General features: G+C 71.4%; 96 protein-coding genes, 5 tRNA genes, 1 other RNA gene and 1 pseudogene (2 of these 103 cut by a window edge). 50 read left to right on the forward strand and 53 right to left on the reverse strand.

What is annotated here, in order from left to right; translation table 11 throughout:
• Nucleotides 1-1,345: the 5' portion of an N-acetylmuramoyl-L-alanine amidase gene (locus OVA21_RS18090; protein ID WP_268093031.1), read on the reverse strand. Its footprint begins 860 nt before the window's first position; the window shows 1,345 of its 2,205 coding nt (coding positions 1-1,345); the start codon lies at nt 1,343-1,345; the stop codon falls past the left edge of the window.
• 409 nt (nt 1,346-1,754) lie between these two features.
• Between OVA21_RS18090 and glf the strand changes: the two genes are divergently transcribed.
• Nucleotides 1,755-2,954, forward strand: a complete 1,200-nt coding sequence (gene glf / locus OVA21_RS18095; RefSeq protein WP_268093032.1) for a UDP-galactopyranose mutase — start codon at nt 1,755-1,757, stop codon at nt 2,952-2,954.
• A 79-nt stretch (nt 2,955-3,033) separates the two neighbouring features.
• Here glf and OVA21_RS18100 read toward each other — a convergent pair whose 3' ends face one another.
• Complete coding sequence (locus OVA21_RS18100) at nt 3,034-4,437, reverse strand: hypothetical protein (RefSeq protein ID WP_268093033.1); 1,404 nt, start codon at nt 4,435-4,437, stop codon at nt 3,034-3,036.
• A gap of 64 nt (nt 4,438-4,501) precedes the next feature.
• Here OVA21_RS18100 and OVA21_RS18105 point away from each other — a divergent pair, with 64 nt between their 5' ends.
• Complete coding sequence (locus OVA21_RS18105) at nt 4,502-5,938, forward strand: DUF5129 domain-containing protein (RefSeq protein ID WP_132062199.1); 1,437 nt, start codon at nt 4,502-4,504, stop codon at nt 5,936-5,938.
• Between the two features lie 34 nt (nt 5,939-5,972).
• Here OVA21_RS18105 and OVA21_RS18110 read toward each other — a convergent pair whose 3' ends face one another.
• A complete protein-coding gene (locus OVA21_RS18110) occupies nt 5,973-6,710 on the reverse strand; it encodes a peptidylprolyl isomerase (RefSeq protein WP_096906244.1) in 738 nt (245 codons plus the stop codon).
• A 174-nt stretch (nt 6,711-6,884) separates the two neighbouring features.
• Here OVA21_RS18110 and OVA21_RS18115 point away from each other — a divergent pair, with 174 nt between their 5' ends.
• The 11 genes from OVA21_RS18115 to OVA21_RS18165 all read left to right on the forward strand — a co-directional run bounded on the left by OVA21_RS18115 (nt 6,885) and on the right by OVA21_RS18165 (nt 26,621).
• On the forward strand, nt 6,885-8,885 hold the full coding sequence (locus tag OVA21_RS18115; protein WP_069388759.1) for a glycosyltransferase: 2,001 nt from the start codon (nt 6,885-6,887) through the stop codon (nt 8,883-8,885).
• Nucleotides 8,869-9,504: a phosphatase PAP2 family protein gene (locus OVA21_RS18120; RefSeq protein ID WP_069388758.1), complete on the forward strand. Its 636-nt coding sequence runs from the start codon at nt 8,869-8,871 to the stop codon at nt 9,502-9,504. The genes OVA21_RS18115 and OVA21_RS18120 overlap by 17 nt, the downstream gene beginning before the upstream one ends.
• Nucleotides 9,501-10,538 (forward strand): decaprenyl-phosphate phosphoribosyltransferase, encoded by a 1,038-nt coding sequence (locus tag OVA21_RS18125; protein ID WP_096906243.1) that lies wholly within the window; start codon nt 9,501-9,503, stop codon nt 10,536-10,538. The genes OVA21_RS18120 and OVA21_RS18125 overlap by 4 nt, the downstream gene beginning before the upstream one ends.
• Nucleotides 10,539-10,554: 16 nt before the next feature.
• Nucleotides 10,555-12,780: an arabinosyltransferase gene (locus tag OVA21_RS18130; RefSeq protein WP_268093034.1), complete on the forward strand. Its 2,226-nt coding sequence runs from the start codon at nt 10,555-10,557 to the stop codon at nt 12,778-12,780.
• 50 nt (nt 12,781-12,830) lie between these two features.
• Nucleotides 12,831-13,955 (forward strand): alpha/beta hydrolase, encoded by a 1,125-nt coding sequence (locus OVA21_RS18135; RefSeq protein WP_096906241.1) that lies wholly within the window; start codon nt 12,831-12,833, stop codon nt 13,953-13,955.
• A gap of 240 nt (nt 13,956-14,195) precedes the next feature.
• Nucleotides 14,196-16,154, forward strand: a complete 1,959-nt coding sequence (locus OVA21_RS18140; protein ID WP_069388638.1) for an alpha/beta hydrolase-fold protein — start codon at nt 14,196-14,198, stop codon at nt 16,152-16,154.
• Nucleotides 16,151-16,645, forward strand: coding sequence for a DUF732 domain-containing protein (locus tag OVA21_RS18145; RefSeq protein WP_268093035.1), 495 nt, complete (start codon nt 16,151-16,153; stop codon nt 16,643-16,645). The genes OVA21_RS18140 and OVA21_RS18145 overlap by 4 nt, the downstream gene beginning before the upstream one ends.
• 177 nt (nt 16,646-16,822) lie before the next feature.
• A complete protein-coding gene (locus OVA21_RS18150) occupies nt 16,823-17,788 on the forward strand; it encodes a cutinase family protein (RefSeq protein WP_082923820.1) in 966 nt (321 codons plus the stop codon).
• Between the two features lie 175 nt (nt 17,789-17,963).
• Nucleotides 17,964-19,910 (forward strand): long-chain-fatty-acid--AMP ligase FadD32, encoded by a 1,947-nt coding sequence (fadD32, locus tag OVA21_RS18155; RefSeq protein ID WP_268093036.1) that lies wholly within the window; start codon nt 17,964-17,966, stop codon nt 19,908-19,910.
• A 91-nt stretch (nt 19,911-20,001) separates the two neighbouring features.
• Nucleotides 20,002-25,071: a polyketide synthase Pks13 gene (gene pks13 / locus OVA21_RS18160; protein WP_268093037.1), complete on the forward strand. Its 5,070-nt coding sequence runs from the start codon at nt 20,002-20,004 to the stop codon at nt 25,069-25,071.
• Nucleotides 25,068-26,621 (forward strand): acyl-CoA carboxylase subunit beta, encoded by a 1,554-nt coding sequence (locus OVA21_RS18165; protein ID WP_268093038.1) that lies wholly within the window; start codon nt 25,068-25,070, stop codon nt 26,619-26,621. The genes pks13 and OVA21_RS18165 overlap by 4 nt, the downstream gene beginning before the upstream one ends.
• 410 nt (nt 26,622-27,031) lie before the next feature.
• Here OVA21_RS18165 and OVA21_RS18170 read toward each other — a convergent pair whose 3' ends face one another.
• The 6 genes from OVA21_RS18170 to OVA21_RS18195 form a co-directional block, all read right to left on the reverse strand.
• Nucleotides 27,032-30,397 carry an arabinosyltransferase domain-containing protein gene (locus tag OVA21_RS18170; RefSeq protein ID WP_268093039.1) on the reverse strand — a complete coding sequence of 1,122 codons (3,366 nt, stop codon included), beginning with the start codon at nt 30,395-30,397 and terminating at the stop codon, nt 27,032-27,034.
• Between the two features lie 22 nt (nt 30,398-30,419).
• Nucleotides 30,420-33,797, reverse strand: coding sequence for an arabinosyltransferase domain-containing protein (locus OVA21_RS18175; RefSeq protein WP_256820819.1), 3,378 nt, complete (start codon nt 33,795-33,797; stop codon nt 30,420-30,422).
• A gap of 67 nt (nt 33,798-33,864) precedes the next feature.
• Nucleotides 33,865-35,859, reverse strand: coding sequence for a galactan 5-O-arabinofuranosyltransferase (locus tag OVA21_RS18180; protein ID WP_096906236.1), 1,995 nt, complete (start codon nt 35,857-35,859; stop codon nt 33,865-33,867).
• A 2-nt stretch (nt 35,860-35,861) separates the two neighbouring features.
• Nucleotides 35,862-36,623, reverse strand: coding sequence for a decaprenylphospho-beta-D-erythro-pentofuranosid-2-ulose 2-reductase (locus OVA21_RS18185; protein WP_067714791.1), 762 nt, complete (start codon nt 36,621-36,623; stop codon nt 35,862-35,864).
• 464 nt (nt 36,624-37,087) lie between these two features.
• Nucleotides 37,088-38,536 carry an FAD-binding oxidoreductase gene (locus OVA21_RS18190; protein WP_067714788.1) on the reverse strand — a complete coding sequence of 483 codons (1,449 nt, stop codon included), beginning with the start codon at nt 38,534-38,536 and terminating at the stop codon, nt 37,088-37,090.
• Nucleotides 38,537-38,632: 96 nt separating this feature from the next.
• Nucleotides 38,633-40,027 (reverse strand): lipase family protein, encoded by a 1,395-nt coding sequence (locus tag OVA21_RS18195; RefSeq protein ID WP_096906235.1) that lies wholly within the window; start codon nt 40,025-40,027, stop codon nt 38,633-38,635.
• 103 nt (nt 40,028-40,130) lie between these two features.
• Between OVA21_RS18195 and OVA21_RS18200 the strand changes: the two genes are divergently transcribed.
• On the forward strand, nt 40,131-40,901 hold the full coding sequence (locus OVA21_RS18200) for an ABC transporter permease (protein ID WP_227022103.1): 771 nt from the start codon (nt 40,131-40,133) through the stop codon (nt 40,899-40,901).
• Between the two features lie 91 nt (nt 40,902-40,992).
• Here OVA21_RS18200 and OVA21_RS18205 read toward each other — a convergent pair whose 3' ends face one another.
• Entirely contained in the window at nt 40,993-41,175 is a 183-nt protein-coding gene (locus tag OVA21_RS18205) for a hypothetical protein (protein WP_067714780.1), read from the reverse strand.
• A 407-nt stretch (nt 41,176-41,582) separates the two neighbouring features.
• On the opposite strand from OVA21_RS18205, the gene OVA21_RS18210 reads away from it, so the two are divergent.
• On the forward strand, nt 41,583-42,344 hold the full coding sequence (locus OVA21_RS18210; RefSeq protein ID WP_143337719.1) for a DUF2202 domain-containing protein: 762 nt from the start codon (nt 41,583-41,585) through the stop codon (nt 42,342-42,344).
• Here OVA21_RS18210 and OVA21_RS18215 read toward each other — a convergent pair.
• Both OVA21_RS18215 and OVA21_RS18220 read right to left on the reverse strand, forming a co-directional pair.
• Complete coding sequence (locus tag OVA21_RS18215) at nt 42,298-43,410, reverse strand: sensor histidine kinase (protein WP_067714774.1); 1,113 nt, start codon at nt 43,408-43,410, stop codon at nt 42,298-42,300. The two genes, OVA21_RS18210 and OVA21_RS18215, sit on opposite strands and share 47 nt — an antisense overlap.
• The gene (locus OVA21_RS18220; protein ID WP_067714771.1) at nt 43,407-44,135 is read right to left on the reverse strand and encodes a response regulator transcription factor; all 729 of its coding nucleotides are present in this window, start codon (nt 44,133-44,135) and stop codon (nt 43,407-43,409) included. The genes OVA21_RS18215 and OVA21_RS18220 overlap by 4 nt, the downstream gene beginning before the upstream one ends.
• A gap of 65 nt (nt 44,136-44,200) precedes the next feature.
• On the opposite strand from OVA21_RS18220, the gene OVA21_RS18225 reads away from it, so the two are divergent.
• Genes OVA21_RS18225 through OVA21_RS18240 form a run of 4 tightly spaced genes read left to right on the forward strand, consistent with a single transcriptional unit; the run spans nt 44,201 to nt 49,587 of the window.
• Complete coding sequence (locus OVA21_RS18225) at nt 44,201-44,725, forward strand: GtrA family protein (RefSeq protein WP_082923818.1); 525 nt, start codon at nt 44,201-44,203, stop codon at nt 44,723-44,725.
• A 5-nt stretch (nt 44,726-44,730) separates the two neighbouring features.
• Nucleotides 44,731-46,791 carry a DUF6541 family protein gene (locus tag OVA21_RS18230; protein WP_096906234.1) on the forward strand — a complete coding sequence of 687 codons (2,061 nt, stop codon included), beginning with the start codon at nt 44,731-44,733 and terminating at the stop codon, nt 46,789-46,791.
• A 25-nt stretch (nt 46,792-46,816) separates the two neighbouring features.
• Nucleotides 46,817-48,688 (forward strand): glycosyltransferase, encoded by a 1,872-nt coding sequence (locus OVA21_RS18235; RefSeq protein WP_069390372.1) that lies wholly within the window; start codon nt 46,817-46,819, stop codon nt 48,686-48,688.
• A 32-nt stretch (nt 48,689-48,720) separates the two neighbouring features.
• Entirely contained in the window at nt 48,721-49,587 is an 867-nt protein-coding gene (locus OVA21_RS18240) for a potassium channel family protein (protein WP_096906233.1), read from the forward strand.
• A gap of 15 nt (nt 49,588-49,602) precedes the next feature.
• On the opposite strand, the gene OVA21_RS18245 is transcribed toward OVA21_RS18240, so the two are convergent.
• The gene (locus tag OVA21_RS18245) at nt 49,603-49,971 is read right to left on the reverse strand and encodes a RidA family protein (protein ID WP_067714759.1); all 369 of its coding nucleotides are present in this window, start codon (nt 49,969-49,971) and stop codon (nt 49,603-49,605) included.
• A 227-nt stretch (nt 49,972-50,198) separates the two neighbouring features.
• Here OVA21_RS18245 and OVA21_RS18250 point away from each other — a divergent pair, with 227 nt between their 5' ends.
• Both OVA21_RS18250 and OVA21_RS18255 read left to right on the forward strand, forming a co-directional pair.
• Entirely contained in the window at nt 50,199-50,339 is a 141-nt protein-coding gene (locus tag OVA21_RS18250; RefSeq protein WP_163375187.1) for a hypothetical protein, read from the forward strand.
• Between the two features lie 107 nt (nt 50,340-50,446).
• Nucleotides 50,447-51,295 (forward strand): hypothetical protein, encoded by an 849-nt coding sequence (locus OVA21_RS18255; RefSeq protein ID WP_227022101.1) that lies wholly within the window; start codon nt 50,447-50,449, stop codon nt 51,293-51,295.
• 61 nt (nt 51,296-51,356) lie between these two features.
• Here OVA21_RS18255 and OVA21_RS18260 read toward each other — a convergent pair whose 3' ends face one another.
• Nucleotides 51,357-52,556: a TerC/Alx family metal homeostasis membrane protein gene (locus OVA21_RS18260; RefSeq protein ID WP_268093041.1), complete on the reverse strand. Its 1,200-nt coding sequence runs from the start codon at nt 52,554-52,556 to the stop codon at nt 51,357-51,359.
• Between the two features lie 93 nt (nt 52,557-52,649).
• Nucleotides 52,650-53,123: a DUF4442 domain-containing protein gene (locus tag OVA21_RS18265; RefSeq protein WP_067714753.1), complete on the reverse strand. Its 474-nt coding sequence runs from the start codon at nt 53,121-53,123 to the stop codon at nt 52,650-52,652.
• 149 nt (nt 53,124-53,272) lie between these two features.
• On the opposite strand from OVA21_RS18265, the gene OVA21_RS18270 reads away from it, so the two are divergent.
• Entirely contained in the window at nt 53,273-53,464 is a 192-nt protein-coding gene (locus OVA21_RS18270; protein WP_007633389.1) for a ferredoxin, read from the forward strand.
• On the opposite strand, the gene OVA21_RS18275 is transcribed toward OVA21_RS18270, so the two are convergent.
• From OVA21_RS18275 to wzm, 4 genes are all read right to left on the reverse strand, one after another.
• Nucleotides 53,451-54,056, reverse strand: a complete 606-nt coding sequence (locus tag OVA21_RS18275; protein ID WP_067714750.1) for a maleylpyruvate isomerase family mycothiol-dependent enzyme — start codon at nt 54,054-54,056, stop codon at nt 53,451-53,453. The genes OVA21_RS18270 and OVA21_RS18275 overlap by 14 nt on opposite strands.
• 93 nt (nt 54,057-54,149) lie before the next feature.
• Nucleotides 54,150-55,271, reverse strand: a complete 1,122-nt coding sequence (glfT1, locus tag OVA21_RS18280) for a galactofuranosyltransferase GlfT1 (RefSeq protein WP_240341220.1) — start codon at nt 55,269-55,271, stop codon at nt 54,150-54,152.
• Complete coding sequence (gene wzt / locus OVA21_RS18285; RefSeq protein ID WP_067714748.1) at nt 55,261-56,079, reverse strand: galactan export ABC transporter ATP-binding subunit Wzt/RfbE; 819 nt, start codon at nt 56,077-56,079, stop codon at nt 55,261-55,263. The genes glfT1 and wzt overlap by 11 nt, the downstream gene beginning before the upstream one ends.
• 12 nt (nt 56,080-56,091) lie before the next feature.
• Nucleotides 56,092-56,979 (reverse strand): galactan export ABC transporter permease subunit Wzm/RfbD, encoded by an 888-nt coding sequence (gene wzm, locus OVA21_RS18290; protein ID WP_132062167.1) that lies wholly within the window; start codon nt 56,977-56,979, stop codon nt 56,092-56,094.
• 66 nt (nt 56,980-57,045) lie between these two features.
• Between wzm and OVA21_RS18295 the strand changes: the two genes are divergently transcribed.
• The 6 genes and pseudogenes from OVA21_RS18295 (at nt 57,046) to OVA21_RS18320 (ending at nt 63,324) form a co-directional block, all read left to right on the forward strand.
• Nucleotides 57,046-58,062: an NADP-dependent oxidoreductase gene (locus OVA21_RS18295; RefSeq protein WP_256820826.1), complete on the forward strand. Its 1,017-nt coding sequence runs from the start codon at nt 57,046-57,048 to the stop codon at nt 58,060-58,062.
• Between the two features lie 92 nt (nt 58,063-58,154).
• Nucleotides 58,155-59,525, forward strand: a complete 1,371-nt coding sequence (locus OVA21_RS18300; RefSeq protein WP_268093042.1) for a polysaccharide pyruvyl transferase family protein — start codon at nt 58,155-58,157, stop codon at nt 59,523-59,525.
• A 103-nt stretch (nt 59,526-59,628) separates the two neighbouring features.
• Nucleotides 59,629-60,987 carry a TrkH family potassium uptake protein gene (locus tag OVA21_RS18305; RefSeq protein WP_256820881.1) on the forward strand — a complete coding sequence of 453 codons (1,359 nt, stop codon included), beginning with the start codon at nt 59,629-59,631 and terminating at the stop codon, nt 60,985-60,987.
• Nucleotides 60,988-61,006: 19 nt separating this feature from the next.
• Nucleotides 61,007-61,645 (forward strand): potassium channel family protein, encoded by a 639-nt coding sequence (locus tag OVA21_RS18310; RefSeq protein WP_256820828.1) that lies wholly within the window; start codon nt 61,007-61,009, stop codon nt 61,643-61,645.
• Between the two features lie 141 nt (nt 61,646-61,786).
• Nucleotides 61,787-62,768 (forward strand): annotated as a pseudogene (locus OVA21_RS18315) (NAD(P)H-dependent flavin oxidoreductase).
• Between the two features lie 4 nt (nt 62,769-62,772).
• Nucleotides 62,773-63,324 carry a PadR family transcriptional regulator gene (locus OVA21_RS18320; protein ID WP_268093043.1) on the forward strand — a complete coding sequence of 184 codons (552 nt, stop codon included), beginning with the start codon at nt 62,773-62,775 and terminating at the stop codon, nt 63,322-63,324.
• On the opposite strand, the gene OVA21_RS18325 is transcribed toward OVA21_RS18320, so the two are convergent.
• Nucleotides 63,311-64,351, reverse strand: a complete 1,041-nt coding sequence (locus OVA21_RS18325; RefSeq protein WP_268093044.1) for an NAD(P)H-quinone oxidoreductase — start codon at nt 64,349-64,351, stop codon at nt 63,311-63,313. The genes OVA21_RS18320 and OVA21_RS18325 overlap by 14 nt on opposite strands.
• Before the next feature lie 139 nt (nt 64,352-64,490).
• Here OVA21_RS18325 and OVA21_RS18330 point away from each other — a divergent pair.
• Nucleotides 64,491-64,576 (forward strand) — tRNA-Ser (locus OVA21_RS18330).
• Between the two features lie 43 nt (nt 64,577-64,619).
• Here the strand turns inward: OVA21_RS18330 and OVA21_RS18335 are convergent.
• The 3 genes from OVA21_RS18335 to OVA21_RS18345 all read right to left on the reverse strand — a co-directional run bounded on the left by OVA21_RS18335 (nt 64,620) and on the right by OVA21_RS18345 (nt 68,720).
• Complete coding sequence (locus OVA21_RS18335; protein ID WP_159148553.1) at nt 64,620-65,546, reverse strand: alpha/beta hydrolase family protein; 927 nt, start codon at nt 65,544-65,546, stop codon at nt 64,620-64,622.
• Nucleotides 65,547-65,802: 256 nt separating this feature from the next.
• Complete coding sequence (locus OVA21_RS18340; protein ID WP_268093045.1) at nt 65,803-67,539, reverse strand: bifunctional metallophosphatase/5'-nucleotidase; 1,737 nt, start codon at nt 67,537-67,539, stop codon at nt 65,803-65,805.
• 122 nt (nt 67,540-67,661) lie between these two features.
• A complete protein-coding gene (locus tag OVA21_RS18345) occupies nt 67,662-68,720 on the reverse strand; it encodes a pyridoxal phosphate-dependent aminotransferase (RefSeq protein WP_096906230.1) in 1,059 nt (352 codons plus the stop codon).
• A 105-nt stretch (nt 68,721-68,825) separates the two neighbouring features.
• Here OVA21_RS18345 and OVA21_RS18350 point away from each other — a divergent pair.
• Both OVA21_RS18350 and OVA21_RS18355 read left to right on the forward strand, forming a co-directional pair.
• Nucleotides 68,826-68,917: transfer RNA gene (locus OVA21_RS18350), tRNA-Ser, on the forward strand.
• A gap of 47 nt (nt 68,918-68,964) precedes the next feature.
• A tRNA-Arg gene (locus tag OVA21_RS18355) sits at nt 68,965-69,037 on the forward strand.
• A 59-nt stretch (nt 69,038-69,096) separates the two neighbouring features.
• On the opposite strand, the gene OVA21_RS18360 is transcribed toward OVA21_RS18355, so the two are convergent.
• The 4 genes from OVA21_RS18360 to OVA21_RS18375 form a co-directional block, all read right to left on the reverse strand.
• Nucleotides 69,097-70,098, reverse strand: a complete 1,002-nt coding sequence (locus tag OVA21_RS18360) for an HAAS signaling domain-containing protein (RefSeq protein ID WP_256820832.1) — start codon at nt 70,096-70,098, stop codon at nt 69,097-69,099.
• Nucleotides 70,098-70,442, reverse strand: a complete 345-nt coding sequence (locus tag OVA21_RS18365) for a PadR family transcriptional regulator (RefSeq protein ID WP_069390443.1) — start codon at nt 70,440-70,442, stop codon at nt 70,098-70,100. The genes OVA21_RS18360 and OVA21_RS18365 overlap by 1 nt, the downstream gene beginning before the upstream one ends.
• A gap of 224 nt (nt 70,443-70,666) precedes the next feature.
• On the reverse strand, nt 70,667-71,557 hold the full coding sequence (locus OVA21_RS18370) for an oxygenase MpaB family protein (protein WP_268093046.1): 891 nt from the start codon (nt 71,555-71,557) through the stop codon (nt 70,667-70,669).
• Nucleotides 71,558-71,634: 77 nt separating this feature from the next.
• Complete coding sequence (locus OVA21_RS18375) at nt 71,635-71,979, reverse strand: hypothetical protein (protein WP_146776241.1); 345 nt, start codon at nt 71,977-71,979, stop codon at nt 71,635-71,637.
• Nucleotides 71,980-72,260: 281 nt separating this feature from the next.
• Here OVA21_RS18375 and OVA21_RS18380 point away from each other — a divergent pair, with 281 nt between their 5' ends.
• Entirely contained in the window at nt 72,261-73,205 is a 945-nt protein-coding gene (locus OVA21_RS18380; protein ID WP_067714715.1) for a DMT family transporter, read from the forward strand.
• Here OVA21_RS18380 and OVA21_RS18385 read toward each other — a convergent pair.
• The gene (locus tag OVA21_RS18385) at nt 73,164-73,856 is read right to left on the reverse strand and encodes an NrtR DNA-binding winged helix domain-containing protein (RefSeq protein WP_069390440.1); all 693 of its coding nucleotides are present in this window, start codon (nt 73,854-73,856) and stop codon (nt 73,164-73,166) included. The genes OVA21_RS18380 and OVA21_RS18385 overlap by 42 nt on opposite strands.
• A 70-nt stretch (nt 73,857-73,926) precedes the next feature.
• Here OVA21_RS18385 and OVA21_RS18390 point away from each other — a divergent pair, with 70 nt between their 5' ends.
• Complete coding sequence (locus OVA21_RS18390; RefSeq protein WP_268093047.1) at nt 73,927-74,742, forward strand: T3SS (YopN, CesT) and YbjN peptide-binding chaperone 1; 816 nt, start codon at nt 73,927-73,929, stop codon at nt 74,740-74,742.
• 33 nt (nt 74,743-74,775) lie between these two features.
• The gene (locus tag OVA21_RS18395; protein WP_268093048.1) at nt 74,776-75,747 is read left to right on the forward strand and encodes an ADP-ribosylglycohydrolase family protein; all 972 of its coding nucleotides are present in this window, start codon (nt 74,776-74,778) and stop codon (nt 75,745-75,747) included.
• Here the strand turns inward: OVA21_RS18395 and OVA21_RS18400 are convergent.
• Entirely contained in the window at nt 75,715-76,224 is a 510-nt protein-coding gene (locus OVA21_RS18400) for a CopD family protein (protein WP_069389682.1), read from the reverse strand. The two genes, OVA21_RS18395 and OVA21_RS18400, sit on opposite strands and share 33 nt — an antisense overlap.
• A gap of 140 nt (nt 76,225-76,364) precedes the next feature.
• On the opposite strand from OVA21_RS18400, the gene OVA21_RS18405 reads away from it, so the two are divergent.
• Nucleotides 76,365-78,422, forward strand: a complete 2,058-nt coding sequence (locus OVA21_RS18405; RefSeq protein WP_268093049.1) for a DUF2339 domain-containing protein — start codon at nt 76,365-76,367, stop codon at nt 78,420-78,422.
• Here OVA21_RS18405 and OVA21_RS18410 read toward each other — a convergent pair.
• Nucleotides 78,377-78,838, reverse strand: a complete 462-nt coding sequence (locus OVA21_RS18410) for a hypothetical protein (RefSeq protein ID WP_268093050.1) — start codon at nt 78,836-78,838, stop codon at nt 78,377-78,379. The two genes, OVA21_RS18405 and OVA21_RS18410, sit on opposite strands and share 46 nt — an antisense overlap.
• 185 nt (nt 78,839-79,023) lie before the next feature.
• On the opposite strand from OVA21_RS18410, the gene OVA21_RS18415 reads away from it, so the two are divergent.
• Nucleotides 79,024-81,465: a glycoside hydrolase family 65 protein gene (locus OVA21_RS18415; protein ID WP_268093051.1), complete on the forward strand. Its 2,442-nt coding sequence runs from the start codon at nt 79,024-79,026 to the stop codon at nt 81,463-81,465.
• Here OVA21_RS18415 and OVA21_RS18420 read toward each other — a convergent pair.
• Together OVA21_RS18420 and OVA21_RS18425 are read right to left on the reverse strand one after the other, a co-directional pair.
• On the reverse strand, nt 81,452-82,012 hold the full coding sequence (locus OVA21_RS18420; RefSeq protein ID WP_163375347.1) for a PGPGW domain-containing protein: 561 nt from the start codon (nt 82,010-82,012) through the stop codon (nt 81,452-81,454). The two genes, OVA21_RS18415 and OVA21_RS18420, sit on opposite strands and share 14 nt — an antisense overlap.
• A gap of 47 nt (nt 82,013-82,059) precedes the next feature.
• Nucleotides 82,060-82,689: a hypothetical protein gene (locus OVA21_RS18425; protein ID WP_268093052.1), complete on the reverse strand. Its 630-nt coding sequence runs from the start codon at nt 82,687-82,689 to the stop codon at nt 82,060-82,062.
• On the opposite strand from OVA21_RS18425, the gene OVA21_RS18430 reads away from it, so the two are divergent.
• From OVA21_RS18430 to OVA21_RS18440, 3 genes are all read left to right on the forward strand, one after another.
• Complete coding sequence (locus OVA21_RS18430) at nt 82,688-82,834, forward strand: hypothetical protein (RefSeq protein WP_268093053.1); 147 nt, start codon at nt 82,688-82,690, stop codon at nt 82,832-82,834. The genes OVA21_RS18425 and OVA21_RS18430 overlap by 2 nt on opposite strands.
• Before the next feature lie 4 nt (nt 82,835-82,838).
• Nucleotides 82,839-84,224, forward strand: coding sequence for a cytochrome P450 (locus OVA21_RS18435; RefSeq protein ID WP_268093054.1), 1,386 nt, complete (start codon nt 82,839-82,841; stop codon nt 84,222-84,224).
• Nucleotides 84,225-84,383: 159 nt separating this feature from the next.
• On the forward strand, nt 84,384-84,995 hold the full coding sequence (locus OVA21_RS18440) for a putative glycolipid-binding domain-containing protein (protein WP_268093055.1): 612 nt from the start codon (nt 84,384-84,386) through the stop codon (nt 84,993-84,995).
• Nucleotides 84,996-85,036: 41 nt separating this feature from the next.
• Here the strand turns inward: OVA21_RS18440 and OVA21_RS18445 are convergent, their stop codons facing one another.
• Nucleotides 85,037-85,999, reverse strand: a complete 963-nt coding sequence (locus OVA21_RS18445; protein ID WP_268093056.1) for a prephenate dehydrogenase — start codon at nt 85,997-85,999, stop codon at nt 85,037-85,039.
• 36 nt (nt 86,000-86,035) lie between these two features.
• Here OVA21_RS18445 and OVA21_RS18450 point away from each other — a divergent pair, with 36 nt between their 5' ends.
• From OVA21_RS18450 to OVA21_RS18465, 4 genes are all read left to right on the forward strand, one after another.
• Complete coding sequence (locus OVA21_RS18450) at nt 86,036-86,563, forward strand: tRNA adenosine deaminase-associated protein (protein WP_067714683.1); 528 nt, start codon at nt 86,036-86,038, stop codon at nt 86,561-86,563.
• A 71-nt stretch (nt 86,564-86,634) separates the two neighbouring features.
• Complete coding sequence (locus OVA21_RS18455; protein ID WP_268093187.1) at nt 86,635-87,072, forward strand: nucleoside deaminase; 438 nt, start codon at nt 86,635-86,637, stop codon at nt 87,070-87,072.
• Nucleotides 87,073-87,215: 143 nt separating this feature from the next.
• A complete protein-coding gene (locus OVA21_RS18460) occupies nt 87,216-87,419 on the forward strand; it encodes a CsbD family protein (protein WP_067714680.1) in 204 nt (67 codons plus the stop codon).
• Between the two features lie 74 nt (nt 87,420-87,493).
• Nucleotides 87,494-87,584: transfer RNA gene (locus OVA21_RS18465), tRNA-Ser, on the forward strand.
• 277 nt (nt 87,585-87,861) lie between these two features.
• Here the strand turns inward: OVA21_RS18465 and OVA21_RS18470 are convergent.
• On the reverse strand, nt 87,862-88,467 hold the full coding sequence (locus OVA21_RS18470; protein WP_069388830.1) for a TetR/AcrR family transcriptional regulator: 606 nt from the start codon (nt 88,465-88,467) through the stop codon (nt 87,862-87,864).
• Nucleotides 88,468-88,603: 136 nt separating this feature from the next.
• Here OVA21_RS18470 and tgt point away from each other — a divergent pair, with 136 nt between their 5' ends.
• Together tgt and OVA21_RS18480 are read left to right on the forward strand one after the other, a co-directional pair.
• Entirely contained in the window at nt 88,604-89,887 is a 1,284-nt protein-coding gene (gene tgt, locus OVA21_RS18475) for a tRNA guanosine(34) transglycosylase Tgt (RefSeq protein ID WP_268093057.1), read from the forward strand.
• A 37-nt stretch (nt 89,888-89,924) separates the two neighbouring features.
• Complete coding sequence (locus OVA21_RS18480; RefSeq protein WP_268093058.1) at nt 89,925-90,575, forward strand: hypothetical protein; 651 nt, start codon at nt 89,925-89,927, stop codon at nt 90,573-90,575.
• Between the two features lie 37 nt (nt 90,576-90,612).
• Here OVA21_RS18480 and OVA21_RS18485 read toward each other — a convergent pair whose 3' ends face one another.
• The 3 genes from OVA21_RS18485 to gluQRS form a co-directional block, all read right to left on the reverse strand.
• Nucleotides 90,613-90,978, reverse strand: a complete 366-nt coding sequence (locus tag OVA21_RS18485) for a CHY zinc finger protein (protein ID WP_268093059.1) — start codon at nt 90,976-90,978, stop codon at nt 90,613-90,615.
• Nucleotides 90,975-91,817, reverse strand: a complete 843-nt coding sequence (locus OVA21_RS18490) for a queuosine precursor transporter (RefSeq protein ID WP_442778943.1) — start codon at nt 91,815-91,817, stop codon at nt 90,975-90,977. The genes OVA21_RS18485 and OVA21_RS18490 overlap by 4 nt, the downstream gene beginning before the upstream one ends.
• A gap of 178 nt (nt 91,818-91,995) precedes the next feature.
• The gene (gluQRS, locus tag OVA21_RS18495) at nt 91,996-93,039 is read right to left on the reverse strand and encodes a tRNA glutamyl-Q(34) synthetase GluQRS (protein WP_442778944.1); all 1,044 of its coding nucleotides are present in this window, start codon (nt 93,037-93,039) and stop codon (nt 91,996-91,998) included.
• On the opposite strand from gluQRS, the gene OVA21_RS18500 reads away from it, so the two are divergent.
• Nucleotides 93,038-93,394 carry a 4a-hydroxytetrahydrobiopterin dehydratase gene (locus OVA21_RS18500; RefSeq protein ID WP_163375362.1) on the forward strand — a complete coding sequence of 119 codons (357 nt, stop codon included), beginning with the start codon at nt 93,038-93,040 and terminating at the stop codon, nt 93,392-93,394. The two genes, gluQRS and OVA21_RS18500, sit on opposite strands and share 2 nt — an antisense overlap.
• A gap of 185 nt (nt 93,395-93,579) precedes the next feature.
• On the opposite strand, the gene nuoN is transcribed toward OVA21_RS18500, so the two are convergent.
• The 6 genes from nuoN to nuoI are packed head-to-tail and all read right to left on the reverse strand — an operon-like array spanning nt 93,580 to nt 100,605.
• Entirely contained in the window at nt 93,580-95,277 is a 1,698-nt protein-coding gene (gene nuoN / locus OVA21_RS18505) for an NADH-quinone oxidoreductase subunit NuoN (protein ID WP_268093060.1), read from the reverse strand.
• Entirely contained in the window at nt 95,274-96,833 is a 1,560-nt protein-coding gene (locus OVA21_RS18510) for an NADH-quinone oxidoreductase subunit M (protein ID WP_268093061.1), read from the reverse strand. Before OVA21_RS18510 ends, nuoN begins: the two co-directional genes overlap by 4 nt.
• Nucleotides 96,830-98,833 (reverse strand): NADH-quinone oxidoreductase subunit L, encoded by a 2,004-nt coding sequence (nuoL, locus tag OVA21_RS18515; protein WP_268093189.1) that lies wholly within the window; start codon nt 98,831-98,833, stop codon nt 96,830-96,832. Before nuoL ends, OVA21_RS18510 begins: the two co-directional genes overlap by 4 nt.
• A 25-nt stretch (nt 98,834-98,858) precedes the next feature.
• The gene (gene nuoK, locus OVA21_RS18520) at nt 98,859-99,158 is read right to left on the reverse strand and encodes an NADH-quinone oxidoreductase subunit NuoK (protein WP_067714654.1); all 300 of its coding nucleotides are present in this window, start codon (nt 99,156-99,158) and stop codon (nt 98,859-98,861) included.
• Entirely contained in the window at nt 99,155-99,916 is a 762-nt protein-coding gene (locus tag OVA21_RS18525) for an NADH-quinone oxidoreductase subunit J (protein ID WP_268093063.1), read from the reverse strand. Before OVA21_RS18525 ends, nuoK begins: the two co-directional genes overlap by 4 nt.
• Nucleotides 99,913-100,605: an NADH-quinone oxidoreductase subunit NuoI gene (gene nuoI / locus OVA21_RS18530; protein ID WP_268093064.1), complete on the reverse strand. Its 693-nt coding sequence runs from the start codon at nt 100,603-100,605 to the stop codon at nt 99,913-99,915. The genes OVA21_RS18525 and nuoI overlap by 4 nt, the downstream gene beginning before the upstream one ends.
• Between nuoI and OVA21_RS18535 the strand changes: the two genes are divergently transcribed.
• Nucleotides 100,604-102,193, forward strand: coding sequence for an IS1182 family transposase (locus tag OVA21_RS18535; RefSeq protein WP_096905213.1), 1,590 nt, complete (start codon nt 100,604-100,606; stop codon nt 102,191-102,193). The two genes, nuoI and OVA21_RS18535, sit on opposite strands and share 2 nt — an antisense overlap.
• Before the next feature lie 181 nt (nt 102,194-102,374).
• Here OVA21_RS18535 and nuoH read toward each other — a convergent pair whose 3' ends face one another.
• The 10 genes from nuoH to OVA21_RS18585 form a co-directional block, all read right to left on the reverse strand.
• The gene (gene nuoH, locus OVA21_RS18540) at nt 102,375-103,739 is read right to left on the reverse strand and encodes an NADH-quinone oxidoreductase subunit NuoH (RefSeq protein WP_082923812.1); all 1,365 of its coding nucleotides are present in this window, start codon (nt 103,737-103,739) and stop codon (nt 102,375-102,377) included.
• A complete protein-coding gene (locus OVA21_RS18545) occupies nt 103,736-106,357 on the reverse strand; it encodes an NADH-quinone oxidoreductase subunit G (RefSeq protein WP_254050683.1) in 2,622 nt (873 codons plus the stop codon). Before OVA21_RS18545 ends, nuoH begins: the two co-directional genes overlap by 4 nt.
• 110 nt (nt 106,358-106,467) lie before the next feature.
• Complete coding sequence (nuoF, locus tag OVA21_RS18550; protein WP_096906208.1) at nt 106,468-107,910, reverse strand: NADH-quinone oxidoreductase subunit NuoF; 1,443 nt, start codon at nt 107,908-107,910, stop codon at nt 106,468-106,470.
• Nucleotide 107,911: 1 nt separating this feature from the next.
• Nucleotides 107,912-108,742 carry an NADH-quinone oxidoreductase subunit NuoE gene (gene nuoE / locus OVA21_RS18555; protein WP_082923811.1) on the reverse strand — a complete coding sequence of 277 codons (831 nt, stop codon included), beginning with the start codon at nt 108,740-108,742 and terminating at the stop codon, nt 107,912-107,914.
• The gene (nuoD, locus tag OVA21_RS18560) at nt 108,739-110,091 is read right to left on the reverse strand and encodes an NADH dehydrogenase (quinone) subunit D (RefSeq protein ID WP_096906207.1); all 1,353 of its coding nucleotides are present in this window, start codon (nt 110,089-110,091) and stop codon (nt 108,739-108,741) included. Before nuoD ends, nuoE begins: the two co-directional genes overlap by 4 nt.
• Entirely contained in the window at nt 110,088-110,735 is a 648-nt protein-coding gene (locus tag OVA21_RS18565) for an NADH-quinone oxidoreductase subunit C (RefSeq protein WP_254050682.1), read from the reverse strand. Before OVA21_RS18565 ends, nuoD begins: the two co-directional genes overlap by 4 nt.
• 128 nt (nt 110,736-110,863) lie before the next feature.
• A complete protein-coding gene (locus OVA21_RS18570; protein WP_096906205.1) occupies nt 110,864-111,418 on the reverse strand; it encodes a NuoB/complex I 20 kDa subunit family protein in 555 nt (184 codons plus the stop codon).
• Nucleotides 111,419-111,445: 27 nt separating this feature from the next.
• Nucleotides 111,446-111,805, reverse strand: coding sequence for an NADH-quinone oxidoreductase subunit A (locus OVA21_RS18575; protein WP_067714630.1), 360 nt, complete (start codon nt 111,803-111,805; stop codon nt 111,446-111,448).
• A gap of 251 nt (nt 111,806-112,056) precedes the next feature.
• Complete coding sequence (locus OVA21_RS18580) at nt 112,057-112,476, reverse strand: Rv3143 family two-component system response regulator (RefSeq protein WP_067714627.1); 420 nt, start codon at nt 112,474-112,476, stop codon at nt 112,057-112,059.
• 119 nt (nt 112,477-112,595) lie between these two features.
• Nucleotides 112,596-112,683, reverse strand: a tRNA-Ser gene (locus tag OVA21_RS18585).
• 164 nt (nt 112,684-112,847) lie between these two features.
• On the opposite strand from OVA21_RS18585, the gene ffs reads away from it, so the two are divergent.
• From ffs to OVA21_RS18600, 3 genes are all read left to right on the forward strand, one after another.
• Nucleotides 112,848-112,942, forward strand: an RNA gene (gene ffs / locus OVA21_RS18590) — signal recognition particle sRNA small type.
• Nucleotides 112,943-113,001: 59 nt separating this feature from the next.
• Entirely contained in the window at nt 113,002-114,276 is a 1,275-nt protein-coding gene (locus OVA21_RS18595; RefSeq protein ID WP_268093066.1) for an aminotransferase class I/II-fold pyridoxal phosphate-dependent enzyme, read from the forward strand.
• A gap of 526 nt (nt 114,277-114,802) precedes the next feature.
• On the forward strand, nt 114,803-115,343 hold the 5' end (the start) of the coding sequence (locus tag OVA21_RS18600; protein ID WP_268093067.1) for a DNA polymerase III subunit gamma and tau. It continues 2,234 nt past the right edge of the window; only the first 541 of its 2,775 coding nucleotides appear in the window; it begins with the start codon at nt 114,803-114,805; the stop codon falls past the right edge of the window.

Below are 115,343 nucleotides of genomic sequence, written 5' to 3' on the forward strand. Positions count from 1 at the left end.
CGACCTTGCGGACGGTGGCGTCCGACGGGGAGACGGTCGAGTAGTCGCCCATCATCGAGATGCCCCAGGTGTTGCCGTTGAAGCCGCCGGCGTGGGCGCCCTGGACGTTGCGGCTGAGCCCCCCGTGGCGGCCCTCGAACGCCTGGCCGTACTTGTCGACCAGCACGTTGTACCCGACGTCGCACCAGCCGAGCGTGCGTGCGTGGTAGGTGTAGATGCCGCGCATGACGCTGGCCGACCCCTCGCGGGAGTAGTCGTTGCTGCCCGCCGTGTGGTGCACGACCGCCGCGGCGAGGGTGGGGTCGTAGCTCGCGCTGCGGCAGCGGATCGACTCGTCGGCGCCCCAGCCGGAGCGGGAGATGATCGACGGCTGCCTGGCCGCGATGTCCCCGTGCGTGCCGCTGCCGCCGGAGGCGGTGATGTCGGCGAACGCCTCGGGATCGGGCGTCGGGGTGTCGTCGGGGGAGAGCAGGACGGCCTTGACCGAGGCGGGTTCGATCGAATCGGTGCTGCCCAGGTCGGTGCTGCCTGAATCGGCGCTGCCCGAGCCGGCGTCGAGGCCCGAGGTCTCGGCGACGGGCTTGATGTCCGCGTACCGGGTCGGAACCGGCGGGGCGCTGTCGGCGGCCGGCCGGGCCGGCTCGGACGTGGGGCCGGCGGGCGCGGCGGGAGCAGAGGTCCGGGGGGCGGCGGGTTCGGCCGCGCGGGTGGCCGCGACGTCCGCGTCAGCGGGGGCGGAATCAGCGGCGCCGGTATCAGCGGCGGCGGGAGCGGCGTCTTCGGTGGGCTTCGCGGGGGCCGGGGCGGCCTCGTCGTCGGGGACGGTGACCTCGGGCGCGTCGGCCAGCGAGGAGTCGGCGAGGTCGATCCCGGAGAGCGTGATCTGGACGGCGGTGGTGTCGGTCCCCAGATAGACGGGCTCGGTGCCACCGGTGCCGGTGACGCTCTCGCCCTTGCCGTCGGTGGACTCGGCCTCGTACCAGGGGCCCCACGAGCCGTCGGGGTTCTGGGCGCGCAGGGTGGCGACGGCGGCCGGGTTGTGCCCCTTCCAGGTGACGCCGGCCATCGAGAACGGTGTGTCGGAGGTGACCTGGCGGACCGTGGTGCCGCCGGAGGCGATGTCGGTCTCCACGCCGACGGCCGGAGGCGCCTCGGCCAGCGGGACCTCGGTCTCGGCGGTGGGCAGGGCGCTGCCCGCGGTGGTGGCGATGTCGTCGCCGGACTGGACGACCTGGTCCGCCCCGTACACGGCGAGGGGCGTGACGACGGACGCCGCGACCGCCACCGCCAGGGCGAGGGTCCGGCGTCGACCACTGATGTACAGGGGGCGGCGTCGTGTTCTCAAGGGCTTCTCCAGATCAGATGTCTGTGTCCCGAAGCTGCTCACCAGCGGGGCACAACTGCCCGGAGGCCGCACCGGAGCGCGACCACTGGGACGAATGTGACGAACGAGGTCAATGTTATCCAAGAAACTCGTGAAACCAAGTGATAAAGACGTGAATATTGGGACTACAGGGATGTAGTTTCGAACCGGCGTACGACGGCGCCGACGCCCCACCTGCACCGTGGGCCACCGCGGTCGTCTCGAGAAGTCGTCCACCTCGTCGTCGTCGGCGTGCCCTGAACCCACCCCCGACCCGCCGGATACCCTGGGACCCGCACCCGCGCCGACCGGCGCGCGGTCAGGCGAGCGGCCGGCGGACGCACTACCCGGCGGACACCGCGGCGACGTACTACGGAAAGGCCCGACGGTTATGGCAGGCGAACGGCAGTGGGACACCTACGACCTCATCGTGGTGGGGTCGGGCTTCTACGGCCTGACCGTCGCCGAGCGGGCGGCGACCGAGCTCGGCAAGCGCGTCCTGGTGCTCGATCGGCGCCACCACATCGGCGGTAACGCCTACTCCGAGCCCGAGCCGGAGACCGGCATCGAGATCCATAAGTACGGCGCGCACCTGTTCCACACCTCCAACGAGCGGGTGTGGGAGTACGTCAACCGCTTCACCGACTTCACCGGGTACCAGCACCGCGTGTTCGCCATGCACAAGGGCACGGCGTACCAGTTCCCCATGGGCCTGGGCCTGATCAACCAGTTCTTCGGCCGCTACTACTCGCCCGACGAGGCCCGCGCGCTCATCGCCGAGCAGGCCGCCGAGTTCTCCGCCGAGGACGCGGCCAACTTCGAGGAGAAGGCCATCTCCCTGATCGGCCGCCCGCTGTACGAGGCGTTCATCAAGGACTACACGGCCAAGCAGTGGCAGACCGACCCCAAGAACCTGCCGGCTGGCAACATCACCCGCCTGCCCGTCCGGTACACGTTCGACAACCGCTACTTCAACGACACCCACGAGGGCCTGCCCGTCGACGGTTACACCGCGTGGCTGGAGAACATGGCGGCGGACGACAAGATCGACGTGGTGCTCGACACCGACTGGTTCGACGTCCGCGAGGCCGTCCGTGCCGCGAGCCCCGACGCGCCGGTGGTCTACACCGGCCCGCTGGACCGCTACTTCGACTACGCCGACGGCGAGCTCGGCTGGCGCACCCTGGACTTCGAGACCGAGGTCCTGCCCACCGGCGACTTCCAGGGCACCCCGGTGATGAACTACAACGACGCGGAATACGACTACACCCGCATCCACGAGTTCCGCCACTTCCACCCGGAGCGCAAGAACTACCCCACCGACAAGACGGTGATCATGCGCGAGTACAGCCGCTTCGCCGAGCGCGACGACGAGCCGTACTACCCGATCAACGAGTCCACCGACCGTGAGCGGCTGGCCGCCTACCGCGAGCGGGCCAAGGCCGAGACTGCCGCCAACAAGGTGCTCTTCGGTGGGCGGCTGGGCACCTACCAGTACCTCGACATGCACATGGCCATCGCCTCGGCGCTGACGATGTTCGACAACACCCTGGCGCCGCACCTGCGGGACGGCGCCGCGCTCGAGGGCTGAGCCTGCTCGCCGCGGCGCCGGGCCCGCACCGCGTGCCTCACCCCCAGGATCCGCTACTCGGACTCGGGATCCGCTACTCCTATCGGGATAGCGGATCCCCAGTCGGGGTAGCGGATTCGGCGGTGGTGCGGCCGGCCGGGGCGACGAGCCCACGCACGACCGCGTCGCGCTGGGCGATGTGCACCAGCGTGGGCTTGGCCTCGCCGAGGTGCTCGAGCACCGGGGTGACCGAGGTCCAGAAGCGGCTCAGCGAGCTCAGCCCCTCGTTCTCGGCCAGGGCCTGGGCGCGCTCGGCGCGGGTGTCGTCGGCCCGGGTCGGGTGGAGGGCCGCGCGCTTGCCCTCGATCCGGTCGTCCTTGCGCTGGGAGATCACGTAGCCCAGCGCGAACGCCACACTCCGTGGCATCCGACCGGACAGCAGGACCTGCGCCTCCGGGTAGTCGTCGAGGACCTGCTCGACCGCGCCCGACAGTTCCTCGACGAGCCGCGCGAAGGCCCGCCGGTCGATCTGCCGCCCGCTCGCGCCCGGGTACCACCGTCCGGCGGGGAGCGTCCAGGGGACCAGGGTCTGGGCTGCGCCCGGGCCGGCGTCGCCCATGCGGTCACCGTTCGTGCCGGTGGCGGGTCCGCCGGTGGGCGCGCCAGAACCGCCGGTGGGGGCGACGACGACGACGAGGTCCGCCGCCTCCCGCAGTGGATGCCCCGCGTCCACCTCGGACACCGGACCGCCCCCGTCCAGCTGGAGGGAGAGCCAGACCGTCCGCACGGTGGTCCGGTCCGCCCTCGCCGCGGTCGCCGACCCGGCGGGAAGGGTGATCATCGACAGTTCGGCTCCGGGTTGGCTGCGGCGGGACCGCCACCGGCGCTCGGCCCACATGTCGTCGCCGTCGTCGAAGTACACCGTCCGCACGCCCGTGTCGCCGCCGGGTAGGCGGCGCCTGCGTGCCTCGACCGGCAGTTCGGCGAGGTGGGTGCGCTCGCGCAGGAGGACGTCGTATCCGACCGCCAGCGCCGCCGGGAACGCGAGGTTGGGGGCCAGGACGAAGCCGGTCGCGTCGTCGTCGTCGTTCATCGCCCGCTCGAGCTCGTCGGAGACGTGGTCGACCTCGCGGCGCAGGTCCACCACCTCGTTCGCGGTGCCGAACCACCCGGTGGCAGAACGGAAGCCCAGGCTGCGCGCGTTGGCCACGTCCACCGCGGCGCGCATCCGGTCCGCGCTCTCGGCCGGCAGCAGGCGCAGGTAGTACAGGGTGCCGTTGTGGGCGAGGAGCCACGCCCGCACGGCCATCGCCACGACGAGCACGACGAGGGTGCCGACGAACCAGCCCAGCCGGGACGGGGACGTGCAGGCCTCGGACCACAGGTCCGGCACGGAGGAGATCGTGCACGAGGCGTCTCGGGTGATGAGGTCCTCCGCGACGAGGCCGCCGAACGCGGTCGTCAGGGCGACGGTGAGGGCGATGAGCGTTTCCAGGACGAACACCCGGTCGAGACTATCGCCGACCGGTGTCGCCGCCACCGCCCACCTGCGGCACTAGGCTCGGGTCATGACACGGACGACGACCGCCCCGGCCCTGCGCCTGCTCGTGGTGCTCGCCGGCGTCGCGGGACTGCTGCTCCTGCTGTTCCCGCTCGCGCCGGCCCGCGCGCAGGCGCCGGCCCCCGCCCCCGCGCCGGCCCCGGCGCAGACGGTCGAGGTCGGCATCACCGACCGCGCGGGCGTGCTCTCACCCGGGGACCAGGACCTGCTCCGCACCGAGACCGGGCGCATCGCGTTCCCGCCGCAGGTGGCGCGCGTCGAGTACCTGGTCTTCGACGACGACGGCGACAACCTCAACGACACCACCGAGCGCTTCGCCCAGGCCGAGCGACCGGATCTCGTGGCGGAGGACAGGGAGAAGTGGGCGCCGGGGACCCTGATCGTGGCCAACGACACGGAGGCGCGTGACGTCGGCATCTACTGCGGGGACGACGTGTGCGCCGCGCTCGACCTCTTCGAGGGCGGCCACCTCGACGGTTCGCTCGAGGCGATGAAGGACCCGATGCGGCGCGAGAACCACGCGGTCGGGCTGTTGGCGGGTGCGCAGGCGGCGGCCGATCCCACCGTGCAGGCGCCGGAGCCCGAGCCCGCGCCGGCGTGGCTGCCGTGGGCGTTCGCCGGGGCCGGGGTGGTCGTCGCGGGCGCGGTCGGCGCCGGGGTCGCGGCGAGCCGCAAGAAGAAGGCGACGACGGCGAGGGAGCGGTACGACCGGGTCTCCCGCGAATACGGACGGGTCGCGGGGGAGCTCAGCGGGCTGGACATCCGCGCCAACTCGCTCACCTCCCCGTTGGCCGACGACGAGCTGCGCTCCCAGTGGGAGGACGTGCGCGGCCGGTTCCTCGCGCTGGACACCGTCATGGGCCGGATCGGTGACCTGCGGCCCGACTCGACGGACGCCGAGTTCCGCGCCAAGGCCGGTGACATCGACACCGCCCACACCACGGTCGACCAGATGACCACGGCGGAGCAGAACATCGACCAGCTCTTCCGCATGGAGCAGGGCGACGCCGAGGTGCGGCGTCGCCAGCTCGGCGAGCTGCACGAGGACATGCTCGCCGCGGCGCTGGGGACGAAGGACGAGCGACTGGCCGCCGAGGCCCGGGCACTGGACACCCGCGCCGACGAGCTGGCCCGGGATACGCAGGCGCCCGACTTCATGGACCGCTACGCCCGGCTCGTCGTCGACTACCGGATCGTCGTGGAGGCGATCCGGGCGCGCGAGATGGCGGACGTCGAGACGGCGGACGACGCGGGCGACCGCCACGCGCCCCGGCTGTACGACCGGGACTGGCGGGCCGGGTACGGCTACAACGGCTTCGTTCCGTTCTATGTGGTCTCCAGCTGGCACGCGCACGACGTGCAGGCGGCGCAGGCGGCCAGCTCCACCACCACCGGCTACTCGAACGCGTCGTTCTCCGGCGGCGGAGGGTCGAGCGGGTACTAGAGCCGCCCGGCCCGGGCGTCCGGCCCGGGCGGGCTCAGCCCTCGACGATCTCCACGGACTCGATCGTGTGCAGCGTCTGCGGCCGGCCCTGCGGGCTGCCGTCGTCCTCGATAGCGGTGACGGCGTCCATTCCGTCGGTGACGGTGCCGAAGAGGCTGTAGTCCGGCGGCAGGGAGACGCCGGAGTCGCCGGTGACGATGAAGAACTGGGAGCCGTTGGTGTCCGGTCCGGCGTTGGCCATGGCCATCGACCCGATCTCGTACTCGCCGGACTCGGGCAGCTCGTCGGCGAACTCGTATCCCGGGCCGCCGCTGCCGGTGCCCTGGGGGTCGCCGCCCTGGATCATGAAGCCGGGGATGACGCGGTGGAACGTGATGCCCTCGTAGTACTTGTTGCGGGCCAGGAACACGAAGTTGTTCACCGTCTCCGGGGCCTTCTCCTCGAGCAGGTCCACGGTGACGGGGCCGGCGTCGGTGGTGATGACGGCGGAGTAGTCGACGCCGTCGGTCAGGCACATCGGCGGGGCCGAGTCGAACGAGGTGGTGCGCTCCGCTGCGCCCTCGGCGGGCGGGCACTCGACAGCGCCCCCGGTGGACCCGCCGGACTCGCGGCCCTCGGACTGGGACGCCGCGGTCGCCCCGGTGGTCGCCGCGTCGTCGGACGGGGCGTCATCGGAGCCGCACCCGGCGAGCGCGAGGGGCGTGGCGAGGGCGAGCACCCCCAGGGCGGTGCGGACGGTCGGGCGGCGGCGGGCGGATCCGGTGAGGTGCATGGGACGAACCTACTTCTTCCGCCGGCCCGGGTGGGCCGCGGCGCGTGCTGGACTGGGCATCACGCCCCCGACGGGTACGATCGACCCGGCTTTCCTGCCCGCCGTGCGGGCAGGGCGAGGCGCAGCAAGGCTGATGAGGGCGGCCCCCGGCCGTCGGGACGGGGACTGGCACACATGGAACACCACGGCCACCACGAACTGATCGACGAGATCGAGCGGTCGGTCGTCGCGCTCTCCGCTCCACGTGGCCGGGAATGCCTCCAACGCATCATCCTGCCGCGGGCCGGTGAACCGCTCGACGTGCGCTCGCTCTACCTCGCCGAGGCGCCCACCAACGTCCGGCGCGCGCACTCCTCCGCCCGGACCTCCCTGCGGATCGGGGCCGACTCCGAGGTCTCGTTCGCCACCTACTTCAACGCGTTCGCCGCGGCGTACTGGCGGCGCTGGTCCGTCCTCGGCGAGGTCGTCCTCCGGTTGACGGTGCGCGGTTCCGGTCGCGTGGACCTGTACCGCTCCAAGATCGACGGCTCGCGGATCGCGGTCACCGGTGACGTCGTCGGCGAACCGGGCCGCGCCGACCAGGTGACGACGGTCGAGTTCGTCTGCGACCTGGGCCCGTTCGAGGACGGCGGCTGGATCTGGTTCGACCTCACCTCCGACACGGACGTGGAGTTGCTCGCCGGCGGGTGGTACTCCTCGGTCGACGCACCGCCCACGCGTCCCGACGCCCGCCCGGACGGCACGCCCGACCCGGCCGTACAGGTGCCCAACGACCGGCGGGTCACCGTCGGCATCCCCACGTTCAACCGGCCCGGCGACGCGGTGGCCGCGCTGCGGGCACTGACCTCCGATCCCGAGGTCGACGCCGTGATCGACGCCGTCCTCATGCCCGACCAGGGCGACCGCAAGGTCCGCGACGAGCCCGGCTTCGCGGAGGCGGCGGAGTTCCTCGGGGACCGACTCCACATCTTCGACCAGCCCAACCTCGGCGGCTCGGGCGGCTACAGCCGCATCATGTACGAGGCGCGCAGGCTGACCGATTCCCCGTACATCCTGTACATGGACGACGACATCGAGATCGAGCCCGACTCGATCCTGCGGGCCCTGGCGTTCGGACGCTTCTCCACGGTCCCGATGCTGGTCGGCGGGCAGATGCTCAACCTGCAGGAACGCAGCCACCTGCACACCATGGGCGAGGTGGTGGGCGCCCACGACTTCATGTGGACCGCCGCCCCGCACGCGGACTACGACTACGACTTCTCGCGCTACCAGCTGACGGACCGCGAGAACCCCAAGCCGCTGCACCGCCGCATCGACGTGGACTACAACGGCTGGTGGATGTGCCTCATCCCGCGCGTGGTCGCCGAGAAGATCGGGCAGCCGCTCCCGCTGTTCATCAAGTGGGACGACGCCGAATACGGGCTGCGCGCGCGGCAGGCCGGCCATCCCACCGTCACCATGCCGGGCGTGGCGATCTGGCACATGGCGTGGTCGGACAAGGACGACGCGATCGACTGGCAGGCCTACTTCCACCTGCGCAACCGCCTGGTGGTGGCGTCGATGTACCACGACGGCGACCACAGGGGCATCATGCAGTCCAGCCTCAAGGCGCTGGTCAAGCACCTGGTGTGCCTCGAGTACTCGACGGTCGCCATCCAGATCGAGGCCATCCGGGACTTCCTGAGGGGGCCGGAGGCCCTGTACGAACTGCTGCCCACCGCGCTGCCCAAGGTGCGCGCGATGCGGGCGGAGTTCCCCGACGCGGTGGTCATCCCGTCGGCCGTCGACCTGCCCGCACCGTCGGGTGGCCCGGCGGGCATCCACTCCGAGCCGAGGGGCCCGGTCCGCAAGGCGGTGGCGCTGGCGCGGGGCCTTGCCCACACCCTGAGCAGGGACGACAAGACGCACCACGAGGTGCCGCAGGCGAACTTCCCGCCGATCGAGGCCCGCTGGTACTCGCTCAGCAGGGTCGACGGCGCGACCGTCACCACCGCCGACGGTCGCGGGGTCGTCTACCGCAAGCGCGACCGCGACCTCGCCGCCGCCCTGTTCAAGGAGTCGGCCGCCGTGCACCGTGAGCTGTTCCGCCGGTTCCCGGAGATGCGCCGCCGCTACCGCGACGCCCACGCCGATCTCGTGACCAAGGAGGCCTGGGGCCGTGTCTTCGAATCCTGATCCGGTGGTGTCCGATCCCGCCGTGGAGATCCCCGTACCGACCGGCGAGGTCCGGTTGCTGGCGGCGATCCAGCGTCAGCTGTTGGCCGTGCCCGGTTCCCGGGAGGCGGCCGTGACGCTATCGCATGTCGGCGAGCACGCGCTGGGTTGGATGGCGGTCGCGGCAACGGGAATGGCCGTCGATCCGGCCCGCCGCGGTCGGTGGGCGATGGTCGGCCTCGGCAGCGTCGGCGCCCATGCCACCTCCGTCGTCGTCAAGCGCGTCATCCGTCGGCGGCGCCCGGACCACCCCGCGGTGACCGTCGGCGTCGGTACCCCCTCCAAGCTCAGTTTCCCGTCGTCCCACGCCACGTCGACCACCGCGTTCGCGCTGCTCGCGGGGTCGGTGGTCGGGGTCCCGGTGGCGCCGGCGCTCGTGCCGGTCATGCTGGCGTCGAGGTTGGTGCTGGGAGTCCACTACCCTTCGGATGTGTTCGCCGGAGCCGCGGTCGGCGCGGGCTGCGCTGCGCTCACCCGCGCCGTGTGGCCCTCGGCCGCCGTCCAGAGCGTGCTGCCCGAGACACTGCGCGACGGCGCGGCGGGCCCAGGCGTCACCCAGAACCGCGAGGAGAAGCGATGACCGATCAGTCCGGAGCGCCGGTGACCCGGGGCGGGGCAGACCACCACCTCCTCGGCGCCGAACCGCACACCGCCAACGAGATCGACGACATCGCCGAGGCGGAGGAGGATGCCAAGGGCGCGCCGCCCAAGAACCTCCTCGACGGCATGGTCAAGGCGCTCCGGCCGCGTCAGTGGGTCAAGAACGTCCTCGTCATCGCCGCGCCCGCGGCGGCCGGGTCCCAGACCCTCACCGACGGCAGCGTCCTGTTCTCGGTGTTCATCGCGTTCGTGGCGTTCTGCATGGCCGCCTCGAGCGTGTACCTCATCAACGACGCGTTGGACGTCGAGGCCGACCGCGCCCACCCGACCAAGCGGTTCCGCCCCATCGCGGCGGGCGTCCTGCCCGTGGGGTTGGCGTACGGCATGGCGGTGGTACTCATCATCGCGTCGATCGCGATCTCGGTGCTGCTGGCGCACCCGGCCCTGGCGATCGTCGTGGCCGTGTACATCGTCCTGCAGCTCATGTACTGCTTCGGGCTCAAGCACCAGCCGGTGCTCGACATCGCGTTCGTCTCCTCCGGCTTCCTGCTGCGCGCGGTCGCCGGTGGCGCGGCCGCCGAGGTCGACATCTCGCAGTGGTTCCTGCTGGTCATGGCGTTCGGTTCGCTGTTCATGGCCGCCGGCAAGCGCTACGCCGAGCTGAGCCTGCACCTGAAGACCGGCGCCAAGATCCGCAAGGCGTTGGAGAGTTACACCCCCACCTACCTGCGGTTCGTCTGGACGCTCTCGGCCACGGTGCTCGTGCTCTGTTACGCGCTGTGGGCGTACGACCGCGGCTCCGACCCGACGCAGCCGAACGGGGCGGCGATCTGGCTGCAGATCTCGATCGTGCCGTTCACCATCGCCGTCCTGCGCTACGCGGTCGACGTCGACGCCGCGCAGGCCGGCGAGCCCGAGGACATCGCCCTCGGCGACCGCGTCCTGCAGGTCCTCGCGGCGCTGTGGGTCCTCACCGTCGTGATCGGCGTCTATATCGTCCCGTCGATCGCCTGAGTCCGGCGGACGGACGATGTCGCAGGTGGCGGCGGCGCGCCGGTTCGGGCGCACCGGGGCGGTCTTCTGGACCGGGGTCGTGGTGGTGGTGGCGGTCTTCTTCGCCGGCGCCTGGCAGCGCCGGTGGATCGCCGACGACGGCCTCATCGTCCTGCGCACCGTCCGCAACCTCATCGCCGGCAACGGCCCGGTGTTCAACGCGGGGGAGCGGGTCGAGTCCAACACCTCCACGCTGTGGACGTACCTCATCTACGGCGTCCACGAGATCGTCGGGTACCGGCTCGAACTGGTCGTCCTGGGTGTGGCGCTCACGCTGAGCATGCTCGCGGTGGTGTTCGCGATGCTGGGCACCCGCGTGATGTACCGCGGCACCCGCCGCGCACCGGCCGGTGGGCCGATGGTGCTGCTGCCGTTCGGCGTGCTGGTCTACGTGATGCTGCCCCCGGCCCGCGACTTCGCCACCTCGGGTCTCGAGACGGGCCTGGTCATCTGCTGGATCGGCGCCATGTGGCTGGGGTTGCAGCTGTGGGCGCGGGCGCCCCATCGTGAGGGCCGGTTCGGCCTGCCCACCCCGGGCACGGCCGCGATCGCCTTCCTCGCCGGGCTCGGCCCCCTGGTCCGCCCCGAGATGGCGCTGGCCGCAGCGGCGTTCCTGGCGCTGATGGCCGTCGCCCACCAGTCGTGGCGTCACCTCGGGTGGTTGGTGGTGATCGCCGGCACGGTCCCGGTGGTCTACCAGGTCTGGCGGATGTCGTTCTACGCACTGCCGTACCCGCTCACGGCCGTGGCCAAGGACGCCGGCGGGTCGAAGTGGGACAAGGGCGCCGAGTACCTGTGGAACCTGCTGTCGCCGTACGTCCTGCTGGTGCCGCTGGCCGCCGTGCTCGTCGCGGGACTGGTCGCCCTCTGGGCCCGCCTCGCCCCCCGCCCCGGAAATCCGCTACTCCCGCTCCGGATTCGCTACCCGGATTGGAGTAGCAGATCCGGAGGGACGATAGCGGATCCGCGGGGAGGCGACGGTGGCGGCGGCGTCGGCGACGGTGGCGGCGACGGTGGGGGCGCCGACGACCACGACGACGACGAGGGCGGTCGCCGGCCGCGGCTGCGCCGCCGGGCCCGCTCCACCCCGGTCGTCACGATCGTGTTCCTCGTGGTGGCACTGGTGATGCTGCTCTACGTCATCCGCGTCGGCGGCGACTTCATGCACGGCCGCGTGCTGCTGCCGTCTCTGTTCCTCCTGCTCCTGCCGGTCTCGGTGGTGCCCCTCCCCGTCGGTCCCGCCGGCGGGTCCGCGGAGGCCTCGGTGCGCCGGGTGGCGGTCCCGGCGATCGCGGCCGCGTGGCTCGTCGTCGTCGGCTGGGCGGTGACCGTCCAGGTCACCGAGAACCCGTTCCGGGAGGAACCGGAGTCGATCACGTCGGCGGGGATCGTCGACGAGCGCCAGTTCTACATCCAGCGGACCGGGCACAGGCACCCGTTGCTCGCCGAGGACTATCTGGACTTCCCCCGGATGCGGGCCCTGGTGAACGACGTCACCCGGAACCGGACCGGCGCGGTATTCCTCCCGGTGCCGGGGTTCCAGGACCGGTGGGACGTGGTGTCCTACGACCGACCGATGCCCGGGTTGGCACCGTTCGAGCTGCCGGAGGAGCCCCTCAAGACGGTGGTGTTCCTCAACCTCGGCATGACCAGCATGAACCTGCCGCTCGACGTGGACGTCTACGACACCGTCGGGCTCGCCTCGCCGCTGGCCGCGCACACGGACCGTATGGAGGACGGCCGGATCGGGCATGACAAGTTCCTGCCGTACGACTGGGTGCTCGCGCGCACCGGAGTCGTGGAGGACCCGGGTCAACTTCCCGCGGTGGATCGACGTCAACTGGGTGAACCAGGCCGAGGTCGCGCTCCAGTGTCCCGCCACGCAGGCACTCATCGAGTCCTACACGGCCCCGTTGACCCTCGAGAGGCGCTGGTCCAACGTGGTGAATGCATTCTCATACGCCGAGTACAGGATCAACAGAATCCCTGCGTACGAGGTCCAGAGGTGCGGGCTGCCGATGCCGGAGGAAGTGGAGAAGTATCAGGGCACTCGGTAGTGTTGCGCACGCTGTTGTCTCGAAACGGTAACAGTCGGGGGTCGAAATGGTCCCCGACCTGTAACACCTGCCCCAAAGTGCGCGACAGTATCGATGAACTCGATGTCGCAGTTCCGGTCCTCCCCCTGGTGGGGCCGGTCCGATGAACGTCACCGATGCCCTCCCGGGCACCAGGAACGAACAAAGGAACACACGAATGTCCCACTCCACCCTCCGGCGCAGGTTCGCCGCCGGGCTCACCGCACTGGCGACGGCCGCAGGGCTCGTCGTCGGCGCCCCGGCCCTGGCCGGTGCCCAGGCGACCGAGCAGGGCTCGTCGGCCAGCCTCGGGTCCGCGGGCTCGGCTGCCGCGCCGCCCGCCGCCCCCGCGTTCCGGCCGGCCGGTGGTGACGAGAACCCGGTGGGCTTCCGTAACTGGCTGCGTCCCGGCTGCCAGTGGGACCCGGTCGCCTCCTGGGTCCAGCTGTGCAACGTCTACTCGCCGGCCATGAAGCGGGACATCAAGGTCCAGGTCCAGCCGGCCCGCTTCGGCGGCAACGCCGGTCTGTACCTGCTCGACGGGCTGCGCGCCCGTGACGACTGGAACGCGTGGACCCACGACGCCCAGGCCCAGCGCATCTTCCTGCAGGACAACATCACCCTGGTCATGCCCGTCGGCGGCCAGGTGTCCTTCTACTCCGACTGGGAGCGGCCCATCAACCTGGGCGGCAACCTGCTCGAGTACAAGTACGAGACGTTCCTGACCGAGGAGCTCCCCGGCTACCTGCAGGCCCACTTCGGCGTGGCCCCGAACAACAACGCCGTCGCCGGCCTGTCGATGGGCGGCTCCGCGGCCGCGACGCTCGCCGCCAAGCATCCCGACCAGTTCAAGCAGGTCTCGGTGTTCTCCGGCTACATGAACCCCACGGCCCCGGGCATGTACACCATGATCCCGCTGGCGATGTTCGACCAGTGCAAGTGCGACCCGTTCGCCATGTGGGGTCTGCCGGGCTCGCCGAAGTGGGGCGAGCACGACCCGCTGCTCAACGCCGCCAAGCTGCGCGACATCCCGATGTACGTGACCGCCGGGTCCGCCATCCCGGGCCGGTACGACCAGCCCTCCAGCCTGCAGTCCGTGTTCAACACGTTCAACGGCATCATCCTCGAGGGCCTGTCCCGCGGCTCGACGCTGGCGTTCCAGAACACCATGAACGCCGCGCCGAACAAGGCCACGTTCGAGTACCGCACCACCGGCATCCACGGCTGGGGTTACTGGAACGACGACCTCATCGCGGCCCGCTCGGCGCAGATCCTCGACGTGATGGACGCCCACGCGTGGTGATCGCGCAGAGTTAGCCGACGAATCGGACTCCCGTCAGCGAGTCCTCACCCGTCACACCGGGGCCCCGCGCGTAGATTCTCGTGCGGGGCCCCGGTCGCATCTGACCACCGGGTTCGGCCGCGGGAGGGGAACCCGCGGGCGCACCACGGACCCGGGCTCCGGATACATGTGGCGCGGGTCGTTCTGACGCGCGCCCACTAACTATTCGGCGAGACGACGCGGCAAGGAAGAGAACAACACATGGCGACCCCCAGCTCAGACGCGAGCCCCCGGCACCGGTGGGCGTCCCTCCTCGCGGCTCCCCTCGTGGCGTCCGTGGTGGGTTCCGGTCTCGTCCTCCCGCCCGTCGCGGCGGCACAGGAGACGCCGTCCCGGCCGACCCCGGGGCAGACGAGCCCGGCGGAGAGCCCGGCGCGGTCGACCCCCGCGGAGAGTCCCGCCACTGCGCCCGAGGCGCCGACCCTGCGCGTGCCGTCGACGCCGCCGTCCGGTGTCCGGCTCGACAAGGTCGAGTGGAAGTCCGCCAACCGGGTGGCACTCTGGGTCCGGTCACCGGCCATGGAGCAGGCGATCCAGGTGCAGCTCATGCTCCCGGCCCAGTGGAACGCCGACCCCGAGCGCACCTACCCGTCCCTGCTCCTGCTCGACGGGCTGCGGGCCCGCGACGACGCGAGCGGCTGGACGCTCGAGACCAAGATCTCGCAGTTCTTCGACGCCAAGAACGCGGTCATCGTGCTGCCCATCGGTGGCGAGTCGAGCTTCTACACGGACTGGGTCTCCGACGCCAAGGGCTCGGCGTACCAGTGGGAGACGTTCCTCATGCAGGAACTGCCGCCGTTGCTGGCGCGCGACTGGCGGGTGGGCGACCAGCACGGTGTCGCCGGGCTGTCCATGGGCGGCACGGCCGCGATGATGCTGGCCCAGCGTTACCCGGATCACTTCGCGTTCGCCGCCAGCTACTCGGGCTTCCTCGACACCACCAGCTTCGGGATGCCCGAGGCGGTCAAGGTGGCCATGCAGGACGCCGGCGGCTACCCGGCCGAGAGCATGTGGGGCCCGCTCGGCTCCCGGCGCTGGCAGGAACAGGACCCGAAGCTCCACACCGAGAAGATGCGCGGGCAGAGCGTCTACGTCTCCGCCGGCAGCGGCAACACCGGGCCCTGGGACCAGCCGTCCGGCCTGCCGGACATCCCGACCAACTTCCCCGGCTACGGCCTCGAGCTGCTCTCCCGGATGACCACGCAGACCTTCGTCAACCGGGCCCGCGCCGCCGGGGTCGAGGTCACCGCCAATTTCCGCCCGTCCGGCACGCACACCTGGCCGTACTGGCAGTTCGAGATGACCCAGGCATGGCCGCAGTTCGCCGCCGCGGTGGGCATCGAGAACGTCGAGAAGCCGTGCGCGGCGAGTGGCGACATCGCACGCCTCGCCGAGCGGCAGCCCGGCCTGGGGCCGTGTCTGACCGGCGAGTACGACGTCCGCGGCGGCAAGGCCACCGACTTCCGCTTCGGCCGCGCCTTCTGGTCGCAGGGGACCGGGGCCCACTCGGTCCTCGGCGCGATCGGCGCGGCCTACCAGGCCGAGGGCGGCCCCGACGGGGTGCTCGGGCTGCCGACCTCGGGCGAGACCACCACCCCGGACGGCCGCGGCCGGTTCTCCACCTTCCAGAACGGCGTCATCTACTGGTCGCCCACCACCGGGTCGCACGCCGTCCGCGGTGGCATCCGGGCGATGTGGCAGGAGCGCGGCGCCGAGCGCGGCGAGCTCGGCTACCCGACCACAGACGAGATCACCAACCCCAACAAGCCGGGTGTCGTCCAGGGCTTCCAGGGCGGGACCGTCTACTGGTCCGAGGAGACGGGCCCGAAGGTCGTCGAGGGCAAGATCCTCGAGACCTATCGCGAGGCCGGCGCCGAGAACTCCGAGCTGGGTTACCCGACCACCGACGAGATCGCCCTGAGCACCCGGGACGGCGCGTTCAGCCGGTTCCAGGGCGGGTACATCTACTGGTCCCCGCGCACCGGGGCCCACGTGGTCCCCCGTGGGCCGGTGTTCGACGCCTGGGGCACGGTCGACTACGAACGCGGGCGGCTCGGCTACCCGACCGGCCCGCTGCGCACCACGAGGGACGGTCAGGAGATGGAGTTCGAGGGCGGCCGCATCACCGTGAGCGGTGGCCGGGCGGAGATCTCGTCGTGAGAACCCGGTTGGCGACGCTGACCGCCGCGCTGCTCGTCGGCGGTGGGATGCTCACCGCCTGCGGCGGTGGGGACTCGACGGTCTCCGGCGTGCCCGACTCCGAGACGCTGGCCCCGCCCCCGGGCGGCAGCGGATCACCCGGGGTGTCGCGCGTTCCCGCGACGGAGGATTCCGGCCGCTACACGGAGGCGCCCGCACCCGTCGATCCGGACGCCTCCGGGTACACCGCCCCGGCCGTCGGCGCGCGGGGGCGCGGGTATCTCGCGGCGTTGGCGCGCGAGGGCATCGACACCGCGGACCTCTCCGATTCGCTCGTCGCCGCCGGCAACACCATCTGCCGCATCCGGACGACCGGGGGCGCCGCCGACGAGACGACGACGATCGCCGACGCGGTCGCCGGTCAGATCTCGGCGGGCGGGTACTCGGATCGCGAGGTCGACGAGCTCTCCCGCGTCGTGGTGGACGCCTCGGCGGGCCAGCTCTGTCCGTAGTCCGACGAATGCACACAGCGCCGCGGCGCCCGGTCCGGCAGGACCCGGCCCGCGTCGCCCCGGGGTGAGACGGGACACCCTTCGGGTGCTCCCGGAACCCGCAGCGCCACCGGGGCGTTGACCGGTCGTCGGCCACCCGTCCCAGTCGAGCGGGGAGGCCGGGAAGGAGTTCGTATCGTGGCTCGCGGAATGCGTCGTGGGAGAGGCCGTCGTCTCGGGTGCTCGTTGGGGGCACTCGTGCTGGTGGTCCTGCTGGTGCTGGGCATCGGATGGTGGATCGGGAATCGTGGGCTGCCCACGGGTCCCGACGGGCCCCTGCCCGGCCCGGGGGAGCCGGAGCTGACCCAGCCCGCGGACTGTCCGGACGTGGAGATGGTCGCCGTGCCGGGGACCTGGGAGAGCAGCCCCACCGACGACCCGTACAACCCGGGTTTCCTGCCCAACGCCCTGCTGAGGACGATCACCGACCCGCTGAGCGAGCAGTACCCGGACGACCGGCTCGAGGTGTTCACCGTCCCCTACGTGGCCCAGTTCAGGAACCCGCAGGCGCCCAACGAGATCCCCTACGACCAGAGCCGGGCGGAGGGCACCGAGAGGGCCCGCGCCGAGCTCGCCGCCACGCACGAGCGGTGCCCGTACACGTCGTTCGTGCTCCTGGGCTTCTCCCAGGGTGCGGTGATCGCGGGTGACCTCACCAGCGAGATCGGTACCGGCAACGGGCCGGTGCCCGCCGACCTGGTCCGGGGATCGGTCCTCATCGCCGACGGCCGCCGCGTGCCGGGCCAGGGTCAGTCGCCGGGGTTGTCGCCCGGAAACGGGCAGGGGATGGAGATTTCCCTACAGCCGGCCACCGGGCTCACCCAGCTCATCGCCGGCGCCACCATGACCGGGCCCCGCCCGGGTGGCTTCGGCGAACTCGGCGACAGGACCGCCCAGATCTGCGACTCCCGAGACCTGATCTGCAATGCCCCGCTCAACGTGGTGGACGGCGCCGCCCGGTTCCAGGAGTTCGTCGCCAACAACGCGATCCACGCCATGTACGCGACCAATCCGGACGTGATCGAGGGGACGACGGTCCCGGAGTGGACGATCGGGCACGTGCGCGAGCTCGTCGACGCCGCCCCGGAGATCGCCCACGGGTGACCCGTCCACGTCCTCCGGAGGGCTCGGCCTGCGACACGCCTGACGAGCCGGATGATTCGGAGTTCGGATGCGCTCTGGGGCACGCTGTAGGATCGACCAAGCTTGTCGTCAGTGCACCCGGCATTTCCGTGGTCGACGACGTCGACCAACGTAAGACGGATCGGAACGGAGCAACGTGGAGTTCGAGCAGTACCACGACGCCGGTGGGGCGATCGTCATCCCTGATCGCACCACCCTTGTCGACTTCGTCGAAGCCAATGTCTCCGCCGCCCGCGAGGATCCTGCCGAGGACGGGCTGATCTACCGCTACATCGACTACTCGTCCTCCCGTGACGGCGAGGTGCACGAACTCTCATGGTCGCAGTTCGGTGACCGGCTCTACGCCATCGCCGCCCGCCTCCAGCAGGTCGCGAAGCCGGGGGACCGGGTCGCGATCCTCGCGCCGCAGGGCCTCGACTACATCGTGTCGTTCTTCGCGGCCATCCACGCCGGGCTCATCGCGGTGCCCCTGTTCGACCCCGATGAGCCCGGTCACCACGACCGCCTCCACGCGGTCCTGGCGGACTGCACGCCCGCGGTCATCCTCACCTCGACCGACTCCGCGGCCGGGGTCCGGACGTTGTTCCGCTCCCTGCCTGCGCGAGAGCGTCCGCGCACCGTCGCCGTCGACGCCATCCCCGCGGAGCTCGGCTCGGGGTGGACCAGACCGGATCTCGGCGCCGACGACATCGCCTACCTGCAGTACACCTCCGGCTCGACCCGCGTACCGGCCGGTGTGGAGATCACCCACCGCAACGTGGTCACCAACGTCATGCAGCTGTTCGACGGGCTCGGGCTGACCCGCGCGTCCCGCGGGGTCACTTGGCTGCCGCTGTTCCACGACATGGGCCTGCTGACGGTGATCCTGCCCGCGATGGGCGGGGCCACCATCACGGTGATGAGCCCCCGCGCGTTCGTGCAGCGCCCGGGTCGCTGGGTCTCGCAGCTGGGCGCGATGTCGGACGGCGACGGGGTGTTCGCCGCCGCCCCCAACTTCGCGTTCGAGCACGCCGCACGCCGAGGGCTGCCGAGGGACGGCGAGACCCTCGACCTGTCGGGCGTGACCAGCATCATCAACGGTTCGGAGCCGGTCACCCCCGCCTCCATGCGTGCCTTCAACGAGGCCTTCGCGCCCTACGGGCTCGCACCGACCGTCATCAAACCGTCCTACGGGATGGCCGAGGCGACCCTGTTCGTCTCCTCGCCGCGCCGCGACGACGAGGCGATCGTCATCCACGTGGACCGGTCGGACCTCAACAAGGGCGTCATGACCGTCCTCGACCCGGCGCAGGTGGAAGGCAACGAGGACGCGATCCCGCAGGTCGCCTGCGGGTACGTCGCACCGAGCCAGTGGGCCACCATCGTCGAGGCGAACATCGACGAGGCCACGGGTGAGCACGACGGCACCGGGCGGGAGCTGCCCGAAGGGCGCGTCGGCGAGATCTGGCTGTACGGGACCAACGTCGGTCGCGCCTACTGGGGGCGCCCCGAGGAGTCGGACGCCACCTTCGGCAACCGGCTCGTCGAGTGCCTCGAGGAGGGGTCCCGCACGGTCCGGGAGTTCGGGACCGTGCCCTCCGACGCTCGATGGCTGCGCACCGGCGACTACGGCGCCTATGTGGACGGTCAGCTGTACATCACCGGCCGCGTCAAGGACCTGGTGATCGTCACCGGCCGCAACCACTACCCGCAGGATCTCGAGAACACGGCGCAGGGCGCCTCCGATGCGCTGCGCCCCGGATTCGTCGCCGCGTTCTCGGTGCCGGCCAACCAGCTGCCGATGGAGGCGCGTAACGGCGCGGAGATCGCCGCCGATGACTCCTCGGAGACGCTCGTCGTGGTCGGCGAGCGCGCACCCGGCGCCGGCAAGGCCGACCCGGGCCCCATCGCGGACGCGGTCCGCACGGCGATCTCGGCACGTCACGGCGTCACCGCCCAGGACGTGCTGCTGGTCCCCGCCGGATCCATCCCCCGCACGTCCAGCGGCAAGATCGCGCGGCGCGCGTGCAAGGCGGCCTACGTGGACGGCACCCTGCGCGGGGGTCACCAGCAGACCGCCTTCCCGGACCTGCCGGCGCAGTAGCGTCCGCCCGGCCGGGCCGGTTCAAGCACCACGGGTGCCCCGCCGCGACGGGACACACCGGACGACACCCGAGGAAAGGCGAGCCAGGACGATGGCACAGAGCGAGATGACGGTAGTAGAGCTCCGCGAATGGATGCGGGGCTGGGTCTGCCGGGCCACCGGGCTCGACATCTCCAAGGTCACCGACGACCGCTCGCTGGAGGAATACGGCCTGTCGTCCCGCGACGCGGTGTCCCTGTCCGCCGATCTCGAGGACCTCATCGGTCGACCACTCGACGCGACCGTCGCCTACCAGCACCCCACCATCGCCTCGCTGGCCGAGTACGTCGTCAACGGACCGGTCGAATCCGAGGCGCCCACCGATTTCCACACGTTCCGTGACCGCGGCGCGGGCATGGAGTTCGACGTGGCCGTGATCGGGTTCGCCACCCGCTTCCCCGGCGGCGCCGACACCCCGGAGGCGACCTGGGAGCTACTCGCCTCCGGTCGGGACGCCACCACCCCCCGCCCGGCGACCCGCTGGTCCGAGTGGTCCGGCGACGCCTACGTCCAGCAGGTGCTGTCCGAGGCGCCCGATCGTGGCGGCTGGCTCGACGACGCCGAGGTCCGGGACTTCGACGCCGAGTTCTTCGGCATGAGCCCCCGCGAGGCCGAGATGGTCGACCCGCAGCAGCGGCTCGCACTCGAGCTCACCTGGGAGGCCCTGGAGAACGCCCACCTGCCCGCCAGCGACCTCAAGGGCCACGAGGTCGGCGTCTTCATGGGATCGTCCTCCAGCGACTACCAGGTGTTCCTCACCTCGGACTCCGCTGCGGCCTCGCCGTACGCGGTCACCGGCGCCTCCAACTCGATCATCTCGAACCGGGTCTCGTACACGTTCGACTTCCGCGGCCCGTCCATGACGCTGGACACCGCCTGCTCGACGTCCCTGGTGGCGATCCACGAGGCCGTCAACTCGCTGCGACTGCACGAATCGGACCTGGTCGTCGCCGGCGGTGTCAACATGATGCTCGCGCCCGCCGCGACCATGGGCTTCGCCAAGACCGGTGCCGCGCTCAGCCCCGACGGGCGGATCAAGGCGTTCTCGTCCGATGCCAACGGCATCTGCCGGTCGGAGGGCGGGGGAGTGTTCATCCTGAAGCGCCTGTCGGAGGCCGAACGGGACGGCAACGACATCCTCGCCGTCATCAAGGGGTCCGCCGTGAACTCGGACGGTCGCTCCAACGGTATGACCGCACCCAACCCCGACGCACAGGTCGCCGTCCTGCGCCAGGCCTACGCCGACGCCGGCGTCGACCCGCGCGAGGTCGACTACATCGAGGCGCACGGCACCGGCACCATCCTCGGGGACCCCATCGAGGCCACCGCCCTGGGCCAGGTGCTCGGCCGCGGCCGCGAGGCCGACCGCCCCACGCTGCTCGGCTCGGCCAAGACCAACTTCGGCCACATGGAGTCCGCCGCCGGGGCCGCCGGCCTCGCCAAGATCATCCTAGGGATGACCAACGACGCCCTGCCGCCGACGATCAACTTCGCGGGCCCCAACCCGTACATCGACTTCGACGCCGCGCGACTGAGCGTGGTCACGGAGACCACCGGGTGGCCGCGCTACAGCGGGCGCGCCCTGGCCGGCATCTCCGGGTTCGGGTTCGGTGGCACCAACGCGCACGTCGTGGTGGCCGAGTACCAGCCGGCGCCGGTGCGCGCGTCGGAGGAGACCACGGTCGACGAGGACTCCGTCTCCGACGTCCGGGCCGGCGAGGTCGCCACCCCTGACGCCCTTGCCGCCGAAGCCCCGGCCCCCGAGGCCCCGGCCGCCGCGACCCCGGCCGCCGCGGACGACATCGCACGCTGCGTGGCCGAGGCCGTGGAGCGCAACGCCGACGAGCTGGCCACCACCGGTACCTCCGTGCCCGGCGCCCCCGCGACCGTGCTCGTCGTCTCCGGTTCCCTGCCGTCGCGCCGCAAGTCCACGGCCGGTCAGATCGCGGACTGGCTCGAGGCGCAGGACGACTCGGTCGACCTGGGCGCCGTCGCCCGCACCCTCGCCACCCGCAACCACGGTCGCTCGCGCGGAGCCGTCGTGGGCCACACCCGCGATGAGCTCGTGGCGGGCCTGCGCGCGCTGGCCGCCGGCGACCCCGGTCCCGGCGTGTTCAGCGCCGACGCCCCCGCCGGCACCGGCGACGTGTGGGTGTTCTCCGGCTTCGGGTCCCAGCACCGGAAGATGGCCAAGGAGCTCTACCTGTCCAACCCGCTGTTCGCCTCGTGCCTGGACGCGGTGGACGAACTCATCGACTTCGAGGCCGGCTACCGGATCGCGGAGTTGATCCTCGATGACTCACAGACGTACGAGCTGGAGAACTCCCAGGTCGGGATCTTCGCCATCCAGGTGGCGCTGGTCGACACCCTGCGCGCGCTCGGGGCCAAGCCCGAGGCCGTGATCGGGCATTCGATGGGTGAGGTGGCCGCGGCCTACGCGACCGGTGGCCTCGGCCTCGAGGACGCCGTCCGCGTGATCTGCGTGCGCTCGCGTCTCATGGGCGACGCCGAGGGGCAGGTCTCGGAGGATGAGGCCGGCGCGATGGCGCTGGTCGAGTACTCGGCCGAGGAGATCGCGCAGATCATCGCCGACAACCCGCAGTTCGCCTCCGTCGAGCCCGCCGTCTACGCCGCGCCCACCCACACCACGGTCGGCGGCCGTGCCAAGCCCGTCGCCGACTTCGTCGCGTGGGTCGAGGAGCAGGGCAAGTTCGCCCGCCAGCTGCAGGTCCGCGGCGCCGGCCACACCTCGGACGTGGACATGCTCCTCGGTGAGCTGGCCGCGGAGATCGCGGGTCTCGAGCCGCGCGAGCTCACCTCCGGCCTGTTCTCCTCCGTCGACCGCGAGACCTTCTACCGCGCCGGTCACGAGCCGGTCCACGCGGAGGAGTACTGGGTCAAGGGCATGCGGCACTCCGTGTGGTTCACCCACGCCGTACGCAAGGCCGTCGACGCCGGGTACGTGACGTTCCTCGAGCTGGCCCCCAACCCGGTGGCCGCGATGTCGGTGGCCGCGACGTGCTTCGACGCCGGCCTCATGGAGCCCAACCTGCTCCATGCGCTCAAGCGCAAGGAGTCCGAGGCCGACACGCTCCTGCACGCCGTCGCGCAGCTGTACGTGCACGGTCACACCATCGACGTGCCCAGCGTCGTGGAGATGATCCACGGCTACGTCACGGGCCCCGGCCGGTACGCGCCGGTGCCGGGGACTGCGTGGAAGCGCCGCACCCTGTGGCCCAAGGTCACCGCCGGGGGCGGGTCGGGCGAGGGCCGGATGCCGGGCTCGCACGTCGCGCTGCCCGACGGTCGCCACGCGTGGCAGGTCCGTGCCGAGGTGGTGCCCAGCGTCGACGCGCTGATGACCGCCGCCGCGGCGTCGGTGCTCGAGGGTGCGACCCTCACCGCCGTGAACCGGCCCGGCATGCTGCCGGCCGCCGGTTCCGTGACCACCACCATGACCCCGCACCCGGGTGGCGCGTCGGTGCAGGTCCACGCCCGCGCCGGCGACGCCACCGCGGCGTTCGTGTTGGTCGCCGAGTGCGCCGTGACCGGCGGCGCCCCCATCGCCCCGGACTCCGCGCCCGAGCAGCACTACGTGTCGAGTGAGTCCGACGCGCCGGTGGTCGACGACGAGGACGACGGCGACGAGGTCGACACCCGCTGGAACCCCGACTCCGGCGAAGCGATCGGTGACCGCCTGGCCCGGATCATCGGCTCCTCGATGGGATACAGCCCCGACGACCTGCCGAGGGAGCTCCCGCTGCTCGATCTCGGCCTGGATTCGCTCATGGCGGTGCGGATCAAGAACCGTGTCGAGCACGAGTTCGCCATCCCGCCGCTCGAGTTGCAGGCGATGCGCGACGCGTCGCTCGACGATGTCGCGGACATGGTGCGGTTCGCCGTCGAGAACCCGGACCGGGTCGGCGACCTGGCGGCCCAGCAGGCCCGCGGTGAGGGCGCCGTCGACGTGGCCGCGCTACGCGGTGACGCGCCGGCGTCCGAGGAGGGCTCCGGCGGCGATGACGCCTCGGTCGCCATCGCGCCGCGCGATGACACCGAGCGCATGGCGTTCGGTGCGTGGGCCGTGGTCACCGGCGCCGCGGCACCCGGCGTCACGGGCGCGCTGCCCCCGGTCGACGAGCCGACCCGGGTCGCTCTCGCCGAGCGGCTCTCGGCCCGCTCGGGCGGCGAGATCACCGCCGCGCAGGTCGCCGGTGCCACGACGATCGCCGAGGTCGCGGACCTGCTCCGGCCGTTCACCGAGGTCGCGGTGGAGGGCAACATTCGCGTGCTGGCCGAGGGGTCGACCGAGGCCACCCCGCTGTTCCTCTTCCACGCCGCCGGCGGGTCGTCGTTCGTCTACGAGCCGCTGGTCGACCGACTCGGCGTGGACACCCCGGTGTACGGCGTCGAGCGCGTCGAGGGGCCGCTGGAGGAGCGGGCCGCGAGCTACCTGGACCGCATCCGCGAGATCGCGGCCGGCCGTCCGCTCGCCGTGGGGGGCTGGTCCTTCGGCGGCGCGCTGGCCGTGGAGGTGGCCCGGCAACTGCGGGCCGCTGGCGACGAGGTCGCGCTGGTGGTCCTGCTGGACACCGTGCAGCCGTCGGAGCCGATCCCCGACACCCTCGACGAGGCCGAGGCCCGGTGGCGTCGGTACTCGGAGTTCGCCAAGCGCACCTACGGGTTGGACGTGGAGGTCCCGCGGGACTTCCTGGCCGAGCACGGTGAGGACGGCGTGTTGGATATGCTGCTCGGGGCACTGGGTGCCGAGGCCAACGCCATGGGCGGCGGTGTCATCGAACACCAGCGGGCCAGCTTCGTCGACAACCGGATCCTGCAGAGCGCGGACCTGTCCACCTGGGCCGGTGTCGGCGCCGAGGTGCCGTTCGTGCTGTACCGCGCGGAGCGGATGCACGACGGGGCGATCGAGCTCGAGCCCCGCTACGCACACATCGACCCGGACGGCGGCTGGGCCCGCATCGTCGGCGACCTGGAGGTCGTCCAGCTCGACGGGGACCACCTCGCGATGGTCGACGAACCGGTGGTCGGTACCGTCGGTAAGCATCTGGCGCGTCGGCTCACCGAGCTCGACGCGGGTGTACGGAAGGGGACAGACGCGTGACGGCGAAGACCACCGCGGAGAAGCTCGCGGAACTGCGGGTCAAGACCGAGCAGGCCAAGGACCCGGGCAGCGAGCGGGCGAAGGCCCGCCGCGACGCCGCGGGGCACACCCCGCCGCGGGAGCGGATCGCACTGCTGCTCGACGCCGGCAGTTTCGTGGAGATGGGCCAGCTCGCCAAGGCGCCCGGTAGCCCGGACAACCCGTTCGGTGACGGCGTGGTCACCGGCCGCGGCACCATCGACGGCCGCCCGGTGGCCGTGTACGCGCACGACAACACGGTGTTCGGCGGGTCGGTCGGCGAGGGCTTCGGCAAGAAGGTCTGCGCCATCATGGACTTCGCGATCAAGGTCGGGTGCCCCATCATCGGCATCAACGATTCCGGTGGCGCGCGAGTCCAGGACGCCGTGACCTCGCTGGCCTACTACTCCGAGATCTCCCGGCGGCAGTATCCGGCCTCCGGGTACGTGCCCCAGATCTCGATCATGCTGGGCAAGTGCGCGGGCGGCGCCGTCTACGCCCCCGCGACCACCGACTTCGTGATCGCGGTCCAGGACCAGGCGTACATGTTCGTCACCGGGCCCGACGTGATCCGGCAGGTCACCGGCGAGGACGTCACCATGGACGAGCTCGGCTCGGCCCTGCAGCAGGCCAAGAACGGCAACGTCAACCACGTCGCCGTGAGCGAGCAAGACGCCTTCATGTACGTGCGTAACCTGCTGAGCTACCTGCCGTCCTCGGCCAGCGAGAAGGCCCCGCGGATCAACCCGGGACTCGAGCCGGAGACCACGGAGTCGGACCTGCAGCTCGACACGATCATCCCGGACTCGGACAACGCCGCGTACGACATGCACGACGTGCTGATCCGGATGTTCGACGACGGCGAGTTCATGGAGACGTCGGGGCAGTTCGCCTCCAACATCATCACGGGCTTCGCGCGCGTCGACGGTGAGCCGGTGGGCGTGATCGCCAACCAGCCCCTCCACCTGTCCGGCGCACTCGACATCGACGCCTCGGAGAAGGCGACCCGGCACATGATGCTGTGCGACGCCTACTCGATCCCGCTGGTCTTCGTGGTGGACACCCCCGGCTACCTCCCGGGTGTGGAGCAGGAGAAGCTGGGCATCATCCACCGTGGCGCCAAGATGGGCTTCGCGGTGGCGGCGACGTCGGTGCCCAAGGTGACCTTCGTGGTGCGCAAGGCCTACGGCGGGGCCTACGCGGTGATGGGCTCCAAGAACCTCGGTGGCGACCTCAACTTCGCGTGGCCGACCGCTCGCATCGCGGTGATGGGCGCCGAGGGCGCGGTCGATCTGCTGCAGCGCCGTCAGATCGAGGAGGCGGGTCCCGAGGAGGGGCCGAAGCTCCGCAAGCAGCTCATCGACATGTACAACGAGTTCATCGCGACGCCGTACACGGCCGCCGAGCGGGGTTACATCGACGCGGTGATCGAGCCCTCGCACACGCGGCTGGTGTTGCGTAGTGCGCTCGAGCAGCTCCGGGACAAGACGCGGGTCGAGCTGCCGCGCAAGCACGCCATCTTCCCGCTGTGAGCTGACGGCAGGCTCCGCGAGACTCGCGCTATCCGACGGGCGGCCCACCGACGAGGGGGCCGCCCGTCCCGCATATCTCGGCCCCGCAGCCGCTCCTCAACCTGGCGTCTCGCTCCCGCTTCTGCCTGCGTTGGCCGCAGCCGCTCCTCAACTTGGCGTCTCGCTCCCGCTTCTGCCTGCGTTGGCCGCAGCCGCTCCTCAACTTGGCGTCTCGCCGTCACCGCGGTGCGTGCGAGACGCCATGTCGGCGGGCGGCTGTGCTGGCGACGAGGGCTCAGGCCGGGGCCGCCCGGAACGTCCGAGGGCCCGCCGGTGGCTGCTGCCTCCGGCGGGCCCTCATCGGACCGGCGGGCCCCTCATCGGACCGGCGGGCCCTCGTCAGGCCGGCGCGGCCCCGCGCGCTGAGCGGGTCACTCGGGGTCGGTCACGAAGATCGGCCCCTCGGGCTGCCACCAGCCCCAACGGGTCTCGTTCCCGGTGGTCACCTCCGCGGGCGCCGGCGGGTCCTCCTGATAGGTGCCCAGCGGCGTGTACGCCTCGATCGAACCCCAGTCACGGTTCCAGTCGTGGCGCAGGTACGACGGGATCGTCCGGGCACGCTGGGCGGTCTCGATCCACCCGAGCGGCCCACCGGCCTCGTAGGACATCCACGTACTGGTGGCGCTCACGGCGAGCGGACGGTCGGGCAGGATCCGGAACTCCGGCAACTCCGCCACACCCGCGTAGTGCTCGAACGGCCGCTGGCACGGGAACTGCAGGCTCACCGCCCAGTCGAGCAGGACGGGCGACTCCGACCCGACCATCTCCTGGACCGTCACGAGCTCGGGTGCGCGCGGCGGGGTGATGGCGGTCCACTGTTCGGGGGTGAGGTCGTTGTCGTCGACCCGGACCCGCATGACATCGGCGTCGGCGGGGGCGTCCTGCATGTCCACCCGCAGGTTGCGCCACGTCGGCGCGGGACCGATGTCGAACGGCACCACCGGCTCGCCCACCGTGTCGACCCCGGCGTCGCCGGACCGGCCGAACTCGACCACGACCTCCTGGCCGTACTCGTAGAGCCCGTCGGCGTCGTAGCGGCCGATCCGGCCGGCCGCCGAGATCACCAGGAGCGGGTGGGACTCGCGGTTCTCGGGCAGGCGGTACCAGCCGGTCTCCAGGCTCGCCTCCCGCTGCGGGCCCACGAAGAACGACCCGAGCACCGGGGTCGTGGCGGGGTCGAGCCCGAACGGCAGGGCCACCGTGGACTCGTTCACGCCCTCCGCCCCGCGGCCGCCGGCCGTGCCGGCGCTCTCCCCGGTGCTGACCGACGGGCCGCCGCCGGGCTCGGAGGTGGTGTTGGCGGCGCCGGGGTCGGCCACCACCGCGTCGGCCGACAGGTCCGGGGCGACACCGTCCGGGGTGAACGCGGTGTTCTCCCCGGCCTCGCTGGCGGCGGCCCGGTCCCGCGGGTCGATCGACCCCTCCGGCCGGCGGGTGGCGTCGAGCGGGTCCAGCATGCCGGCGTTCGCGTCGGGCTCGACCAGGACGCGGTCGGCGAGCATGCAGGGGTTGCCGGCGAGCGCGGACACGTTCCCGGCGGCGATGGTGTAGGCCGGGTACTGCTTGTGGATCCCCTTGGCGAACGAGGCGAACGAGAAGACCACCAGCAGTCCCGCGACCACCGCGATGGGGGCGGCGGCGAAGGTCCGCACCCGGCGACGACCCGCCGAGGTGCGGGGCGCGTGCTCACCGATGTAGTCACGACGGAGGTGCTGCCAGCCGGCGTAGGCGAACGTGAGCACGGCCAGGGCGAGCAGCACAGTGGCGGCGTCGATGCCGCGGACGCTGGGTGCCTTGTCCCACCACGGGATGCCGTAACTGGAGACGTACCACCAACCGTTGGGGCCCGCGAAGGCGAGCGCGACCACCACGAGGATGACGCCCAGGAACAACGTGCGGTTGCGGGCCGTCCGGACGGCGGACGCGGAGATCGCGAGGGCGCCCAACGCGGCGATCGCCCCGCCGATGCCGGCGTACACACCGAAGTGGTGGGTCCACTTGGTGGGCGAGAACATCATGAAGAAGGCGGTGCCCACGACCACGCCGACCAGGCGCCAGACCGGTCCCGAGGCTGCGCCGGGCACCTTGCCGCGGCGCAGCATGGTGCCGATCACCAGCGCCAGGCACAGCAGCACGAGCAGGACCGGCAGGCGGCGGGCGAGGGACCCGTCCACCGTGGGGATCATCAGGTAGTAGTAGCGGACGAATTCCTCGAACCAGTTGAGGTTGGGGCCGATCTCGCCGCGGACGCGGATGGCCTCGAGGACGGCGGCGAGGTTCTGGACGCCGAAGACGACGATGAGCACCATGGTGCCGGAGGCCAGCACCGGGGCGATCAGGGCGAGGTACGAGCCGATCCGGCGGCCGCGCACGACCACGGTGCGGACGACCGCCCGCAGCCCCATGATGAGGGCGGCGACGGCCATGAGGCCGGTGGGGCCGGTGGCCAGTGAGAACGAGGCGATGATCACCGCGATCGCGAACGGGAGCATCCGGCGCGTGGCTATCGCCCGTTCGACGGAGACCCAGGTGAGCAGGGCCCCCAGCGCGATGACGGGCTCGGGCCGCAGGCCGTTGTTGAACGCCATCCAGAACGCGAGGAACACGGCGGCGGCGCTCCAGAGCACCACCGGGGTGGTGCGGGCGGCCCGGCCGAGGCGTGGCAGGACCTCGCGGCTGATGACCAGCCAGCAGAGGATGGCCGCGACGAGCGCGGGCAGGCGCATCCACGGGCTGGCGGTGGAGACCTGTGCGAACAGCGTGAGCAGGTCGTAGTAGGGGGAGCCGAAGGGCGACTCGGGGACCCCGTACCAGCGGTAGTAGTTGGCCATGTACCCGGCCGGGTCGGCGGCGCGGGCCATCGTGAGGATGTAGCCGTCGTCGGAGGTGTTGCCGCCGATGAAGTGCCAGATGCCGAGTGTGCCGATCACGACGACGTCGGGCGGCCGGATCTTGAACCAGCCGCGAGGCAGGAAGCGGCGGGCGCGCCGGCCGTCGGTCTGGTCGAGTGCGTGCAGGGCCCACAGGGCGACCGCGGTGGCCAGCAGGCCGATCACGATGGCGGCCCACTTGAGGGCGGTGGGGTCGGTAGTGAACCGGGAGTCGACCTCCACGGTGGCGCCGAGACCGTCGGGCACGGCTGTGTCCGAGGGCAGGTCGGTGTAGACGCCCACCACCATCGGGCGCAGGTCCTCGGCGTCCACCCTGCGGGTGGCCGCGGGATCGTCCATCCCCTCGAACGCCGCCTCCACGTAAGTGGGGGCCGCGACGACGCTGAGCCGTGTGCAGTCGCCGGCCTCCACGCGGTCTCGCGGTGCGGAGACGATCACCCGGTTGCGCGAGATCACGTCGACCGTCTCGGCGGAGGCGCGCACGAACAGTGCGCGGTCGCCGGCCTCCTCGCCGCCGGCGGGCGCGGTGGCCAGCAGGATGCCCCCGTCCTCCGGGAGATCCGCGACCAGGGTGCACGGTGCGGAGGCGGTGAACCGCTGCGGCGAGTGCGCCATGAGCGGGGCGGTGACCGAGTCGACGGACCCGTTCTGCGGCCACTGCACGGTCGAGGTCGTCTGCTCGACCGGCAGGAACGGCAGGGAGAGGAAGCACAGGGTCCCCAGGAGCCCGCTGACTATCGAGATGAGACGGAGTCGCTTGACGCGGGAGTCGGCGGCGACCGAGCCGGCCACCGGGCCGGTGGCCGGGGCGGTTTCCGGGGACGGGGCCGGCGAGGAGTCTGACACGACGACCGATTCTAGGCGACGATCACTTCATCGGACCCGGCGTGGTCCAGCCCCACCGCAACTCGCTGCCGCGGACCAGTTCGGCCGGACTCGCCTGCGGGTCCAGAGGTTCGAACCGCTGGAGCGAACCCCAGTCCCTCGACCAGTCGTGGTCGAGGTAGGTGGGGACCGTGATCGCCTCGACCGTCTGGGTGGTCCACAGCAGGGGTCCGCCGCCGCCGGCGCTCTGCCACCAGTTCGCGGCGGAGGAGGATTCCCGGTCGGCGAGGATGCGGTATCGGGGGATCTCCGCCACGCCACCGTTGTGCACGAACGGCCGCTGGCACGGGAACGCCAGTGCCACCACCCAGTCGACGAGCACCGGGTCGGTGTGGCCGACGACCTCGTCGAGGGTGCGCAGGCGCGGGTTCCGTGGTGGGGTCACAGCGAGCCACTGGTCGGGATCGAGGTTGCCGTCGGCGGCGACCACGCGGACGACCTCGGCCTCGGCGGGGATCGACTCGAGCGGGATGCGCAGGTTGCGCCAGGCGGGGGCCGGCCCGATGTCGATGGGGGACATGGACCCCATGACCTCGAAATCGGTGGGTCCGGCGGGGCCGACCCGGCCGGGGCGTCCGTACTCGATCCGCAGGTCGCCGCTCCCGATCCGGCCGGCGGCGGCCATGACGAGTAGCGGCCGGTTGGGGCTGCGGGCGGGCAGTTGGTACCAGGCGCTGGTGAGTTCGGCGGCGACCTGCGGCCCGCGCCGGTACGAGCCGAGGACGGGAGTGGTGTCCGGGTCGAGGCCGAAGGGCAGAGCCACGGTGGAGCCGTTGACGGTCACGGCGCCGCGGCCACCGGTGGTGCCGGCGTCCACGCCGTCGCCGGGGTCGCGCTCACCGGTCTCGGACGTCGCCAGGGAGCCGGAGGCCTCGGTGCTGTCGACGGTGATGGAGTCCGGCAGACCGTTGGGGGCGAAGCCGTTGACCACGCCGGCCCCGAGGGAGATCTCCGGCCCGGCCCCGATGGCGCCGAGCAGGCCGTCGTTGGAGTCCTCCTCGACCAGCACCGAGTCGGCCAGTGCGCAGGGTTCGCCGGCCAGGGCGCGCATGTTGCCGCGCCCGACCGTGTAGGCCGGGGTCTGGGCGAACACGGCGATGACCGCGGAGGACAGTTCGAAGATCACCACGGAGAACGCGACGACCGTCAGCGGGGCGCCGCCGATCCCGGCGCGCCGGCGCGGGCGGGCCGTGTCCCCGGAGCCGCCGTCCCGCCGTCGCGACGCGGGGGTGTCGGCGTGCGTGCGCAGGAAGGGCACCGCCTGTCTGATGCGGACGCGGAGGGCGGCGCCGGGGTCGTCGGGCAGGATCCCGGAGTGGATGAGCCCGGCGATGAGCAGGCACACGAAGCCGCCGACGAACGCGACGTACTGGATCTGCACCCCGCCGATGGCGGGGAAGGAGTCCGAGAAGGGGATGCCGTAGTCGGAGACGTACCACCAGGTGTTGTCGGTGGCGGTGGAGAGTCCGACGACGAGGCACAGCGCCGCCCACACCAGCCAGCGGTTCCGGCTCAGCGACACCGTCGAGGAGCGCAGCGCGATCACGGCCAGCACCGCCAGGGCTCCGGCCAGTCCGGCGAACACCCCGAAGTGGTGGGTCCATTTGGTGGGCGTGAACACGAGGAACAGCAACGATCCCGCGATCACGCCGATCAGCCGGCGGGACGGCCCCGCGGCGGCGCCGGGGATCCGCCCACGCCGCAGCATCACGGCCGAGACGAGCACGAGGCACATGAGCATGAGCAGGACGGGGAAGCGCCGGGCGACCCCGCCGTCGGCGGAGACCCCGAACAGTGCCTCCCAGCGTTCCTTCTCCCCGTACCAGGGCAGACTCGGACCGAGCTCGGTGCGGATGCGGGTGGCCTCGAGGACCGCGGCCAGGGTCTGGTCGGCGAACACGGTGTAGAGCAGTGCGAGGCCCACCGCCAGCACGGGTCCGAGGATCGCCGCCCATCCGACCACCTGCGCGCGGCGGCGCACCATGCGGACGAACTCGCGTGCGCCGGCGGCCAGCGCCGCCACGCACATCAGCCCGGTCGGGCCGGCACCGAGGGAGAACGCGGCCACACCGATCGCCGCGACGCCCGGCACGAGGCGGCGGGTGGCGATGGACCGCTCCACCAGCGACCAGGTGAGCAGGGCGCCCAGCGCGATCACGGGCTCGGGCCGCAGCCCGTTGTTGAACGCCATCCAGAACGCGAGGAACAGGGCGGCCCCCGTCCAGCGCGGTCCGCGCCAGGTGCGGGCGAGTCTGCCCAACCGGGGGACGACCTCCCGGCTGATGATGAGCCACGACAGGATTCCGCACACCAGGGTTGGCAGGCGCATCCACGGACTGGCCGTGGACACCTCGGCGAACACCCGCAGGATCTCGTAGTACCACCCCACCGGGGACTCGGGGGAGCCGAGCCAGCGGTAGTAGTTGGCCATGTATCCGCTGGGCCCGGCGGAGCGGGCCATGGTCAGCAGGTAGCCGTCGTCGGAGGTGTTGGCGCCCACGAGGTGCCAGAAACCCAGGACGCCGATCACCACGCCGTCGACCCCGGACAGTCGCGACCAGGACCGGGGCACGAACCGTCGACCCGAGCGGCCGTCGATGCCGTCGAGGCGGTGCAGGAACACCACGGACGCGAGGGTGGCAAGGACGCCGATCACCATCAGCACCAGCTTGAGCAGCGTGGGGCTGGACGAGTAGCGGGAGTCGACGGTCACCTCCACCGTCGACTCACCGAGCCCGTCGGGTGCGGTTGCGGCCGTGAGGTCGGTGAAGACGCCGGTGACCTGCGGCCGCATGCTTCCGGGCACGGCGGCGCGCACGGCGTCGTCGGCGTCGTCGGGGTCCCGTTCGAGGCCGGTGAACTCGGCGGTGAGGATCCCGGTCTCGGCGCGCACGTGCAGCGTCTCGCACGCGGGGTCGCGCAGGGTCGACAACGGCACGGACAGCAGCGTGATGTTGCGGACCGCGACCTCGATGACGGGATCGCCCGCGGCGTCCCGGACGCGTTGGACGACCAGCCCGTCGGAGATCCGCCCGGGGGCGTCCTGCGGGAGGGTGGAGAACACGATCGTGTTCTCCGGCACCTGTGCCAGCGGCGCGCAGGGGGCGGTGATCGTCAGGTCGAGCGGCCGCCCGGAGACCAGGGGCGCGGTGACCGGGGCGTAGTCGGGCCCGGCCGTCCACTGCACACGGGTGGTGTCCTGGTCGACGGGCAGTATCCCGGCGAGGACGGCGAGGAACGCACCGAGGAACCCGGTGATGATCGCCCACCGGCGGTGGCGGTCCATTCCGGGGTAGGGGTGCAGTCCGAGGGGACGCTCACGGTCGGTGTCGCGCACCTCGTCGTCGTCACCCCCTGGCACGGTCCCTGCTCCCGGGTCGTCACCGGACCCGCGGCCGTCACCCGCTCCCCGCGTCGTCACCACGTGATCACCGCACCACGATCACGGCGAACGGGCCCACGTCGTGGACCTCGAAGTGGGGGCCCTCGACGGCCTCGGCGGGGATGGTGACGCCGAACCGTCGCACGTTGGGGTCGTTGGGGTAGGTGTCCTCGGCCAGGCGCAGTGCGTATCCGTCGCCCGACCGGCGGGTGACGATCGCGTCGGGGCCGCGCCACGGGGTCTGGTCCATCATGGCGTGCAGCTCGGCGCCGCTGGTGGCGTCCTCCCACCGGAGCATGGCCTCGTTGCGGTCGGCGTACCGCCCCAGGGGGTTGGCGTAGTGGGAGGTTACGGCCTGGTAGGCCAGGTACGGGTGGTAGGCGAGGAAGGCATCGGCGGTGCTGACGACGACGAGGTCGGTCCGCCTCCGGCCGGGGAACGCCTCCCGGATGGTCTCGTCGACCTCGGCGTAGTGGGACTCGGGCCCGGGCGGGTAGCGGTCCGCCCGCTCTCCGTGACCGTCGGTGTCGGTGTAGGCCAGCCGGATCTCCTCGTGCAGGTGATCGGGGATGCCCTGAGCGTGGGCGAGTGCGGCCAGTGAGGCCAGGACCCCCACCACCGCGGTGGCCCGGCGACGCCGGTCGGCCGCCTCCGCAGCGGGCCGGTCGGTGCCGTTCTGGCGCCCGGCGAGGCGCACGGCGAGGCCGGCGACATCGGTGATCGCGAAGACGCCCGCCACCACGAGCAGACCGATGAGCACCGGTTCGAGGCGGAAACCGAGCATGGTGGTGCCCAGGACGGTGATCGCCATCGAGGCCAGGCACCACAGGTAGACGGCCACCACGCCCAGGCCCAGCGCCTGAGCGCGGCGCGAGGTCCACGCTCGGGCGACGATCCAGACCAGACCGGCCAGACACACCCAGCCCGTGAGGCCGCCGGCGGTCATGGGCAGCGGCAGGCGGGCGCCGGCGTCGGGCAGGTAGTGCATCGCCGTCCCGGAGTCGGCCGGGGTTCCGCGCAGGGCGGCGAGCAGATAGGGCGCCCACACGATGAGCGCGATCGCGATGGAGCCGAACCCGATCGCCGCGAGCCGGACCGCGGGCAGCCAGAGCGGGAGGGGTTCACGGGCGGGATGTGCCCCGTCGGCGCGGTCGGTCCCACGGTCCTCCGCACGGTCGGCGCGGCGGCCGGCGAACACGGCGGTGACGGTCGCGACCAGCGCCATGAGTACGACGGTGCCCGCCGCCAGACCCGTGTAGAGCGTGTACATGCTGGCCGAGACGCCCAGGAACAGGGTGGTGGTCAGGGCCGCACCGCGACCGGCGTGCCGCGCCGTGGGGTTGACGGCGTGCCACGCGAGGATGAGCACAGGCGGGAGGAACAGCGCCACGATCGCGCCGTAGGGCTCGGGGCTGCCGTAGGCGAGCATGATCGAGGTCGACGCCAGTCCCACCGCCGCCCCGAGGTCGGTGCGCAACAGGCGGGTCCACAGCACGGTGACCAGCGCGGCGGCGATCGCGAGCGAGAGGATGGACCACGGCTTGTACGCCGCCCAGCCCTCGAGGCCGGCGAGGTTGGCGAACCGCCCGCCCAGCCAGAACCAGCCGGACGGATAGAACGAGGGCAGGTCGGCGTACGCCATGTCGGGCAGTCCGAGCGAGGTCGCCGAGCGACCGAGGAACTGGGTGCGGAACTCCTGGTCCACGCTCACGCCGTGCAGGTACAACCGCGATGCGGCGAGCGGGATCCCCAGTGTGGCGGCGACCAGCAACGCGGAGCCGGTGGGGGCCGCGAGCTTACCCAGACGGACCAGCGCGGACCGACCGCCCGGCTGCTCGCCGGCGCGTACGGACAGTATCCCCAGCACCACCAGCGCGATGGCGGCGACCTGACCGACGACCGTCAGCGCCCGCAGGACGTTGGAGTTGCCGTAGGCGGGGAAGGAGACGAGGGAGAACCCGGCGAGGACGACCGCGGTGACGACGGCGGCCAGCAGCGTCGCCGCGCCGGCCAGGCCGAGCCCCCGGAGCGCCACCGGCATCCCTAGAAGGGGAGCTTGCGGAAGATGGGGCGGGGGACGTGCGTGAGCACGGCCATGACCCCGCCGAACGCGGCAGGTGCGAAGACCGCGCCCTTACCGGCTCCGGCGTTCTTCACCGCGATGCGGGCGACCTCGTCCTTGTTGATGGTCAGCGGCGCCTCCTTGACGTGCGCCGACATGCGCGTGCGGACCTGGCCGGGCCGGATGACCAGGACGTCCACCCCGTGCTCGGCCAGCGCGTACCCGAGGCCGGTGTAGAAGGAGTCCAGCCCCGCCTTGGTGGAGCCGTAGACGAAGTTGGAGCGGCGGGCACGGAGACCCGCGGCCGAACTCATGGCGATGATCCGGCCGTAACCCTGCGACTTCATCCGTTCGGCGAGCAACACGCCCACCGAGACCGCGCCGGTGTAGTTGATCTGGGCGATCTGGACGGCCTTGCGCTGGTCGGACCAGAGTTCCTCGTTCTCACCCAGCAGGCCGAACGCGACGATCGCCACGTCCACGTCCCCGCCGGCGAAGATCTGCTCGAACGCGGCCGGGTGGGACTCGGTCGCGGCGGCGTCGAAGTCGACCACCTCCACCGCGCTCGCACCGGCGGCGGTCATCTCCGCGCGCGCGTCGTCGACCCCCGGGTCTCCGGGCAGGCAGGCGAGGATCACGCGCATCGGGCCCTGCTGGAGGTACTCGGCGCAGATGGCCAGGCCGATCTCGGAGGTACCACCGAGGAGGAGCAGGGTCTGGGGGACGCCGACGGCATTGATCATGGGCAGGAGTCTACCGAGGGGGTCCGACGCTGCTGCGCCCCTCACGGGTGGCGGGTGGATCGGGACGGGCGCGAGGCGGTGTGCGCCGCTGCGCGGTGGCCCGGTCCGGCCGGCCCCCGGCCGCCCGGATCAGATGAATCGAGGTCGTCCGGGCCCGGCTCGGCGCGGTGCGCGTGGCCGTGGGCGTACCGAGGTGGGTGACGGGGCCGGTCTGCTCGGGGACCGTTCCCACACCGCCGAGGGCGGGGTGGTCACGATCAGGGCGACTGCGGCGACAGCGGCGCGGAGGATCATGGCGGGCTCCATTTCGGACGCGTCGGTAGACGCTCGTGGTCCGAGGACATCCTCCAGTGTGACGCCGGGCCGGGGTCGTGTGTAGCCCCCGCCGGCGGTCCCCCGGCGGAGGCGCGTCGCGGCCGTGGAGCCGGGCGGCGGCGGCGGGGAGGCCCCGCCCCGGTCGACCGTCAGATCAGCTCGAGGCGACGCCCCATGTCGGAGACGAACACGCCGTTCGGGTCGATCCCCCGGCGGGTGGCGATCCACGAATCGATCCGAGGGTACATCGCGTGGAAGCGCTCGGCCGGGACGCGGGAGTCCTTGGCCGTGTACAGGCGGCCGCCCATCGACATGACCTTGGCGTCGAGTTCGTTGACGAACGTGTTGAGCCGGCTGTTGATCGGGAAGTCCACGCAGACGTTCCATCCCTCCATGGGGAAGGACAGCGGCGCCTGGTTTCCCGGGCCGAAGAGCTTGAAGACGTTGAGAAACGAGTAGTGCCCCGAGCGCTGGATGTCGCCGATGATCTCCTTGAAGCCCTCGACCTCGCCGGGCGGGACGATGAACTGGTACTGCAGGAATCCCTTGGACCCGTAGGCCCGGTTCCACTCGGAGAACAGGTCGAGCATGTGGTAGAACGCCGGCAGCGTCTTGATCTGGTTCCGGGACGTGACCCCGAGCCGGTAGTACACCTCGCCGATGGGGCCGAAGGTGTACTTGTTCGCGAGCCCGTTGGGGAAAATGTCCGGGAAGGTGATGAGCGGCTTGGCGTCCATCGCCAGGGGGTTCTTCGCCAGCTTGGGCGCGTATTCCTCGAGTTCGGCGAGGGTGGCCAGCGACCCGCGGGACACGGCTGCCCGGCCGAGCTTCGGCGGCGCGCTGATCGCGTCGAACCAGGCCGAGGAGTAGGTGTACTTCGACTCGGAACCGTCGGTGTGCAGGGCGATCGTCTCGTCGAGCGACCCGGTCTGATCGGAATCGGCCAGGAAGAAGGCGGTCTCGGTGCGGGTCATGGCGATCCACACCTTGAGGATCACGCCGGTCAGGCCGTTGCCGCCGACCGTGGCCCAGAACAGGGTGCCCTCCGGGTCGTCGGCGGTACCGCTCGGCTCCAGGGTCAGCACCCGGCCGTCGGCGACGAGCAGTTCCATGCGGGTGACGTGGTTGCCGAAGGACCCGGCCGAATGGTGGTTCTTACCGTGGATGTCATGACCGATCGCGCCGCCGACCGTGACCTGCCGGGTGCCCGGGAGCACCGGAACCCACAGGCCGAACGGCAGGGCCGCGCGCATGAGCTGGTCGAGGTTCACGCCCGCGTCCACCACGGCCAGCGCCTTCTCGGCGTTGAGCTCGTGGATGCGGTTGAAGTGGCTCATGTCCAGCACGAGACCGCCGGAGTTCTGGGCGCTGTCGCCGTAGGAGCGACCGAGCCCGCGGGCCACCACGCCGCGGTGCAGGTGGGCGGGGCTCGACGCGTTGGCGTCGTTGACCGCCGCCACGGCTGCCGATATCTCCTCCACGGACCGTGGGGTGAGCACGTGGCTCATCGCGGGAGAGGTGCGCCCCCAGCCGGTGAGGCGCTTGAGTTCGGTGTCCAGGGCGGACTGGGCCGGGGAGGAGTTCTGGGCGGTGCTCACAGGGTCGAGGGTACCGCTCAGCGGCTCCCGACCCACCCCGCGACGGCCCCGGCGTGACGTCCGCAACGCCCCCGGCGCGCCCGACCGCTGGTGACGCTATCGGCAGCCGGTGGTGAACGGGACCCCGCGGGCGCGGTCGTCGACCCAGTCGAGCGCCGGGCCCACCGCGGTGTAGGCGGCCAGGATGTGCTCGCCCGGAACGGGCGTGTACTCGACGTCGGCACCGGCCGCGCACCACTCGTCGGCCAGCTGCCGGGCCGTCCATTCGGGGACGAACGGGTCTCCGGGACCCCGCGACGAGCCCGGGCCGGGCCCGATCGGCGCGGCGGCGTCCCCGTGCCACACCTGCACCGGGCCGGTCGGCACCTCGCGCGGGTCCGCGCCGTGGGCCGGGTCGGCGGTGCCCAGCCGGTTGCGGGCGAGCACCTCTGACACGGTCGGGTCAGTCCGCGGGTCGGTGGTAATCAGCGTCGCCAGCGGGACGGGGAACAGCCCCGACGCGGTGTTGGCGGCGGCACACGAGTCGCGGAGCCCGTGGGCGGCGACGTCCCCGGCGTCGCTGAGCAGTGTGTACAGCTCGGGGTACTCGCGCGCGATCCCCAGTACCGCTGCTCGGTAGAGCCCGGAGGCGAGGTTGCCGTCCATCGTGTCGAACAGTTCCGAGTAGTCGGCGGGGACACCGCCCACGGACGACCCCACGAGCACACCGGTCAACTCGGGCGCGTAGACGGGCTGCAGCTGGGCGGCCCAGCCGGTGGCGATACCGCCGCCGGAGTAACCGACCTGGACGACCCGCGAGTCGACGAACATCGGGCCGCTCTCACCGGGTGGGACGAAGGCGCGGGCCGCTCGGATCCCGTCGAGGACCGCCCGGCCGTTGGCCCGTCCGGCCGCGTACGCGGCCTTGGGTCCCTGGAAGTCGGTCACGACCAGCCCGTACCCGCGGTCGGCGAGGATCTGCAGGAACGGTGGCATCTCGAGGTTCAGCTCGTGCGGCAGCGTGTGCGACGGCATGCACGTCAGGCCGAGGGAATCGATGGTGACGTTGAACGACACGAGCGGTCGCGGACCCGGCCCTGTCCAGGGGGTGGCCGGCTCGATGATGGTGGAGACGATCTGCTGCGGCCGGTCGTGCGAGTCGAGACTCTGGACCAGCACCTGCCAGCCGCGGCCGAAGTTGCGGACGTTGTGCGGCGGGATCGTCACCGGCCTCGTGTCGAGGATCGTCCCGGGGGCCGTGGCGGGATCGACCTCGGGCGGTGCGGAGTACCAGGGATCCGGTGACGGGCTGGGCAGATATCGCTCCGGCGTGCGCTCGTGCGGGGGTGCCGGTCGGAACGCCGCCAGCGGATCGGGCGGTGCCGCGGGCGAGGACCCGGGCGCCGGTGCCGGCATCGCGGCGGTGGACGGGACCCCGGCCACCGCGCAGGCCAGGGACACGATTGCCGCGGCGACTGCGCGGGCGGGACGGAGGGGACGCCGCGACCTCATGCGCGTACGGTATCGCGCGCCTCGGACATGGCCACCGGGCGGTCGGCACATCGACCTCGCCGGACCCTCCCGGTCGGGGCGGGTCGGTCGTAGGCTCTCCCACGTGGGGTCGACGATGATCGAGATCGGGCCGGCGTTGGCGGTGGCCGTCGTCCTGTTCGTGGTTATCGGCGCGACGGCGGCGTGGCTGGGCGGCACGGGGCAGGAGTGGGAGATCCCGTGGACGTCGATCCGCGCGGCCGTCCAGCTCGTGGCGCTCTCGCTGATCATCGGGTACGTGGCCGACCGGCCGTGGCTGGTGGCGGCATTCGCGGTGGTGATGGCGTCCGTCGCCTCGTGGGCCGCGGCCCGGAGGCTGGCGCAGCGCAGCGCGCCTCAGGCTGGTGCGGCGCGGGTGACCGTGCGTGATGCGCTGTGGTGCGCGGTGGCGGTGGCTCTGCCGGCGGCGGTGATCGTCCTGGGGTTGCTCGCGGCCGGGGTGGTCCGCCCCAACGGATTGTCGGTCATCCCGGTGGTGGGGATCTTCCTGGGCAACGCCATGGCGGTGGCGGGCCTGTCCGGCCGCCGCGCGCACGACGAACTCGCCACCCGTCACGGTGAGGTGGAGGCCGCGCTGTCGCTCGGCTTCACGGACATCCCCGCGCGGATGATGGTGTGCCGCGAGGCGGCGGCGACTTCCCTGCAGCCCTCGCTGGACCAGACGCGCACCATCGGGTTGGTCACGATCCCCGGGGCGTTCGTCGGGATGGTGCTCGGCGGTGCCCGTCCGTGGGAGGCCGGGGTGATGCAACTGTTCGTCTCGACCGGGATCCTCGCGTGTGGCGCGATAGCCCTGGTGGTGACCACCCGTCTCGTGGCCGCCGACCGGTTGTAGCCGGGAGACGCCTCGCGCACGACGCCCGACTGTCGGCCGGTGGGCCGGACGGTGGGCGCCGCGCGCGAGTAGCGGTGCGGTGGGCTCGCGCTCAGGCGGAGCCGCGGGTGGCCGGCGTCGACAGGACGACGCGGCCGGTGGGCGTGTACGACGGCGAGACCGGGCGACGGTTCGGAGTCCGCAGCGGCGATGACGGCGGGATGGCCCGGCCGGTCGGCGTGTACGAGAACGCGGTCGGCGCGTTGTTCATGGCGGGATTTCGGTACTGCGACATGGGGATTCCTCCTGGTCGGGAAGCGAGCTGCACAGCCGCCACGTCCACTGGTGACGAGACGACGAGCCGTGCTCGGATGCGTTGGGTGGAGGCGACGACGGCTACCCGGGAATGGCGCGGACCTGGTGGTGAGGGCGCCGGGTGAGATGGGGTGGCCGGAACGGATCGCTCCCGCGGAATCGAACGCAGTCGGCGGATGTGCCGTTTCCGGTTCGACCAGAAGCGGGCTTGTGTGCCCGCAGTGGAGAAAGAATTGCACGTCGCAGACCTGATCGCAAGGGGGGTGACGATCTTCACGTGATCCTCACGGAGACCCCTCGGGTGCTTCACGCGGAGGCGGTGGAATCGAGGTGTCGGACGAACCGACACACGAGGCCCCACCCGCGGGGCAGGACGAGGTGAGGATCATGATGGCGAACTCGAACAGGACGATCCGTCGCTCGATGGGCGCGGTCGCGGCCGTCGGTGCGTTGGCGGTGGCGGGGGTCGGCGGATATGCGCTGGCCGGGTCCGACGGGCCCACGGAGGGCACCCGGGTCGCGACGGTGGCGACACAGGAACAGACCGGAGGGCCCCAGGGAGTCGGCGTGCCCGGGCAGGGCCGCCAGGGAGAGGGCCCGGGTAGGCAGGAGCACGGCCAGCACGGCCAGCACGGCCAGCACGGCCAGCACGGCCAGCGAGACCAGCGAGACCAGCCAGGCCAGCAGGGCCACGGGCTCGAGGTCCCCGCGCCCGCCGGTACGTTGTCGGCCGAGGAGGCCGAGACCCTGTCGATGATGCGCGAGGAGGAGCGGCTCGCCCACGACCTGTACGTGGCGTTGGGCGAGGCGTGGCCGGACCGCCGGTTCGACAACATCTCGGCTGCGGAAGCCCGGCACGGTGAGGCCACGGCGACCCTGCTCGCGAACCACGACCTGCCCGACCCGTCGGTCGGCTCCACCCCGGGAGTGTACGACTACCCGGAGCTCCAGGAGCTGTACGACGACTGGCTGGAGCGGGGCCTGACCTCGAAGTCCGAGGCGCTGGCGGTGGGCGCCGAGCTCGAGCGACGCGACATCGCCGATCTCGAGGCCGCGATGGCGGCCACCGAGCAACCCGATCTGGACGCGGTGTACGAGCACCTCAGGGACGGATCGGAGAAGCACCTGGCGGCGTTCGAGCGAGGCTGAACACGAAGGTGGACCCCTGGCCCGGGCCCCGGGAGGCGACTGTGAGGTCGCCCCCGTGGGCCCGGGCCAGTTGGCGTCCGATGGTCAGACCGAGGCCGGATCCGCCGGCGTGTCCGCCGGGCCCGCGATGGAACCGCTCGAAGACGCGCTCGGCCGAGTCGTCGTCCAGGCCGATGCCGGTGTCGGCGACGGTGATCTCCGCCCCGCCGGAGGTGCCGCTCACCGAGACCGTCACCCGGCCGCGCTCGGTGGCGGCCAGTGCGTTGACCACCAGGTTCTCGACGACCTGCGCCACGCGGTCCGGGTCGACCGTCAGGCGCACCTCGTCGTCGGGCAACTCCACCCGCAGGTCGACCTCCGTCGAGGCGAACCGGGGCCGGAGCCGCTCGACCGTGAGGCGCACCAGTTCGGCCAGGTCGGTGACCGTCGGCGCGAGGTCGAGGCGGCCCTCGGTGCCCCTGGACAGCGTCGACAGGTCCTCGGAGAGGCGCCGGAGCCGGGCGCTCTCGGCACGCACGTGACGCAACTCCTCCACGCCGAACACGCCGTCGGCGATGCCCTCCACGTACCCGTCGATCACGGTGAGCGGCGTGCGCATCTCGTGTGCGACTTCCGAGATGAGACGCATCCGGCGCGCCTCGGTCTGGTCGATCGTCCGGGCGAGCGTCGTCACGTCGTCGGCCAGGGCCGCGATCTCCCGCTCGGGGGGACGGGTGATGCGGCGGGTGTAGTCCCCGGCGGCTATCGCGGTGGTGGCGGCCCCCACCTCCGCCAGCGACCGGAGCATGCGGCTCCCCACGATCCCGGCGGCGAGGAGCGCGACCGCGACGCCGGCGACCGCCCCCCACACCGTGGCCGTGGTGACCGCGTCGGCGACGGTCGAGCGCAGACCCGGGCCGGCGCCGCGGTTTCCGACCCCACCGACCCCACCGGGACCGCCGGGCCGGAGCGAGTCGTCGAAGAGCATCGGAGCCGTCAGCCGGACCACCACCAGCACCACGATCACACCGACCACGGCCACCGAGAGGTGGGAGAGGAACAATCGCCCGCGCAGGGTCCGGATCATCGCGCACCCCCGTGACCCGCCGGCCGGAGGACCTTGTAGCCCGCGCCCCGCACGGTGGCCACGAAGCGGGGTGCCGCCGGATCGTCCCCGAGGGCCCGCCGTAACCCGCGCACGTGGACGTCGACCACCCGCTCGTCCCCGAAGTACCCGTCCTGCCACACCGCGTCGAGGAGCTGTCGGCGGCTGAACACCTGCCCCGGGGCGGCCGTCATGGTGGCCAGCAGATCGAACTCGATCGGGGTGAGCGGGACCGCCGATCCGTCGACGGCGACCTCGCGCGCCCCGACGTCCACGGTCAGCGCACCGACGGTGAGCGGCGGCGTGGCGACCACCACCGGACCCGTCTCGCGTGCCCGGCGCAGGACGGCGCGGACGCGGGCCGTGACCTCGCGGGGGCTGAAGGGTTTGACCACGTAGTCGTCGGCCCCGGCCTCGAGGCCGATCAGCCGGTCGACCTCCTCGGCGCGGGCGGTCACGAGGATCACGTACACCGGTGACACCGCCCGCAGGTCGCGCAGCAGGTCGAGGCCGTTCCCGTCGGGCAGTCCGATGTCGAGCAGGACGAGGTCTGCGGCGCCCACCAGCTCCCGGGCCTGGGCCGCGGTACCGGCCTCGTCGACGGCGAAACCGTCCGCCTCCAGATACCCGCGCAGGACACGGCGGATGTGGGGTTCGTCGTCCACCACCAGGACGCGGCGGCGGGCGGCGGGGTCGGGGGAGTTCACGCCTCCAGTGTCCCCCTCGGCAGTGCGTGACGCCGTGCCCTCGGCCGGCGATCTACCCTGGTCGCGTGACGACATCCAGCGGCGGACCCATCCACGGCAGCCCGGCGGACCCGCCGGAGGACTCCGTCCTCGACTCCCTGCGGGGCGCCGTGGACCCCCTCGAGGCCCGCCACGAGTCCGACCCGGCCCGCCCGACCGACCTGAAGACGCAGGCCGTCCGGTTCTTCCTGACCGGCGTGCTGTCGGCGATCGTCGACTACGGGCTCCTCCAGCTGCTCAGGGTCCTCGGCCTGGACTACGGCACGGCCAAGGCGCTGTCCTTCGTCGCCGGCACGCTCACCGCCTACTCCTTCAACCGCCGGTGGACGTTCCAGGCCGAGCCGTCGCGCGCCCGGTTCATCGCCACGATGGGCCTCTACGCGCTGATGTTCGGCGTGCAGTGGGGCCTGTTCATGGTGCTGACACCGTGGTTCCTCGGTATGGACTGGAGCCCGTTCTGGGCCACGACCGTGGCCTACGTCATCGCCCAGGGCGTCGCCACGGTCACCAACTTCATCGTCCAACGGACCGTGATCTTCCGGGTGCGCTGAGCACCGTGACGGTCGCGCTCGTCCTGCTCGCCGCGGTGGCGCTGGTGGTGGTGCCGGGGGCGGTGGTCTGCCTGGCCGCCGGCACCCGGTGGCGGGACGCGGTGGCGGCCGGGCCGGCGCTGACGCTCGCGGTGGTGGCGGTCGGCAGCGCGGTCACCGCCGCGGTGGACCTGCGCTGGGGCGTCGTCTCGGCCGGGGTGACTGCGCTCGCCGCGCTGGTCTGCGCCGTCGTCGTGGGTATCGCGTCCCGGGTCACCGATCGGGGGACGTGGCGGCGTGGCGAGGGGGAGTACGACGACGACCCCCGCCGCGGCGGGCCGGGCCCGGGGGTGGCGGACCTCGTCGTCGTCGTCCTCGCGGTGATCCCGGTCGCCCACATCCTCGTCGCCACCCGCGGTCTCACCGCCATTCCCCAGGGCTGGGACGCCATCTTCCACGGCGGCGCCACCCGGTTCATCGCCGAGACCGGGCGGGCCGGCCTGACCGACCTCGCGCCGGTGAGCCAGCCCGCCAACCCGCACTTCTTCTACCCGGACACTTATCACGCGTTCGCGTCGCTGCTGGTCGGGCTGCCCGGAGGCGGCCTGCCGGAGGCCCTGGGCGCCGTCTCCGCGGCGACCGGGGTGGTGTTCGTGCTGGGGGTCGCGGTCCTGGCGGCCCGCCTCTGCGGGGGGTCCCGACTCGCGGCGGTGGCGGCCGCGGCGGTCGCCGCGTCGGCGTGGACGTTCCCGTACCTCGCCCTGGTGCGCGGACCCGTACTGCCGTTCGCGCTGGGCGTCGCGGTGATCCCCGGACTGCTCCTGCTGGGTGAGCACCTCGCCGCCCGTCGGTCCCGGATGCCCGCGCACGCGCTGCTCCTGGGCGCCGGGATGGCCGGGGCGTGGTCGGTGCACCCGTCGGTGGCACTGGCCGCGGCGATCCCGCTCGCCGCGCAGGCCCTCGCCGGGCTGGCCGCCGCTCCCGGCCTGCGCCCGCGGCTGACGGTGCTGGGCGCGTTCGTCCTGGCCGCCGTGCCCGCGGGGGCGTACGTCGGGTGGTCGGTGAGCATGGTGTCGTCCGGGACCACCCAGTCGCTCGCCGGGTTCTCGTGGCCACGGGAGGCGGGTGTGGCGCGGGCGGTCGCCGCGGTGCTCGACCTCGGTCCCACGGCGGTGGCCTCGGTGGGCATGGCCGTGGCGGTGATCGTGGGACTGGCGACGGCGGTCGCCGACCCGCGGCGGCGTCGCCCGCTCGCCGCCCCCGTCGCCGCGCTCCTCGTCTACGGGACCCTGTACGTCCTGGCCGCGGCCGTCCGGGGCGACTGGGTGCGGACGTTCACCGGCTTCTGGTGGGACGACTTCTACCGGTTCGCGTCGCTGCTCGTCCTGCCCTCGGCGGTGCTGGCCGGGGCCGGCGTGCGGGCGCTGGTTCCGCGCGGGTCGCTGCGCCGGCCGGCGGCCCGGGTCGGCGTGGCCGTGGCGGCGGCGCTGGCCCTGCTCACCGCCTCCGGGCACGCGGTGATGGCGCGGGACCTGACCGCCTGGGGGTACGCCGACGGGCCCGCGGTCACCGCCGACGAGCGGCTCGTGCTGGACGCGCTGGGGGAGAGGTACGACGGCGGGGTGGCCCTGAACGACCCGTTCGACGGCACCGCCTGGGTCTACGCGCTCCACGGGGTGCCGGTGGTGTTCGGGGCGCCGCTCGCCGACGACCCGGTCGCGCAGGTCGGCGCCGACCGCATGACGCTGTACACCTCGGTCAACCGCTACGGTTTCGACCCGACCGTCACCCGCGAGATGCAACTCCGGGACGTGCGCTGGGTGATCGTCGGGACGGAGTCCGTGGGCGGGCCGGGCCGGCCGGGTGGGTTCATCGGGCTGCACCTCAACCCGAACCTGCGGCTGGTGGAGGCCACTCCGGGCGCCCGTCTGTACGAGGTCCTGCCGGTGCCCGCGGACCACCAGCCGCTGCCCCCGCCACCCGGCATCCCCCCGGTGACGCCGCCGGGGCAGCCCCCGAACACCGACTCACCGGTCGTCGAGGCGGCGCCCCCCGGCCCGGGGGCTAGCCTGGACGGCACCGCCTAACCGACTCCCAGGAGCGCATCGCCCCATGGACGCCACCACCGTGACAACCGCAGACGCCGACACCGGGACCGACCGGCCCGAGCGCGATCTGCTGCTCCAGCGCACCCTGTTCTCCGGCCCGCGCCGGTGGGTCAACGACGACCTGTACTCGCGGATCACGCGGGGCGTGGTGCGCCGCACACGCACCGAGCTGCACCTGGAGCCCGGCGCGATCGTCGACACCAACACCTACTTCGGCCGGTTCGAGGCGTCCTACTGGCAGCGCTGGACCGTCGTCACGGAGCTGACCGTACGGGTGTCGGTGGAGACCGCCGGGCAGGTCGACGTGCTGGTGCGCGCCTCGGACATCGGCTCCCACGTGCGGACGGTGGAGGTGGTCCACCACCACGGCGACGGCATGGCGGTGGTGCACGTGCCGGTGGACGCGTTCACCGACGGTGGCGCGATGTGGCTGGAGGTGCACGCCGTCGACGCGCCGGCGACGGTGTCGGAGGTGGAATGGAGTACGACGACGACGAGGCCCGCCCGCCGCGCCGCCGTGGCCATCTGCACGTTCAACCGGGCGGATGACTGTGCGGCCACGGTCGACTCGCTGGCCTCGGATCCCCTCGTCGCGGACCTGATCGACGACCTCTATGTCACGGACCAGGGCACCGATCTGGTGGAGACCCGCGATCCGTTCCGGCACGCGGCGGAGGAGTTCGGCGACCGGCTGCACTACCTGCGCCAGCCCAACCTCGGCGGTGCCGGCGGCTTCAGCCGCGGGCTGTTCGAGGCCACCGCACCGGACGGCCCGGGGCCGGTGGACGTGCTGCTCATGGACGACGACGTCCGGGTGGAGCCCGAGACGGTGCTGCGGCTGTTCGCCTTCGCCGCCGTCACCCGTGAGCCGATGCTCGTGGGCGCCCAGATGCTCTACCTGTTCAACCCCGACTACCTGCTGGTCTCGGCCGAACGGACGCAGCTCGACGAGCTCCGGGGCGGGTTGGACGCCGACGAGTTCGCGCTGCGTGACGAGTCGGTGGTCGCGGGCCGGCAGGAGCGGCGGATCGACGCCGAGTACAACGCGTGGTGGTCCTGCCTCGTCCCCGGCGAGGCCGTGGAGCGGGTCGGACTCCCCATGCCGTACTTCTTCCAGTGGGACGACATCGAGTACGGCCTGCGCTGCCGCCAGGCGGGGATGCCCACGTGCACCCTGCAGGGTGCGGCGGTGTGGCACGCGGACTTCTACTGGAAGGACGGCGACGACTTCGGCCAGTTCTTCTCCCTGCGCAACTCGCTGACCACAGCGGCGGTCCGGCAGGGGATCGACCCCAAGGACATGGCCAAGAACCTCGCCCGGAGCGTCCTGCGCGCGGTGGCGGCCATGCAGTACGGGCTCGCCGCCACCCGCCTGCGCGGGATCGAGGCGTTCCTCGACGGGCCCGACGGCACCCACGGCGTCGGTGACGGCGGTCAGGCCGCGCTGGCCGCGATCCGCGCCGAGCGCGCGCGGTACCCGGAGACCGCCAAGCTCGGGGTGGAGGCCCTGCCCGCCGGGGTCGGTGTCCAGCGCAAGGTGGGGATCCCGAGGGAGGACCGCGAGGACCAGGTGCTCGCCAAGCGGCTGCTCGTGCAGAAGTTGGGCCGGCAGCGCCGCGGCGTGGTGGCGATCCCCTACGAGGACGCGGCCTGGTGGCACGTCTCCCTGTTCGACGAGGTGTACGTGACCGACGCCTCGCAGACGGGGGTGCACCACCGCAAGGTGGACCCGGCGCGGGCCACCGAGCTGCAGAAGCGGCTGGTCGCACTGCTCTCCAGGTTCGTCCGGGAGGCCCCGGCCGCCCAGGAGCGGTGGCGTGCCGCGCAGGCCGAGCTCACCGCGCGGGAGAACTGGGCGCGGCTGTACGGACTCTGACCCGCCGTCCGCTCGCCGCCTAGGGTGGGTTGATGGTCGAGATCGTGCTGACGGTGGTGGGCGTGGCGCTCATCGTGGTGGTGTTGATGGACGTGTTCCACACGCTGATGCACCCCGGGGGCACCGGGTACCTGAGTCCCTGGGTGTTCGCGGGGATCTGGCGGGTGTCCCGGGCGACGGGCCATCGGGTGGGCAGCGCGGTGGGTCCGGCGGCCCTGGTGACGGTCATCCTGCTGTGGGTGCTGCTCCAGGGACTGGGCTGGGGACTGATCTACTACCCGCACCTGCCCGCGGACTTCACCTACTCGGACGGGATCGATCCGGACAGGCTCCCGGCGTTCGTCGAGGCCCTGTACTTCTCGTTCGTCACCCTGGCCACCCTCGGGTTCGGTGACATGGTCCCCTCCGATTCGTGGGTCCGGTGGATCACACCGTTCCAGGCGTTGACGGGGTTCGCCCTGCTCACCGGGGCCCTTACCTGGTTCAACCAGGTGTATCCGCCCTTGTTGCGGCGGCGGGCGTTGGCGCAGGAACTGTCGCGTCTGGACGAGGTCGACTTCCAGGGACGGATCCCGGACCTGCCGACGGAGCCGGTGTGTGCGCAGTTGACGGCGGTGGCCGACAGGGTCGAGGAGGTCCGGATCGACTTCTTCCAGCACTCCGAGGGCTTCTACTTCCGCGAGCAGTTCGCGGACCTGTCGCTGCCACGACAGCTGGCCGGCGCGGTGCGACTGTCCGAACCCGGCCCGGCGGGGTCGCCGGCCGCCGTGGAGCTGGGTCGCCGCCAGCTCGCAGTGGCGCTGGAGCGGCTCGCGGTGACGCTGGACCAGCAGTTCCTGCACCGCGGTGGTCTGCCGGAGCAGGTGTTCTCCGCCTATCTCCGCGAGCACCACCCCTAGGGGGCCGGCGGTCGATCACGGCACCAGGGCCACCGCCTTCAACTCGACGAGCTGGCCGGGGAACGTCAGCTCGCTGACGCCGATCGCACTCCACGCCGTGGGGACGTCCGTCCGGGGGATGTAGCGGCTGCGGACGTCGAGGAACAGGGGCAGGTGGTCCTGGAGACCGACGTGGTACGTGGTCATCTCCACGATGTGCTCGAAATCCGACCCGCCGGCCCGGAGTACCGTGCCCAGGTTCTCCCAGGCCGCCACGAAGTGATCCTCGAGGCTGCTGTCGATGACGTTCATCTCCGAGTCCCGCCCGGCCTGGCCCGAGCAGTAGATCAGGCTGCCGACCTTCACTGCCGGTGAGTAGTTGAACCGCTCCACCAAGTGGGCCATGTCCTCGGGAACGACGATTTCCTTCTGAATCTTTTCCTCCGTCTGTGAGTCGGTGTGACAGGTTGATCCTCGGCGGACGATGAGTCGAGTTAGCTAGCTGCGTGTAACAGCGGTGGGTCGTGAGATTCCACAGGTGTGGCGTTCTCCACAGACGCCGCCCGGAAGGCGGCTTCCCGGCCCTAGAGCAACGGCTCCGTGCGCCACAGTGACGGGTATGGAGATCCCAGATGCGTCCCGTGCCCGAGTCCTCGATGCGGGAGGACGCGGTGCGGAGACGGTGGCCGGCGACCCGCCACCACCGGGCAGAATCCGCCGCGGCGCACAGGGAACACGGGGTGCACGGGGCGTTCTGCCACCCGGCCCGCTGACCACGGCCGAACTCGCCGTCGCGGTACCGGATCCCGCTGACCGCGCGCGCTATCGGCGGATCTGGCACGGAATGTACCGGCGGGAGGACCAACGGGACGATCTCCGCATGCGCAGCGTCGCGCTGGCGCGGACCTGGCCCGGAGGGGTGCTGCGCGGGCGCAGCGCCGCCCTGCTGTGGGGCGACGACTCCGCGCCCGCGGACGCGCCACCCGAGATCTGGCTGCCGTCGACGCGCAGGTCGCGTCCGGGCAGGGTGTACCGCTACGGTTCGATGCCCCCGTCCGCTGTCACGGAGATCGACGGGTTGCGTGTGACCACCCCGCTGCGGACCTGCCGGGACCTGGCCGGAGATCTGTCGTTCGAGGACGCGGTCGTCGCGGTGGAGCGGCTGTGCGGGATGCTGCCCGAACTGCCGGGCCAGTTGTCGGGCGCCGCCGGGCATCCCGCCGGGCGTGGTGCGAGGGCCTTCCGTGAGGTCGCCGGGGCGGCGGATCCGCTCTCGGGATCGGTCGCGTCGACCCGGGCCCGGCTCGAGTTGGCGGCGGCGGGGTGCGGGACGTTCGGGCACGGGCACACGGTCCGGCTGGGGCACTTCACGGTGGAGTTGCCGCTCGCCGATCCCTTCGACCGGTGCGTGGTGTTCACGCCCGGCGGGCGGGCCCCGTCGTTCGGGAGACCCGCCGAGCGCTACCGGGAGCACTTGCGTCGGGCCGGATGGACGGTGATCGTCGTCCGAGGACCCGTCTCTCCGGAGGGGGCCGCGGCGCCCGCTCCGTCCGCTGTGCCCGCTCCGTTTGCCGGGCCAGCCGCGCTCACGCCTCCGGGAGGTCGGGGGGAAGGGCACCGCGCGGCGGCGGTGCTGAGGTCGCGCTGGCCATCGACGGAGGTCCGGTCCCCGTTGCGCGAGGACGGCGCGGTGGATCCGCACGGCATGTGGTCAGGCAGCCCCTGGTGAGGAGCCCGGGTCAGGAACCCCGGTGAGGAAGCCCCGGTAAGGCCCGGCCCCGCCGCCGGCGTCAGCGGGTGTAGTCGGTCGCCTTCTCGTAGCGGCCCTGCTCGTCCCAGACCCTCCGCAGGAGCTGCTCAAGCTCCCACACGTCGCCCTCGCTGCCGAAGTACCTGCGCTCGATGTCCTTGAGCTTGTCCTCGTTCTCGACGATCTTCGCCCACAGCTTCGCCCGCTCGACCGGATCGTCGACGAAGTCCTTGTCGAGGTATTCGAGCGAGTGTCGCTTGAGGTTGCCGAGCACCGTGAGCGCCTTGCCGGCCGGGCTGAGCAGGGAGCCGAGGACCGTCACCACGAGCACACCAACGATGATGCCCAGCGAGAGGAACGTGGGGACCTCCACCACGTCCACGTGCTCGCCACCGTTGATGAACGGGAGGTTGTTCTCGTGCAGGGCGTGGAGGATGAGCTTGACGCCGATGAAGCCGAGGATGGCGGCCAGCCCGTACTTGAGGTAGACGAGCCGGTCGAGCAGGCCGTCGAGCAGGAAGTACAGCTGGCGCAGGCCGAGCAGCGAGAACGTGGTGGCGGTGAAGACGATGAAGACGTTCTGGGTGAGACCGAAGATCGCGGGGATCGAATCCAGCGCGAACATGATGTCGGTGCCGCCGATGGCGACCATGACGATCATCATCGGCGTCATGACGCGCTTGCCGTTCTCGATGGTGAACAGCTTGTCGTGTTCGTAGTGGTCGGTGGCCGGGATGAATCGCTTGGCCAGGCGCACCACCACGTTGTCGGCGTCGTCGTCCTCGTCGTCCTCGGCCAGCAGACGTCCGGCGGTGACGATGAGGAACAGGCCGAAGATGTAGAACAGGACGGCGAACTTGTTGAGCAGCGCGGCGCCCACGAAGATGAACGCGGTCCGCGCGATGATCGAGAACACGATGCCGAACAGCAGTGCCTTCTGCTGGCCCGCACGCGGCACCTTGAAACTGGTGAGCAGCAGCAGGAACACGAACAGGTTGTCCACCGAGAGCGCCTTCTCGGTGATGTACCCGGCGAAGTACTCCACGCCCATGTCTGTGCCGCCGAAGATCCACACCACGCCGCCGAAGATCAGGGCGATCCCCACGTAGAGCGCGGACCAGATGGCCGACTCCTTGAGGGTGGGGATGTGCTCCTTGCGCACGTGAAAGAAGTAGTCGAACAGCAACAGGGCGATGATGAGGCCGACTGACAACGACCATGCGAGCGGGGTGGCTCCCAACGGGGGTTCCTTTCCGGGGAGGGCCTGGGACCGGATTATCCTACCCGTGTCCGGCGGCGGGAGACCCCCGGCGGAGGTTTTGACCGCTGCCCGTCAATCCCTGCGGCGGATCGACATCGTGTGCCGGGCCTCCACGACCGTCCCGCCGCGGGCGTCGGTGACCAGGGCCGTGTGGACGATGCTCGTCCGGGGCCGCGCGGTCAGCTGCTCACGGATGGAGTCGGCCTCCACGCGGGGGACCTCCACGACGCACCGCAGACGACCGCGTCCGGGGGTACGGAAGTCGATCGTCGCGGACTTGGTCCACACCTGGTAACCGGTGCCGAGCTGCCCGGACAGCAGCGCCCCGTAGAGCACGTCGGTGGCGGCGAACAGCGCGCCGCCGAACGCGGTGCCGTTGGTGTTGGCCGTCCACGGGGCCACGTGCATGTCGAGCTCCCCGCGGGTCCAGTCCGGCGCGACGTGGCGGATGCGGATCCCCGAGCCCAGCAGGGGTGGATAGAGCGAGGCCAGGACCGGGAACGCCCGGGGGCTCGAGGTGTATCGGTGCAGCAGCGTCTTGGGCACGGGGCGAGCTTAACTTACCGGCGGATCAGTTCGGGGCGGCTGCGATCCGGTGACGAAAACACGAATTCCCTAGACAAAAAGCACCGATTTGTCTAAGTTCAGGGGTCCGACCACGGAACCGATCGTGGCCGACGACGAGGAGGCACGTCATGAGGATCATCGTGGATCCGGACCGGTGCGAGGGCCAGGCGGTGTGCGTCGGGCTCGCCCCCGCAGTGTTCGAGCTGGGGGACGACGACGAGGTGGTGCGCGTCATCGTCGACGAGGTCCCCGAGGAGCACGAGAAGCGGGCACGGAAGGCCGTCGCGAAGTGCCCGATGGCTGCTCTCAGAGAGGCCTGACGGGCCACGCCCCCGGATCGCGTCCGGTCAGCGCCAGCGCCGTGTCCCGGGCGGGGACGTCCGGCCCCTCGTAGCCGGGCACCGGGGGATCGAAGAGTTCCGGGGCCGGGTTGTCGGCGAGATCTGCCCGGACGAACTCCAGCACGGCCCGATCGAGCTCGTCGCCCCACCGCAGGTCGATCCGCTGGGAGACGGCGAGATCCCACGCGTGGACGGCGAGGTCGAACACCTGTTGCGCCAGGTAGTGCTTCGCGGGCGCCAGCCCGTAGGACAGGTGCACCTCGTCGTCGTCCGGGGTCCCTCGCCACGCCGCCGCCACCGGCGGGCGGATCGCGTGCCAGTCGGTGACCAGCTCCGGCCCGGTCGCCTCGTGGAGCCGACGCAGGCGGTCCTCCAGATCGTCGGCCACCTCGTCGACGGTGCCGCCGGCCAGCAACCCCGGCACCCACAATTGCTCGTCGACCACGTGGGCCAGCACCTCGTGCGCCGTCCAGTCGCTGCAGGGGGTGGCGGCGTCCCAGTCGGTGATGGCGGGCAGGACCTCGTCGTAGAGGTCGGCGGCGCGGGACTGCAGGGCGATCCAGTCGGTCATGGACCCATCCTGCCAAAATCCGCTACTCCACCTCCGGATCCGCGAGTCCAATCGGCATAGCGGATCCGGATTCGCGGTAGCGGATTTCGTGGGTCAGCCGCCGGGCTTGTCGAACCGCTCGCCGGCGCCCATCCGCTGCAGTCGCAGCCACTCGCGCAGGCCCGCCGGGTCGCGCCTCGTCACCAGGAAATACCAGCCGAAGCGCAGGATCTCCTGGGGGATGAGTCGCCGATTGCCGGGCTGGGTGAGCACGTACCCGCGGTTGCGGTAGGTGAAGTGGCGTTTGACCGGGTCGTCGGGGAACTGGGTGTGCATCCGGCCGCCGAGGATCGGCTTGAACTCGTCCGAGCCCTGCGGGTGCAGGTAGGCGGTGGTCAGGCAGGTGCCGAAGGGCTGGCCGGAGCGGACGAGCCGGCGGTGCATCTCCACCTCGTCGCCGCGGATGAACAGCCGTAGATCCGGAACGCCCACCCGGTCCAGGCAGTCGGCGGTGAACAGCGCGCCGTTGAACAGCGACGCGATGCCGGGCAGCAGGTCCTCGGCCGGTGCTGCGGGCCCGCCCGTCCCACCGGCCCCGCCCGTCCCACCGGCCCCGCCGACCGTGAACAGCTCGGAGCGGTGTCGTCGCCACACCAGGCCGCGCCGCAGCGGGAACGCCAGACGGTCGGGATCGTCGAGGTCGCACACCACCGGCGACACCTCGGCCAGCCCGTGGCGGTCCATGCAGCCCAGCAGGGTCGCCAGCACCTCGGGCCCCTCGGGGCGGCCATCGTCGTCGGCGCACCACACCAGGCCCGCCCCGGTGGCCAGGGCGTGGAGCATCCCCAGTGCGAACCCGCCCGCGCCACCCAGGTTGTGCTTTGAGCCGATGTACGTGGCCTCGACCGGCTGGGCTTCGACCAGTTCTCGCACGGCCTGCTCGTCGGCATTGTCGATCACCACCAGGTGGTCGATCGGGCGGGTCTGGCCGCACACCACCTCGAGCGAGGCGCGCAGCTGCTCCAGCCGGCGGTGCGTGACCACCACGGCCACGACGCGCCGCCCGTCGCCGCCCCGCTGGGTTGCGCTGGCGGAATGCTCGCTTCCGGCGGGGTTGTGCTGCGTGTCGGGACCATTCTGGGCGCGCAGGTCCGAGCCCATCACCGCAGGGGCGTCCGACCCGGGCGTGTCGCCCGCACCGCCCGGGCGGCCCGCGCCCTGCCGCTCAGTCCTCATGGTGCATCCTGCCGATGTACTCGCCGATCGAGCGCCCGGCCTCGGGGCCCTCATAGGCGGTGACGATCTCCTCGATGCTGCCGCGCTGGCGGATCCGGCCGTGGTCGACCCACATGGCCGAGTCGCACAGCTGCGCGAGGAATTCGTTGGAGTGTGAGGCGAACACGAGGATGCCGGAGCGGGAGACCAGCTCGGCGAGCTTGACCCGCGCCTTCTTCATGAACTCCGCGTCCACGGCACCGATGCCCTCGTCGAGCAGCAGGATCTCGGGGTCGATGGAGGTCACCACCCCCATCGCCAGGCGGACGCGCATGCCGGTGGAGTAGGTGCGCAGTGGCATGTCGAGGTACTCGCCGAGCTCGGTGAAGTCGGCGATCTCCTCGACCTTCGCCTTCATCTGCTTGCGCGTCTGCCCGAGGAACAGCCCGCGGATGATGATGTTCTCGTAGCCCGAGATCTCCGGGTCCATGCCGACGCCCAGGTCGAAGACCGGCGCCACGCGACCGCGGATCCGGGCGGCCCCGCGGGTGGGCTCGTAGATGCCGGAGAGCAGGCGCAGCAGCGTGGACTTGCCGGCCCCGTTGTGGCCGACCAGCCCGATGCGGTCGCCCTCCCGGAGGGAGAGGGTGATGTCCTTGAGGGCCTCGACGACGACGACGTTGGACGCGTTCCGGCCGATCGCGCCGCCGGCGGATCCCAGCACGGCCTTCTTGAGCGATCGCGACTTGGCGTCGAAGATCGGGAAGTCGACGCAGGCGTCCACGCAGTCGATGGACACGCCGCCGGGCGTGGGGACAGCGGAGCTCATGGGATATATCTCCTACACCCAGTACGGGACTCGGGAGCGGAACTGGCGCAGGGCCACGAACGCGAGGACCAGACCGACGGCGGTGCAGCCCAGGACGATCCACCAGTGATAGGCGGCGGTGGGTTCCCCGAGCATGGGGGCGCGGACGATCTCGAGGTAGTGGTAGAGCGGGTTGAGCTCGGCGATCCGGGCCCGCTCGGCGATCTCCCCGCCCTGCTCGTAGAGCGTCTGCGTGGTCCAGACGATGGGGGTCATGTAGAACAGCAGCTGCACCATCGAGTCCAGCAGCGGCGCGATGTCGCGGAACCGGGTGGCGAGGATGCCGAACAGCATGGCCACCCAGACGCCGTTGATCATGAGCACCGCCAGTCCCAGGACGGACAGCAGCAGGTCCCAGCCCAGGGGGCGCGGGAAGACCAGCATGAGCACCACCCAGATCACCAGGTTGTGACACAGGAACAGGAACTGCCGCCAGACCAGGCGGTAGACGTGGACGCTCAACGCGCTGGGCAACTGCTTGATCAGGCCTTCGTTGGCGATGAAGACCTCGGAGCCCTCCTTGATGCACCCGGAGATGAAGCCCCACATGATGAGGCCCACGGTGACGTGCGGGAGGAACTCGGCGAGCGGGATCTGGAAGAGGATCGAGTACAGCAGGCCGAGCGCGACGGCCATGACGCCGGTGGCGATGGTGATCCACAGGGGACCGAGCGTGGACCGCCGGTAGCGCTGTTTGATGTCCTGCCAGCCCAGGGACAACCACAGCTCGCGCTGGCTGAGCCCCTGCCGCAGGTCGGCGACGGCCCGGCGGAAGGTGTGGGAGTCGTTGACGATCTCGCCGCGTACGCGCTCGTCGGGGAGCGTCGCCGAGGTGGGATCGGGGAGGGACTGGTCCTGCACGATCGGGAAGCCTACTAGAGCGGCCGGCGGTGGCAGCCCCGCAGCGAGTGCGCGTAGACAGTAGAGATGACGACCAGTACGCAGATCCAGCTCGCGAGCCGCCCCCGCGGATGGCCGACCCACGACAACTTCCGCACGGTCACCGTCGACCTGCCCGAGCTCGCCGAGGGCGAGGTGCGGGTGGCCAACGAGTACGTCTCCGTGGATCCCTACATGCGTGGCCGCATGAACGAGGGGCGCTCCTACATCCCGCCGTTCGAGCTCGACGAGACCATGACCGGTGCCGCGGTGGGGCGTGTCGTCGAGTCGCGGTCCGACGCCCACCCCGTCGGTGCGGTGGTCCTGCACGACCTGGGGTGGCGCGACGTCGCGCAGGCCGACGGTCGGCAGTTCCGCGTGGTGGAGGAGATCGACGGCGTGCCGGTCTCGGCGTACCTGGGCATCCTCGGCACCACCGGGCTCACGGCGTACGTGGGCCTCATGCACATCGGACGGTTCCGGGCGGGCGAGTCGGTGTTCGTCTCGGGTGCGGCGGGTTCCGTCGGCTCCGCGGTGGGCCAGATCGCCAGGCTCGAGGGCGCGTCCACGATCATCGGTTCGGCCGGCAGTGCGGAGAAGGTCGCCACGTGCACGGAGCGCTACGGCTTCGACGCCGCGATCAATTACAAGGACGGCTCGGTCCGTGAGCTCCTGCGGGGGCACTTCGGCGCCCGCGACGGTGAGGGTATCGACGTCTACTTCGACAACGTGGGCGGTGACCACCTCGAGGCCGCGCTCGACCTGATGAACGACGGGGGCCGCCTGGCCCTGTGCGGCGCGATCAGCTCCTACAACGCCACCGAGCGTGCGCCGGGGCCGGACAACATGTGGCACGCCATCACCCGGGGTCTCACCCTGCAGGGCTTCACGGTGAACAAGTACATGCACTTGTTCAAGGAGTTCGCGGAGAAGGTCGGGCCGTGGGTCGCCTCGGGCGAGATCGTGTTCGACGAGACCGTCGTCGACGGCATCGACAACTCGGTCGACGCGTTCCTCGATCTGATGAAGGGCGCGAACGTGGGCAAGATGCTCGTGCGGATCTGATCCCACCGATCTGACCCCCAGTCCGGTCCGGCGGCCGGCGGCGGTCTGACCCGGGCGGCGGGGCCCCACGGGGGTGCGGCAGGGTTGACGTCATGACGCCGACTCGCCGAGCCGCGCCCGCCGCCCGCCTGAGACGACGGGCCCGACGCCGGCTCGACGCCGTGCGCGCCACCGCGGACGCGCGGTGGGGCCGGCCGCGGGAGGGCCACCGGCCCGTGTACCTCGTCGCTCCGGCCGGTCACCCCAACCACGGCGACGAGCAGCTGTTGGCGGGGTGGCTGCGCTACCTGCGGCACGCACTGCCGGGGACGCCCGTCGTGGTGGACTGCCACACGCCCGGCCAGGCGGCGGTCCTGCACCATTCCGAGCACCCGGACGTGCTCTTCACCGACACCCTGTGGCGCCTGGCCTCCGAGCACACCGGCGCCGACGAGGCGATCGGGTTCTGTCGCGCCGCGGTGGGCGACCCCGGGCTGCGTCCGGCGCTGGCCACGGGCATCGACCTGCTGCGCAGCGCGTCTGTGGTCCACCTCATCGGCGGCGGCTTCGTCAACGACCTGTGGCCGCACCACCTGGGCGTGGTCGCGGCGGCGGGGGAGGCCGGCCGGGCGGCGGGCGCGCGCGTGGTGGCCACCGGTCAGGGGTTCGTGCCGTGCGGGGACGCCGGACGGTTGGCGGGGGCGTTGCGCGACTACGACCTGGTCACCGTCCGTGACGCCGACTCGTTCGAGCTCCTCGCGGGCACGGGGGTGCCGGTCCGCCACGTGGCCGACGACGGCTGGCTCGCCCTGTCGGCGGCGGGTGTCGTCGAGGCCGGCGACCACCCCGTCTACTCGCCCGACCCGGACGCGTGCCGCGACCTGGTGCTCTGCGCCCAGTCCGACCTGGTGGAGCCGGAGGTCCTCGCCGCCACCGTCGCGCGGATCCTCGCCGCGTGGGCGGTGCCGGGCGAGCGGATCACCGTCGTCGAGTCGATCCCCGGTGGGGACCGGGTGGTGTGGGACAGGGTGTGTGCGCGCGCGGCGGCCGCGTCCGGCGCCGACGGTGGACAGGGTGGATACGACGGCGACGACGACGAGGTGGGCCGCGCCCTGGCTGACCTGCGGTTGCCCCGCGCGCGTTTCGTGCCGTTCCAGGAACTGTGGGCCACGGGTCTGCCCGCCCGGCCGGGGCAGGTCTGGCTGACCACCCGTTTCCATCCGCATCTCTTCGCGGCGGCCCGCGGGGCCTCCGGGGTGGCACTGCGGTCGGGGTCGGCCTACTACGACGTCAAGCACGGGGCGCTGCTCGCCGCCGGGTCGCGGTGGAGTTCTGTGGCGGCGGACGAGGACCCGCGCTCCGTCGTCTCCGGGGTGCCCGCGGCGGGTGGCGTCGATCCGGCCACCGTCGTCGCGCTCGTGGAGGTCGCGGAGCGGTTGGCACAGGAGATCTACGCGGGGGCTGCGGGCCGCACGCTGCAGTGATACGCAGCCGGTTCACCGGGCGCAAACCCCTACTGTTCATCGGTGCCGCCGAGGTCTACTGTCTGACCTCGTGACTGCGTATGGGCGGGTGTCACCGTCTGTGATGCGGCGGTGGGCGGGCTGGGCGACGTTGAGTCCGGTCCGGGTCGTCGCCCTGAGTTTCGCTGCGGCGATCGCGGTGGGGACCGGGTTGCTGCTGCTGCCCGCGGCGGTGGCGTCCGGCGGCGCCACCAGTGTGACCGCAGCGCTGTTCACGGCGACGTCGGCGATGTGCTTGACCGGGTTGATCGTGGTGGACACCCCTGTGCACTGGTCGGGATTCGGTCAGGCGGTCATTCTGGGGCTGATCCAGGTCGGTGGCCTGGGGATCATGACCATGGCCTCGTTGGTGGGGCTGATGTTGGCGCACCGGATCGGACTCAAGGCACGGTTGAACACCGCCGCCGAGGCCCGGGCGGCCGAACTCGGCGACGTGCGGGGCGTGGTCGTGGGCGTGGTCCGGATGAGTCTGCTCATCGAGGCGGTCACCGCGGCGGCGCTGGCGATTCGTTTCGCGGTCGGGTACGACGAGCCGGTGCTGCGGTCGCTGTGGCTGGGCGTGTTCCATTCGGTCTCGGCGTTCAACAACGCCGGGTTCGCGCTGTACAGCGACAACGTGATCGGCTTCGCCACCGATCCGTGGATCTGTGTGCCGTTGATGGTGGCGGTGATCCTGGGCGGGTTGGGCTTCCCGGTCCTGTTCGAGGTGGGGCGGCGCATCCGCCGGTCCGGATCCGCGACCCGGGAGCACCCGCGGTGGAGCCTGCACACCCGGCTGACCGTGCACGTCACGGCGATCCTGCTGTTGGCGGGGTTCGCGGCGGTCCTGGCGCTGGAGTGGACCCGCACGCTGCAATCGTTCGGTTTCGCCGACAAGGTCCTGGTGGCCGCGTTCCAGGGGACGATGCCCAGAACCGCCGGCTTCAACAGCGTCGACTACGCGCAGATGGACGAGGCGACCCTGCTCGTGACCGACGTGTTGATGTTCATCGGAGGCGGCAGCGGAGGCACTGCCGGCGGTATCAAGGTGACGACCTTCGCACTTCTGCTGTTCGTCATGGTCGCAGAGGTGCGGGGCGAGAAATCGGTCACGATCTTCGACCGCCGTGTGGACACCCGCGTCCAGCGCCAGGCGTTGGCCGTGGCACTCATCGGTATCGGATTGGTGACGGTCTCGACCATAGTGCTCCTGGCGGGGACGCCGTTCGGGCTTAATGAACTGTTGTTCGAGGTCACTTCCGCGTTCGCCACGGTGGGGCTGTCCACCGGCATCACCGCGCGGCTTCCCGAGTGGGGTCAGTGGATACTGATCGGACTGATGTACCTGGGCCGGATCGGCCCGATCACCATGGTCAGTGCCCTGGCCGCTCGCCAGCGCGGACGACGGTACGACCTTCCCGCAGAAAGGCCACTCATTGGCTAGGAAATCAGCGCCGGACGCCGTGGCAGTGCTCGGTCTGGGTCGGTTCGGCAAGTCGCTCGCCCTGGAGTTGATGTCCCAGGGCGCGGAGGTGTTGGGTGTCGACGCGAGCGATGCGGTCGTGCAGAAGATCGCCAACCGCCTCACGCACGCGGTGGTGGCCGACACCACGGACGAGGAGTCCCTACGTCAGTTGTCGGTGCACGAGTTCGATCGCGCGGTGGTGGGGATCGGCTCCGACCTCGAGGCCAGCCTGCTGACCGCCTCGGCCCTGATCAATATGGGCGTGGCGAACGTGTGGGCCAAGGCGATCAGCAACTCCCACGCCAAGATCCTCACGCAGATCGGTGTGCATCATGTCGTGCGGCCGGAACACGACATGGGCAAGCGGGTGGCCCACCTGGTCCGCGGCCGGATGATCGACTACATCGAGTTCGATGACGGGTTCGCCATGGTCAAGACGACCGCCCCGGCGTTCGCGACGGGTCGCAGTCTCGGTGCGACCTCGATCCGCACGGACCACGGCGTGACCGTGGTGGCGATCAAGCGTCCCGGGGAGGGCTTCACCTACGCCACCGCCGACACGATCCTGCACCCGGGAGACACCATCATCGTCTCCGGCAAGGTGCGCGACACCGAACGCTTCGCGGAGCTGTCCTAGACCGCGATTCCCGTCCGTGAGGTGTGGGTTCTGTCGCCGACGCGAGGCCGTCGACTTTTGTGCAACTAGTTGCATGAAAGTCGGCGCGACCGTACGGTCAGCGGAGAAGTCTGCTCCGCCCCGCTCTCGAAAGGACTGCTCATGGCCCTTCCCTCAGTGCTCGCCGGCCCGCTCACCGTCCCGGTGGTCGCCTCGCCGATGTTCATCTACTCCGGCCCCGAGCTGGTGGCCGCGCAGTGTCAGGCGGGGGGTGATCGGGTCGTTCCCGGCGCTCAACGCGCGGCCGCAGTCGGCGCTGGCCGAGTGGATCGAGCAGGTCAGGGAGAGCAATGAGGCGTTCGCCGCCGCGAATCCCGACCGGTACGTCGCCCCGTTCGCGGTCAACCAGATCGTCCATCGCTCCAATGATCGGCTCGAGCAGGACCTGGCCACCGTGGTCGAGCACGAGGTGCCGATCGTCATCACCTCCCTCGGCGCGCGCGAGGAGGTCAACGAGGCCGTCCATTCGTACGGCGGCATCGTCCTGCATGACGTGATCAACGACCGGTTCGCCCGCAAGGCCGTCGAGAAGGGGGCGGACGGGCTCGTCGCGGTCGCCGCGGGCGCCGGGGGACACGCCGGCACTCAGTCGCCGTTCGCGCTGATCAGCGAGATCCGAGAGTGGTTCGACGGCCCGCTGCTGCTGTCCGGGGCCATTGCCCACGGTCGCTCGATCCTCGCCGCGCAGGCGGCCGGCGCCGACCTCGCCTACGTGGGTTCGGCGTTCCTCGCGACCGAGGAGTCCCGCGCCACCGACGCCTACAAGCAGATGATCGTCGACAGCGGTGCCGGCGACATCGTCTACAGCAACCTCTTCACGGGTATCCACGGGAACTACCTGCGGGGCAGCATCGAGGCCGCCGGTCTGAACCCCGACGACCTGCCGGAATCGGATCCCTCGGCCATGGACTTCGGCTCCGGGGGGACCACCGACTCCAAGGCCTGGCGCGACATCTGGGGCGCCGGTCAGGGCGTGGGCGCGGTGGACTCGGTCGGGACCGTCCGTGAGCTGGTCGAGCGGCTGCGGTCCGAGTACGACGACGCGGTGGCGGCCCTCACCGCGGGTCTGCCCGCGACCCGCTGACCCGATGTCGCTGAAGTTCGCGATCCTCACCTCCCTCACCGAGCGGGAGGGCAGCGGCATCGAACTCGCGCGCCGGTTCGACAAGTCGATCGGGTACTTCTGGCCCGCGACCCATCAGCAGATCTACCGGGAGCTCGATCTGCTGGCATCCGCGGGTCTCATCCACGAGCTGCCGCAGCAGGGACCGCCGCGGCGGGGACAACCCAGGAGGTTCGCCGTCGCGGACACCGGCCGGGACCTGCTGGTGGAGTGGATCGGGGAGGACGACGAGCCCGAACCGATGCGCTCGAGCCTCGCGGTCCGTGTCCGCGCGGCCGCGGCCACGGGCAGGGTGGATGACCTTCGGCGAGCCCTCGGGTACCACCGCCGCCAGCGGGTGGAGAATCTGCGGCGGTACCGGGGGATCGAGGAGCAGGACTTCGCGGACCGCGACCCCGTCGAGGTCCGGGGTGCGCTCCAGCACCAGGTGCTCAAGTTGGGCATCCAGGCGGAGCAGGCGTGGGTGGGCTGGTGCGACGAGACCCTGGAGGTGTTGGACCGCCTCAGTCGACCGTGAGCAGGATCTTGCCGTGGCTCTCGCCCGACTCCAGCAGGGCCAGTGCGTCTGCGGCCCGGTCGAGCGGGATCTCGCGGGAGACCCGGGTGGTGACGTCCCCGGCCGCGACCATCGGCCACACCTGGTCCACGACCTCCCGGCAGATTCCGGTCTTGCCGCCGGGGCCGTCCGCGGGGCGGGCCCGGAGGTTGGTCGCGAGGATGCCGGCCCTCTTGGGCAGCAACCTGCCCAGGTTGAGCTCACCCTTGACCCCGCCCTGGAGGCCGATGACGATGACGCGACCGTCCGGCGCCAGGGAGGCGATGTTCTTCTCCAGGTACTTCGCGCCCATCACGTCCAGGATCAGGTCGACGCCGCGGCCGCGCTCGTCGTCGTCGGTCCAGTCCTTGACCCGTTCGACAAAGTCCTCGTCCCGGTAGTCGATCACCAGGTCCGCGCCCAGTTCGCGACACATCTGCACTTTCTCCGGCCCGCCGGCGGTGGTGGCGACGCGGGCCCCGAGGGCGCGGCACACCTGGATCGCGTGCGAGCCGATGCCGCCGGCGCCGCCGTGGATCAGCACGCGCGGGGCGCCGAGGTCGGTGTCGCCCCAGCGGGCCTGCGCGGCCAGGACGCCGCGACCGAGCCCGCCCGTCATGGCCAGGTTCGACCACACGGTGCACGCGACCTCTGGGAGCGACGCGGCCTCGTGGAGCGAGACCCCGGCGGGGACCGGCATGACCTGACCGACCGGGACGGCGACCTTCTCGGCGTACCCGCCGCCCGCCAGTAGCGCGCACACCTCGTCGCCCACCGCCAGGCCCTCCACGCCCTCGCCGACCGCCGAGATGCGGCCCGAGCACTCGAGGCCGAGGATCTCCGAGGCGCCGGGCGGCGGCGGGTAGTGGCCCCTGGACTGCAACAGGTCGGCGCGGTTCACCGCGGAGGCCGCGACATCGATGAGCACCTCGCCGGCGGAGGCGACCGGGTCGTCGACTTCGGTCAGGCGCAGGGTGTCGGGGCCGTTGTCGTATGCGATTGCCTTCATGTCCTCCGACGGTAGCCGGGATGAGACCCGAGGGCAGGCGGGCTGGGTGCGCACGCCCGCGGTCCACTACGATGAACGGCGTCGTCAACGCAGGTTCCACGTGGAACCACGCGGTCGTGCGTGTCGCGGCAGGCGGCGGGGAAGTGTGGCAGAGCGGCCGAATGCACTCGCCTTGAAAGCGAGCGTGCCTAAACAGCACCGGGGGTTCAAATCCCTCCACTTCCGCCCAGGTCCGATCCGCGCGGGCCCGAGTCGAGGCAGGGCCGGCTCAGGCGGTCGTCTCCTGCAGGTCCGCTGCCGCGACGTAGCGGATGATCTCGAGCACCCGCGGGTACGAGCGGGACTTTCCCGAGACGATCGAGACGTGGTCCTCACCCTCGAGCAGGACCAGTTTGGCGCGTCCTCCCCGGCGGGTGACCTCGTCGACGTAGCGCCGGGAGTTCTCCGCCGAGACGGTCGCGTCCCGGTTGCCGTGGATCGCGACGACCGGTGTGCCGGTGTCGATGTTCTGGATGGGGTCCACCGACGCGTACCGCCACGGGAACTCGGAGGGCGTCCCGCCGATCGCCGTGACGATCCTGTCGTCCCCGTGGTTCGCTGCATAGACCATGTCCAGTGGTCCGGCGATCGAGATCACGCGCGTGGGCCGGAACGCGGGCTCGGAGCCCACCTCGTCGTCCTCGAGCAGGTGGCGGGTGCCGCCCCACACGGCGAGTTGGGCGCCCGCGCTGTGGCCCACCACCACTTCGTCATCGGTCGTGATCTGGGGGAAGCGCCGGTCCACCTCGACCACGTGGTCGAGCGCGTCCGCGATGTCCCGGAAGGTGACGGGCCAGCCGCCGCCGGACCCGACCCGGCGGTACTCCACGTTGTAGACCGCCATTCCGCGGCTCGCCAATTCGCGCGCCAGGGGGTCGAAGATGTCCGCACCCAGCTGGTTCTGCCACGCCCCTCCGTGGATGAGGACCGCGAGCGGGATGGTGTCGACCTCCTGGGCCCCGGACGGCAGGTACAGGTCCGCCCAGTTCTGTTCGGGATCGGCGTCGGAATCCCGGGTCGGGTACTCGAAGCGCTGGACCGTGACCTCGTCCAGTCGGACGGTTCCCGCATAGGTCGGGTCCACCTGCGGAATGGCGGTCGTCGTCATGCAGCCGACAAGGGTGAGTGCGGCGCCCACCAGGGCCGCGCCACGCATGAGGACGTGCCCCGGTCCCACGACGGGTCTTCGCGACGACATGGCCACCACTTCCTCAGGAGTCGATAAGGCGGAGTACCTTTTTTCTCCTTGGGTGGGCACGGTGCACTGGGGCGGGGTCGTCCGGAATCGCGGAGAGTGAAGCTGATCTTACTCTTTGTCAGGCCCGCGGTGCTGAGAGGTGCCCCCCGTGTCGGCCCCCGGCGTGCCGTGCCGAGCACGGCATGCGGCCAGCCGGTGCGACTGTCGGGTCGTGTCAGCCGACGACGCTGATCCGGCCGGTCTCGGGGGCGCTCAGCGGGCCCTCCTCGGCCACGTAGCGACGCAGTGCGTCGAGATCGGTCACCCCGGCCTCGCGGCGGTCGCCGCGTTCGGCCAGGACCGAGCCGTCCCACTCGGGGGAGGAGAGGAACTCGTTCACCACGACGGTGTACTCGCGCCGGGGGTCGACGGGCTCGTCGTCGACCACGATCTCCGACACCCGGGCTCCGGGCGGGCGGCGGAGGTCGACGGTATAGCGGACGTTCGACGAGACCGCGGGGCCGTTGCGGCCGATGTCGTCGGCGAAGTGGTCGAAGGCCGCGCGGAGTTCCTCCCCGGTCACGGTGACCAGGTAGAGGCGATCCCCGTAGGGCTGCACGGTGTGCAGGTCGGCGTAGTCGAGGGGCCCGGCGGGGAGGTCGGTGCGCAGGGAGTCCGGGTTGGACAGGGCCAGCTCGGCGCCCCGACCCCGGGCGGCGTGAAGCTGGCCGTCCGCGATGAGATCCGCCAGTGGTGACTCGCCGTTCGCATCCATGGCCCGCTCGATGGTCTCGTCGGCGGTGCCGATGACCTCGCGGGCTTGCGGTGCCGCAGCGGCCTGGGCCTGGCGTACGAGCTCCTCGGTCCCGGCGTCGGGTTCTATGTCGAGGTTGACCGTCTGGTTGAACACCGACGTCTGGGGCCGGATCACGTCGCCAGTGGAGGGGTCGACCGCCAGGTCGACGACGGTGACGGACCGGCCGTGGGACGCGGGGGCCACGACGACGCGCTCGTCGTTGTCCGAGTCGAAGACACGGCAGGTGGCCGGGCCGCCGGAGGCTCCCACGATCAGGGCGTCCACGGCGGGGTTGAGCTGCTTGACCAGGTCCAACTCGGTGAGCTCGTCGGGGCAGGCCGCCGGATCGAGATTGTCGTGGACGGCGTCGGACTGGACCATGGCGACGATCGCCTCCACGCCCAGGAACCGCAGTGACTCCACGGTCTCGTCGATCGCGCGGAGGGGGTCGGTCAACCGCGTGGTCGTCTCCGGGACGGACGTCGACGGGGAAGTCACCGCCACGACCCCCACCCGGACGTCACCGACTCGGTGGATCGCGAAGGGGAAGGTGGGGGCCGAATCGGGCGACGGGATGGCGTTGGATGCCAGGAACGGGAACGCCGCCCCACGGAATGGCGGGAGCGGGGGATCGACGCGGCAATCCCGCTCGGTCGCGCACCCCGGCGTGACCAGGGATCGGACGTGGTCGGCGCCCTTCTCGAGTTCGCGTCGTCCCACGCCGGCCCCGTCCACACCGAGCCGGTTGAAGTACTCGATGGTCGCTCGGTCACCCAGCAACGCGGCCTCGGGGGCGGTCCCGCCGATCGAGTCGCCGGTGGCGAACAGCAGTGAATCCTCGGCCTGGTCGCGCAACTTTCCGACCGTGGCCGCGAGGTGTGGCCCGCCACCGGCGGGGCGGACGTTGCCCGAGCCGTCACGGAGCTCGCCCTGGAACCCCACGGGCCGGGACAGCGCACCGGAGAACTCCCCGATCCCCAGGATGCGGACCGACCGGGTCTCCGCCGCCGGGCTCCAGGGACTGCTGATCTGCGCGTCGGCACGCGGAGGGGAAGCGAGGGTTGCGACGAGGACCACGGCCGCGAACAGTGCGAAAGCGACCGGCCCGACGCGGCCCGTTATGGACGTGTGGATAGCTGCGGAGTTCACCTCGTGCCATGAACTCTTCTGCTGCACATCGTCTCCTAGGGGGGTGGGGGCTCGCACGTTCCGCGATCCGGGGATCGCGAGATCGTGACCTGCTCTCCCAAACCCGGCCCATGCTGCCCTCGCGATGTCACGGGACCCCGCCGGAAGCATTACGTTCTGGTCACGAAATGCCGGGCGGCAGTGAGGAATCGGTCGTTTTCCTCGGGATCCCCGATGGACACCCGCACTCCGTCGCCGGCGAAACACCGGGTGACGACCAGGTGCTCGCGGCAGTGGGCGTCGAAATCAGCCGCGGCGTCCCCGAGGGGTAGCCAGACGAAGTTCGCCTGGGTGTCCGGGACCGCGTGCCCCATGTCGAGCAGGGAAGCCCGTACGCGGGAGCGCTCGGCGACGACCGCGTCGGTGCGGGCCCGCAGTTCGTCCCCGGCCTCGAGGCAGGCGATTCCGGCGGCCTGCGCCAGGGAGCTCACCGAGAACGGGACGACCATCTTCGCCACCGGTACCACCAGTTCGGCGGGTCCGACGAGGTAGCCGACACGGAGGCCGGCCAGACCGTAGGCCTTGGAGAAGGTGCGCAGCGAGACCACGTTGGGCCGCGACATCGCCTCGGCGACGCCGTCCACCGGGTCCTCGGATCGCATGTACTCGTAGTAGGCCTCGTCCAGCGCCACGGTGACCCGTTCGGGGACGCGGTCGAGAAAAGCGAGGAGTTCGGCGCGGGTCACCGCCGGGCCGGTCGGGTTGTTGGGCGTGCAGACGAAGATCAGCCGGGTCCGGTCGGTGACGGTGGCGACGATCGCGTCGAGGTCCAGCGACCCGTCGTCCCGGTTGGGGACCGCGATCGGGACCGCGTGGGCGATGCGGGCGATGATCGGGTACGCCTCGAAGGAGCGCCAGCCGAAGACCACCTCGTCGCCCGGTGCACACACCGCCTGGACCAGTTGCTGGCACAGGGCGACCGAGCCGCAGCCGGCGGTGACGTTCCCGGTGGGCACGTCGAGGAAGTCCGCGAGCCGGTCGACGAGCGCGCCGGCGGTGATGTCCGGGTAGCGATTGGCGCCCGCCGCGGCCTCGGCGATGGCCGCCGCCACGCTCGGCAGCGGGCCCGCGGTGGTCTCGTTGGACGCGAGTTTGACCGCGCCCGGCACGGAGGCGCCCGGAATGTAGGCGGGGATGGCGTCGAGGTCGCTGCGCACGTCGGGGGACATGACTACAGGGTAGGACCACCCCCTGCGGGCCCGGTGTCCGGCCGTTTTGCGCACCGGCCCGGCCTGTGTGTACTGTAATTCCTCGTTGGCTCAGCAGAGCCTCCAGGAGGCGTGCCAGAGCGGCCGAATGGGACTCACTGCTAATGAGTTGTCCTCCTCAAAGGGGACCGGAGGTTCAAATCCTCTCGCCTCCGCCATGCCGGGGATCCGGGTGACCGGATAGCTGGCACGACAGAAGAATATTGCGCCCGTAGCTCAATGGATAGAGCACTTGACTACGGATCAAGAGGTTAGGGGTTCGAGTCCCTTCGGGCGCACAGAAGGAACGTCCCCGTCCACGCGGACGGGGGCGTTCGCCATTTCCGGCCTGCGGTGTTCACGCGGCGTTCGCGGCCCCCCGCCGGTATGCGCGCAGGGTCTCGATCTGATCCCAGACCACGATCACCCAGATCGTGGCGATGATGCTCCAGCGGATCGCGGTGGTCGCCGTGCCGCCGTCGTCCGGGACGAGATCGGGGTGGATCACCGAGTCGTGGCTCAGCACCAGGACCGTGAGGAAGACGCCGAAGACAACGTCGACCACCACGTCGATGCCGAGCCGCGCCGGTGACCTGCCCGGCCTCACCAGGCGCCACACCTGGACGAGCGCCAGCGCTCCGATCAGCAGCACGTACCCCGTGAACCACCTGGTGGGGATGGCGGGGTTCACGAGCGGTTCGCCGCCGTTGAGATGGCCGATGTACAGGAACGTCGACGGGACGAACGGCACCGCGACCAGGATGGCCAGCATCACCAGCGACACGACCGCGTCGACGCGGGTGTCCGCCCCGCCACGGGGCCCGTCGAGGTGCGCCGGGTCCCAGGTGGGGGTCAGGGTCAACGGACTGCGTTCGCCCTCCGGGGTCGTCCGCTCGATGATCACCACCACGAGCGTCCAGGCCGCGAAGGCCCACAGCAGGGCGGCGGCGACGGAGCTGACGAGTTGGCCGATGAGGCCGCCGAGCTCCGGCTCCGCGGTGGTCGAGACGTAGAGGATGCTGCCGGCCAGGGCGGCGATGACACCCACGACGGGCAGGAGCCACCGCAGTACCCGAGCCCAGACCGGGTAGACCTCCGGCCCCACGAGGTACTGGCGGGCGCCGGCATAGCGGCGAGCGAGTTCGGCCGGGTCGCCCAGTCGCACCAGGACGGCGCGCTCGGCGGAATCGCGGTCGGCGGTCCCGGCCGGCTCGGTCCCGCTGGCGTCGTTCACGGCGTCGGGTTCGGCGGCGACCATGTCGGCGATGGTCGCGGCGATCTCTGAGGAGATGTCGCCGCGCTGGTCTTCGGGGAGGTGGCGGACCACCTCGGAGATGTAGCGATCGGTCAGTGTGGACATCACGCGTCCGCCTTCCGCAGATCGGTGTAGCCGGCACCCAATGCCAGCCACTCGGCGTGCAGGCGCTCGGCGGTCTCGGTGCCGAGCGCGGTGGTCTCGTAGTACTTGCGGGGCCTGGGCTCCTCGGTCCGCCACGTCGAGGTGAGCAAGCCCTGTCCCTCGAGGCGGCGCAGCAACGGGTAGAGGGTGTTGGCCTCGGTGGCGATTCCCGCCTCGGCCAGCGTGGTGAGCAGGGCGTACCCGTACCTGGGCGTCCGGCAGGCCAGCAAACTCGCCAGGACGACCGACCCGCGCCGGAGCTCCTGCAGGTGGGTGCCCAGTGCCGCGTCCGCGTCGTCGCCCATGCGGCACACGTTAGTGTGTGGCACACACTATGTAAATGGCGCACAGCCTCGGCGCGGGCCCTCTCGCTCCACCCGCTGCACCGCGACACTCCGCCATCGACCGGCCCTGACCGGCCCTGACCTGCGGTGCCCTGAAGACGGTGTGCAGGGCACCGCAGGTCGGGAGGCCGCGGCCCGGCGCACTGCCGGGTTGCGGGACTGCGTGGGGTCTCGCGGTCGACGCGTCAGGAAGCCGGCGAGGCTTTGGTTTTCTTGACCCGCACCCGCTGGTAGGGGGCAGCGACGGACTCGCCGATCGCCTGCGCGATGAGGTCCTCGGCGGTCCGGTTCTTCCGCGCGAGTGTGGCGACGAGCTTGGTGAACCGGGCCCCGCGGGCGAACTCCTTGGCGCTGCGGTCCTCCACGGCGAAGAACAGCTTGGCCTTGTCGGGGAGTAGCGACAGCACGCCGTTGAGGATCTGGCGGGTGACCCACCTGGCCACCGGGCCCTTCGCGTCCGGGTGTCGGAGCGAGTGGCCGGCCATCGCGGCGAAGATGGTCAACGCCTTGGTGTCGAGGCCCTCGGTGACGTACTGGTCGACCGCTGCGAAGGTCTCGAGGTGCGGGCCGGGGACGTGCAGTTTGTCCGCGCCGATGTGCGACTCCATCACCAGGCGGTCCGCGTCCGCGGCGCTCAGGCCGGGGCCGAACTCCTGGTAGCCCCGAACGGCCGACCAGATGTACGTCCACCACGTCCACCGCATCCATTCCGGCTGCTTGGCCTCCTCCACCTCTCCGGTCTCCGGGTTGGTCCAGGTCGCCATCTCGTGGAGGTGGTCGACGCGCTTGGCCGCCGCGTCCGCGTGGGCGGTGTCGGCGAAGACCGAGTCCCGCAGGTAGGCGGCCGTGCGGTCGAACCGGGCGGCCATCTCGTCGGCGCCCTCGCTGGTCAGCGAGACCCGATCGAAGTGGGTCATCATGCCCGGTTCGAGCATCTGGAGGAAGAGCGCGTTCTTGGCGCCGAGCCCCGAGGCCGGGTCCGAGAACACCCGCCAGGAGATGCTGTCGGGGCCGTAGTGGCCGTCGTCGGAGCGAGGGGCGTCGGAGAGCCGCAGGGGCACGCGGGTGTCGGTCATGGAGTCACCTTCGGGTTCGGTGGATCGGGGGGTAATGGTCGGTGAGAGCCCGACCGACACCGTCGATAATAAGTCCTTCATACTTCGTGCCGACGCAGACGGTGAGGAAGGTCCGCGACCGCGCGCCGCGAAACGGCTGTCTCGAGGGGGCCTCGCCCGACGAACACCGCCCAGAGGGCGCACCCGGCCGTCACCCCGAGAGTCATCGGCCAGAACGGGTCCAGGGCGCGGAAGTCGCCCATCGGGTCGAACTGTCGGCCCTCGGCGCGCGCGATGGCGATCCACGCCGCCCAGACGAGGAGATGTGCGGTGTACGCGGTCAGGGGCATCGCGCCCAGCACCCGTACCGGCCGGAACAGCCACCGCAGCCGCGTCCCGCCGATAAGGATGCACACCCCGATGACCGCGAGTGCGAATCCCATGGACCCGACCGCCTCCCCCACGCCCGACGAGTGGGGCCCGTCCCGGAGCCGCGACAGAAACCACAGTCCGACCTCTGACCGCGCGCCGTCGTCGCTCGAGGAGGCGGTGGCGGCCCCACGGGCACCCGGCTCGAGGCCGGGACGGTGATCGTCGACGCGAAGGAATGAGCACAGAGGAGTGAGCGCAGAGGAGTGAGCGCGGAGGGGTGAACGGCCACGGGCCGGGGGTGGGACGCGAGAGTACGACGACGACGAGGTCGGCCGCTTCGTAGGCTGTGCCGATGGCTCAGCCCGCGCGAGAGGCGCTCCGCCGCAACGCCGGCCATCTGGCGTCGGTGGCCCTGGTGCTCATGTGGAGCTCGGGCTATGTCGGCGCGGAACTCGGGATCCGGGCCGACGGGACCCCGCTGCAGCTGCTGGGCTGGCGGTTCTCGATCCTCGGCGTGCTGTTGGTGACCGTCTGCCTCGTGCTGGGGGTGCGGTTGAACGATCGCGCGGCGTGGACGCGGCAGGCGGTGTTGGGCCTGTTCAGTCAGGCGTTCTTCCTGTTCATGATCTTCGAGGGGGTCTCCCGGGGCGTCGACGGCGGCACCGCGGCGCTCATCGCCGCGCTCCAGCCACTGCTGGTGGCGACGGTGGCGGGCAGGGTCCTCGGCGAGCGCACGACGGCCGGCATGTGGGTCGGCATGGTGCTGGGGATGGCGGGCGTCGTGGTGGTGGTCTCCGGCGGTCTCGACGCGGGCGCCGCCCCGTGGTGGGCGTACCTGTTCCCGGCGGCGGGCATGCTCAGTCTGGCCACGGGCACGGTTCTCACGCAGCGGCTGCGGCCCTCCGAGACGCTGCTGCAGTCGATCACCATGCAGTCCGTCGTCGCGGGGGTCACCCTGATGTCCGCGGCTCTGGTGACCGGCCAGGCGGCGCCCGTGGCCGAACCCGACTTCTGGGCGGCGGTGGCCTGGCTGGTGTTCCTGTCCACCCTGTGTGGGTACGTCCTCTTCGTCTTTGTCACCCGCACCCGTGGCGCCACCGTCGCGAGCGTGCTGCTCTACCTCACCCCGCCCACGACCATGGTCTGGGTGTGGCTCATGTTCGGTGTCCCGATCACCCTCCCGGCCGTGGTCGGCATGGCGATCAGTGCGGTCGGCGTGACCCTGGTGCTGCGGTCGCGGGCGGCGCGGGACGCCTCAGCGCGCGCGCCGGAAGAGCGCGGCCGGGCGACCGCGTAGGGCCGTGGACAGCGCCACCTCGCCGTCGTCGTCCAGGACGGGTTCCAGGTGCGGTCGCATCCGGCGCGCGAAGTTGTCCTTGTGCAGTTCCTCGCCGATCACGGCCTCGTGCACGCGACGTAGTTGGAGCAGCGTGAACGGTTCGGCCAGGAAGCCGTCGGGGTCGGGGCCCACGTCGACGTAGCGCAGGCGGATCTCGTAGAGCTCGCGGACGTCGCGGATCGCGGCGTCGACGATCGCGTCGTGGTCGAACAGTAGCGACTCGATGCCGTCGAGTCGGCCGTCCGCGGTGACGCGGGTGAGTTCGCCGTTCGCTCCGGCCAGCGCGGACTCGGGCAGGGGGAGCGCGTGGGCGGCGGAGACGGCCCACGTCCGCTCGTCCCGCCCCGGGTCGTCGAAGAGCCGCAGCAGGCGCGGACGGATGGTCCCGTGTGGCGCGATCCGGACCTTCTCGCGGAGTACGTGGTCCGCGGTCTCGGCGACGGTCGTCCGCTCGCGCAGGAACGCGCCCGGGAGCGCGCGACCGTCCGGATTCCGGCGTGATTGCGTGAATACCCGCAGCTCGGGGTCGGTGCCGCCGGCCCCTGTCACGGTGAGGATCGCCAGGTCCACGGCCACGGCGGGCCGGGGGAACTTATCGAGATCGGACATGGCCTTCACTTTAGCGCGATTGGCGTGCTAATGTTTAGCGCGCCTGGAGTGCTAAAGGAGTGGAGGGGTCATGGGAAGTCGACGAGACGACGGCATGGACGGGGTCGGCGGCGAGGCCACCGAGTGCGCATGGGGCGTGTTCCTGGACACGCTGATCCTGCGGATCGGTGCTGTCGGGGACGGCGGCGCGCTGGCGCTGGTGGCCCCGCCCGGGCCGGAGGGGTGGAGCCAGCAGCTCGTCGTCCGGTCGGACCGTGGTCGGGGATTCATGTGGGTCACCCGCGGGATCTCCGGCAGCACGGCGGCCGAGGAGGTCGTGGCCAGCGCCGGCGCCGACGGGGCGTTCGCACTGGCGGACGCGATCGTCCGCGTGGCGCGCGAGGACCTGCGGTTGCCGCACCCCCAGCTGTTCACGGCCCGCGCGAGCGGACGAGGAGCAGCCGAGTTGGCGGAGTCCCTGGGGCTCGCGGACGCGGACGCGCCGGGTGGGCCGGACGGCCGGACCGACAGCGGGGTCCGCGGCGGTCCGGACGCGCTGCGTCCGGTGGTCGTGGAGGCGGTGGGGAGGATGTTCGGGCAGGAGCCGGGCGTCGACGACGACGGCGACGTGTATTTCACCGTCGCCGGCACCACGGTGTTCGTCATCTTCAGCCCCGACGGCGGGCTGGTCCAGGCCTGGGCCCTCGTGGTCCGCGGCGTGTACAGCCGTCGCACCACCGCGGTCGAGGTGGATCTGCTCGGGCAGCAAGGGGATGTGGAGCACCTGGTACCTCAGCGGGCGCGACGTGTTCCAGCGGATCACCCTCCCCGCGCGCCCGCTCTCGGCGGACAACATCGAGGGCATGCTCCGCGCGTTCGCGAAGGACCTCGAACAGAACCGGGATGAGCTGGCGTACCGGCTCGGAGGGAAGGTGGCGTGATGACGGGCAGTGGAGACCGGGGGTGGGACGACCGGGTCGCCGGGGTGATGCTCGGTACCGCCGTGGGGGACGCCCTCGGCGCCGGATACGAGTACGGCTCCGCGCCGCTCGGTCCCGAGGGGCCGCAGATGATCGGCGGCGGACTGGGCGGGTTCGCGCCCGGACAGTGGACCGACGACACGTCCATGGCGTGGTGCGTGCTCGACGTGGCCGCCAGGGGTGGGGGCCTGCTCACGGACGAGGCGCTCTCGGAGGTCACCCGCAACTTCGGGCGGTGGTACGACTCCGGCCCGCCGGACATCGGCAACCAGACCGCCGCGGTCCTGCGGGCCGCGGGGCCCGCGCCGACGGCCGCCGCCGCGCGGGAGGCGGCCGAGGAGCACTTCAGGCGGAGTCACCACTCCGCGGGCAACGGTTCCCTCATGCGCACCGCACCCGTCGCCCTGGCCCACCTCGGCGACACCGGGGCGATCGTCCGGGCAGCCACGGCCGTGAGCGACCTGACCCACTCCGACCCGCGCACCGCCCAGGCGTGCGTCCTGTGGTCGTCGGCCATCGACCGCGCCGTGCGGGAGCAGGTTCTGGACCTCCGCGGCGGACTGGCGCACCTCGACGGGCCGGACCGGGAGTACTGGGAGGCCTGCATCGACGAGGCCGAACAGGGGCCGCCCGAACGGTTCCGCCGCAACGGCTGGGTGGTGGCCGCGCTGCAGGCCGCGTGGTCGGCGATCCACCACACGCCGATCCCCGCCGCCTATCCCGGGCGGCACCTCGCCGACACACTGGTCACGGCGATCGGGATCGGAGGCGACACCGATACGGTCGCCGCCATCGCCGGGGGCCTGCTGGGCGCGCGCTGGGGTGCGTCGGCCGTGCCGGCGCAGTGGCGGGACATCTGCCACGGCTACCCGGGTATCGGGTCACGCGAACTCGAGCGGCTATCGATCGACGCCTGCCTTCCACGCGCGTAGTTGCTCGGCCGCTGCCAGGAGCGTTTTCGCGAACTCCTCGGTCTGGTCTGGATCCATGTTCTCGGGCGGATCCTGGATATGAACCCGTCCCTCCCGGCCCCGCGCGCTGACGGACCAGCGTGTGGCCCCCGGGGATCGGGGGTCGCTCGGGGACCAGATCCTGCGAGGCCCCAGGCGGTACCTGTGGTAGGCCGCCAATGCCTCAGCCCGGGTCTGGCCCGGTTCCTGCCGGAAGACGCGGATGAACGTGCCCTCGAGGACCCCGCCGGCCAGACCGCACCGGGGGCAGGACAGTGTTCCCTTGAGGGAGATCGGCTCCCACGCAGTGACCGCGCTGGTATCGACGTCCACGACCTCGCCACACCACGCTGTGGTCTCCTCGGTCTCGGCCGACTGGTGGTGCCAAGAGAGGGTGCCGCCCTCGGAGATGAAGTGCATCGGGGTTCCGCCCTCGACGCCGATGATGTTCTCACTCATGCCTGCTCCGTCCGGGCCCGTAGCTCATTCTGATCTATCGGCCCGGCGGGCGGAGTCGTTAGTCCGGGACGGCGCTCCGTGTCGAGGTGTCAGGGGAGAGGGGCATGGACGCTGGCAACGGAGCGGTAGATGATTCAGGGGTGAACCCCCAGCAGTCCGACTTGCAGCGCGCCCTCGCCGACCTCGACGCCCGTCTCGGACGCATCACCGCAGAGGTCGGGGAGGTCCGGGCCGGGTTGTCGGCACTCGCCCGACAGTCCGGTCCGGCGGTGGGCGGACAGTCGCCGGGGGAGTCGCCAGCGGAGTCGCCGTGGCGTGCGGGCGCGCCGCCTCAGGGGACGCCGCACCCGGTGACGCCGGCCCCGTTTGGCGCCCCGGCCCCGGCTGGCGCTCCCTCGCAGCCTGTGCCCGCCCCGGCACGTCCGGGCGGGCCCTGGCGGCCACCCGGACAGGACGACCCCGCGGGGCGGTACGGGCCGCCGCCCGCGCACCCCGATCGGCCCGCGCACCCCGACCGGCCGTGGCAACAGGCCGACCGGCCGTGGCGGCAACCGTGGGACGCGGCGCCGCGCCAGTCGCCGCGGCGGAGGCCGCGCATCACGGCCGCCACCGTCATCGCCGCGATCGGCGGGTCGGTCATGCTCGCCGGCATCGCGTTTCTGCTGGTCGTGGCAATCCAGGCGGGGTTGTTCCCGCCGCTCGCGCGGGTCGTCGCCGCCGCGGTCCTGGCGGTGGTGCTCGTCGGCCTCGGCCTGCGACTGCAGTCCCGCCACGACGCCGCCATCACCGACCCCACGGCCCACACCGACCCCCGGGCCGCCTCCGACCCCGACGGCACCCCGGTCAACCCCGGCGCACTGGCCCTGGTCGGCACGGGCCTGGCCGCGGCGATGCTCGACGTCATCGCCAGCACCACGCTCTACCTGTGGATCCCCGTCCCGGCCGCGTACATGTTCGTGGGCGGGCTCGCCCTCGGAGGGATGGCACTCGCGGGGCGCTGGTCCTCCGGGCTGCTGGCCTGCCTGGTCTCGGCCGGCACGATGCTCCTGGCGCCCCTCATCTCCACCGGTGTCGAGCTGCCGATCTTCGTCGCGATCGTCGGCATCGCCACCGCGGTACTCGCCGCCGAACTCGGGGCGGCCGTCCGCGTGGTGTGGTCCGTCCTACCCGGGTTCCTGCTGGCCGGCTACCTCTCGCAGGCCGCACTCCACAGCCGCGGCGAACAGATCGCACTGATCGCGACCGCGCTCGTCTTCGCCGCCGTGGGCGTCGGGGTGGCCTGGTTCGACACCGCCCGCCGGCGCCCGGCACTCGCCAATGCCGCCCTCGTCGTCGTCCCCACCGCCCTGCCCCTCGCCCTCCTGCCGGCCACCCACCTCCTCCGGCCCGGCTGGCCCGTCGGACTGGCCCTCGCCGCCGCCTACCTCGCCGTCGCGGTTCTCGCCGGCCGTACCGGCCGCGACAGGGCGCACGTGCTGCTGGCCGCGGTCACGGGGTTCGTCGGGAGCGCGCTCCTGCTACTGACGTGGGTCGAACTGGGAGGGCGCGAGCTCACCGGCTTCGCGCTGACCCTGAGCGCCCTGGCCTACGTCGTGGCCGCCGGCCTGTGGGGACGACGCTGGGTGGACCTGGTGGCCGTGGCCGCCTCCGTGATCGCCGTGCTCGTCTACGCGGCCGTCAACCAACCGCACCTCGCGCTGAGCGAACGGCTCGCGGTCCGCGAGTTCACCTACTGGGACGTGGTCTCCGCGTTCGCCATCACGGTGCTGGCGGTCGCCGTGACGTGGTGGGCGCGCCGCCGCCTGCCCCGTGAGGCGGCGACGCGCGTGATGATGGTGGGCGCCGTCGTTGCCCTGGCGGCATTCTCGGTGATGGTGGTCGCGGCCGGCGTCGTGATCGGCGACCTCACCGGGGTGGCCCGGAACGGGTTCCTCGCCGCACACCTGGTGGTGACGGTGCTGTGGATCTGCTGCGCAGCCTGGCTCGTCCTCACCGCGAACCCGCGCGTCGCCGATGCGCGTCGACTCGGGTTCGTCCTGGGCTCCCTCGCGCTGGCGAAGTTGCTCCTGCTCGACCTGGCCACCCTGCCGGGACTGTTCCGCGTGCTGTCGTTCATCGCCGTCGGCGCGGTGATGCTCGCGGTGGCCGTCCGCTACCGCAAGGAGACCGAGCCGTCGGGCAGCGGATCGCCGACGTAGACGCGGAAGGCGCGCGGCTGCGCACCGGACATCAGTATTTCGACCTCCGGGTGGTCGACCTCATCCGGGTCGTCGGAGGGCATGCTCCACACCACCTCGCCGGCGTCGGTCAACTCGCGCAGTGCCTGGCGCGTGGCGCGGACCCACGTCACGTGGCGCAGGGCGGGCTCGTCACGCAGGAGGTGGTCGGCCAGGCCCTCGCGGTCGCGCAGGTCGACCATGAGACGCTCGCCGTCCGGGGCCTCGTAGGAGGTGCAGACGTGGTCGACCAGGACGGACAACGGCCACGACGGCCCGGAACCGAGCAGATCGATGATGATCATGCGCGCATCGCCGACCTGACAGGCCGTCGGTGTGGTGAGGACCTGGAGCCGGTCGGCGACGTCCTCGGTGATCTCGATGAGCTGAACGGTCATGATGAACCCCTGTCGGACGGAGACGGTCGACAAGAGGGATCGCGGCGCGGCCCCGAACCGTCCCGACTGTGACGTAGATCATATCGTAGACCCGCGCGGGGCGGGTCTCGGCGGGATGACGATCTCGCCGAGCCGTCCGGCCGGACCGCCGCCGAGGAGCCGACGGACTGGTTAGGGTCGGGCGTGTGACCACCTCACAGGCCGGACGTGCAGCCTCCCCGGGCGGGCAGGACGACGCCTTCTCGCTGTCCTACGACGGGTTCGACCCCGGTGAGGAGGGCCTGCGCGAGACCCTCACCTCGACCGGCAACGGGTACATGTCCACCCGCGGCGCCGCCGAATGGGAGGAGAACGACGGGGTCCACTACCCGGGCACCTACGTGCACGGCCTCTACAACCGCGCGACCACCATGCTCGGCGGCGTGCCGGTGCACAACGAGGACCTGGTCAACCTCCCCAACTGGCTGCCGCTCAAGCTGCGCATCGGCGGCGCCGAGGTGCTGCGGCTCTCGGAGGTGCAGATCCTCGAGTACCGCCACCGGGTGGACCTGCGCTCGGCGCTGATGACCCGCCAGATTCGCTTCCGTGACCGGGAGGGGCGGGAGACCGAGCTGGTGAGCCGACGGTTCGCGTCGATGGCCAGCATGCACCACGCCTACCTCGAGTGGACGATCACGCCGCTGAACTGGTCCGGCCAGGCGGAGATCGTGAGCGCGCTCGACGGGCGCGTCACCAACGACGGGGTGCCCCGCTACCGGCAACTCGAGAGCGACCACCTCCGGCCGGGCAGCACGGTGTTCCCGCAGCCCGAGATGATGGCGCTCAAGGTGCGCACCCGGCAGTCCGAGGTGAACGTCGGCGTCGCGGCGCGGACCCTCGTCTCGACCGGTGGCCGGGAGCGGGACGTGCCCCGCTCCGACTTCCGGACGGCGGACTACATCCAGCAGACCCTCCACGTGGAGCTGGAGCGCGACGTCCCCACCTCGATCGAGAAGTCGGTCGCCCTGTTCACCTCGCGTGACCCTGCCACGGGGGACACGCTCCTGCGCGCGTCGCGGTCGGCGTCGCGCTCTCGCCCGTTCGAGGCGGCGTACGCCCACCACCGCGAGTCGTGGGAGCGGCTGTGGCAGGCGTGCGACCTGCACGTGTTCGGCGACGACGAGGCACAGCACCTGCTGCGGGTGCACATCAGCCACATCCTGCAGACGTGCTCGCACAACACCTCCGACCTCGACGCCGGTGTGCCCGCCCGCGGGATCAACGGGGAGGCCTACCGGGGCCACGTGTTCTGGGACGAGCTGTTCGTCTTCCCGTTCCTGACCTTCCGGCTCCCGGCCGTGACCCGCAGCCTGCTCATGTACCGCTACCGGAGGCAGTCCGAGGCGCGGGTGGCGGCGGCGTCGGCCGGCTACGAGGGGTTCATGTTCCCGTGGCAGAGCGGATCGCTCGGCACGGAGCAGACCCAGGAACTCCACCTCAACCCGATGTCCGGGCGGTGGGACATCGACCTGTCGCACAACCAACGCCACGTCAGCGCCGCGATCTTCTACAACGTCTGGCAGTACGTCACCCTCACCGAGGACACGATGTTCCTCGAGTTCCGGGGCGCGGAGATGATGCTCGGCATCGCGCGGTTCTGGTCATCCATCGCACACTACTCGCCCGAGCGGCAGCGGTACGAGATCCACGGCGTGATGGGGCCGGACGAGTACCACGAGAAGTACCCGGGCGCGTCCGAGGGCGGAGTGCGCAACAACGCCTACACCAACGTCTTCGTGGCGTGGATCTGCGACATCGCCGCCCACCTGCTCGACCTGCTGCCGGCACCCCAGGCCGGTGCCGTCCGTGCCCGGCTCGAACTGCGCGACGAGGAGATCGCCCGGTGGAAGGACATGAGCCGAAAGATGTTCGTCCCGTTCCACGACGGGATCATCAGCCAGTTCGAGGGCTACGAGGAGCTGGAGGAGCTGGACTGGGAGGGATACCGCGCCAGGTACGGCAACATCCAGCGGCTCGACCGGATCCTCAAGGCCGAGGGCGACACCCCGGACCGGTACAAGCTGGCCAAGCAGGCCGACGCGGTGATGCTGTTCTTCCTCTTCAGTGACGACGAGCTGCGACGGGTGTTCGGGCGTCTCGAGTACGAGTTCCCCGACGACGCCGCGCGGCGCACCATCGAGTACTACGACCGCCGCACCTCCCACGGGTCGACCCTGTCGTACATCACCCACGCGGGCGTCCTCGCACGCTTCGACCCGGACAGTTCCTGGGAACGGTTCAAGGTCGCGCTGGGCAGCGACGTGCACGACATCCAGGGCGGCACCACCCGCGAGGGCATTCACATGGGGGTCATGTCCGGCACGGTCGACCTCGTGCAGCGCTTCTACGCCGGGATGCGGGTCGAGGGCGGGATGCTGCAGTTCGACCCGAATCTGCCCGGCGGGATCGACGGGGTCTCGTTCAACATGACCTACCTGCGATCGCCGCTCACGGTGACGGTGATGCGGGACGAGGTGGTGATCCGTCACCGCGACGGCGTGATCGACGCGACCCCGGTGTGCGTGTGCGTGCGTGGGGAGCAGCGGATGGTCGAGGTGGGCGGCGAGGAGAGGTTCAGCCTGGAGTGACGCCCGGATCGGCGCGGCGCGCCGCCGCGTGGGCGTGCCGCCGCGCGGCCCGCGCCCGGCGCCGCTCCTCGCGGCGCTGGTGCTCGTGCACCACCTCCGCCTCGTGGTCGTACGGGCTGCCGCGGAACCGACGCAGTGCGTAGACGAGCAGCGCCAGCCCGACGAGGCCCGAGAAGATGAGGGTGCCGCCGGTGCCCCAGCCGCCGATCAGCCAGAGGTCGGCCGACAGCGGCCACCAGGTCGGCACCGTCGAGCCGATCCCCCAGAAGATCCCCAGGCCGATCAGCCAGGCCACGCCGAGCAGTGACCCGGCGATCTTGGGCCACGACTGGACCCCGCGGGAGGCGCCCTCCATGGCGACGCGCTTGATCGACAGGAGGCGCCGGTCGAACCACTCGTACTGCCGTGAGAGCACCACCGTCCCGGCGAACAGCATGAGGAGCCCGGGACCAGGGAGGAACAGTGCGGCGATGCCGAGAACGATGAGCGTCCACCCGATGATCTCGAGCGCGAGGCGTCTCACCGCCACGTAGCCGAGTCTCTTCACCGGACCATGGTTACAGAAATGTGGCGGGGTGCGGTGCCGGAGGGGGATCAGGCGGGGACCGCGGAGCGGAACTCCCGGGCGGCGCGGGCGCCGGCGTCGAGGTCGACCTCGGGCCAGCCGTCGGGGGCGTGGAGCACCGCGCCGAGCTCGACGGCGGTGAGGGCGGACCCGGCGTTGAGCAGTGCCTCCACGGCATCGGGGTCGGGGGCGTCGAGCAGGGTGTCGTCGGCCAGTTCGTCGACGATGTCGCGCAGGGCGGCCCGCGTCACCGGGAACAGTTCGGGGTCGAAGCCGTCGTCGGTGGGTTGGTCCAGTCGCCACCACCGTGACCCGTCCCACCCGTACAGGAAGCCCAGGCACGCGTCGTGGGTGCGGGCGTGTTCGACGCCGCGGCGCCACCAGCCGGGGGCGTCGCCCACCAGGTCGGTGCCGGCCTCGCCGGCGGTGCCGCTGCCCTCGGTGAGCGAGAACTCGTGGTGCCAGCCGGCGAGGAGTGCGCGCCCGGGCCCCGGTCGCAGCAACGCCATCCACATCCCCTCGTCCGCCGACCAGTGCAGGGCGCCGGTGGCGGGCGCGTGGTGGTCGAGGCCCACCGCCGCGCGGACGGCGGCGTCCACGGCGAGGAGGGAGGCGATGTCGTCGGGCGTCGAGTCCAGGTCCACGGGGAGCACGGCCATGTGGTCCACGCTAGACCGGATCGACGACGACGAGGTGGCGATACCGGTGAACGTCCGGCCACCCGCGGGTGACGCAGGGGTGCGCGGGCGGACGCCGGGCATCACCGATCCCGCTGCGGCGGGGGCGTGCCGACTCGTACGGTGAGCGCATGCGCAGCGAGGCGACACACGGTCACGCGGGCCCCGGCCCGGCACACGGTCACGCGGGCCCCGGCCCGACCATGCAGGCTGGGGCCGGGCGGGACGGGCTCCCACCCGGCCCCCGGCTCCCGCGGATCCTGCAGGCGGTGCTGGCCCTGTCGGCTCCCGCCCTCGTCTTCCCGGCGGCGGCCCGGCGCTACGGGGTGCCGTTCACGCTCGATCTCATGCCCGCCGGGCGCAAGGTCGTCGCGGTGTCCGAGCCCGCGCAGATCAAGGACGTGTTCGCCGGCTCGCCGTCGGTCTTCCACGCCGGCAAGGGCAACGACCTGCTCCGCCCCCTCCTCGGCGAGCACTCGCTGCTCCTCCAGGACGGTGACGAGCACGCGCGCGCCCGGCGGCTGCTGGCGCCGGCGTTCGGGCGGCGCGAGATCGACGGCTACCGCACGCTCGTCGAGGAGGTCACCCGCGAACAGCTGGACCACTGGCCGCGGTCGGGCCGCGTCCGCGCCCACGTGCTGCTCAACCAGCTGACGCTCGAGGTGATCCTGCGGGTGGTCTTCGGGGTGACGGACTCGGCGCGCCTGGACCAGATGCGGCCGATCGTCGCCCGGGCGGTCGATGCCGGCCCGGTGGTGATGATCGGCCTGGGGATCCCCGCGCTGCGCCGGCGGTGGCCGTGGAGCCGGGAGGTGCGGGACCTGGAGACCATCCACGAGTTCCTCGGTGAGGAGATCTCCGCGGCCCGCCTGGATCCGGCCCTGTCCGAGCGGCGGGACCTCCTGGCGCTGCTCGTCCGCGCCTCGGCGGCCGACGCGCAGGGACTGTCGGACCAGGAGCTGCGCGACCAGCTCATGACCCTCGTGGCGGCCGGGCACGAGACCACGGCCACGGCGATGGCGTGGTCGATGCTGGAACTGGCCCGCCACCCGGACGTCCAGGACCGGTGTGTGGCCGAGATCGCCGAGGGCGGGTCGGAGTACCTCGACGCCGTGCTCAAGGAGGTCCTTCGGTTGCATCCGGTGGTGCCGATGGTGATGCGGGAGCTGCAGGAGCCGGCCACCGTCGGCGGGCGGACCTACCCGCGGGGAGTGACGATCTCGCCGTCGATCGTCCTGGCCCACCGCTCCGCGGCCACCTACGCCGGACCCCGTGACTTCGACCCGGGGAGGTTCCTCGGCGAGGTGCCCACGCCGACCGAGTGGCTGCCCTTCGGCGGCGGCGCGCGCCGCTGCATCGGGGCCTCGTTCGCGATGATGGAGGGCCAGGTCATCCTGCGGCAGGTGCTGGAGCGGTACCGCCTGGAGCCGGTGGGCAGCGGTCGCGAGTGGCCGCGGTCCCGCAACGTCACCCTGTACCCGTGGCGCCGCGCACGGGTGGACCTGCGGCGGCGCTGAGCCCGGCCTGCGGGCCTGCGGGCCCGCAGCGCTCCGTGGGCCCTCAGTTCCTCCTCAGGACCGCCCGGGAGCCGGATCCGCCCGAGTGACGGGTGGTGGGCAGGAGGTTAACGGGACTCAGATGTGCGTTTCGGTGGAGATTTTCCTACCGTGGAGGCTGTGAACGCTTCTGAGACGTCCTCGCCGCAGACCGAAGCGCACCGTGCCTCGGTCACCCGTATGTACACGTGGATATCCGAGAACGGCAGACTGATCGAGCAGGTCAGGGTCGTCCCCAAGGGTGATTCCACCCGCGCCCGCGGTCGGATCGTCGCCGCCGCCGGCCCGGACAACCCCGCCTTCACCGTGGAGTACGAGGCTCGACTCAGCGCCGACACGACCCTGCGCCGGGTGTGGCTGACCCTCACCACGGAGGAGTACGAGCGCACGATCGACCTGGTCTGCGACGACGAGGGGGCCTGGCTGCTCGAGGACTCCTCCGGCACCCGCTCCCGCGTGGGCGGCGACGGCGTGGTGGACGTGGACATCACCTACAGCGTGTTCTTCGCCAGCGTCATGATCCGTCGCCTGGGTCTGCACGCACAGCCGGGTTCCGAGGACGTGCGGGTGTTGTCGGTGGATTCCCTGACACTCGACGTCACCGAGGACACGGTCACCCTCTCCAGCGACGACGAGCAGGTCCACGGCATCACCGCCACCGCGTCGACCAGCGCGACGGTCGACGCCGACGGCGTGATCATCGACGTGCCGGGGCTCAGCCGAAGGGCCTGAACGGCCAGCCGAAGGGCCTGAACGGCCAGCCGAAGGGCCTTTCAGAGCCTGTCGGCGAGCCTGACCGCCCTGCCCGCGGCGCCCGCCTCGCGGAGCGCCTCGAGCCACCCGGCCGCCCCCGGCGTGACCTCCGCCGGCCGGAGATCCCCGCCGGTGCGATCGGCCTGCGCGTCCTCGTAGGCGCGCCGCGCGCGGTGGCCGTCGTCGACGAGCGGCCCCAGCGTTCCCCGCTCGGCCAGCGACGCCCGCGCGGCCCCGAGGTCGGCGAGGCACTCGTCCAGCACGTCCAGCAGCGCGTCCCGGTTGGGTTCGCAGATCGCGCGCACCAGATCGGGCGCGGTCCCGGCGACGCGCGTGCCGTCGCGGAACGACCCTGCCGCCAACGAGAGCGCGAGGTCCCCGCCCCGACCGCCCGCCAGCGCGAGCGCCTCGGCCAGCACGTGCCCCAGGTGGGAGATCCGGGCGACGGCCGCGTCGTGGTCGGCGGAGGTCGCCGAGACCACCCGTGCGCCACTGTCCAGCGCGAGCCGCGCCACCCGTCCCCAGGTGTCGGGGTCGGCGTCGTCGTCGGCCGCGACGAGCCACGTGGCGCCGCGGAACAGGTCGGGGTCGCCTGCGTCCCAGCCGGAGTGGGCGGTGCCGGCCATGGGGTGCCCGCCGACGAACCGCGCCCCCAGTCCGTGACGTCGTACCGCCTCCAGCACGGGGCCCTTGACGCTGATCACGTCGGTGAGGGCGACGGTGGGTGCGTGCTCGGCCACCGCGCCCAGGACCGACTCAAGGGCGGGGAGGGGGACGCCGACGACGACGAGGGCATCCGCCTCCGCGGCCCGGCGGAGTGTGGTGGGCAGATCCGTGGTGACGTCGAAACCGGCGGCGGTGGCGGCCTCGGCGCCGGCGGGGGAGCGGTTCCAGCCGAAGGTCCGATCGGGGCCGAGGGCCCGCAGGAGTGAGCCGCCGATCAGGCCGACCCCGAGCACGCACACGTCCGCCGTCACCGTCACCTGACAAGGTTCTCACAGCAGACTACGGTTGAGCCCATGCCCAGCAGCTCCGACCGAACCTCCCGCGACTCCGACGACGACTCGGTCACCGGCATCGCACTCGGGGTGGTCCAGGACGGCGGTTCCTGGCAGGTCACCCGTCTGGACGACGCCGCCCTCACCAGTCTCGACGACGCCGCCCGGCAGGTCCGGTCGCTGCGCGCGGAGGGGCCGTCGTTCGGGTTGGTCGACGTGGACCACGAGTTCTTCGTGATCCTGCGCCCGGGCCCGTCCGGGATGCGGCTCATGCTCTCGGACGCGACCGCGTCGCTGGACTACGACCTCGCCGCGGATGTGCTCGACGAGCTCAACGTGGACGTGCCCGACATGACCGACGAGGAGCTCGAGCAGACCGACCCGTGGGGTGAGGGCGACATGGCGATCCTCGACGACATGGGACTGCCCGCCGGGGTGCTGGAGATCATCGTCTCCGAGACCGACCTCTACGCCGACGAACAGCTGCAGTCGGTGGCCGAGCGGATGGGCTTCGGCGACGAGTTCGAGCGGCACCAGCCCGACTCGTGAGCCCGGCAGGTCCGGCGCATCCCGGATCGGCGCACCCCGAACACCGGGGCTCCGCGCGGGTGGCCGACGAGATGCTGGTGAGGCGCGCCCTGGCCGTGGCGGGCGGTACCCCGGCCGAGGACGTGCCCGTCGGCGCGCTGGTGCTGGGCCCCGACGGTCGGGAGTTGGCCGCCGCCACCAATCGGCGGGAGGCCGACGGTGACCCGTTCGCGCACGCCGAGGTGATCGCGCTCCGCGAGGCCGCGCGGGTCCTGGGCGACGGTTGGCGGCTGGAGGACTGCAGTCTCGTGGTGACCCTGGAGCCTTGCACGATGTGCGCGGGGGCGGCGGTCGCGGCGCGGGTCGGCCGCATCGTCTTCGGAGCCTGGGAGCCGCGCACCGGGGCGTGTGGGTCGCTGTGGGACGTCGTCCGCGACCGACGTCTGGTGCACCGTCCAGAGGTGCGGGGTGGTGTGCTCGAGGACGAGTGTGCGGCCGTCCTGGAGGGTTTCTTCCGCGCTCGTCGATGACGGCGGCTGTGCCGGGGTCCGCGGCGGGGCGCCCGTCGGTGACGCGATCGTGACCCGCTCGCGGTGGAGGCCGGCCCGGCATCTCCGTACCGTGGGTCGTGAGAGGTGCCGGACCCCGGCGCCGCGATCGAGAGGAGCACCACATGGGAGTGGGAGACAAGTTCTCGAACAAGGCCGAGGAGCTGGGCGGCCGCGCCAAGGAGTCGGCCGGCGCCGCGACGGGAGACCGTGACCTGCAGGCCGAGGGCCAGGCCGACCAGGGCGAGGCCGGCATCAAGCAGGGTGCCGAGAAGCTCAAGGACAAGGCCAACGAGGCCGCGAGCAAGCTCACCGGCAACGACAAGTGAGTTGCAGCAGCTGACTCCTCGCCTCTGGCCTGGCGATTTTCGTCTGGGGCCATGCGTGAAGTAGCCTAATCGGCGGTGGCGTGTCCGAGCGGCCGAAGGTGCAGCACTCGAAATGCTGTGTTGGGTAACCCCCAACCGTGGGTTCAAATCCCACCGCCACCGCCACGGGGAGAGCCCCGGATCTCGAGAGAGGTCCGGGGCTCTCGTCATTCCGCCCCCTCGCCCGTGGCAGCCGTTCCCGCGCCTGGCCGCCCCCTCGGCAGCCGCCCCCGCGCCATTCCGCCCCCTCGGCAGCCGCCCCTGACGATGGCGTCTCGCCTGCCCCGCGGTGGGTGCGAGACGCCATGGCGACGGGCGGCTGTGTGTGGGGCGGTGGGTGCGAGACGCCATGGCGACGGGCGGCTGTGGGTGGGGCAGGCGCGGGCGCAGGCGAGATGCGCTGTCAGGCGTGGCCGGAGGACTCCTCGGCGAAGTCGGGCAGTGTCACGACCGAGCTCAGGGTCGACAGTGCCGCATCGATCACCGTGTCCTGCGGCAGCCCCGACTCCTCACCCAGCAACGCCAACTCCTCGGTGCCGGCCAACCACGCCCGCGTGAGAGCGAGCGCCAGGGGGTCCGGGTCGTGTACCCCGAGGCTGTCGAGGATCCGCAGGCTGATCGTGCGGTGCATGCCGTCGACGACCTTCTCCAACGCCGGATCCACAGCCCTGCCGGACCGCAGGACCGCCACGTAGTTGTCCCGCCGCCGCTGGATGTAGCGCACCAACGCCGTGATGATCGCGCGCGTGCTGTCCTCGGCGTGCGCGCCCACCGGGATCTCGGTCAGCGACAGCACGTGGTCGGCCGCTGCACGCACGACCGCCGTGAGGTAATCCAGCTTGGTGGGGAAGTAATGGAAGAGCAGGCTGCGGGACACCCCGGCCCGCTCGGCGACGTCGTCCAGCGACAGGGCATGGAAAGGCACGGTCTCCAGCAAACGGATCCCCAACACGATCAGCTGGGAACGGCGCTCGTGCTTGGAGAGCCTACGGCCACCTGATGTGGTCATCGCCCCACCTCGTCGTCGTACTCTCGGGCGCGCACGTCGCGCCCTCCGACGCCGACGACTACGCCCCCCATGCCGACGTACCTCTCCATCTTAGGGTCACGTCCGCAATCCGCGACCGCCATGCCACGATGGAGTGATGCCGGACAACGCCACGCCCACCACCCGCGCGACCACCTTCGACGTGGGCGAGCGGATGGTCCTCGACGGGACGGCAGGCGGGCGGACGGGTGTCATCCACACTCCGCACGGTGACATCGCCACCCCGGCGTTCATCCCCGTCGGCACCAAGGCCACCGTCAAGACGCTGACCCCCGAGCAGGTCCGCTCCACCGGCGCCCAGGCCGTCCTGGCGAACGCCTACCACCTGTACCTGCAGCCCGGGCACGAGGTCGTCGACGCCGCCGGCGGGCTGGGGGAGTTCATGCGCTGGTCCGGGCCCACCTACACCGACTCCGGCGGCTTCCAGGTGATGAGCCTCGGGGTGGGATTCAAGAAGGTCATCGAGATGTCCGCGGGCGCGGCCGCCAAACCGGACGACGCGGCCACCAACAAGGGGCAGGGCCGGCTCGCGAAGGTCGACGAGGACGGCGTCACCTTCACCTCGCACCTCGACGGCTCCCGGCACCGCTTCTCGCCCGAGGTGTCCATGCGCATCCAGCACTCGCTGGGCGCCGACATCCTGTTCGCGTTCGACGAGCTCACCACGCTGATGAACACGCGGAAATACCAGGAGAGTTCGGTGGAGCGGACCCGGCGATGGGCGCAGCGCTGCCTCGACGAGCACGAGCGGCTGTCGCTGGAGCGGGGGCACCGACCGGGGCAGTCACTGTGGGGCGTGATCCAGGGTGCACAGTTCGAGGATTTGCGGCGGCAGGCCGTGCGCGGGCTCGTGGAGATGAGCGAGCGCGCCGAGGCCGAGGGGCGGCGCGGGTTCGGCGGCTACGGAATCGGCGGCGCGCTGGAGAAGGAGAACCTCGGAACGATCGTCGGCTGGTGCACCGAGGAACTGCCCGAGGACCGGCCGCGACACCTGTTGGGCATCAGCGAGCCCGACGACATCTTCACCGCCGTGGAGAACGGCGCCGACACCTTCGACTGCGTCGCGCCCACCCGGCTGGCCCGCCACGGTGGGATCTACACGCTCGACGGGCGGGTCAACATCACCCGCGCCCAGTTCCGCCACGACCACACCCCGCTCGACCCCGAGGGGCCGTCCGAGGTGTCGCGCGAGTACAGCCGCGCCTACCTGCATCACCTGTTCAAGGCCAAGGAGTTCCTTGGCTCCACCCTGCTCACCCTGCACAACCTGGCCTTTGTGGTGCGGCTGGTCGACGAGGTGCGCGCGGCGATGGCGGCCGGGCCCGACGAGTACGTCGCCTACAAGGAACAGTTCCTGGGGCGGTACTACTCGGGGCGGTGACGGAACGCCGAGCCGCCGCGGATGACAAGCTGAGCGCATGGCACACGACCGCAGGCTGACGTCCGAAGAGAACCTGGCACGTCGAACGGCCTACGGGCTCCACCCGGATTCCAAGACCGGGGCGCTGGCGCCGGTCAGCGAGGCGGCGATGGAGGCAGCGTTCAATCTCCTGGACAAGGCGTTGGCCAGAATGGTCGACGGGGCAGAAGAGGTGGCCGGAAAGCTGATCTCTCGCGCGGCCGCTCTACCGTTCGACGAGCACCTCGGCCTCTGGCCGGGGCCCTACACGGCCGACCAGATGCTGTTCGACTTCCTCTGTTCTGTCGCCGAAGACGCCTCCCGTGACCAGCAAGACCCGGACGACCACGACTACGTCGAGGGGCTCTACGACGACATCGTCCGCGTCGTCCCGCAGCTCGACGACAGGGAGGGCTCGGTCCTGCGGGACATCGTCGAGACGATCGTGTCCGATTCGAAGATTCTCGGGGTCAGCCGCGCGGAGTCGGAGGCCCTGGCGGCAGCGGTCAGGGGTCTTCCCGACCCCGAGCCGGCGGAACGCGCGCTCAAGCTCGGCCGTGATGCGGATCTCGCCCAGCGGGAGGATCTCACCCGGCTGGTTCTCGGCGTGTTGCTCACGGTGATCAAGACCATGAATGAAGCAGACGGATTCCCGGGCGCATCGTTGTAGGGACCCGGGCCGCGGCGGGACGAAGAACCGGGGCTCGTCACTCGAAGTAGAGCGGGTAGTGCAGCGAGCAGCCCGGGTTGAACGCCGTGCCGCAGGCCGGGCAGGCGTCGGTGGCCTGGTACTCGGCGATCGTCAGCGTGGTCCGGCACGCGCCACAGAGCAGGGCATCGGTGTCGAACTCGTCCCGCGGCCACACCGACAGCGCGTGGTCGGTGGCGTCGGCGTGGCAGCGGAAACAGGGATAGAAGTCCCCGCAGCAGTGGAAGCGGATCGCGATGACGTCCAACGGGCCGTGGTAGTGGACGCACCTGGTCTGGTCGTCGACCGTCGCGCCGAGCACCGCCACCGCGGCGGGTCGGGCGGCGTCGCGCCCGTCGTCTGCGTCCCGGTCAGCGGAGGTCATACCGCCGAGTGTGACAGGGCGGAACCCGACAGTGCAGCCTGATAGCTGGGCTCGCGCTTCTTGATCCACGCGATCACCACGTAGGTCACCGGCAGCAGGACCGCCTCGACGAGGGTCTTCCAGACGAAGCCGATGACGACGTAGTTCCAGTAGTCGCCCGAGCCGAGCACCATGCCCAGCGCCGGAGCCGCGATCGTGCAGAACACCAGCGTGTCGGCGAGCTGGCCCACCACGGTCGACCCCAGGAGCCGCGCCCACAGACTCCGCTCACCGGTGCGGCGCTTCATCCACACCAGGACGTAGGAGTTGAGCAACTCGCCGACGACGTACCCGGCCAGGCCGGCGAGGAAGAACTGCGGGATGACCCCCGCGACGGCCTCGAACGCGTCCTGGTTCTCGTAGAAGTCGGCCGGCGGCAGCTGCACGGTCAGGCTGAAGCTCAACGCTGCCAGGGCCAGCACGGCGAAACCGGAGAGCACGACGCGGCGCATCGCCTTGAAGCCGTACACCTCACTGATCACGTCGCCGAGCACGTAGGCCAGCGGGAAGAGCAGGAAGGCGCCGTCGGTGACGAGCCCGTCCATCGAGAGGAACCCGAGTTCGAAGCTCAGGTCGGGGAAGAGGAGGACGCCCTTGGTTCCGGTGACGTTGCTGATGAGCATCACGCCGACGAACAGGGCGATGAGATAGCCGTAGTACGGGCTGGCGACGGTGGCGAACACGGCGCGGCCGGGGAGACCGGCGGAGGCGGTGGAGGAGGTGCTGGGCGCCGGCTCGGGAGTGTTCCCGTCCGGCCGCCCAGTCCCCAGCTGGTCGGAATTCTGCGATGAAGTGGTCACGAACGACGATTATCCGCGCCGCCCACCGCGATGCCGAATCCCTGCCTGCCGAATAGGCCGCGTCGCGCCGCGTCACCGTTGATCGACAAGTCGCTTCCGCACGCGTTGTGCGAGTGGGTCTGCGCGGAACGCTCTTTTCGATGAGGCGGTCGGGCCGGGCTGGGCGCGTGTCGGCCGATCAGGCCACCACCCAGGGGCCGGACCGCAAGGACTCGGTGGTGACCACCCCATGCAGCGCCTCGATCGAGTCCGCGCCTTCCGGCCCACCGAGTGAGGCCACGATCCGGGCGACCGCGGCCCTCGTCGTCGTCCCCTCCTGCGCCAGATCGGCCAGGGTCACCGCGCCGTCCCGCTTGGCCAGACGCTCACCGGCGGCGTTGACCGCGAGCGGCACGTGCACGTACTCCGGATGCGGCAGGCCCAGCAGGTCGGCCAGATGGGCCTGGCGGGGAGTGGAGGAGAGCAGGTCCTCGCCGCGCACGACCTGGTCGACGCCCTGCTCGGCATCATCGACGACGACGGCGAGGTTGTACGCCCACACGCCGTCACCGCGGCGCAGGACCACGTCGTCGACGACGCCCGTGTACGGCCCGTGGACCCGGTCGGTGATCGTCAACTCCGCGACCGTCGCGCGCAGTCGCAGCGCCGGCACCCTCCCCGGGCCGAGTGCCTCCCGGCGACGCTCCCGTTCGGCCTCCGACAGGTCGCGGCACGTTCCGGGGTACGACCCGGGCGGGGAGTGCGGGGCGCGGGGGGCCTCGGCGATCTCGCGGCGCGAGCAGTAGCACTCATAGACCAGGTCCTGATCGGCCAGCTGGTTCGCCGCCGCGGCGTAGGCGTGCGCCCGCTCGGACTCCCACATGATCTCGCCGTCCCAGTCGAGGCCGATCGCCGCCAGGTCCGCCAGCTGACGCTCGGCCACCCCGGGCCGGGCGCGGGCGGCGTCGAGATCGTCGACGCGCATCCGGAACGCCCGGCCCGAATCGCGGGCCAGCACCCACGCCGCCACCGCCGTGCGCAGATTGCCCAGGTGCAGGTCGCCCGACGGGCTGGGTGCGTACCGGCCGGCGCCGGGGGTAGGGAGCTGGCGGGGGATTTCACTCCCACAGGGTAGGCGGCGCGACCGGTGGCCGACGTGGCGGGAAGCGCCGAACGCGGCGGAGAGTTCCCGCGCCCCGGCGGGAGTGCCGGGTGCGCCGCGAGGTGCCAGACTGGACGGCATGAGCGCAGACGCCGACAACGCCCGCCCCGCCGCCGACGACAACACCCGCCTGACCGAGGAGCAGATCGCCGAAGGCCTCGCCGACCTGCCCGGCTGGGCCTTCTCGGAAGGGTCGTTGACCTACACGGCCGTGTGCGAGACCCCTCAGGCCGCGATCAACCTGGTCACCGCGATCGGGCAGGCCGCCAATTCGCAGGACCACCACCCCGACCTGCTGTGGAGTTACGACGAGGTCACCCTCGATCTCCGCAGCCACGACGTCGACGGGGTGACCCAGCGCGACCTCCGACTGGCTCGGTCGGTTTCCGCGTTGTCCGGGGAGTTCGACGCCACCCCGCTGGGCCTGGGGGAGTAGGGGGCGCGGCGGGCTCCGGGGGCGCGGCGGGCGGCAGGCGGCGGGCGGCAGTCGTCGAGAAGAGTGTTTCGTGCACTGCTACTCGACCGATACGGGTGAAAGACTCTTGTCGACGCGGCTACTGACGGCCGGATGGCTGTTTACCCCGCGAACTCCTACCCCGCGGACTCCGCCCTCTCGAACTCCTACCCCGCGAACGCGGCCGCCATGGAGGCCAGGTCGAGCAGAGGCTGCGGCATGATCCCCAGCAGGATCGTCACGACGACCGCGACGCCGACGACCGCGTACGTGACGGGCCTGCGCGCGAACGCCACCTCACCCGACCCAGCGGAGCCCGACCCTGCGGAGCCCGACCCTGCGGAGCCCGACCCTGCGGAGCCCGACCCTGCGGAGCCGAACCGCCCGGATCCGGCGCCTGCTGAGCCGTCGCCTGCGGAGCCCTCGCCCGCATCGCGGAAGAACATCACCACGATCACGCGGACGTAGAACGAGGCCGCGATCGCGCTCGTGAGCACGCCGATCACCACGAGGCTCACCGCGCCGCCGGCAACGGCTGCGGAGAACACCGCGAACTTGGCGATGAACCCGCTGGTCAGCGGGATGCCCGCGAGTGCGAGCAGCAGCAGTGCGAACGCGCCCGACACCAGTGGCTGACGTCGGCCGAGCCCGGCCCAGGCCTGCAGGTCGGTGATCTCGGCGCCGTCGGGCGCGCGGACCAGCCCGGCCACCGCGAACACGCCGACGGTGCTCACCGCGTACGCCGCGAGGTAGAACAGCACGGCGGAGGTACCGGCCGCCGGAGGGCCGAGCACCCCGGTGAGCAGGAATCCGGCGTGCGCGACGGAGGAGTAGGCCAGCAGGCGTTTGACGTCGTTCTGCGTGACACCGACGACCGTGCCGACGATCATCGTCAGCGCCGCGATCACCCAGAGCACGGGCGCCCAGTCGTCCTCGAGGCGGGGGACGGCGGTGTGGAAGAACCGCAGGATCGCACCGAACGCGGCGAGCTTGGTCCCGGCGGCCATGAACGCCGTGATCGAGGTGGGCGCGCCCTGGTAGACGTCGGGGGTCCAGGTGTGGAACGGCACGGCCCCGACCTTGAACAGCAGGCCCACCGACATCATCGCCACACCGATCAGCGCCAGTGAGCTGCCGCCCTCGGCCGCTACTACCGCTGCGATCCCGCCGAACTCGACGGTCCCGGCGTAGCCGTAGATCAGTGCGGCGCCGTAGGCGAAGATGGCCGAGGAGAACGACCCCAGCAGGAAGTACTTGACCGCGGCCTCCTGCGAGAGGAGTCGCCGGCGGCGGGCCATGCCACACATCACGTACAGCGGCAGGGAGAGCACCTCGAGCGCGATGAACAGGGTGATGAGGTCGTTCGCCGCGGGGAACAACATGAGCCCGCCCGTGGCGAACAGTGCGAGCGGGAAGACCTCGGTCTGGGAGACGCCCGCGCGTTCGGCCTCGCGTTCGGCGTCGCCGCCCGGGGCCAGGGCGGCCTGCGGGGCGAAGCCCGCGAGCACCGGGCGACGGGCCGTGGCCGACGCGCCCACCGAACCCGACGAGGCCCCGGCCGCCGCGCCCACCCGGGAGCGTTCCCCGATGAGCACCCCCGCCCCGATCGCCACGAGGACCGTCGCCCCCTGCAGGAACAGCGTCGGCCCGTCGACGGCCACGGCGCCGCCAGCCGTCACCAGCCGCGTCCCGGCGAGCAGAACCACCGTCACCAGCGCCGCGACGAGCCCGCCGAGGTACAGCACCAGCTGCGCGGCATAGCGGTGTCGGGCGGGGGCGAACGCCTCGACGAGCACCGAGACGATCGCCGTCCCGAGCACCACGAGCAGCGGCAGGAGCGAGGAGTAGGCGATGTTCGGGGTCATCGGGTGGCACCTTCCACGTGGGCGACGGTCTCGGTGACCGCCGGGTCGATCACGTCGAGCGCCGGCTGCGGGTAGAAGCCCAGCACGATCAGCGCCACGACCAGCGGGGCCAGCACCACGCGCTCGCGGGTCGTCAGGTCGGGCGTGGACCGCAGTCCCGGTGCGACGGGCCCGCCCATGACCCGTTGGTAGGTCCACAGGATGTAGACGGCCGCCAGGACGAAGGTGGACGTGGCCAGTACGGCGGCGACGGGGTAGACCTCGAACGTGCCGACGAACACCAGGAACTCGCTGATGAACGGGGCCAGTCCGGGCAGTGACAGCGTCGCGAGCCCGGCGATGAGGAACACCCCGGCCAGCAGGGGAGCAGCCTGCTGCACCCCGCCGAAGTAGCCGATCTCGCGGATCCGGTGCCGCCGGACGAGGAACCCGGCCACGAGGAACAGTGCGGCCGTGGCGATGCCGTGGTTGACCATGTACAGCGCCGACCCGGCCGCCGACTGCTCGGTCGCGGCGAACACGCCCAGGACGATGAACCCGAAGTGGGAGATCGACGCGTACGCGATGAGGCGCAGGAGGTCGGTCTGGGCGATGGCCATGATGCCGCCGTAGACGATGCTGATCACCGCGAGCGTCACCATCACGGGCGCCGCGGTCGCCGCGGCCTCGGGGAACAGCGGCAGCGAGTACCGCAGCATCGCGAAGGTGCCGACCTTGTCCACCACGGCCATCATGAGCACCGCGGAGGCGGGCGTCGCGGCGACGGCGGCGCCGGGCAGCCACGTGTGGAACGGCCACAGCGGGGCCTTGATCGCGAAGGCCAACGTGAACCCGGCGAACAGCAGCAGCATCGCGCCGGGCGGGATCTGCAGTCGCCCGTCGGCGACGGCGTCGGTGATGAGGCGATAGTCGAAGGTGCCGCGGCCGTCGGGCCCGAGTCCGGCCCGGTCTGTGTACATGTAAAGCCAGAGCACCGCGGCCAGCATGACCAGGCCGCCGAGCAGGTTGTAGAGGAGGAACCGCACGGCCGCCCGCGCCCGGTCCGCGCCGCTGTCCCCGAACGCGCCGATGAGAAAGTAGAGCGGGATGAGCATGGCCTCGAACGCCACGTAGAACAGCAGCACGTCGAGGCTCAGGAAGGTGATCAGCGCGAGCGCCTGGGTGGCCAGCATGAGCGCGGGGTACGCCTGCGTGCGCCGACCGTTCGGGGCGGGGCGGGCGCCGCCGGGCCCGTCGGTGTCACGCCATCCGGCGAGCAGGAGCAGCGGCATGAGCGCGGCGGTGAGCAGCACCAGCACGAGCGCCACGCCGTCGAGCCCGAGCGTGTACGTCGCACCGAACGCGGGGATCCACGGCCGCGACTCGACGAACTGGTGGGTCTCGCCGCCCGGCTCGAACCCGACCGCCAGCGCGACGGCCACCCCCAGGACGATCAGTGACGTGACCAGGGCGAGGGGCCTCGCCGCGCGGCGCGCGCTCGCAGGGAGGACGACGACGACGAGGGCGCCGACCAGGGGCGTGAGCCACAGCGCGGTGAGCAGTCCGGGGCCGGTCACAGCACGCCACCCCCCAACATCGCGGCGATCACCAGAACCGCGCCGATCAGCATGTACAGCGCGTAGGAGCGGGTGAGTCCGGACTGCAGGAGCCTCGTCCGGGCGGACAGTTCCCCGAGGGTGGCGCCGACGCCCGTCGCCGCCCCGGCCACCACTCGCCGGTCGATCACCTCGGTGCCCGCGACCAGGGCCTGGCCGGGTCGCATGAACACCGCCTCGTTGAGGTCGTCGGCGTACAGGTCGCGGCGCGCGGCCCGCGTGAGAGCGGAGCCGGCGGGGGCGGTGGCCGGGACCTCACTACGGGCGTAGCGGTGCACGGCCAGGGCGATGCCAACGGCCACCACGACCAGGGAGGCGGCGGTGACCAACCACACCGGTAGGACGTGCTCCGGGTGGTGCTCGCCAACGACCGGGGCGAGCCAGTCCTGCAGCCGCCCGCCGAGCGACAACAGCAGACCCGAGAGCACCGATCCCACGGCGATCGTGATCATCGGCGCCGTCATGATCGCCGGCGACTCGTGGGGGTGGGCGTCGTCGGCCCAGCGCTGCGGCCCGAAGAAGGTCAGGATCATCACGCGGGTCATGTAGAAGGCGGTCAGGCCCGCGCCGAGCAGGGCCACCGCCCCCAGGAGGTAGCCGATCAGTGAGCCCGCGCCCGGCCCCCCACCCGCAGCTGATTCGCTGCCCACGTCGAACGCCGCGGAGATGATGCCCTCCTTGGAGTAGAACCCGGCGAACGGTGGGACGCCGATGATGGCCAGGTAGCCGAGTCCGAAGGTGGCAAAGGTGATCGGCATGACCGCGCGTAGGGCGCCGTAGCGTCGCATGTCGACCTCGTCGTTCATCCCGTGCATCACCGAACCGGCGCCGAGGAAGAGGCCGGCCTTGAAGAAGCCGTGGGTGAGCAGGTGCATGATCGCCAGTGCGTATCCGGCGGGCCCGAAGCCGGCGGCCATGACCATGTACCCGACCTGGCTCATGGTGGAGGCGGCGAGGACCTTCTTGATGTCGTCCTTGGCGCAGCCGATGACCGCACCGAACAGCAGCGTCACGGCGCCGACCGCGATCACCGCGGCGCGCGCGGTCGGGGTCGCGTCGTAGATCGGGTTGGACCGGGTGATGAGGTAGACGCCCGCGGTGACCATGGTCGCGGCGTGGATGAGGGCCGACACCGGGGTGGGGCCCTCCATCGCGTCGCCGAGCCAGGACTGCAGCGGCACCTGGGCGGACTTGGCGCACGCGCCCAGCAGCAACAGCAGCCCGAGCGCGGTGACCAGCCCCGAGCTCACCGCCCCGCCGTCGGCTACCGCCGCCTCGCTGCCCGCCGCCCCGCCACCGATCGCGGAGAACACGCCCTCGTAGGACAGCGTGCCCAGCTGGGTGACCATGACCATCAGCGCCACACCCAGACCGATGTCACCGACGCGGTTGACGACGAACGCCTTCTTCGCCGCGGTGGCGGCGGACGGCTTGTGCTGCCAGAACCCGATGAGCAGGTAGGAGACCAGGCCGACACCCTCCCAACCCAGGTAGAGGCCGAGGAAGTTGTCGGCCAGCACCAGCAGCAGCATCGCCGCGAGGAACAGGTTGAGGTAGGCGAAGAACTTGCGCCGCGCCGGGTCGGCCGCCATGTAGCCGATCGAGTACACGTGGATGAGCAGCCCGACGCCGGTGACGAGCAGGACGAACACCATGGACAGCTCGTCAAGGCGCAGGCCGAAGTCCAGCTGGAACTCGCCGACCGAGACCCACTCGAACAGGGTCTGTCCGGAGGCACGGTCGGCGGCGTCACGGCCGGTCATGGCGACGAGTTGCCACACCGCCACCGCGAATGAGGCCAGCGCGGTCGCGCACCCGAGCAGGTGGCCCCACCCGTCCGCGCGGCGACCGAGCAGCAGCAGGACCGCCGCGCCGAACAGCGGCAGTGCGGGGATGAGCCAGAGCGCGGACCCGGCGACGGCGGGGGCGAGGGCGGCTGCGGTCGTTGTCGTCGTCGTCATCACGGTCGTCGTCATCGTCGTCCCCCTAGTACCTGAGCAGGTTGGCGTCGTCGACGGACGCCGATCGGCGGGACCGGTAGATGGCCATGATGATCGCGAGGCCGATCACGACCTCGGCGGCGGCCACGACCATGATGAAGAACGCGAAGAGTTGGCCGGTGACGTCGCCGTGCATCCGAGCGAACGCCACCAGGGCGAGGTTGGTGGCGTTGAGCATGAGCTCGATGCACATGAACAGGACGATGGCGTTGCGCCGCAGCAGGAACCCGGCCGCGCCGATGGTGAACAGCACGGCCGAGAGGTAGAGGTAGTACTCGGGGTTCACCGTCGGCCCCCTTCGCCGGGTCCGCCGCTGCCGAGTTCGTCGGGACCGTCCGCGCGATCGGCCGCATGGCGCCGCAGCACCTCGCTCACCGAGTCGGGGGCGTCGGACCCGTCGGGCAGTCGGGCGGGCATGTCGGCGGAGTTGCGGCGCGCGTACACGCCGGAGCTGGGCAGCGGGGTCACGCGGGCGGAGTCGTCGGCCTGCCAGTCGAGGAAACGCTGCTGCGACATCTCCCGCTGGGTGAGGCGCCCGGTGAAGCGCTCGCGGTGCGCCAGGACCATCGCGCCGAGGGTGGCGATGATGAGCAGCACCCCGGTGAGCTCGAACGCCCACACGTGCCGGGAGAACAGCAGCTCCGCCAGCGCGGGGACGTCCGAGTATCCGGGGGCGAACCCGGCGAACGGCGGCAGTTGCGCCCGCGCCAGCCCGGTGGCCAGCAGGATGCCGAACCCCAGGCCGGCGACGATGGCCGCCACCCGGTGCCCCCGGATCCGCTCGACCAGCGAGTCCGAGGACTCCACCCCGATCAGCATCACCACGAACAGGAACAGCATCATCACGGCGCCGGTGTAGACGACGATCTGGCCCACGCCCAGGAACACCGCCCCCTGCGCGATGTACAGCACGGCGAGCGAGACCATCGTTGCGGCCAAGCACAGCGCCGAGTAGACCGCCTTGGTCGCCGAGACCACCCCGAGCGCCCCGGCCACGGCGATGATGGCCAGCGCCCAGAACAGGACGGACTCCCCGGTGGTCACGAGGCCCCCCTTCCGCGGCGCGCGCGCGAGCCGGCTGCGGTCGCACCGCGCGGCTCGGCCTCACCGGGCTCGTACGGCTCACCCTGCTCGGGCGCGGAGCCGGTGATCTCTCCGCGGTAGTAGTCGAAGTGGTCGGCGCCCGGGTACATGTCGTGCGGGGCGGGGACCATCCCGGCGAGCATCGGTCCGAGCAGGTCGTGCTTCTCGTAGATGAGGTCCGCGCGGTTGTCGTCGACCATCTCGTAGTCGTTCGTCATGGTCAGCGCCCGGGTCGGGCACGCCTCCACGCACAGGCCGCAGCCGATGCAGCGCAGGTAGTTGATCTGGTAGATCCGCCCGTAGCGTTCGCCGGGGGAGAAGCGTTCCTCGGCGGTGTTGTCGGCGCCCTCGACGTAGATCGCGTCCGCCGGGCACGCCCATGCGCACAGTTCGCAGCCGATGCACTTCTCCAGCCCGTCGGCGTAGCGGTTGAGTTGGTGTCGCCCGTGGTAGCGGGGCGCGGTGGGGACCTTCTCCTCCGGGTACTGCTCGGTGTGCGCCTTGCGGAACATCGTGGAGAACGTCACCCCGAACCCGGCGAGCGGTTCGAGGAACCCGGGAACCCGGGACCGTGACTTCCTAGGAGACTGCTGAACAAAGTGCGTGTCCGGCCTGCGGGGTTGGGGTGGCCCTGAAATGATGTGGGTCATGCAGGGTGAGTCGGATCGGCAGCGCGAGTTGCTGGATGTGGAGTCGGTGGCGGGGCATCTGCTCGAGGAGGGCAGCGTGTTCGCGTTGCTCGCCGAGCACCGGGACCGGCTGTTCCCGGACGAGTTGTTCGCCGACCTGTTTCCCTCGGGCCGGGGCCGGCCGTCGATTCCCGGTGAGGTGATCGCCTCGGTCATCGTGCTCCAGGCACTGTTCGGTCACTCAGACCGGGAAGCGGTCGACGCGCTGACGTTCGACCTGCGGTGGAAGGCCGCCTGCGGGTATCCGGTCGATGCGAAGGGTTTCAACTCGTCGACGTTGACCTATTGGCGACGCCGCCTGGCGGCCAGTGACCGACCGCAGCGGATCTTCGAGGTGGTGCGCCAGGTCATCGCCGAGACCGGTGCGGTCAAGGCCAAGACCCGCCGGGCGCTGGATTCAACGGTCTTGGACGACGCAGTGGCCCGTCAAGACACGATCACCCAGCTCATCGCCCAGATCCGCCGGGTCGGCCGCGAGGTGCCCGGGGCGAAGGAGCTGATCGCCACCGAGTGCACCCGGCTGGCGGCGGTGTGCGGGCAGGACTACACCGAGGCCGGTAAGCCGCGCATCGCCTGGGATGACCAGGCCGCCCGTGATGAGTTGGTCTCCGCCCTGGTGGCCGATGCTCTGGCGCTGTTGGCGGCACTCGATGTTCAGGCGATCACCGCCGCCGGCGGCAAGCCGGCCGAAGCGGTCGCCCTGTTGGCGCTGGTAGCAGGGCAGGATGTCGAACCGGCCGAGGATTCAGACGGTACCGACGGGCGGTGGCGCATCGCCCGCCGCACCGCCCCGGATCGGGTGATCTCCACCGTGGACCCCGATGCCCGCCACGCCCACAAGACCCGCCAGCGCCGCCAAGACGGGTTCAAGGCCCACATCGTGGTCGAGCCCGACACCGGCCTGACCACCATGTGCTCCCTGACCAAGCCCAACGGGCCGACCAACTCCGATGCCGCGGTCGGCGCGCAGCTGGTCACCGCCGATCCCACCATCGACGCCGGCGAGCCGGTCGAAGTGCTCGGCGATTCCGCCTATGCCAGCGGCGACATGCTGCACACCCTGGCCGGCAAGCAGTGGCTGCCCCTGGTCAAGCCGTGGCCGCTACGGCCCGCAGTCGAGGGCGGGTTCACCCTGGATGACTTCACCTTCGACGCCGTGGCGGGCACCCTGACCTGCCCCGCCAACATCACCCGTGGCCTGTCTGCCAAGGGCAATGCCACCTTCGGGGCGGCGTGTCGTGGCTGCCCGCTGCGTCAGCGGTGCACCACCTCAGCCACGGGGCGCAAAGTCGTGCTCGGCGAGCATCACCTGCTGCAACGCCAGCACCGCCAGCGGGCCGGCGATGAGGACTTCAAGACCGTCTACCGCCAGAACCGACCGATGGTGGAACGCTCGATCGCCTGGCTGACCCGAGGTGCCCGCCGCGTGCCGTACCGCGGGGTCGAGAAGAACAACGACTGGCTCCACCACCGCGTTGCCGCCCTGAACCTGCGCCGGCTAGTCGCGATGGGACTAACGAGCCAGAACGGAACCTGGGCCCTGGCCTGATCAGCGGGCCGGGGCCAGGCATTCCCGCCCCAGCACAGGCTCGAACAACCCGCGGTGGGCGCCGCGAACCTCTCGCCCTTCTCGCCGAACCCAGAAATCTCCAACACCGCACCTCGCGCGACGGCCAACCGGCCCTCACGCACACCGGCCGTGCCAGGATCGCAGCTTGTTCAGCAGTCTCCTAGGCATGGCGGGCCTCCTGACTGGGGGGCGAGTCTGCAGAAGTGAAGCGGCCCAGCGCGGCGCGCTGGTGGGGGAGCGGCGGGACGGGGAACCCTCCGGCCGTGGGGTCGAAGCGCGCGCCCCGCGTGACGGACGCGGGTGGGGAGTCGCCGCGGGTGGGCGTGGCCCGGCCGCCGCGCCGGGATCGGGACCGATGGACGACGACGATGACCGCCACCGCCACCAGGCCCGCGATCACCATGGCGGGCGTGAGGAGAGCGGACCCGGGGCCCACGATCACCCGGATGGTCGCCACCGACATGACCCAGGCCAGCGAGACGGGGATGAGCACCTTCCAGCCGAAGGCCATGAACTGGTCGTAGCGCAGTCGCGGGAGGGTGGCTCGCAGCCACATGAACAGGAACATGAACGCCCACACCTTGGCCACGAACCACAGCAGCGCCCACCACCCGGAATCCGCGCCGTCGATCAGCGAGAACGGCAGGGGGGCCTGCCAGCCGCCGAGGAACAGGGTGGCCGCCAGCGCGGAGACTGTGGTCATGTTGACGTACTCGGCCAGCATGAACATCGCGAAGCGCAGCGAGGAGTACTCGGTGTGGAACCCGCCCACGAGTTCGCCCTCGGCCTCGGGCAGATCGAAGGGGGCGCGGTTGGTCTCGCCGACCATCGAGATGACGTAGATGACGAACGAGGGCAGCAGCAGGAACACGAACCACACCTGCGACTGGGCGGCGACGATCCCCGACGTCGACATGGTGCCGGCGAAGAGGAACACCCCGACGAACGACAGCGCCATGGCGATCTCGTAGCTGATCACCTGGGCGGTGGAGCGCAGGCCGCCGAGCAGTGGGTAGGTCGAGCCGGAGGACCAGCCCGCCAACACGATCCCGTACACCCCGATCGAGGTGACGGCGAGGATGTAGAGCACTCCCACGTGCAGGTCCGTGAGCTGCAGCGGCGTGGAGTGGCCGAAGACGGAGACCACGGGCCCGAAGGGGATCACCGCGAACGCCATGAACGCCGGGATCACCGCGATGACCGGTGCGAGCAGGAAGATCGGCTTGTCGACCCCGGCCGGGATGAATCCCTCCTTGAGGGCGATCTTCACGCCGTCGGCCAAGCTCTGCAGGATCCCACCGGGGCCGACGCGGTTGGGGCCGATGCGCATCTGCATCCATGCCAGAATCTTGCGCTCCAGGTAGATGGCCGCGAGCACGGTTACCACGAGGAACACGAAGACCGCGAGGACCTTGGCCAACACCAGCCACCACGGGTCCGTACCGAAGGCCGTGAGGTCGGCGCCGGTGGTCGACAGGTCCGCGGCGGCGAGCACGGCGGGCCCGTTCACCGCGACCCCGGTCATGACGCCACCTCCCCGGCCGCGATGGACACCACGTCGCCTGCGCCGGCGGCGAGAGTCGCGTTCACGGCGGACCCGGGCGAGTTCTGCGGTACCCAGACCACGCGGTCGGGCATCTCGGTGACGGCCAGCGGCAGGGTGATCGCCCCGCGGTCGGTGGAGACGGTCACCGGGTCGCCGTCGGCGGCTCCGAGTTCGCGGGCGGTCGTCGGCGACAGGCGGGCCACGGGGCGGCGGGCGGTGCCGGCGAGGTGCGGTTCCCCGTCCTGCATGCGACCGTCGTCGAGCAGCATCCGCCACGTGGCCAGGACCGCCTGCCCGGCGCCGGGCTCCGGACCCGCAGCCGCCCGCGCAGATGCCCCCGACCCCGCAGCCGCTCCCGCCGACGCCGCCGACCCCGCAGCCGCTCCTGGGGATGGCGTCTCGCCAGCGCTCCGGTCGGTGCGAGACGCCCTGCCGGGGCGCGGCTGCGGATCCGAATAGGCGGATGCGGGGCGGAGCGCGTGGCTGACGGCCTGCATCTCGCGGCGCACCGATTCCACGTCCGCCAGGCCGAACCAGGCACCGGTCTCCTCGGCCAGGGCATTGAGGATCCGGTGGTCGGGCAGAGCATCGGTACCGGTCAGGGCGGCGGCGAAGGGGCGGGTCCGGCCCTCCCAGTTCACGAACGTGCCCGCCTTCTCGGCGACTGCCGCGACCGGCAGAACGACGTCGGCGCGATCGGTGATCTCACTGCGGCGCAGCTCGAGGCTCACGACGAAGCCGGCGGCGTCGACCGCGTCCAGCGCGGCGCGCGGGTCGGGCAGGTCGGCAGCCTCGACCCCGCCGACGACCAGGGCCCCGAGCTCGCCGGAGCCGGCCGCGGCCAGCTGCTCGGCGGTGCTCCGGCCGGGCGTCGCGGGCAGATCGTCGCAGCGCCACAGCTCGGCGAGGGCCCGCCGGGCGTCGTCGTCCGTGACGGAGGCGCCGCCGGGCAGCAGTCCCGGCAGGCACCCGGTCTCGAGCGCCCCGCGCTCACCCGCTCGCCGGGGAATCCACGCCAGCCGTGCGCCGGTGGTGTCGGCGAGGGCGGCCGCGGCCGTGAGCCCGCCGGGCACCGCGCCGAGCCGCTCGCCGACGAGGATGACCGCGCCGGGCTCGCGCAGCAGAGTGGGCAGGGCGCCGCGGGTGGGGTCGGTGGTCGCGGAGGGCCCGGTTCCGCTGGGCTCGGAGGGGACGACGGCGAGGGCGCTGAGCACCTCGGGCTCCGCCCCGGGGACGGTCGGCAGCAGAGCGCCGCGGGTCTTGCGGATGGCAGGGGTGGCGAAGGGCGCGATCGAGAAGACCTTCAGCCCGTGGTCGCGCGCGGCCCGCCGCAGGCGGAGGAACACGATCGGCGACTCCTCCTCCGGGTCGAAGCCCACGAGAAGCACGGCGGGTGCGGTCTCGAGGTCGGCGTAGGTCACGGCCCCGCCGTCCTGGCCCGGCCCGCCGTCCTGGCCCGGCCCGCTGTCCTGACCCGGACCGCCGCCGGATCCCTGCTCCGACCCGCCGCCCGGGCCGCGCCTGGCGACCCGGTCGGCCAGGAAGTCCGCTTCCTCGGCCGAATGGCGGCGGGCGCGGAAGTCGACGTCGTTCGTACCGAGCACCGTGCGGGCGAACTTGGCGTAGGCGTAGGCGTCCTCGGCGGTGAGCCGCCCCCCGGTGAGGACCCCGGCCCGTCCGCGGGCGGCGGCCAACCCCTGGGCAGCGGTCGCCAGGGCGGTGGACCACGGGACCGGGACCAGCCCGCCGCCCTCGCCGCGGACCATGGGGGTGGTGATGCGGTCGCGCTGGGTGGCGTAGGTGAACGCCCACCGGCCCTTGTCGCAGTTCCACTCCTCGTTGACCTCGGGGTCGTCGCCGGCGAGGCGGCGCAGGACCTTCCCGCGACGGTGGTCGGTGCGCTGCCCGCAACCGCTGGCGCAGTGCTCGCAGACCGCCGGGCTGGAGACCAGGTCGAAGGGGCGGGCGCGGAAGCGGTACTGCGCGCCGGTCAGGGCGCCCACCGGGCAGATCTGGACAGTGTTCCCCGAGAAGTAGGACTCGAACGGCTCGTCGCCGTACACCCCGACCTGCTGCCGGGCGCCGCGCTCGAAGAGGTCGATGAACGGGTCCCCGGCGATCTGCTCGGAGAAGCGGGTGCACCGGGCGCACATGACGCAGCGTTCGCGGTCGAGCAGCACCTGCGACGAGATGGCGATCGGCTTGGGGAACGTGCGCTTGACCTCGGTGAACCTCGACCGCCCGTGGCCGCTGGACAGGGCCTGGTTCTGCAGCGGGCACTCGCCGCCCTTGTCGCAGACCGGGCAGTCGAGCGGGTGGTTGATGAGCAGCAGTTCCATCACCCCGCGCTGGGCCTTGTCGGCCATCTCGGAGGTGAATTGCGTGCGCACCTGCATGTCCTGGGTGACCGGGGTGGTGCACGAGGTGACGGGCTTGGGCGCGCCCTCGACCTCGACGATGCACTGGCGGCACGCCCCGGCCGGCTCGAGCAGCGGGTGATCGCAGAAGCGGGGGATCTGCACGCCCAACCGCTCGGCGGCGCGGATGATGAGCGTGCCGGGCGGCACAGAGACCGCGCGGCCGTCGACGGTGAGCATGACGAGATCGTCCGTGCGCTCTGACTTGGCGCGCTCTGACTTGGCGCGGCCATGGTCCGGCTCCTGGTCGGGACCGCGGGCGTCGCGGGGGACACCTGACCGGGCGGAGGTCATCGGGCCACCTCCTCGGGTCGTGTGGGATCCGGTCGTGTGGGGTCCGGTCGAGTGGCCGGCCGCACGGGCGGACGCCGGGAGCCGGCGCCCGCACGGTCGGTCCGGTCGAAGAGGGTGGAGCGGCTGTGGTCGAACGGGCAGCCATCCGGGATGTGCGCGAGGTACTCGTCGCGGAAGAGCGCGATTGACGAGATGATGGGGGTCGCGGCGGCGTCGCCGAGGGCGCAGAACGACTTGCCGGCGACGTTGTCGGAGATGTCGAGCAGTCGGTCCAGATCGTCGGCGGTGGCGGTGCCGTCCTCGAGTCGGTGCATGATCTGCTCCAGCCAGAACGTGCCCTCGCGGCAGGGGGTGCACTTGCCGCACGACTCGTGGGCGTAGAACTCCGTCCACCGCAGCACCGCTCGCACGACGCAGGTGGTGTCGTCGAAGATCTGCAGCGCCTTGGTGCCGAGCATGGTGCCCTCGGCGGCGCAGCCCTCGTAGTCGAGCGGCATGTCGAGATGGGCGTCGGTGAGCAGCGGGGTCGAAGAACCACCGGGGGTCCAGAACTTGAGGGTGTGGCCCTGGCGGATCCCGCCGGCCAGGTCGAGTAGCTCGCGCAGGGTGATGCCCAGCGGGGCCTCGTACTGGCCGGGCCGGGTGACGTGCCCGGACAGTGAGTACAGGGTGAAGCCGGGGGACTTCTCCGAGCCCATCGAGCGGAACCACTCGGGCCCGTGCTGGAGGATCGACGGGACGCTGGCGATGGACTCGACGTTGTTCACCACCGTCGGACAGGCGTAGAGGCCGGCGACGGCGGGGAACGGCGGCCGCAGTCTGGGTTGGCCGCGGCGTCCCTCGAGCGAGTCGAGCAGGGCGGTCTCCTCGCCGCAGATGTAGGCGCCGGCGCCGGCGTGGACGATCAGCTCGAGGTCGACGCCGCTTCCGAGGATGTCGCGGCCGAGGTACCCGGCCTCGTAGGCCTCGGCGACCGCCACCTGCAGGCGGCGCAGGACGGGCACCACCTCACCGCGCAGATAGATGAACGCGTGCGAGGCGCGGATGGCGTACGCGGCGATGATGATGCCCTCGATGAGCACGTGCGGGGTGGCCAGCATGAGCGGCATGTCCTTGCAGGTGCCGGGCTCGGACTCGTCCGCGTTGACCACCAGGTAGTGGGGCTTGGCGGCCGCGGAGGCCTGCGTGCCCGGGCCGGAGTCGGAGCCGTCGGCCGACTCGCCGGTCTCCTGCGGGATGAAGCCCCACTTGCGGCCGGTGGGGAACCCGGCGCCGCCACGGCCGCGTAGGCCGGCGTCGAGGACGGTGGAGATGACCTCGTCCGGTCCGGTGGCCAGGGCGTTGCGCAGGCCCGTGTAGCCGTCGTGGTCCAGGTAGGTCTCGAGCGTCCAGCTGTCGGGGGCGTCCCAGTAGCGGCTGAGGTACGGCGCGAGCGGCATGTCAGGCCTCCTCGTCCGGTGTGGTGGTGGTCGGCTCGGTGGTGGCCGGCTCGGTTGAGGGGAGCTCAGTGGACTCGTCCGGCCCCGCGGGGGCGCGCATGTCGTGTTCGCGGGCGATCCGCAGCCCGACCAGGGTCGCGTCGCCGGGGGCGCCGTCGTTCGCGCCGGGGCGGGTGTCGGGGAAACCGGCGAGGAGGCGGGAGGTCTCGCGGAACGTGCACAACGGCGCGCCCCGGGTCGGGGTCACCGTCCGGCCGGCCCGCAGGTCGTCCACGACCTGCCGGGCGGAGGCGGGGGTCTGGTCGTCGAAGAACTCCCAGTTGACCATCATCACCGGGGCGTAGTCGCAGGCCGCGTTGCACTCGATGCGCTCGAGCGTCACCCGGCCGTCGTCGGTGGTACCGGGCCCGTCGAGCCCCAGGTGGTCATGCAGGTCGGCGTAGATCTCGTCGCCGCCCATCACCGCGCACAGTGTGTTTGTGCACACCCCGACCAGGTAGTCGCCCGTGGGCGTGCGTCGGTACATCGAGTAGAACGTGGCGACGGCCATGACCTCGGCGGAGGTGAGTCCGACGGCGAGGGCACAGAACTCGATGCCGGCGGGCGTGAGGTGCCCGTCCTCGGCCTGGACGAGGTGCAGGAGTGGCAGCAACGCCGACCGGGCCTGCGGATAGCGGGCGATGATCACCTCGGCGTCGGCCCGCAGTCTCGCCAGGACGTCGTCGGGGTAGTGCCGGCGGGCGTCGGGCCGGACGATCGCCCCCGGCTCGTCCGGCTGCTGCCCGAACTGCAGGAAGACCGGTTCGCGACTCGTCGACTCCATGCTGCTCATCGGTCCACCCCTCCCATCACGGGGTCGATGCTGGCGACCGAGGCGATGACGTCGGAAAGCATCCCGCCCTCGCACATCGCGGCCACGGCCTGCAGGTTGGTGAACGACGGGTCGCGGTAGTGCACCCGGTACGGGCGGGTCCCGCCGTCGGAGACCATGTGCACCCCCAGTTCGCCGCGGGGGGACTCCACCGGCACGTACACCTGACCCGGCGGGACCGGAAAGCCCTCGGTGACCAGCTTGAAGTGGTGGATCAGCGCCTCCATGGAGCTGTCCATGATCTTGCGGATGTGCTCGGCGGAGTTGCCGAGCCCGTCTGGTCCCACCTTGAGCTGGGCGGGCCAGGCGATCTTGGGGTCGTCGACCATCACGGGTCCCGGTTCGAGCCGGTCCAGGCACTGCTCGACGATCTTCAGTGACTCCTTCATCTCCTCGACACGGATGACGAACCGGTCGTAGCAGTCGCTCGCCGAGCCGGTGATGACGTCGAACTCGTAGTCCTCGTATCCGCAGTACGGGTCGGACCGGCGCACGTCGTGGGGCAGTCCTGTGGCCCGCAGGACCGGGCCGGTCACGCCGAGGGCCATGCACCCGGTGAGATCGAGGTAGCCGACGTCCTGCAGCCGCATCTTCCAGATGGGGTTCTCGCGCAGCAGGAGTTCCATCTCGCGGATCCGCCCGGGCATCACCTCGAGAAGTTCGCGCACCTTGGGCACCGCGTCGTCGGGCAGGTCCTGGACCACGCCGCCGGGCCGGACGTAGGCGTGGTTCATCCGCAGGCCGGTGATGACCTCGAAGACGTCCAACACCAGCTCGCGCTCGCGGAACCCGAAGAGCATCGGGGTGCTCGCCCCCAATTCCAGGGCACCGGTCGCCAGGGCCACCATGTGCGAGGAGATGCGGTTGAGCTCCATGAGCATCACCCGGATGACCGACGCCCTCGGCGGGATCCGGTCGGAGATCCCGAGTAGCTTCTCCACGCCCAGGCAGAAGGCGACCTCGTTGGAGAACGGCGCCAGGTAGTCCATGCGGGTGACGAAGGTGACGCCCTGGGTCCAGTAGCGGTATTCCAGGTTCTTCTCGATGCCGGTGTGCAGGTAACCGATCCCGCACTGGGCCTTGGTGACGGTCTCGCCCTCGATCTCGAGGATCAGCCGCAGCACCCCGTGCGTGGACGGGTGCTGCGGGCCCATGTTCACCACGATGCGGTCGTCGTCGGCGTTGCGCGCGGCCTCACTGATCGCGTCCCAGTCCTGCCCGGAGGCGGTGAGGATCGTGTCGGAGTCCGCGGCGCGGTCGGCACGGGCCGAGCGGCCCGAGCGCCTCGCCCGGGTGCGATCGGCAGTCATGAGTACGCCCTCCGCTGATCCGGCGGCGGGATGGTCGCGCCCTTGTATTGCACCGGGATCCCGCCCAGCGGGTAGTCCTTGCGCTGCGGATGGCCCTCCCAGTCGTCCGGCATCTCGATCCGCGTCAGCGACGGGTGGCCGTCGAAGAGGACGCCGAAGAAGTCGTACGTCTCCCGCTCGTGCCAGTCCGTCGTGGGGTACACGCGGGTCAGCGTGGGGATGTGCGGGTCCGCGTCCGGGGCCGACGTTTCGAGCATCACGCGGCGGTTGTGGGTGATCGACTGCAGCGGGTACACCACGTGCAGCTCCCGGCCGGTGGCGTCGGGGTAGTGCACCCCGCTCGCGCCCAACGACATCTCGAACCGCAGGTCGGGGGCGTCTCGGAGGGTCAGGGCCACCGCCGGTAGGTGCTCCCGCTCCACGTGCAGGGTGAGTTGCCCGCAGTGGACCACGACCTTCTCGACGGCCTCCTGAAAACTCGGCCCACCCCGCTGGTGCAGGGCCGCGGTGAGCGCGCGGATGACCTCGTCGTCGTCGTCCTCATAGGGCGGTGGGGTAGTACCGGGCATCTCCTTGGGGCGCACGAGGCCCCCGAACCCGGTGGTGTCCCCGGAGCCGCGGACGCCGAACATGCCGTGGCGCACGCCGACGACGCCCGACTCACTGCGGTCGGGCCCCGCGCCGTCGTGGGGGTCGGCGGTGACGGGGTGGCCGGCGGCGTCCGTGCGGTCGGGTGCGTCGGGAGCCTGGTCGCGATCGGGGGTCGTGTCGGTCACCGGAACATCCCCTCGACGGGGATGAGCGGACGCTGGTCGAGCGCGGCCTGCTCCGCGGCACGGATCGCCTCGGCCCGGTTCGCGCCCAGCGGCATGTCCTGGATCTTGTCGTGCAGCGTGATGATCGCGTGCATGAGCATCTCCGGCCGCGGCGGACATCCGGGCAGGTAGATGTCGACGGGCACGATGTGGTCGACGCCCTGCACGATCGCGTAGTTGTTGAACATCCCGCCCGACGACGCGCACACGCCCATCGACAGGACCCACTTGGGCTCGGCCATCTGGTCGTACACCTGCCGCAGGACCGGGGCCATCTTCTGCGAGACCCGGCCCGCGACGATCATGAGATCGGCCTGTCGGGGGGACGCGCGGAAGACCTCCGTGCCGAATCGGGCCAGGTCGTAGCGGCCGCCGCTCGTGGACATCATTTCGATCGCGCAGCACGCCAGACCGAACGTCGCCGGCCACAGCGAGCCCTTGCGCATGTAGCCCGCCAGTTGCTCGACCGTGGTCAGCAGGAAGCCGGCCGGCACCTTCTCCTCGAGTCCCATCTCGGCGCTCCTCTCCGACTCTCCGGGTCAGTCCCAGCTCAGTCCGCCGCGGCGCCACTCGTAGGCGTAGGCGACGGAGACGTTGAACACGAACAGGGCCATCGCGGCCAGCCCGAACACGCCGAGCTGGTCGAAGTGGACGGCCCACGGGTAGAGGAAGAGGATCTCGATGCCGAAGATGATGAACAGCATCGCGGTGAGGTAGTACTTCACCGGGAAGCGGCCGCCGCCCGCCGGCTGCGGCGTGGGCTGGATGCCGCACTCGTAGGCCTCGAGCTTGGCGCGGTTGAACCGGCTGGGCCCGGCGAAGGAGGACACGCCCGAGGAGAAGACGGCGAAGGCGACGGCCAGGGCCCCGAGTACCAGGATGGGCACGTATTCGTTCACGTTGGCGTCACTCCTCGCGCTTGTGATGAGAAGCCGCCTGTAGGCGGGCCTCTACTGCAACCGCAGGGGGTTCGAGCGACCGGCGCTGATGGGGTCCGGTCGTCCGTCTCCCCGGCGGGCCGTTCACTGTGCGGCCCGCAACTGTGACTCTACTCACACTGTGTTGACGTGCGTCGGGGGTTCGGACAGATGGCGTCTCGGTCGTGCTCCGCGGGCGGGGGGAAGAGTGCGCGCGGCCGCGGGGGCCGGTGTCAGGCGGGGGCGAGGAGCCCGTTCACCGCGTCGCGCAGGCGCAGCGGGTCGATCGGGTGGGGGACCGACGCGTCCGCGCGGGACCAGTCGGCGAGCCAGCGGTCGTCCGCCCGGCCGATGAGGACGAGCACCGGCGGGCAGCGGTCGAGCTCGTCCCGCAGCTGCTTGGCCAGGCCGAGTCCGCCGGTGGGCGTCGCCTCGCCGTCGAGGATCGCCAGGTCGACCCCGCCCGCGTCGAGGTGTTCGAGGGCGACCGGGGCCGTGGCGACCTCGAGGTACGTCAGCCGGGGCAGGTCCGGGTGCGGGCGGGTGCCGAGGGCGGACATCACGCGGCTGCGGGTGGCGGCGTCGTGGCTGTAGACGAGCACCCGCAGGGCGACGTCGTCGTCAACGGTCCGGCCGCCCGTGGTCTCGGTCACGATCGCGAGCCTACCGAGCGTGGGTGGTCGCGGGAGCGAGAGCGGGCCTCCGGTCGGCCCGGGCGTGGCTGAAATGAGCGACGCGGCCCGGGCTCGAGAGCTCCGGGCCGCGTCTGCGGCGGAGGATAGGGGATTTGAACCCCTGAGGGGCTATAAACCCCAACCCGCGTTCCAGGCGAGCGCCATAGGCCACTAGGCGAATCCTCCGTGGAGGAGAATACCCAGGACGCGCAAGCGGAGGCAAACCGCGGGGCCGAGCGGGCTCCGATCCGGGCCCGTAAGGCGGGTGGGGTGCAGCGCGGGAGGCGGGTGGGGTGCAGCGCGGGGGGCGGGTGGGGTGCGGCGCGGGAGGCGGGGCGGTTAGACTCGTCCGTGGACCCCGCGCGGCGTCCATCCTGTGAACTCCCCCAGGGCCGGAAGGCAGCAAGGGTCAGCGGGCTCTGGCGGGTGCGCGGGGTCCCCTTATGTCTTGGGACATGTCTTAGGGCACCAACACCGAAGTTGTCGATCCCGCCGGAGGCCACAGTGGCACTGTCCGATCTCCCCGCCGACGAACTCGCCCGACTCGAGTCGCAACTGGCCGCCGAGTACGACGCGCTGGCCGACAAGGGCCTGGCCCTGGACCTGACTCGCGGAAAGCCCTCGCCCGAACAGCTGGACCTGTCCGAGCGGCTGCTGTCGCTGCCGGGGGAGGGCGACCACGCGGCGGGTAAGACCGACGTCCGCAATTACGGCGGCGGGGCGGGACTGCCGGAACTGCGGTCGATCATCGCCGAGCTGCTCGGGGTGGAGACCGACCGCGTGATCGCCCAGGACAACGCGAGCCTGTCGATCATGTACGATCTGCTGACGTTCTCCATGCTCTTCGGCACGCCCGACTCCCAGCGTGCGTGGAAGGACGCGCCGGTCCTGCGCTGGCTGTGCCCGGTGCCCGGTTACGACCGCCACTTCAACATCACCGAGGCGCTGGGCATCGAGATGATCCCGGTGCCGCTGGGGCCGACCGGTCCGGACATGGACGAGGTCGAGCGTCTCGTGTCGAACGACCCGTCCATCAAGGGCATGTGGTGCGTCCCGATCTTCGCCAACCCGACCGGCGCGGTGTACGACGACCACACCGTGTCCCGGCTCGCGCGCATGGCGACCGCCGCCCCGGACTTCCGGATCGTCTGGGACAACGCCTACGTCGTCCACACCCTCACCGAGGATTTCCCCAAGGTCCCGGACGTGGACACGCTGGCCGCCGAGGCGGGGTACCCCAACCGCTTCTGGCAGGTGTGCTCGACCTCCAAGATCACCTTCGCCGGCGCGGGTGTGTCGTTCTTCTCCGCCTCGCGGGCCAATCTCGACTGGTACCTCGGCCACACCTCCGTGCGCTCCATCGGGCCGAACAAGGTCAACCAGCTCGCGCACGCCCGATTCTTCGGCGACGCCGACGGGGTACGCGCCCACATGCTCCGCCACCGCGAGGTCATCGCGCCGAAGTTCGAGGCCGCCGCCGCGGCCCTGGCCCACCGGCTCGGCGAGTACGACGTGGCCCGCTGGACCCGGCCCGAGGGTGGGTACTTCATCGACCTCGAGGTGGTCGACGGCACCGCCACCGAGACCGTCCGCCTGGCCAAGGAGGCCGGGGTGGCCCTCACGCCGGCCGGGTCCGCGTACCCGTACGGCAAGGATCCCGAGGATCGTCACATCCGTCTGGCGCCCACGCTCCCGCCGCTGGCCGAGGTCGAGACCGCCATGGATGTCGTGGGCCTGTGCGCTCTTCTCGCGGCCTGCCGGGGGGCGCTCGCCGACTGAGCGATCGCTCGGCTCGGGCGGCGTGTAACAACTGCGTCATCTGCGTTAACGGCGGCCATTAACGGATCGCGCTCCCGATCTCGCCTCCTCGTCCCCGGGAATCGACAGGTGACCAGCACGTCTGCCCGTCCGTGATCTCCGCCACATTCCCAAAGTGTGAATGTGTAAGTCCGTAGCTTAGGTAACCCTGTCACCTGCATGAATGTAGTTCGCCGGGCCTGTTGAGCAAGTGTCAATGCAAGTGCGGTCTTGTCCGGGCCGGGGCCGTCTGGTTGTATCGGAGTCGTCCGAGCTAGAGGGATGCGGACACCGGAGACAGCTGAGGGGCTGTGAGGGGCCGGTGTCCGATATCGGTTCGGGAACCGTGCTGCGGGGGTCTGAGGGGGCCCGATCCGCGCGCGAGGGACGTCGGGAGGGGCTGCGTATGACGCGGCCCCTCCGGTCATTTCGATCCATCCCGGATCACGCGTGATCGTCGTCGGAAGCGGAAGTCCTCGTCGTCGTACCCCCTGGGTACCCTCTAGGCGTGGCTCTCTATCGGAAGTACCGCCCCGCCTCCTTCGCGGAGGTCGTGGGCCAGGAGCACGTCACCGAACCGCTCTCGGTGGCGTTGTCCTCCGGTCGTATCAACCACGCCTACCTCTTCTCCGGCCCGCGCGGCTGCGGCAAGACCTCGTCCGCCCGCATCCTCGCGCGCTCGCTCAACTGCGTGCAGGGGCCCACCGCCGACCCGTGCGGCGAATGCGACTCGTGCGTGGCGCTCGCGCCCGGCGGCCACGGGACCCTCGACGTCACCGAGCTCGACGCGGCCAGCCACGGCGGTGTCGATGACACGCGTGATCTGCGCGAGCGGGCGTTCTTCGCGCCGGCGTCCTCGCGGTACCGGGTGCTCATCATCGACGAGGCCCACATGGTCACCAACGCGGGCTTCAACGCGCTGCTGAAGATCGTGGAGGAGCCGCCCGAGCACCTCATCTTCATCTTCGCCACCACCGAGCCGGAGAAGGTGTTGCCCACCATCCGCTCCCGCACGCACCACTACCCCTTCCGGCTGCTCACGCCCACGT

The organism is Dietzia sp. SL131, assembly GCF_026672565.1.
In the GTDB taxonomy this organism is placed as follows: Bacteria; Actinomycetota; Actinomycetes; order Mycobacteriales; family Mycobacteriaceae; genus Dietzia; species Dietzia kunjamensis.

Coding starts and splice junctions, on each gene's coding strand:
- OVA21_RS18390 (WP_268093047.1), top strand. CDS start 73,927: ATGGGAAGTCGACGAGACGACGGCATGGACGGGGTCGGCGGCGAGGCC.
- OVA21_RS18300 (WP_268093042.1), top strand. CDS start 58,155: ATGACGCCGACTCGCCGAGCCGCGCCCGCCGCCCGCCTGAGACGACGG.
- OVA21_RS18395 (WP_268093048.1), top strand. CDS start 74,776: ATGACGGGCAGTGGAGACCGGGGGTGGGACGACCGGGTCGCCGGGGTG.
- OVA21_RS18455 (WP_268093187.1), top strand. CDS start 86,635: ATGCTGGTGAGGCGCGCCCTGGCCGTGGCGGGCGGTACCCCGGCCGAG.
- glf (WP_268093032.1), top strand. CDS start 1,755: ATGGCAGGCGAACGGCAGTGGGACACCTACGACCTCATCGTGGTGGGG.
- OVA21_RS18270 (WP_007633389.1), top strand. CDS start 53,273: ATGAGGATCATCGTGGATCCGGACCGGTGCGAGGGCCAGGCGGTGTGC.
- nuoE (WP_082923811.1), bottom strand. CDS start 108,742: ATGAGCAGCATGGAGTCGACGAGTCGCGAACCGGTCTTCCTGCAGTTC.
- pks13 (WP_268093037.1), top strand. CDS start 20,002: ATGGCACAGAGCGAGATGACGGTAGTAGAGCTCCGCGAATGGATGCGG.
- OVA21_RS18380 (WP_067714715.1), top strand. CDS start 72,261: ATGGCTCAGCCCGCGCGAGAGGCGCTCCGCCGCAACGCCGGCCATCTG.
- OVA21_RS18250 (WP_163375187.1), top strand. CDS start 50,199: ATGCGTCCCGTGCCCGAGTCCTCGATGCGGGAGGACGCGGTGCGGAGA.
- nuoI (WP_268093064.1), bottom strand. CDS start 100,605: ATGACCCACATCATTTCAGGGCCACCCCAACCCCGCAGGCCGGACACG.
- OVA21_RS18480 (WP_268093058.1), top strand. CDS start 89,925: ATGGCACACGACCGCAGGCTGACGTCCGAAGAGAACCTGGCACGTCGA.
- OVA21_RS18210 (WP_143337719.1), top strand. CDS start 41,583: ATGATGGCGAACTCGAACAGGACGATCCGTCGCTCGATGGGCGCGGTC.
- tgt (WP_268093057.1), top strand. CDS start 88,604: ATGCCGGACAACGCCACGCCCACCACCCGCGCGACCACCTTCGACGTG.
- OVA21_RS18375 (WP_146776241.1), bottom strand. CDS start 71,979: ATGGGATTCGCACTCGCGGTCATCGGGGTGTGCATCCTTATCGGCGGG.
- OVA21_RS18110 (WP_096906244.1), bottom strand. CDS start 6,710: ATGCACCTCACCGGATCCGCCCGCCGCCGCCCGACCGTCCGCACCGCC.
- OVA21_RS18185 (WP_067714791.1), bottom strand. CDS start 36,623: ATGATCAATGCCGTCGGCGTCCCCCAGACCCTGCTCCTCCTCGGTGGT.
- nuoL (WP_268093189.1), bottom strand. CDS start 98,833: ATGACGACGACGACAACGACCGCAGCCGCCCTCGCCCCCGCCGTCGCC.
- OVA21_RS18370 (WP_268093046.1), bottom strand. CDS start 71,557: ATGACCGACACCCGCGTGCCCCTGCGGCTCTCCGACGCCCCTCGCTCC.
- OVA21_RS18245 (WP_067714759.1), bottom strand. CDS start 49,971: ATGGCCCACTTGGTGGAGCGGTTCAACTACTCACCGGCAGTGAAGGTC.
- nuoN (WP_268093060.1), bottom strand. CDS start 95,277: ATGACCCCGAACATCGCCTACTCCTCGCTCCTGCCGCTGCTCGTGGTG.
- glfT1 (WP_240341220.1), bottom strand. CDS start 55,271: ATGAGGACTGAGCGGCAGGGCGCGGGCCGCCCGGGCGGTGCGGGCGAC.
- OVA21_RS18360 (WP_256820832.1), bottom strand. CDS start 70,098: ATGTCCACACTGACCGATCGCTACATCTCCGAGGTGGTCCGCCACCTC.
- OVA21_RS18205 (WP_067714780.1), bottom strand. CDS start 41,175: ATGTCGCAGTACCGAAATCCCGCCATGAACAACGCGCCGACCGCGTTC.
- OVA21_RS18435 (WP_268093054.1), top strand. CDS start 82,839: ATGCGCAGCGAGGCGACACACGGTCACGCGGGCCCCGGCCCGGCACAC.
- OVA21_RS18345 (WP_096906230.1), bottom strand. CDS start 68,720: ATGTCCCCCGACGTGCGCAGCGACCTCGACGCCATCCCCGCCTACATT.
- OVA21_RS18235 (WP_069390372.1), top strand. CDS start 46,817: ATGGACGCCACCACCGTGACAACCGCAGACGCCGACACCGGGACCGAC.
- OVA21_RS18410 (WP_268093050.1), bottom strand. CDS start 78,838: ATGACCGTTCAGCTCATCGAGATCACCGAGGACGTCGCCGACCGGCTC.
- OVA21_RS18400 (WP_069389682.1), bottom strand. CDS start 76,224: ATGAGTGAGAACATCATCGGCGTCGAGGGCGGAACCCCGATGCACTTC.
- nuoH (WP_082923812.1), bottom strand. CDS start 103,739: ATGACCGGGGTCGCGGTGAACGGGCCCGCCGTGCTCGCCGCCGCGGAC.
- OVA21_RS18195 (WP_096906235.1), bottom strand. CDS start 40,027: ATGAGGTCGCGGCGTCCCCTCCGTCCCGCCCGCGCAGTCGCCGCGGCA.
- OVA21_RS18385 (WP_069390440.1), bottom strand. CDS start 73,856: ATGTCCGATCTCGATAAGTTCCCCCGGCCCGCCGTGGCCGTGGACCTG.
- OVA21_RS18570 (WP_096906205.1), bottom strand. CDS start 111,418: ATGGGACTCGAGGAGAAGGTGCCGGCCGGCTTCCTGCTGACCACGGTC.
- OVA21_RS18460 (WP_067714680.1), top strand. CDS start 87,216: ATGGGAGTGGGAGACAAGTTCTCGAACAAGGCCGAGGAGCTGGGCGGC.
- OVA21_RS18275 (WP_067714750.1), bottom strand. CDS start 54,056: ATGACCGACTGGATCGCCCTGCAGTCCCGCGCCGCCGACCTCTACGAC.
- OVA21_RS18485 (WP_268093059.1), bottom strand. CDS start 90,978: ATGACCTCCGCTGACCGGGACGCAGACGACGGGCGCGACGCCGCCCGA.
- OVA21_RS18180 (WP_096906236.1), bottom strand. CDS start 35,859: ATGCCGGTGGCGCTCCGGGGGCTCGGCCTGGCCGGCGCGGCGACGCTG.
- OVA21_RS18430 (WP_268093053.1), top strand. CDS start 82,688: ATGTGGTCCACGCTAGACCGGATCGACGACGACGAGGTGGCGATACCG.
- OVA21_RS18335 (WP_159148553.1), bottom strand. CDS start 65,546: ATGCGTGGCGCGGCCCTGGTGGGCGCCGCACTCACCCTTGTCGGCTGC.
- OVA21_RS18105 (WP_132062199.1), top strand. CDS start 4,502: ATGACACGGACGACGACCGCCCCGGCCCTGCGCCTGCTCGTGGTGCTC.
- OVA21_RS18135 (WP_096906241.1), top strand. CDS start 12,831: ATGTCCCACTCCACCCTCCGGCGCAGGTTCGCCGCCGGGCTCACCGCA.
- OVA21_RS18305 (WP_256820881.1), top strand. CDS start 59,629: ATGCGGCGGTGGGCGGGCTGGGCGACGTTGAGTCCGGTCCGGGTCGTC.
- OVA21_RS18535 (WP_096905213.1), top strand. CDS start 100,604: ATGCAGGGTGAGTCGGATCGGCAGCGCGAGTTGCTGGATGTGGAGTCG.
- OVA21_RS18325 (WP_268093044.1), bottom strand. CDS start 64,351: ATGAAGGCAATCGCATACGACAACGGCCCCGACACCCTGCGCCTGACC.
- OVA21_RS18470 (WP_069388830.1), bottom strand. CDS start 88,467: ATGACCACATCAGGTGGCCGTAGGCTCTCCAAGCACGAGCGCCGTTCC.
- wzt (WP_067714748.1), bottom strand. CDS start 56,079: ATGAGCTCCGCTGTCCCCACGCCCGGCGGCGTGTCCATCGACTGCGTG.
- OVA21_RS18500 (WP_163375362.1), top strand. CDS start 93,038: ATGAGCGCAGACGCCGACAACGCCCGCCCCGCCGCCGACGACAACACC.
- OVA21_RS18125 (WP_096906243.1), top strand. CDS start 9,501: ATGACCGATCAGTCCGGAGCGCCGGTGACCCGGGGCGGGGCAGACCAC.
- nuoD (WP_096906207.1), bottom strand. CDS start 110,091: ATGACTGCCGATCGCACCCGGGCGAGGCGCTCGGGCCGCTCGGCCCGT.
- OVA21_RS18450 (WP_067714683.1), top strand. CDS start 86,036: ATGCCCAGCAGCTCCGACCGAACCTCCCGCGACTCCGACGACGACTCG.
- gluQRS (WP_442778944.1), bottom strand. CDS start 93,039: ATGCCGTCCAGTCTGGCACCTCGCGGCGCACCCGGCACTCCCGCCGGG.
- OVA21_RS18115 (WP_069388759.1), top strand. CDS start 6,885: ATGGAACACCACGGCCACCACGAACTGATCGACGAGATCGAGCGGTCG.
- OVA21_RS18140 (WP_069388638.1), top strand. CDS start 14,196: ATGGCGACCCCCAGCTCAGACGCGAGCCCCCGGCACCGGTGGGCGTCC.
- nuoF (WP_096906208.1), bottom strand. CDS start 107,910: ATGCCGCTCGCGCCGTACCTCAGCCGCTACTGGGACGCCCCCGACAGC.
- OVA21_RS18240 (WP_096906233.1), top strand. CDS start 48,721: ATGGTCGAGATCGTGCTGACGGTGGTGGGCGTGGCGCTCATCGTGGTG.
- OVA21_RS18320 (WP_268093043.1), top strand. CDS start 62,773: ATGTCGCTGAAGTTCGCGATCCTCACCTCCCTCACCGAGCGGGAGGGC.
- OVA21_RS18545 (WP_254050683.1), bottom strand. CDS start 106,357: ATGCTCACCGTCGACGGCCGCGCGGTCTCTGTGCCGCCCGGCACGCTC.
- OVA21_RS18365 (WP_069390443.1), bottom strand. CDS start 70,442: ATGGGCGACGACGCGGACGCGGCACTGGGCACCCACCTGCAGGAGCTC.
- OVA21_RS18255 (WP_227022101.1), top strand. CDS start 50,447: ATGCGCAGCGTCGCGCTGGCGCGGACCTGGCCCGGAGGGGTGCTGCGC.
- OVA21_RS18425 (WP_268093052.1), bottom strand. CDS start 82,689: ATGGCCGTGCTCCCCGTGGACCTGGACTCGACGCCCGACGACATCGCC.
- OVA21_RS18130 (WP_268093034.1), top strand. CDS start 10,555: ATGTCGCAGGTGGCGGCGGCGCGCCGGTTCGGGCGCACCGGGGCGGTC.
- OVA21_RS18295 (WP_256820826.1), top strand. CDS start 57,046: ATGACGACCAGTACGCAGATCCAGCTCGCGAGCCGCCCCCGCGGATGG.
- OVA21_RS18215 (WP_067714774.1), bottom strand. CDS start 43,410: ATGATCCGGACCCTGCGCGGGCGATTGTTCCTCTCCCACCTCTCGGTG.